The following is a 115,343-nucleotide window of genomic DNA, read 5'->3' on the forward strand; positions in this document are numbered from 1 at the left end:
CTGCACCTCGGATGTAAACAGCGTCATATTGGGGAGAGGTTCATTCTCCAGCCGCGCGATCCGGTAGAGCTTGTTCTGATAGACCGCGGAGCAGTAGCAGTCCCACATCGCGACGAAATAAATAATGATATAACCGATTACAAATCGGGGCTCGAGGATCGCTTTTGCCTCGGCAAAATTCCCGCAAAGCGTATAGACGATCGCCTGGTTGACATGGCCAAGCGTGTTGAATATCACTTCCGATAACGAGAGGAAGGTTCCCCTTAAATACTGGTTCAGCAAAAAATGCCCGAAGCCGGGGAATGCAGCCGACCACCACCAGACCATGTAGGGATTGCGGGAATGGATAGACGTTATGCCAAACGGGCTTAGTTTGGCGACGGGCCTCCGTGAGGGGTTCATCGAATCAGCTCTCCCTTCGCGATAGCACAGCAGATTTTTCGGCTATAATTCGGTGTATTCCGGCAAGCAGCTGAAGAATGACGATTTGCAGCAAGAGCAGGAGAAGCACCAGCCAAACGCCGGACGTATATAAAATATCCCTATGGTTGAGCCACCAGTAAACGCAGCCCATGATAACGAACAAAATCGCCTTCCAGATCCAGCCGCCCCGCAAGGAAACTAGACAGGCGAACAAGAGGGAATCGGCATGCACGATTAGAGTAGCGAATGCCAGATTGTCCCGGGCAGGGTCTTCAAACCATCCGGGTCTAAATCCAAGCTGGTAAAAGATCAGCAAATAGCCGGACATGATTGTTCCTTGCAGAGATACGTTAATGATATAAAGCATCACCAGCCGGAGCAGGTAGGGATGGTCCGGCTGGCATAGCTTTTGCCAGAGCCATTTCCCCATTGAGGGGAGCAAGATCAATCCGATTCCCGTATAGATGAGTTTCCACCAATGATGCTCGAAAACCCCTAAATAGATAAAGGACTGTTCAATTGCCATAAAGCCCGCTGCAATAAGGAGGATCCACCGGAAGCGAATCCGGTAGACCGCAATTAGCGTGCAGGTAGACGGGACGATAAAGCCGTTGGATACGATAGCGCCCATCGCACTGTCATAAAACGAATTGCGGAGTATCCCGGGCTTATAGCTATAGCTGTTAAGAAGTACAAAGATGACCAGCTCCAGAATGTAGACAGCGCCGGCAATACAGATATAGAAGGGGAGAATCTTTAAGTTTTTTGTTCTCAACCAGGAGAGCGCAATAAATATTAAACTCGCGATAACAAGGAGCAAGTACGGGATAAACGATGGAATAAAATCATCTCCAGGTCGGCAGGATGTTGGGACTGGAATTATTCTTCCAATTTTGCTCTAATTTATGCCAGCCATTGGTATTTTCTTTGCCGCCAAAGACGGAATGAAAGCAATCACATCAAACCTTCAACTGTACGGAACACTCCCTTAATTAATCATCAATAAAATAGGGCTTGTACCACATTTTACCTATATGGGAGAGTGAATTCATGTACACGTCACCAATGAAACGCATGGTGAAAACAGCTTTAGCCGGAACGATGGCGGCTGCCATGCTCGCAGCCCCGTTCCTGTATTCGCAGTCGGCTTTTGCCGCGGTCGGCACGCCTAACTATGAGGTGAAGCTGACCCTCGATCCGGCTCTTGTTCTGGATTCGAGCCACAACCTGGTCAGCGCGGTACGGAGCGAGTTCGACACAGGCAGCTCGTACAAATCTTACAGGGTACAGTACATGGATACGGCAACGCAAAGCATGCAAGGACAGGGCTGGAGCGAGCGGATTCGCAAACGGGATGACCAGAGCAATCATGAGATTCAATACAAGAAACGATACGACGTGGTAAACGGCGATATTAACGCCGCTTTGACGCAAGCGGCAAGCGAGGGGCTTGATTCGTCTTCCGGTTTTGACTTCCAAGTGGATTGGGGCTACTCCAAGCAAACGCTCAGCATCGATTACGAGAAGGACGTGACGATCTCCGGTTATAGCGGCAGCGGACTGAAAATGCCAAACGAAGCAACATCGCGTACCGTATCGGTATCCAGCGAACCAAGCAAGTTTACCAATTGGACAAGCACGGGCTGGGGAACAACGCAGCTCAATAACGCTGTTGTATACGGACCGGTTGATTTCAAGCGTTATGAGGGTACGTTTGACGATCTCGATCTGGACATCGAGGTGTGGACGGTAATGAATGAAGCGAAGACGGGCAACGAGTATTGGGTGGAAGCATCTTTCAAGACGGACAGCTACAGCGAAGCAAGCTCGACCCGCACGGCTTTGATTAATGAGCTGAACAGCAAAGGCTGGCTGATCCCGCAGGACCTGCTCCGCACAAGCCAAATTATCGAACGTTATGCCCCGGCTCCGGCGGTACCGGACACAACGGCTCCTACGGCGCCAACGAACGCAACGGCAACGGCTGCTTCCAGCAACCAGATTAATCTGAGCTGGACGGCTTCCACGGACAATGTTGGCGTGACGGGCTATAATGTTTACCGGGGCGGCGTGCTGGCCGGTTCTTCGGCCGGTACCTCCTACAGCGACACGGGCTTGACGGCATCCACAAGCTATTCTTATACGGTCAAGGCGAAGGATGCGGCAGGCAACGAGTCGGCAGCAAGCAGCACAGTAAGCGCGACAACGCTGGCGGCTGGCAGCGGCGGCACGACAGGCGGCACTTACAATGTGAACGGCAGCACGGGAACTTATATCGAAGCGGAAAACTATACGGCGAAGAACGGTACGTTTCTTAACGCAGCCTGCCCGGTATGCTCGAACGGCTACGATATGGAGACGCCTAACGGTTCCGGCGACGGCAACACGAACTACATTGCTTATACGATTAATGTAACGAATGGCGGCTCCTTCTACGTTCATTTGCTCAGCAGCGGCGTCGACAGCAGCTCGGACAGCTTTACGGTTGCGATTGACAGTGCTTCCGGCTCGCAAGTAACAACGACTTCGAATAGCACCTGGGCTTGGAAAAAATCCAGTTCCATGTCGATCGCAAACGGCACGCACACGCTGTACATTAAAGGAAGAGAAGACGGCGCGAAGGTAGACAAGATCTACCTGTCGAAGTCGAGCACATCCCCAACCGGACTTGGCGGAACGGCTGCCGTGCCGGTGAGTTAATAGCTGTTGGCAAGAGCGGACACCTCATGGTGATCCGCTCTTTTTTTGCGTCAATCTTTGATCTCTTAGTCGCAGGACCAAGATTCTATTAATCTAGTAGTTCCGTACGACTATTTTCCTGAAAATGAATTTACAACCATGCACAATTTACTATATTATACAGAACATAATCCAAGATTATCATATCTTGCATATTTCTATGAACCGAAAAGGCAAACCAGCCGCGAGGCTGGGACGCAAAGTCATGGGTCCCCCGTAGGATCGCCAGACCGCCGAAATCGCCCGTGTCTTTCATGCTCATGGCCGGACGCCTATTTTGGCGTTGCGGCTTTTTTCGTGTCGACAACAAGACGGGGAGAGAAGAGAGAAATGAAGGTTCGGGCAATATCGATTGTATTGATTGTGTCCTTGCTGCTGGGGATTGCTCCGGCAACCGTATGGGGCGAAGCAGTGAAAGTGACAGGACAGTTTGTGGCGGACATGATCCCCTCAGGCAGCACGAATGAGGCTGCAGAGGCTTGGACGGATGGGCCAAACAAGACGGAGAATCCGCGGTATTATTCCTTTAATAACGAGCAGGTATTACAAGCTATGACGGATCTTGGGCCGGACCGCACCGGATCGGGCGGCTCCAGCCTGAAGATGAATGATACGAAAGCAATGTTTGATGAACAAGCAGGGCAAGTTACTCTTACCTGGACGGACAGCTTGAAGAGCTGGATAGACTCGCAGGATGGCGATCCGCAAAGTCCTCCAGCCGGCTATGAGGTCACGGTAACGGTAGAGGACTTGGCAACGAAGAAGAGCTATACGCTCGCCGGCGGCAAGAAGGATACAAGCGGCGAGAACAGCATCGTATGGAATGGAAAGGATGCGGATGGCAATCTGCTTCCGGACGGCGTTTATTATTGGACGCTTAAGGCAGATACGGTGCCGACAATCATCTTTAAGCTGCCTCCGGCCGAAGAAGGCGGCGAGCCTGTCCTGAAGCCCGCGAAGGCGCCGGCCTACGCGATGGAGAAGCAGATGATCCGCCTGGACCGCAATGGCCCGGAGATTACCGCCATTCATCCGCTTGGCGGCCAGAAGGTTGCGGTAGAGGTAAGAGATGCGGTAAGCGGCGTGAAGAAGCTTTCGGTTACGGGGGCTGCGCAGCTGACGAAGGAGTGGGCTGGCGATGAGCTCCCTCTTGGAACGGCGGTGCCGATTACGGCAGGAAGCGGCGAGACGATTTATATTAAAGTTGAGGATGCAGCGGGCAATGTAACCGAGGATGAGCTGCCGCTGTATCCTATCGTCACGGGCACGGGTGCTGCGGACAGCATTCCCTATGCCGAATCTCAGGTGGCCGGACAGAATGTCAGAATCAACCTGGCATCGGGCAACGGCTTGCAGAGCTTTGACGGGTTCACGCAGGAGCGTCCGGGTACGGATCTTAATTTCTATCTGACCTATAACCATCAGAACCGGATCAAGGGAAAGCTGGGCTATGGCTGGAGCTTCAGTCTGGATTCCCGGCTGACCAAATGGCCGGACAAAGGCAATATCACATGGACAGGCTTCGACGGGACCGTCTATTGGTTCGAGCCTGCCGGAGATAACAAGTACGTCACGTATGCCAACGGACAGAAGCAGCATTTTCCAAGCTTAACGTTTGATCCGGATTCCAGCTCCGCGGACAAGGACGCCTACATTATGGAATGGCCGGACCAGCTGCGCTACCGCTTCCATAACGATGGACGATTCTGGCTGATCCAGGACCGCTATACGACGGAGATGTCCTTCGAATGGGAAGAGGTATCGACGGCTTACGGCAGCGATTACCGGATCAAGAAAGTATTCGATATCGAGAAAAAGGACGTCGTGACCTTCAACTACGAGAAGGGCAAAGATACGCTGAGCTCGACGATTATCGCCGACATTGACGGTCTGGGCAATGAGATTAACAGCGAGAAGCGCAAGTTCTACTTCATGTACAATACAGCCGGCGAATTCGTTGGTTATCGCGCGCCTTCCCAGACGATTACGCGTTTCGTCTACGATGACCTGCACCGCGTTGTCAAAGTGATCGATAACGGCAATAACGTACGCGAGGAAGAAGGGGCAACGAAGGAATCGGTTACAACCGCATGGAAATACGGCACGCAGAACCGAGTCGAGCGCATCGGCATGACCCGCAGCCAGGATCAGGCGGAGGAATTCCTCGGGGCATCGTATGGGGCGAATGAAGCAACCGTGCAGCAGCCATCCGGCAGCTACAAGCTGAGCTGGGACCGGTATCTCCATCCGACTCAGATGGTCGAGACGGTGAAGACGGCAGATGGAGACAGACAAGCGACTACGTCGTATGCCTACAGCGGCAACAATCTGATCCGCGTGACCGATCCGATGAACCGCGTAACGCGTTACCGGTACAATGACGCGGATATGGTGGTGGCGCAGCAAAGCCCTTCAGGCCGCATTGTGAATTACTCCTACGATGAGGATCTGGATCCGACAGGCGAGACCGGGCCTAACGGCCACCGGATTGTGATCAGCTATCAGAAGGATAACCGGAAAATATTGACCCGTACCACAACGCAGGCTGCCGTTGATCCGGCTGGCGTTAATGACGAGGCCAGCATCAGCACCGTTGAAACGTATAATGCCAAGGGTGAACTGGTTAAGAGAACGGACGGCAACGGCAATGTTTTTAACTATACTTATGATGACAATGGATTCGTAACAAGCGACGGTACAACAACCTCCTATGTGAATGACCGGAACGGCAATCATACTTCTATTATTATGGATGCAGAAACGACTGATGAAGCTGTAACGACCCAGACGTTTAATGCGGTAGGCTGGCTGATGCATAGCGAGTCGCCGGAAGGTCTGTCAGAGGATTTCGAATACGATCCATGGGGACGGATAACCAAGCACGTACAGCATGATCTTGGCGATTCATCCAAGATACTCACTACCACCTACCGCTATGACGACGGCGGCAACCTTATTGAACAATCGGACGGCTTAACGTCTACAGCCTACACCTATGATGGAATGGGCAGACAGCTGACGTCGAAGATGACGGCACTTGATGGAACGGAAGGGACCATTACCGAATCCTATGTGTATGACAGCCGGGGATTGCAGATCAAGCATACGGATTCCCGCGGCGAAGCAACCGAAACGGCGTATAACGTTGCCGGAGATCCGGTGCGTACGGTTGTATCGCCGGGCAATGAGACGACAACAATCGAATATGATGCAGCAGGACGGATGTCCGCGGTAGTTGCGGCAGACGGAGGAAGAACGGAATACAAGTATGACAGCTGGGACCAGGTTGTTGAAGAGAAGCAGCTTATTCAGACGCTGTTCCCCGGCAATATGTCGGCTGCTCGCTCCAGCTCTTCGAGCATACAGGAGGCCGTAACGACCTACCGGTACGATTCGGCTGGACGCCAGATCGAGCGGAAGGACCCGAACGGATCATGGACACGAACCGTATATGACGGGAACGGTCAAACCGCAGAAGTAACGGCAGGCGGACCCGTTCCCGAGTGGAACGGGACAATGCTTGCGGCAGGACTGTCGGACAGCCTGTATCCAGGGCATGAGGTGCTTCAGACAAGACAGTATGCCTTTGATAAGCTTGGCAGAATCGTGAGTAAGACAGACAGCAACGGCAATAAGACCGAGTATCGTTACGCGGGCCGGACCGTGAAGACAAGTACTCCTGCGCTTGATGAGAACGGTAAGGCAGTTAGTTACGAACGTACCGATGTATACGATACGAATGGACAGGTTGTACGATCCGTCTCCGAGGCCGGCGACGTTACAACAAGCCGGTATGACGCTTTTGGCAATATAGTTGAGTCCGTTAATGAAGAAGGGCAGAAGATTGTCTCCACCATCGACGTCTATGGCCGTGTATCCACACGCACGGAAGCAGTTGATGCGGAGTCGGGCAGCGTTCAGAAATTTACGTTCAAGACCGACGCCTGGGGGAATGTCACAGAAGAGCGCCGCCAGCTGAATGGCAGCGAGTGGGCAACAACTGTATACAGTTATACACCGGAAGGGGATTTGCTCAAGGATACCTCGCCGGAGGGGCTTGTTACTACGTACAGCTATGATGAACACGGGCGTATGAAAGAAAGCGTTGAACAGAACAAGGCCGGTGGTTCGGTAGAAAACCGGACAACATCCTATACGTACGATGCAATGGGCAGACAGACGAAGACGGTACAGCCGGACGGCAGCGAGACGCAGACGGTCTATAATACAGCCGGTCAAGCGGTTCTGTCGATCGATGGTCTGAACAATATTGAAGAGAGCCGGTATGATGCAGGAGGCCGCCTTGTTACATCCATTGCTTATAAAGCAGGAACGACGGCTCTTAATGAAGCGAATATTTCGGCAGTCAGCCAGTATGTGTATGATGGGGCCGGCAATGTCGTATTGGAAAAGGATCCTAATGGCAATCTGATTCGTTCTGTCTATGACAAGAATGGCATGCTGAACAAAGAGATTCACTACGATGGCGGGTCGATGACCGGAGATTCGATCGAGAATACGTTCAGCTACGATCCTCGGGGCTTAATGATCGCCTCCATCGACGGCAATGGGCATCAGACAACTTATGCTTATGATGCAGAGGGTCAGCAGCTGCTGGAGAAGGATGCGGTCGGCCAGTGGACGCGGTCAGAATACAGTCCTGCCGGTTACGTAACGGCTGAACGCCGTCCGCTTGGTCGGGATACGGAGTGGAAGTACGACTACCGCGGCAACCTGCTGGAGGAGAAGGATTCGCTTGGGCGCACGCAGCGCTTCAAGCTCGATCTGGATGGCCGAACGGAGACCGAATACAATCGTCTCGGCGAAGCGACCAAATATGATTACGATAATGAAGGACGCTTAACCGCAGAGCAATCGCCTAGCGGCGGTCCGTTCAGCTATCGTTATGACTCCGCCGGCAACAAGCTGGAAGAGGTTCGTCCGGTATACGGTACGGTTCACTACGATTATGATGAGCGGGACAGCCTGACATCCATCGAAGAGCCGCAATCCGGTTCCGGCGGGCTGACAACCTCCTATACGTATGATGCGGAGATGAACCGGACCAGTCAGCAGGATGGCAACAGCCAGCTGACGACTTACAACTATGACGAGCTTGGCAGACGTCTTCAGAAGGTTGTCGTCCGTTCAGAGGACGGCAAGGATGTTTTCGAATATCAATATGATCCGAACGGCAACCTGCTGGAAGAGAAGAAGCCGGGCGGCCTGACGACGAAGTATCAGTACGACTTCATGAACCGCAAGATCCGGGAAGAGTACAGCGATGGCACCTGGTACGCGTATACCTATGATAAAGCGGACAATATGCTGACCCGTACCGATAAGAACGGAACCATCACGTACAGCTATTACGACAACAACCAGCTGAAGGAAACGGTATATCCGAACGGCGACAGCGTCGTGTACGAATACAATGCCAACGGCGAGAAAGAAGCAGAGATCGTTAATGGTGTCCGTACCGAGTATACGTACGATGCAGGAGGACGCCCGACAGGTTATACCGATAGCAAAGGCTATAAGTACGAATACCAATTCGATGCGGACGGTTACGTCACCTCGGTGAAATATCCGAACGGCACCGTTACTGCTACCGATTACAAGCCGGGCCATCTGATCGATTCGCAGAACACGACAAGCGCAGGCGCATCCCTGCACGACAGCCAGTATACGTATAACGCGCGCGAGTTCATTACCGGCGTTAAAGAGCAAGGCGATAACAGCCGATATACGTATAACAACAGGGAGCAGCTGGAGCGGGTAGAAACCCCGGATGGCGATGTCATAGTCTATCAATATGACGGAGCGGGCAACCGTACCGTCCGCAAAGCGATCATTCAAGGCGCAGCAGAAGACAAGAACAAGGTTATTACAACGGATGAGCTTGTGCAGATGGTCCTTGAATCGTATGGCATGAAGCCAAGCAAGGATACCAACCCTTCCAACCCCGACACAGGAAACCCGGTCATTTGTGAGCCGAACGGCAACGGCAACAACGGCAACGGTAACAACGGCAACGGAAACGGTAATGGCAATGGCAATGGTAATAGCGGGAATGGTAACGGAAACGGCAATGGCGTGAAGAAGACAAGCTTGTCTTCCATGAGCCAATTAAGCCTATCTAGCGGCCCAAGCCAGTACGCTGCAAAGAGTGACAGTTCTGGCGGAGCGAACAAAGGCAACGGAAACAGCAACGGTAACGGTTACGGCAATGGAAACACTAATGGAAACACTAATGGAAACAGTAATAGTGGTAAAGGTAATGGAAATGGCAATGGTAATAACGGTAATGGCAATGGAAATGGCAATAATGGAAACGGAAATAGTAATGGCAACAACGGCAACAACGGCAACAACGGCAACAACGGCAACAATGGCGGCGGCTGTGGCTGGCTGAAGGCGCTGGAGAATGGCAACGGCAAGAAGGTTGGCCTTTATAAGAAGCTTGGTGCTGCATATGGAGCAGCGGAAGATGGAACGATTACTCCGGAAGTGGCAACAATGTTCGAGACAGGTCAAATCGAGCATCTCTTGGCAGCCATTGACAACCTTGTTAACGGTGAAGTCAACCTTCCTCCGGGCGAGCACACCAAGCTGTTCCAGCGTATTCGTCAGGTTGGCAAAGGGTATACGGTAATCGGCACGAATTATATGTATAACGCCCGGAACCAGCTCGTCCATCGCGAGAATCTGATCCGTTACGAGGATTACGATTATTCCTATGACGAAGCAGGCAACCTGCTGACGGATGGACGCAGCAAGTACGAATGGAATGCGCTTGGCCAGTTAACGAAGGTAACGTTCCCTGATGGTTTTGGCGAGAAATACACCTACGACATGCTGGGACGCCGGATCAGCAAGACGGATTTCAATCACACTGGAGAAACGCAAGAGACAACGAATTACACGTACAAAGGCGATACATGGGCGATTACCGAAGAGCGTGACAGCAGCGGTCAAGTGACGAAGTCGTATACGTATGATGCGAACGATCGGCCTTTGACCATTACGATGGAAGGTCAGACGTTCTGGTACGTGTACAACGGACATGGCGACGTTACGGCGCTAACGGACAAAGACGGCAAAGTCGCAGCCCGTTACGAGTATGATGCATGGGGTCTTGTATCCCGTATGTACAACGGCTTAGGGGAACGTGTCCGCGAAGGCATCGGCTGGATCGGCGACCTTGGCACCGGCAACGGAAGCCCAGGATCCATACAAGGTCCGGAGGATGAGACCGGGAACACCGAGCCGGATTACCATCCGGGCAACGGCAATAACAACGGGAACGGCAAGGGTAATGGTGCAGCGAAGAAAGATAAGGCGGTGCAGGAAGCTACATCTGCTCAAGCTGTAACGGAAGCGTCCGTCTCTGAACAATCTGGTGCAACTACTACTGATACCGTAAGCGTGGATCTGTCAGCCGAGCTGTCGGCTGTAGAGACCGAACCAACGGATGATATTACTACGGACTTGGTCAAAGAGAACCCTTACCGCTACGCAGGTTACTATTGGGATCGGAAGACGCAGTATTATTACCTGCAGGCACGCTACTATGACCCTCGCTTGGCTCGGTTTATTTCTGAGGATACGTATGAAGGGGAAGTAGAGAATCCTCAGAGCTTGAACCAGTATGTGTATGTGGAGAATAATCCGCTTAAGTATATTGACCCTAGCGGCATGGCTCCAGTTTTAATCGGGTATGTTTATATTATTGAAGGACCATATAAAGGTAAAACTGAAACATATATAGGATCTACAGCACAAGATCTTAAAAAAAGGATGGGGAAACATAGATGGAAAGAAATAGTTACAAATCCTGATTCAACAGTAAAAGCTATTGAAGTAAAAGCAGAACTTGATGTTAAAGGTTCAGGACGAGGAACCTATTTTAGTGCGAGAAATGAGGCATTGAGAGCAGCTGAGCAAGAAGTAATCAATAAATATAAAGACATGGGGATAAAATTGAAGAATGAAGTAGCTGCAGCTACACCTGAAAATATGGACAGCTGGAAAATTCGCCATTCGGTTAAATTCAATGTTAACTCGGCAAAAGTAGCTTTAAGAGGCGGTAACCGTGTAAACTCTGCAATGGGAATATTTGATATGTACAATGCTTACCTGAATTTAAGAAAGTCGGAATATGAATACGCTCCATATTATATGCAAGATCAAGGAGGAGTGTTTACAATTGGATATTCTAAAGCTAGTTATTTTTCTAAAACAAAGTACTTTAAAACCTACCAGTCGGGTCCGTCAAAAGGCAAGAAAGTTTATATTGATAAACAAGAATATAATTATTGGAAGGCAGAAGGTACAGCCCTGTGGGGATATTTAGATGGCTGGGGTAATTTTGTTCCTGGTTTATTAAACCCAATACTACCAAGTTCAGAAATAGTTATATAGCGGAGTAGCGGAGTAATGGTCCAAATGAAACTTCAATTCATTTGGTCGCAAAGACAAACTATTTAGAAAGGATGATGAGCTTAATGTCAGAAGAGCTAATAATAGATGAGTCTCAATTTTCACATCTCACATATATAGCACCACAATATAAAAGTTTGAAAATAAGTAATCCTTCTGATGTACAAGTAGATGCTGAGGCTTTAATCAAGCATCTTAAACAAACGGGTGGTATTGATAGGATTGAAAAATTGACGATTAATTATAATTCTTCTTTAAAGAATCTTGACGTATTAAGAGCATTTACTAATCTGAAAATTTTGTATGTTTTTGGACATCACATCCAATCATTTGATGGAATTGAATGGTTTAATGTTGGTGAATATATAAACATTGAAACTCATCGCAATCGGCGAAGAGATATCTCCCAGCTATCTCAAATAAAAGTAAAACGTATGGATCTTTATGTAGAACGTATAGAAGATTTATCTGCAATTGCCAAATGTAGTTATCTTAAAACAATTGATATCTATCACTCCATGGAGCCTGATTTAAAAGAATGGAAAGAGGTACCGTTTGATGAAATTTCATTTAAGAGCTGCAAATTTAAAGAGTTAGGGAACACGGCAGCTATAGCAAGCTTATATGACCTCAGCGTACTAGGGTGTCGTAGTCTCGAACAATTTAGAGGGGATAACAGTAACATTAAAAGGCTGGTAGTGGACAATTGTAAAAAACTGGATTTAGGTACGTTGACTACTTTTGAAGGAGTTGAAGTATTAATTGTAAATAGCTGTACCAAGGAAATGAATCTGAAAGAAATCAGGGGACTGAAGTACGTTAAAAGTATTGATTTCATTTTATGCAATGTAGAAGTCGACTTGATAGACTTAAAAGAGTACTTTCCGAAAATAGAGTCATTGCATATCTCAGGAATGAAAAAAGAGTATGGGCTACAATTAAAACGATTGAATCCTGATGTTATGATCACAAGCAGATCATTTGAATTAGAGTAAGTGTGAAGCCACATGCGAGTGTAACAACTCCATGTGGCTTTTTTGTGGAGTTGACATTCTGAGTATGGCGATGTATAATTCATTTCCGTAAGACATACTAAGTATGGCGGTGATTGAGCTGATTGGATTACAGTATATAGCAGACACGTTTCAGATGGAGTACAAAACGGTTGCGGAGAGGGTCGGCGTTTCCAAGCAGACGTTTCAGGATTGGATAAAGGGTCGGCGTAAAGTCCCGCAACAGCGATTAGAAGCATTGTCTCGACTGTTCGGAATAACAGAGGTTGAGTGGTTTCAGAAGGAGTTAACGGATTCTGAGAAGACTGAAATACAGATTCATTACTTCCAGCAATCCGATGTCATTGAAGAAGTTGAGGACACGCACGTTGACGATGATGGGCTTGAACACACGGTCAAGTACAGTGTTTCTCAGAACAAGAGTATCATTGATTTTCTTCAAGAGCGAAGTGCAGAAGATCGACTTCTCGAACGTACAGAGGAAGCGGTCAGGAACGATCATGCCGAAGGCAAAGACAACAAGGTCATGCTCGAACAACTCTTGACGGTGATAGAAGGTAAAGCGACTCAGAGAAGAGCGCTTGAACTTGTCTTGTACGCATTGACAGAGTATGGACAGGACGAATGGGGCGGTGTTCGTCCGCAATTCATCAAGTTTGACGAAAAGGGATTCTTCGATAAGTTCAACATCTTGCTTAAAGACTTTGGTCTTTCGAACGATTAGGAGGTGGTAGTTATACCGTTCTGCTTCTCATTCTTATAACATATCCAATACGATCCAAGATTTTAGATTATCCTACAAATAGAGAGAAGGTTTCATATGTTTGACACAGTAAAACTGAAAGTACGACCCATCTACATTGATTCAGATACGATGGCTGAGCTAAATGCCAAGTCATTTACAAGTTTAAGCAAGGAGACTGGCGCATTAAGCTCAAGCTATACGATTTACGATGAACAAATCCCGTTCATTAAGTATATTGAAAGCAGCCAAACCCTGCATGTTCAAGTCTCCATACCAAAGTTTCTCTACGGAGACAACGTAACGATGCTGACAGAAGCAGATATTTCTTTTTTCTTCGAAAGATTACAAAACAGGATCGAGCAATTATTCCATATTCATATTCCGCATGATGAGTGGACAATAAGCCGATGTGACGTATGCTGGAACTTCCAAGTCGGTAAGGATGTAGGGGAATACGTGAAGTGGTTCAGTAAGCAAAAGCTAGCCTATAAGGATACAATTACGTACAACCAAGATCAAACCGTTGCATTTAAGAATAAAAGCAGTGGAATCCAGTTCTACGATAAGCATAAACAAGTCACAAGAGTCAAGGAAGCTAGCGACCTTATTGAGCGTTCCAAAGGGATACTGCGGCTAGAAGTTAATCCGAGTGACAACGATATAAAGAAATATGCTCCTGAAAGGAAAGCCGTCGAACTGCTCACCAAGCCATTCTTTGACTACATGACAGATAAGGCGCTTCGACAAATGGAATATCCCTCGGAAGCTAGTGAGATTAGCTTATCTTGGCTGATGGAGAACAAAGAAAGCATATCCAAGATCGAAACCATGCTTGGCTTTCAGATGCTGCAAAGAATGTTCGATGAATCCACGCTTAGGCAGATATATAAATCGTCAACCTTTGCCAACAGAAAAAACATGGCAAAAAAAATGACAATTCCCAAAGGGAACTGCCTAAGTCCATTAGCTATAAACAGCTAGAATACACATCCGCAGACAGGGACACGTTATTTTAGCGATAACGATAAGAAGTCCAAGATGCTGGATGAAATAAAAATAACATAGCTTCAATTGTACGTGAAAACAAAGATAAATCAATTCCCGACCGCAAAGAAATGTTTACCTTCACGATATGAAATGGTCGGGGGATGGTTTACATCCAAAAGCGTGAAATAGATTGGGGAGAAGGGCATAGCACATCCAGCGACCGACTATGGTTAATTTTCGAGTGCCTGAGCTTCCTTATCTTCAACAATTAATTCATGAATCGAAATGTCCAACGCTTCACATATGGCTTCCAGCGTTCGGATATAGACCCTGTCTACAGAGTCAGAGCAAAGATGGTTGATCGTTGCATGGCGTATATTCATTTGCAGAGAAAGCTGGCGTTGGGAAATTCCTCTCTCGGCTAATATTTCTTTCAATCGAATCTTGATTTTCATAGGAATGTAGTCCTCCGCTAATACATCGTACTCTTAACCGTACTATATCATATTTTACTCAGTCTAGCATTGATATATACGCTTAAAGGTAATATAATCATATTATACTTTTAAGAGTATAACTCTTTGGCGTAACACTAATTAGAATTCGTGTAACGCTAGGGTTAACGGGGAGGAAGTACGATGAATGTCATAGGTTATGTTCGGGTTAGTACACAAGGGCAAGCGAAGGATGGTTACAGCCTATCCTATCAGCAGGACGAAATCAGAACCTATTTATGAGCGTCAGGGATGGCATCTGATTCACGTTTTTGCCGATGAAGGCATCAGTGGTGCGAAGGTGGACGAGGAAGCGTTAGAAGTCGAACGAGAGGGCTTCCAAGACATGATGTCGTTTATAGCTAGCAAAAAGATTGATTATGTTGTCGTATTAAACACAAGCCGACTATGGAGAAGTGATATAGTCAAAGTGCTTGTACATAGAGAACTAAAACGGCATAGCATCGACATTCAAAGTATTGAGCAGCCAACATATAGCATATTCAAGAAAGACCCTTCTGACTTTCTTATTAACGGTCTGATGGAGTTGTTGGATGCGTACCAACGATTGGAGATTTCCATGAAGTTGGGACGAGGACGGAACAAGAAAGCATCAGAGGGCAAGTTTGCAGGTGGTGGCATTCCTTTTGGTTACAAAGGGAAGCGAGGTTCAAAGAAGATCGTCATTGACGAGAAGCAAGCAGCCATTGTTCAGCGATTATTTAATCTTAAAGAGCAGTATCCAGCATGGTCATTAACGGCGTTAGCCGAGAAGTTAAATGAAGAAGGGTTCTCTACGGAGCGAGGTACGATGTTCACCAAAGTACAGGTGAAGCGCATCCTAGACCGTAAGACATTTTATCAAGGCAAGTATCGTTACGGACAGATCGAAGCAGATGGATTGCATCAAGCGATTATTTAGAACACAAGTAAGGTGAATAAGAGATTGCTAACGTGTCTTTGCGGCATTGACCGCTCGAACTGAGGATGCAAACTTATTAACCGTTGTTGTTCTCGCCACTCGTTTGAGTGGTTACTAATGGGCTGGATACATACGAAGCAGGTGTCTGAGTAGCACTGATTCTTGATGGAAATGGAATCAAACTCATTGGTAACAATTCAAATACAAAAGGAGCGGAGAAGCATGATTGAACAGCAGAATCTTATTTATGTAGGTGTTGACCTGCATAAGCAGCATCATACAGCTGTCTTTATTGACTGTTGGAGCAAGAAGTTAGGTGAGTTTCAGTTCGATAACAAGCCGTGTGCCTACCCGTCGCTCGTCAAGGAAGTGAAGAAGTATGTTAAGAAGGGCTTATCAGTTGTCTATGGACTAGAGGACGTTGGTGGCTATGGCAGAGGACTTGCTGTCTATCTTAAAGACAATCAATGCTGGGTGAAGGAAGTCAATGCGAAGCTTGCCAATGCCAGAAGGCAAAGCCATGTGACGGTACAGAAGTCAGATAGTTGGGATGCTGAATGTGTGGCAAAGGTACTGCGAGATGAATTGGAGCGATTGCCTGATGCAAAGCCGATAGACCTGTATTGGGCAATCAGTCAGCTTGTGACACAGCGTAAGGGATTAGCCAGAAGCTTAACTGGTACAGTGAAGATGCTTCACCAACAGATAAGCTATCCCTATCCAAGCTACAAGAAATTCTTCTCCGAGGTCGATGGGAAGACGGCGCTTGCGTTTTGGGAAGCCTATCCTTCTCCTCACAGAATGAAAGACTTGTCAGAGGAAGGCTTGGCTAAGTTCCTTCGAAGCCTGGGACGCCGAATCAGTAAGACATTAGTTTGATTTGGATTGCTTTCTGTAAAAGGACTTTTACTAAATAAGTTCTCGAGTTAGTTAATTTCTATATTAACCACATGCGAGTGTAACAACTCCATGTGGTTTTCTTTTCTATTCGGCGCTTTAACGATGCTTAATTTAATACTTCATAGCCACTTCTCTCGGTTATCGAACTAATTCCAAACCAATTGCACGTATATCTGATCGCAAATTCGCGAGCCGACTAATACACCGAAGAAGGCTTTGGAAAAGGATTTCACTTTACTGATAGAGAAATAGTTGCCATTGCGGAAGATTAAACGATACCTTGAAAACTCTAGGCTGAAATGCTGAGTTAGAAGGAGATGTCTAATGGCTAATAAATCCATAAGCGTTCCTAAGGACATCAAGACTTATCTGGACGGACTTCCTAATGTGATAGTTATGTTGTTGATCTGATTAACCGAGATCGTGGGAGCGGCGATGTTAATCTGGAGCGTTCGATTCGGAAGGTGTTAACTGAACTGCTCGCCGAGCTAAAGCCCCTTCCCGTCCGAGCAAAAACCACATGTGAGTGTAATAAACTCCATGTGGTTTTCTTTTTAGAAGTGCTCATGTTTCCCTTAGACATGGCTTCGGTTGGCTGAAAGCTCATGAGAATGGCAACGGCAAGAAGGTTGGCCTTTATAAGAAACTTGGTGCTGCATATGGAGCAGCGGCCCAGAAGAGATCCTTCTGGAAAGGAATAGTCAGACGGTGTTGACGAATGATTTGGATGAAGCCATTAAGGAACTGATAATTGAATTAAATTCTTAAGAATTGTTTACTAGCCCATGATTTGAGCATGATTAACTAGTTCATCAATAGTAAAAGGAAATTGTTCATTACCCGGTGTTCTGGAATACGAAAATGCAGAAATAGTGAAAGATTTGTGTTCATTCCTCTCCTATCATCCTTCAGGGGGCGCTCTATAATAGGAGTTGCCTGAAAATTGAAAGCGCATTCCCGCTGGTGGCGGGGAACGCTTGAAGGAGGAAGACGGTTGAGCACAGTCATGTTAAGGCAGCAAAGCATCAGAAATATTTCCCTCGCAATGGTACTGGTTATTGTATTGAGTTTGTTCAGTGCTATGGTGCCGCAAACATCCCACGCCTCTGCAGGAGCAGGGACGACGTATTATGTCGATTCTGAAGGAGGGAACGACAGCAACGACGGTTTAAGCGAGGCTACAGCCTGGAAGTCTCTTACGAAAGTAAGCGCAACGACCTTCCAGCCGGGTGACAGTATTCTGCTGAAAGCCGGCAGCGAATGGACGGGAGAGCAGCTGCATCCGCTGGGCTCCGGTGCTGAAGGCAGCCCGATCACCATTGATATGTACGGCGGGGCAAGTCCAAAGCCCAAGCTGAACGGCGCCGGCGTGATTGATTCTGTCGTGGAGTTCTATAATCAGCAATATTGGGACATCAACAATCTTGAAATTACGAATACGGCGGCAGGCGCACCGGAGGATCCATCCAAATTGGCGGATCTGAGGGGGATGCATGTAACGGGCCGAGATGCCGGAGTGCTGAAGCATTTCTACATCAAAGGCGTGAACGTGCATGACGTAACCGGCTGGAATATGTGGATTGGCGGCAGCACGGCCGATGACGAGCCGGGAACGGGGATCTTCCACGGTACAGGCTGGGACGGCTCGAAACGGACAGGCGGTATTCTGTTTGAGACGTTGAAGCCTGGCGATACGCCGGTTCCAACGAAGTTTGACGATGTCGTGATCGAGGACAGCGTATTTAAAGATAACTCGTTTGGCGGCGTTATTTTCAAGCAATATGAAGGCGATGTTCATTGGGCATCACGGGATGACGGCAAGAATCATTCCTCGCCCACGGATCCGCTTGGCCAGTGGTATGATCCGGAATGGTATCCGCATACGAACATTACGATCCGGAACAACTACTTCAGCCAATACAACTCGGATTTTGCATGCGACACAATCTATTTAACTAGCGTAAAAGACGCATTGATCGAGCATAACGTATCCGCAGGTGCAGGTACAAGCGCGATTGAAATGTACTACACCGACAATATTACGGTCCAGTACAACGAAGTTTACGACACGCTGGCGAAAGCGGGCGGCGCCGATTCGAACGCGATCGATCCGGATAAGGAATCGACGAACATTCTGATTCAGTACAACTACATTCATAATACGGGCGACGGCATTTTGCTGTGCGGCTTTGTATTTGGCACGGCAACGGTTCGTTACAACATTATTCAAGACGCCGCTCCGGCCAAACGTTTCCTGAATCCGCACGGAGACAAGGGCTTGCAGCTTGTTTACAACAACATTTTCTACAACACGCAGGCAGACTCGAATGTGACGTTTGTCAATTCTTCCGGAGGAAGCTCGTATTTGAATGATTCGGATTACGCCGTGAAGATGTTCAACAACATTTTCTACAACGCGGCGGGCGGCCCGATCAAGCCGGTTACGATCGCTTCCGGTACGGGAGTTTCGTATGATCACAATCTGTATTTCGGTCAAAATGTTACGCCTGCAGCAAACGAAGCGCATGCGATCGTAGGCGATCCAAAGTTCGCCGGTCCGGTGCCAACAACCCGCGGCGATGCATCGACAGGTCCAATTCTTGATTTCACTGGCTTTAAGCTGCTGCCGGGGTCGCTTGCGATCGGCAACGGTCTGGATGAGATCGGCATGAACCTGAGCAATTCGACGATGACGATTACCGACAACGGCGGCAAGGACTTTGCGGGTGCAGCCTTGTATAACGGCAAGCCGGATATCGGCGCTTTCGAATATTACGGCGATGGGAACAGCGGGACGGAGTCCATTACCGGTCAAGTTAAAGACACTGCAGGCACGCGGATCGACGGGGCGGAGGTTAGCGTGACCGTTAATGGTGCGAAATATTCGGCGCTGAGCAATACGTATGGCTTCTACAGTATTCCAAACGTTCCGGTTGGAACGGATTATACGGTTACGACAACGAAGGAATTCTATACAACCGGCACGGCTGAGCATGTGAATGTTGCGGCTGGAGACACCACTTCAGGTGTGGATCTGTCGATAATCTCTACGAATCCGACGGGGACCATTGAAGGTACGGTAAAAGACACCTCCGATGTGACGAACCCGCCAGCCGTGGCGGGCGCGGAGGTTCGTGTCAGCAACGGGTCTACCGTATACGAGACGGTAACGACAGATGCTTCGGGCCATTTCTCGGTTGGCAATCTGCCTGCGAAATCCGGGTATACGGTAACGGTATCGAAGCCGGGTTATCAGTCCTGGACGGTAACGGTAAAATCCGGCGCGCCGCTGGAAGTGAAGCCGGGAATTACCTTAACGCTGGCGGATATTTACTTGTCGCCGGGCAAGCCAACGGTCATCTTTGACGATAATTTTGATGCTGAAGCGACGGGAGCTGTTCCTGAAGGCTGGATGGTTACCGCCACGGTTCCCGGAGACAGTGTTGCTGTAGCGGAGACTCCCAACGAGACCAATAAGAGTGTGTTGATCTCCCAGCCGACAGCCGGGAAGAGCGGCAATAAAACCGCGCTGTATAAAGCATTGGATAATCTGAGCGGTATCGTTACCGTTGAATATTCCCTTAGTAAAAGCAACAACAATCAATATTTTACGGTGCCAATGGTTTATGGCGATAATTCCTCCCATATGGCGGCTGCGGTAGGGATGGATGGCACGGGGATTCTGTACAAGGATAACGGTTCTTCGGGCACAGCCCATGTGGTGCAGCCTTATACAGCCAACACCTGGTATGATTTCAAGCTGGTCATGAATACGATCACCAAGAAGTTCGATATGTACATTGACGGAGTTAAAAAGGTGGATCAAGGCAATTTCCGCTTCGCGGATTCCACAACGAATTATTTGACGGGTATCGATTTTAACTCCAACTACAATGTAACGGGTTCGGTCAATGTTGATAATGTCCGGGTAAGCACGGGGATTGCCTATCCGAAGAATGATGCGGATTTATCCAATCTTACGGTCAGTACCGGAACATTAACGAAGGTTGACCAGACAACTTATGTGATGGACGTGCCAAACAGCATAAGCGAAATGACATTAACGCCTACGGCTGACAGTGAGTTTGTCAAGGGCATTACCGTAAACGGCAATCCGGTTGCGAGCGGCGAAGCATCGCCGAGCCTGCCTCTTGTTGAAGGTGAAAATATCTTTACAATCGTGGTTACCGCAGAAGACGGCGTAACAACGGCAACCTATCAGGTGACGGTTAACCGTACGCCAGCCGATGTGGACAATACTCTGCAAAGCTTGACTGTAAGCGAGGGCACTTTGGCGCCGTCCTTCTCGGCGAATGTGACCGAGTATGCGGTCAGCGTGCCGTACAGGGTGAGCCAGATTACAGTGACACCAACGGCAAGCTCCGCGGGTGCGGCTTTGAAGCTGAATAACGAAAGCACGCCAAACGGCCAGCCTTCGGCGAGTGTACCTCTTCAAGTCGGCGCAAACACGATTACGGTGAACGTTGCATCAGCTGACGGAACCAACTTCATGGATTATACAATTGTCGTTACCAGAGAAGCGGGTAATAACGGCGGCGGCGATAATGGGAACGGAAATGGCAATGGTAACGGCAACTCGGGCAATAACAGCGGCAATACAGGTGGAAACAGTACGGTGAATCAGGGCACGGTTGAGCTTACCGCAAATAATGAGGGAACGGCAACATTGTCGGAATCCGATTTTACGGCAGCCTTGAATGCTGCGGCGGCAGATGCCTCCGGTCATAAGATGGTTACGGTAAAAATAAACAGCGGATCTAATCTCGTTATTCCGGTTTCTCTGCTTCAAGCAAAGGAGCGTACCTTTGATATCCAGCTCCAAACAGGCAACGGCACGGTACTTATTCCGTCTTCGATGCTCAATACCTCCGATCTTAAGGCAGGTACAGTAGAACTTCGCCTGACCAAAGAGAACAGTCAGGATGGTCATCCTGTGATTGATCTGTCTCTTGTTCGGGACGGAAACGTAATTCCTTGGAGCAACCTGGATGCACCTGTAACGGTAAGCATTCCATATACCCCAACTGCTGAAGAGCTTAAAGCTCCGGAGCATATTGTGGTGTTTTATATCGATTCGGAGGGCAGCCGTATTCCGGTGCCAAACGGGCATTATGAGGCAAAGACAGGTCAGGTTATCTTTACAACCAAGCATTTCAGCAAGTATGCGGTACAGTTTAACCAAGTCTCGTTTAACGATTTGTCCAGCGCAGCCTGGGCAAGCGAAGCCATTGACGCGCTTGCGGCCAAAGGGGTTATCCAAGGCAAAGCGGAAGGTATATTTGATCCGCAGAGCAGCATTACCCGCGCGGAATTTATTACGCTTCTCATGCGCGCCCTGGAGCTTCCTCAAAGAGCGGCAGCAGCAGGTTTTGGCGATGTCAGTGAGTCCGCTTACTACTATGATGCTCTTGCGGGCGCAAAAGCCTACGGCATCGTAACCGGAACGGGAGACAACCGTTTCGAGCCTAACAAGCGGATCACCCGCGAGGATACGTTTGTGATGACGGCCAGAGCTCTCGATGCCCTTCATCAGCTGGATGCTTCCGCAAACGGCGACCTGTCTTCATTCAAAGATGCCGCCGACATCTCTGAATACGCTCAGGCCAGCATCTCCGCTCTTGCGGCGGCAAGTATTGTCCAAGGCGACGCAGCGGGCATCCACCCGAAATCCGATCTGACCCGCGCGGAAGCGGCGGTTATGATCTACCGGATATTGAACAACTAATTTTTCATTTCTTTCACATTGCGGCTGAACCTCAAGTTGAGCAGCACCAAATAAGACCTCCTGAGGGTCTTATTTGCGTTTCTATCCCTTTCTTCGATCCCAATAAAGCCCTGTCAGGTCCTTATGGACCGGTAATTGGCTTTTGAAGCCTGTAATCTTTGTATTGTTCTCAGAATAAGACCCTGGGAGGGCCTTAACTCTTGTTCATTAGTAATTTCTCTCCCGATAAGACCATCTCAGGGTCTTATCGAAAAATAAAGGTTGAGCAGATGAATGCTCAACCTTTTTGCGCCCCCCCAAAAAAAAGTCCGGGCAAAACGGAGCAAGTGAATGAAGCTGAGAAACGGATTATGCTTCCGAAGCAGCTTTCTTGCAGAAAGCTTTTAGTGCTCGCCTTTGTATTCAGATGCCAACCTTAAAGTTGATTCAAGGCATCTGAATACAACAGCGATCGAAGCTCATTCACTTGCGCAGTGGTGCTACCGCGACCACGAAGGATTGCGAGGTTTTGTTAGATACTGAAAGAATCCGATTCATTACTCTCCTTCAAGCATCCAAAGCCCGATTCTATAATGAAACTACAGGTTCACAAGAATGAAAGATAGGAGTAACCAACATGAATAATGCTGCTGTAAACTCCGGCGCCTCGCAGCTGGATCAGGTGAAGAAAATACGCTCGAAGCGTTGGGAAACCCCCATTACCGGGTATCTGTTCCTGTCACCCTGGTTAATCGGCTTCCTGCTGCTGACGTTAGGCCCAATGATCATGTCCTTGTACTATTCCTTTACCGACTATTCGCTGCTTGCCGCTCCGAACGGGGTCGGCTTCAGCAATTACAAACAGATTTTCACGAATGACGATGTCTTCCCGAAATCGCTCAAAATTACGATTACCTTCGTTTTGTTTACGGTTCCGCTTCGCCTGCTGTTCGCCCTATGCATTGCGATGCTGCTCAACCGCAAGCTGAAAGGGATATCGTTCTACCGCACGATGGTTTACTTCCCGTCGCTGATTGGTACAAGCATCGCGGTATCGATTCTGTGGAAAAACATTTTCAGCCGCAACGGCTTTATCAATGACTTCCTCGCGATCTTCGGAATCAAAGGTCCGGCATGGATCGCCGATCCGAAATACGCGCTTGGCACGCTGATCATCCTGATGGTATGGCAGTTCGGCTCCTCGATGATTATTTTCCTCGCGGGCCTCAAGCAGATTCCGACCGATTTGTACGAAGCATCGTCGGTGGACGGTGCGGGCAAGCTCCGCCAATTCATCTCGGTTACGCTGCCGATGCTGTCGCCGATTATCCTGTTCAATGCGGTACAGACGATGATTAATACGTTCCAGATGTTTACGCAGGCTTTTGTCATTACAAACGGCGGGCCGGTCAAATCGACCTTCGTCTACGTTATGTACCTGTATGAAGAAGCGTTTACGAAGTTCCATATGGGTTATGCTTCGGCGCTTGCCTGGATTCTGCTTATCTTGATCGGCTTGTTTGCGGCGGTGCTGTTCGGCACTTCTAAGTATTGGGTGTTCTATGAAAACCAAGGAGGGAAGAAATAATGAAAGCAGCCAGACTATACAACCGTTTCTTTAACCATGCTTCTCTCCTGGTCATCAGCCTGATTATGATGTATCCGATTTTCTGGTGGCTTGGGGCATCCTTGAAAACGAACGAAGAGATGAGCTCGGCCAATTTGTTTCCGAAGGTGCCGCATTGGGCCAACTTCTCGGAAGGCTGGGTATCGACGCCAAACTTTACGTTTACCCATTTCTACCTTAACACCTTCGAGCTGATTATCGGGATCCTGTTCACGAGTGTCGTAGCCTGCAGTCTGGTGGCGTTTGCTTTTGCCCGTCTCGATTTTCCGCTTCGAAAAATGTGGTTTGCGATTATGCTTGTCACGCTCATGCTGCCAACGCAGGTTACGGTTGTACCGCAGTATGTCATGTTCAGCAAATGGGGCTGGATCAACACGTACCTGCCATTCTACATTCCCCATCTGCTTGCCGGCGGGATAGGCGGTCCTTTCTTTATCTACCTGCTTGTCCAATTCATGCGGTCGGTTCCGAAGGAGCTGGATGAAGCGGCCAAAATCGACGGATGCTCCTGGTTCGGCATCTACTGGCGCATTATGATCCCGCTCGTTAAGCCGGCGCTGGTAACGGTTATGATTTATTGCTTCCTCTGGAACTGGGATGATTTCTTTGGACAAATGCTTTATATTAATAGCATTAATCATTACACCATCAACCTTGCTTTGAAGCTGTTTATTGATTCGCAGGGCTCCGTGCCTTGGGGACAATTGCTGGCTATGTCTCTGTGCTCGATCGTGCCGTCCGTCGTGATTTTCTTCCTCGCGCAGCGCCACTTCGTCGAAGGGATGTCCGCAGGGGCTCTCAAAGGATAATATGGTTGCCCATATAAGCATTGAGCTGCGGTCTGACGCAGCTCTCTTTGCATTCCAAGGCCGGGAGGAATAGGCTTGCGACTTAATCCGTTCAAGACCATGCGAATCGAATACGTCTTCTTTTTTGGTTTTGCCCTTATCGTTACGATTCTGGTAGCCATTGTCGTGTCGTTCAGCTACTATAACGGCTCCAAAGAAATAGCCGACAATACGTCCTATTACCAGCAGAAGGTGCTGGTGGAGATTCACAAGAAGCTGACGACCAATCTGAAGGATATCGAGCAGAGCTCCAACACGGCTTCGCTTAACTTTACCAATATGTACGAGGAAATGTCCGGCGGCAATAAATATGACCAGGTTCGCGGACAGGCTAGCATCCGGGCGCAGCTCAACAACTTCGTTTTCGGCATGCCGATTGTTCATTCCATCCATGTCTATTCCGATCTGACTCCATCCTATAACGTGCAGGAATTCGTGCAGTTTCTGCCGCTGGACGGAATCGAGAAGGAAGCCTGGTATAAGGATCTGGAGCATTCGGATGAAGCCTGGGTAAGCGAGCGCGTTATTAAGACCAATAACGGCGATACGCCTGTCATCAGTTATGCGCGCAAGGTTTATAACCGGTTCAACCGGGCATTTGCCGTCATGGTCTTTAATGTCAAGGTTCCGGACTTTCAATCGCTTATAACAACCGAGGACAGCAGATCGAATCTGGCGCTGCTCGATGCAACGGGCAAGCTGATTACCTATATCGGCAAAGCGGATTTCTTCACGAGTCATCAGGCGCAGATCAAGGAGCAGCTGGAGCACAAGAATTCGGGCGCGAAGCGGACCGGAGACGAGTTCCTCGTCTGGACCTCCTCGCTGGATTCCAAGTGGTCGCTGCTGGAGGTTACCTCCTGGAGGCAGATTACGGCGGGCAGCTTGAAGCAGACAAGGACGATTCTCGCTTTTGGCATCGCGACGATTATTCTGATCCTGCTGCTTGCCGTGTTTCTGTCGCGTCAATTCATCAAGCCAATCGGGCTGCTGCTGAAGGCGATGAGCAATTTCTCCCTGAACAAAAGGGTTCCGCTGCCGACCGATTACAAGAACGAATTCGGCACGCTTTTCCAAGGGTATGACAAGCTCCTTTCCCGGATCGAGCAGCTGTACGGTACGCTGGAGGAGAAGCATGAGCAGCAGCGCGCGGCGGAGATTAAAGCCCTGCAGATGATGATCAATCCTCATTTTCTATATAACTCGCTTGATCAGGTGAACTGGATGGCCATCGAGGCCGATCAACCTCAGATCAGCAGCATGCTGTCGCATCTGGGGCAATTTTTCAGGTTGTCGTTAACGAATACGAATAGTCTGGTTCCTTTAACGGAGGAGCTGACTCATATCGAGAGCTACCTGCAATTCCAGAAAATCCGCTGGGAGGACCGGCTGACGTATACGCTGAACGTGCCGGAGGAAGCGGGCAAGCTGTATGTGCCCAAGGTTATTTTGCAGCCGTTTGTCGAAAACGCGTTTGTACACGGCTTTCACGGGAAGCAGCAAGCCTCGCTTGATATTGCCGTAAGCGTCGGCTTTGATCAGCTGCTAATCGTGATCCGTGACGACGGGCGCAAGCTGCGCGAGGACTGGCAGGAGAAGCGGAGCGCCAAAGGCGGCTACGGGCTTCGCAATGTGCGGGAGAGGATCGAAGCACTGTTTGGCAACAAGTACGGCTTTACGTTAAGCAATTCGCCGGAGGGCGGAACCGAAGCGATCATTCGTCTTCCGAGGCTGGAGACGCTTAAGCAGAAAGGGGAACGGCTGCATGTGGAAAATAGTGATCATCGATGACGATTTTCAGGTTGTAAGAGGATTGCGCAAAGCGATTCCGTGGGAGGAGCTTGACGCGGAATTTGCCGGCGAGGCGATAGACGGGGAAGGGGGTCTTAAGCTGATCGAGGAGGTCAATCCGGATATCGTGCTGACCGATATTTATATGCCCGAGATGAACGGGATTCAAATGATCGAAGCGCTGAAGCAGCAATCGTTCACGGGTCGGTTCGTCATCCTGAGCGGCTACAATGATTTCGAATATGCCCGCACGGCTCTGCGTCTTGGGGTAGACGATTATTTGACGAAGCCGGTCACGGTGGATCAGATCCGGCAGGTGCTTGACGAGACGATTCGCAAGCTGGAGGAGACGTATTTGCAGCGCTTGGAGCAGACCGAAGAGCCAAGTTACCCGGCGATGAACTGGAGGCAGGAGGAATGGACGGCGTCGATTCTGAACGGCCTGACCCAGCCGGAGGAGCTGCCGGCAGCGTTATCGGAATGGCGGGATAAGCAGTTTACCGTTATGGTTATTGAAGTGATGTGGACGGAACGGACCCGTAACATATCGATCGCGGACTGGAATCTGTTCCGGTTCGCGGTTGCCAATATAAGCGAGGAAGTGCTTGGAGGGGAGTGGCGGACCGCAAGCTTCGTATGGCTGTTCGGCAATTATGCGGCCGTGCTGCTTCGTTCGGAGCCGGGTACCGATGCGCTGCAGACGGCATCGGCAGCTGAAAGGCTAGGCGGGTTAATTATTAATTACCTCAAAAGCTACATTGATCTGGACGCCAGGTTTGGCCTCGGCCGGACCAAGGACTCCTGGCAGGAGATTAAGGCGTCCTGCGATGAAGCGCTGCAAGGTTTGTTGGAGGACCCGGACCAGGAGCAGCAGGCAGAAGAGTCGCAGACGGCAACCGAGCTTTCTTTTAACACGATTCACGAGAAGCACCGCAAAGCCGTCCAATACATGATCGAATACGTGCATACCCATTATGCGGAGGATATTACGCTCGAGCAGCTTGCCTCTCAGCTTTATATATCGAAGAATTATTTGAATCAATTGTTCAAAAAAGTGACAGGAGAGACGTTTACCAACTATGTCATCCGGGTGCGGATCGAGAAAGCCAAGGTGCTTTTGCTCGAAGGCAAACACCTGATTTACGAGGTTTCGGAGATGGTCGGCTACCAGAATGTCCCTTATTTCACCACGTTATTTAAAAAGTACTGCGGCGTTACGCCAAGCGAATTAATGAAGCAATAAATTGTAATGAATACTGAAAGTTTTGTGTTCATTACTCTTCTATACGGTCCATTTGACGGGTGTTAAGATTCAGTTATCACCGCTAGACTAGTCTAGCGCAAGGGGGTAAATATAGTGAAGAAGGCTACTAAAAAGGGGATTCTTGCAACCGCTTTAACACTTATGATGGTTACATCTGCAGCTTGCGGCAATAATGGAGGCAGCTCCAACAATACGCCAACGGGCAGCGCGTCGCCAAGCAATGCCGCAGCGAGCAATAACGGCGGAGCGGCAAGCAATGACGAGCCGGTAACGCTGACGATTGCATGGTGGGGCTCGCAGCCGCGTCATGACGCAACGCTTAAAGCGCTTGATCAATATAAGGCCCTTCATCCAAACGTAACGTTCCAGACTCAATTCTCCGGCTGGGACGGCTACTACGATAAGCTGGCTGTTCAATATTCGGCGAAAAACGCGCCGGACATCATTCAGATGGATGCGGCTTACGTAAACGACTATGCCGGCCGCAACCTGCTCGCGGACCTGAAGGATCTGAATGTAGCGGATATCGATCCGGCTACCGTAGACGGCGGTAAAGTAAACGGTACGCTGTATGCGATTCCGCTGGGCGTAGCAGCTCTAGGCATGGTGTACGATAAGACGGTTGTCGAGAAGCTTGGCCTGACCGCGCCAACCTACGGCTGGAGCTGGGACGAATTCTTTGCTTTTGGCGAAGCGGCTAAAGCAAAGCTTGGCAAAGACAAATACGTATTCGTAGACCAAAGCGCCGATTTGGTTGATTATACTTCCTATCAATACAGCCAAGGCAAAGGCTACATCTTTGACGCGCAAGGCAACCTGGCAATCGATAAAGCAACTTGGATCGACTACATGACCAAGATGGGCGAGCTTCGCAAGAAAGGCATTTTGACGCCTGCCGATATTACAACGACGGATAAAGAGCTTGATCCGCAGCTGGACAGCGTGATTAATGGCAGCGCCGTTGCGCGTCACTTGTTCTCCAACCAGGTCAGCGCAATTGAAGCTTTGAAGCCGGGTGCATTCGGTTACGCTTCGATGCCTAAAGGAACGGAGTCCGGCGGCTGGCTGAAGCCAAGCATGTTCTGGAGCGTTAACGCGCAGTCCAAGCATCAGGCTGCGGCGATCGAGTTCGTTGATTGGTTCATCAACAATGAAGAAGCAGGCAAGACGCTTGGCTTGACGCGCGGTACGCCTGTAAGCTCCAAGGTCGTTACGGCCATTGAGCCAACCTTCAGCGACGCGGATAAAGTATCCCTTGATTTCCTGGATAAAGTAACGCCTGACGCTCAAACGTTTATTAACGACCCTAAAGGCTGGGGCAGCTTCAAAAACGATTACAAGACGGTAGTCGAGAAACTGCAATACGACCAGTCGACACCGGAAAAAGCGTATGACGAGCTGATGAAGATCGCTGCTAAATATGCGGAAGAAGCTAAGAAATAAGCAATGAGAATAAGAGGATTGGCCGAACCTTGGCCGGTCCTCTTGGTTTTAAGGGGAGTTTTTTTAAGACGGGGATTGGAGATGGCAAGATGAGAGAACGGTTAAACGGGTTAACGGTTCATGCGGCAACGGTATACGACGTCCGTACCGGCTGGAGTACGCCTATTCAGCATGTTTGGAACATGATTGCGCGGGACCATGAGACTGTGCTTGGAGGGGCGCCCATGCTTGGAGCTGGAGACCGGGCAGCCATTGTTGTCCGTTATGCGGAAGAGGGAGACAGCTGTCCGGAATGGGCGGAGGGCTTTAGCTTTCAGTTCGCAGAACGAGAAAAGGAAGCTCAGCTGCACATTGTCGGACGGGATGAACTTGGCATCATTTACGGACTTTTGCATTACAGTCGGCAGGTGCTCGGCGTGGATCCGTTCTGGTTCTGGGCGGAGCTGCCTCCGGTTAGGCGGGATTCTATCGAGATACCCGCTGTTCCTTATGCGAGCGTTAAGCCAAAGGTTCGCTACCGCGGTTGGTTTGTTAATGACGAGGTATGCCTTATTGGCTGGAAGGAAGAATATCCTCCCGGCGCGGAAGTATGGGCGCCGGTGTTTGAAGCGTTGCTCCGCTGCGGCGGCAACATGGTTATTCCGGGCACCGACCTGCCGAAGTCCGGCATCCAAGCCAAGCTTGCGGCGGAGATGGGACTATGGCTGACGCATCATCATGCGGAGCCGCTTGGCGCGGAGATGTTCCTGCGGGCTTTTCCGGGCAAGCAGGCGAGCTATAAGGAGCATCCGGAGCAGTTCGAGCAGCTGTGGCGGGAAGCGATCGAGCATCAGAAGGGCAGCAAGATCGTATGGGTACTCTCGTTCCGGGGCCAAGGCGACAAGCCGTTCTGGGAGAACGATCCGGCCTTCGATACGCCGGAGAAGCGCGGGAAACTGATCTCCTCCGTCGTTCAGCGGCAATACGATATGATTGCGGAGCAGGTCGAGCAGCCGGTCTGCTCCATGGCGATGTACGGAGAGATTGCGGAGCTGTACAAGCAAGGACATATTGAAGTGCCGGATGGGGTCATAAAGATCTGGGCGGATAACGGCTATGGCAAGATGGTATCGCGGCGTCACGGCAATCTGAATCTTCGGGTACCGGCGTTGCCGGATAGCGGGGATGAAGGGAAGAACGGCGTCTATTACCATGTGACGTTCCATGATCTGCAAGCCTCGAACCATCTGACGATGTTTCCTGCGCCGGCGCAGCTTATCGCGGATGAACTTGGGCAAGCCTTTGGCGCCGGTGCGGACGAATATCTGCTCGTCAATTCCGGCAACATTCTGCCGCATCTCTATACGCTAGATTTATGCGCGAAGCTATGGCGGGACGGTGCGGCGGACGCGGATGAGGAGCTAAGATCGTTTGTAGAGCGGTATTATGCTGGCGAGCGGGAAGCTATTGGTCAGTTATATAAGGATTATGCCGCCAATACGATCCCTTACGGACCAAACGCGGACGATAAGGGGGGAGATGAATTCTATCATCATCCGGCCCGTTTGATTGTGGGGCATTGGCTGCAGGGTAGAAGAGATACCTATACCCGTCTCATCTGGGCAGCGGGAGATATTCCGTTCCTCGAGCAGGTGCGCTGGTTCAAGGAGAAAGCGGAGAAGGCGATACCGGGCTGGACGCGGCTGTACGAGGAGTGCTGCGCAGTGTCGGCCCGGCTGCCGGAGGAGCAGCGCCACCGGCTGGAGGTACAGCTGCTTGTCCAGATTGAGCTGCATCTCAGCGGATGCAATGGGCTTGCCGCGATTTGCGCCGCTTATGAGAGCTACCGCGAGGGACAATTTCCGCAGGCATTTATTTATGCTTCCCATGCGGTATGGAGTTTCTCGGCGGGAAGAGAAGCGCTTGACCGTGCGGCTTCCGGGCAGTGGGAGAACTTCTATCGCGCGGATTGGTTAACCAACATTGCCAACACGGTCGACCACTGCGAGACGGCCCGGAAGTTCCTGCGATTGCATGGAGACAGCCCGGACATGTTCCTCTGGTACAAGGAGTATCTGATGCCGGAGACGGAGAAGCATATTTACCTGGAAAATACCCACCGCAATCCGCTCCCGGACGACGAGCTCGCCCGGCGGCTGGAGGAGAGGTTCAGCCGAGAAGGCTAAGCGCAGAACCGCCTATTGTTAGTTTATGGCCCCTAAGGGACCTTAACGGCAGAAAAATGCGAGGCAATAAGGAGCTTAAGGTCCTTTAGGGACCTTAAGCTTCTTTTGTTAGAGTGTAGTTAGTTGGTTAGTGATAAGACCCTGGCAGGGTCTTATCGGGCATAGAAATGTTCGCGGACGTTGCGGAATTGGCGGGTTATACTCGTATTGGTCTCCACCTCCATTTCTTGGTATAGTCAAACTATGACTATAGGAAGGAATTGAGGTTTTTTATCATGTCAAACAAAACAAATGCCTGCCGCAAGCTGGACTCCTTACATATCAAATACACGCTTCACGAATACGAGTGGGACGAGGAGCATTTGGACGTCGATACCGTTGCGAAGAAGGTTGGGCTGCCTTCTAATCAGCTTTATAAGACTCTTGTGCTGAGGGGAGATAAGACAGGTATCATTGCGGCCTGCATCCCGGGAGATAAGGAGCTGAATCTGAAAAGCCTGGCGCAAGCCAGCGGCAACAAGAAAGTAGAAATGGTTGCGGTAAAAGAGATTCAAGCCTTAACGGGGTACATCCGCGGCGGCGTATCACCGCTTGGGATGAAGAAGAACTACCCGTTTTATTTGCACGAAGCCGTGATGGCCATGGAACTGGTCAGCATCAGCGCCGGCAAGCGCGGCTTGCAGATCTTTCTTAATGGTGCCGATCTTGCAGCAGCCTCGGAAGGTAAGCTTGTTAATATAGCGAATTAAGCGGGTTGAACGGTCTTTAATACGGCAAGTCTAGAACTATATACTTGTCGGATGAAGGATCGGTGACCCCGGGTGAAGATCATTGGAAGAGTAGGCGCGTTTATTGTGCTATTCATTTTGCTGGCATGGATTGTGTTATTAGTCGGCTACTATGGGAAGGTAGAGCTGCTAAAATTTAAGGCCGAGCGGAATACCGAGCATTTTCTCAAAGCCATCGAGCGGCAGGATTATGATGAGACAATCCAATGGTTCGGGGAGCCGCTTGACCGGGAGAGTCTGCAGAAGCTTCAACCCATGCGGTTAGTAAAATACAGCGGGATTAAAGCCGAGTTTGACGACGGTTGCGTATGCAGCGGTCACGCAAAGCTGACTTTTCAGTCGGATGGTCCGGCTGTTACAGTGGATGCTGTTTTTGTCCTTAGAGAAGGCTATAGATCCGGACAGATCTGCGCGGGGGCAACAAATGAACAGCGTGAGGTGCTTCCGCAATTAGCCGAGTGGAATAAGAGCATGTGCGGGAACGGCTCTTTCTAAGAGCTACCGCTCCAGCCTCATATAGATGCTTCTTTCCCTGAAACCAAGTGACCCCCAGAACGCATAAGCAGCCTCGTTCCAGTACATCACCTCAATATCCAGCTGGTCCGTTTGCAACAGGGCGGCCAGCTTCCCAAATGCTATTTTCCCATAACCATTCCGCCTTTGGTCCCGGCAGATAAAGAACTGTCTTATATACAAAGGCTGCCGTGTGTGGTCAACCAAAGCGTAGCCGATAATTTCGCTGCCCCGCTCAAACAGATAGGCTTTATAGGCCGTCTCAATAAAATGCCGCATTCTCTCCATCAGCTCGCCCACGGTCATGGCATTATCATGAGGTTCATCCTCGATGAGCTGTTGATTCAAATCCGCAAGCAGCTCTAAGTCCGCTTCGCAGCCCATCCGTATAGTTAATTCGCTCATCACAATTCACCTCATGAGAACCATTCGTTACCTGTATCAAGTCCCCTTCCAAAAAACTTTTTCGAAATTTTTTATACCCGATGTCGATTATCCCGTCTGGCGTTCGTCGTTATAGTAAGAAGCACAAAAAACAACGGTTAGGAGAGAAGTACATGAACACAGCGATTTCGAAGGACGGCACCAAAATTGCTTACGATAAAACAGGGCGCGGCCCGGCGCTTGTATTGGTAGCGGGAGCGTTTAGCTACCGGAAGTTCCCGGGGCAGGTGGAGCTTGCGAATGCGTTATCGAGCCGGTACACCGTCTACAACTATGACCGGCGCGGCCGCGGCGACAGCGGAGATGCATCCTCTTATGCGATCGAACGGGAGATCGAGGACCTGAACGCCATTATTGAAGCGGCAGGCGGTTCCGCTTATGTCTGGGGATTATCCTCCGGCGCGGTGCTTGCTCTCGAAGCGGCAGCAAGCGGGTCCAACATTACAAGGCTGGCGCTGCATGAACCTCCGTTTATCGTGAAAGCCGAAGACCGGAAGCCGCCAAGCGATTTCACCGAGCATGTTGGCAAGCTGATTGCAACTGACCAACGCGCGGAAGCGATCAAATATTTTATGACCAAAGGCATGGGAGCCCCTTCCTTCGTTATCCCGATGATGAGAATGATGCCCGGCGTATGGTCGAGGCTGATGGCGGTAGCCCACACGCTTCCTTATGATGCGGCTTTGCTCAAAGGCTACATGAACGGCCAATCGCTGCCGAGTGACAAATGGAGAGGCGTTGCTGTTCCAACCGTCGTGCTGGAAGGTACGGAAAGTCCGGTATCCTTGCGTCACGCCGCGAAGCAGACGGCAGAGGTATTGCCTAACGCGAAGCTGATCAGTAAGAAAGGGCTTGGACATACGAAAAAACTGCAAACGGACAAAATCGCTCACGAGCTCACTTCTTTCTTTGCAGTTTAGTTTTCAAGCAGGGAATGGCAATAAAGCAAGAGAAAAATTAAAAACAATACCAAATACCGGGAGGGAATCACAATGAGATTTATGATGATCGTAAAAGCAACGACGGATTCGGAAGCGGGCGTTCTGCCAAGCCAGGAGCTGATTGACGCCATGCAAAAGTACAACGAGGAGCTTGTGAAAGCAGGCGTCTTGCTCGCTGCGGACGGTCTGCACTCCAGCGCGAACGCCGTCCGGATTTCGTATCCGGAGCCAGGGGGCAAGCCGAAGGTAGTCGACGGTCCTTTTACGGAGGCAAAAGAAATGATCGCCGGTTATACGCTGATCGAAGTGAAATCAAGAGAAGAAGCGTTGGAGTGGGCGCTGCGCATGCCGGATCCGCATGGATATGGCCAAGGCGAGATTGAGCTCCGGCAGGTGTTCGAATTCGATGAGCTGATGGAGGATCCGGAATCGCGCGCCAGAGAGGAAGCGCTTCGCAAGCAGATCGAGGAGACTAGAAACGCGTGAGCGTCTCCCAAACGCATCGCACCATCGAAACGATTTGGCGAATGGAGTCGCCTAAGATAATCGCAGGCGTAACGCGAATGGTTCGCGACGTCGGGCTGGCCGAGGATATTGCCCAGGATGCGCTTGTCATCGCGCTGGATCGCTGGCCCGAAACGGGCATTCCGGAGAAGCCGGGTGCCTGGCTCATGACGACGGCAAAGCGCAGGGCGCTTGACCTTCTGCGGCGCAACAAGCTGCAGGATCAGAAATACGTCGAAATAGCCCGGGAAATAGAGCTCTATACCGAAGATGATGTCGACCGTGCTCTCGACGGCGAGATCGAAGACGATCTGCTGCGGCTCATCTTTATGACCTGTCATCCGGTATTGTCGCAGGATGCAAGGGTAGCGCTGACACTTCGTTTGTTGTGCGGTCTTACAACCGATGAGATTGCCCGTTCCTTTCTTATCCAAGAGTCCACGGTTGCCCAGCGGATTGTACGGGCGAAGCGTACGCTGAACGCGGAGAAGGTTCCCTTTGAGGTGCCGGCCGGCAAAGAGCTTGAAGAGCGGCTATCCGCTGTTCTTGAAGTCATCTACCTCATGTTTAACGAGGGGTACTCGGCTACCTCCGGGCCGAATTGGACGCGTCCGCTTTTATGTCAGGAGGCGCTTAGGCTGGGACGTATCCTGGCCGCTATTGCACCGGGGGAACCGGAGGTTCATGGACTGGCCGCCTTGATGGAGCTTCAATCCTCAAGGCTCAAGACCCGCGTGAATGCGCAAGGCGAGCCCATTCTGCTGATGGATCAGAACCGGGCGTTATGGGATCAGCTGCTCATCCGCCGCGGGCTTGCTGCCCTGGAACGCGGGCAGAAGCTGGGCCGGACGTTAGGTCCGTATGCGCTGCAGGCTTCTATCTCCGCATGCCATGCGGCAGCGCGTACCCCGGAGGAGACGAATTGGATTCGGATTGCCGCGCTTTACGAAGCGCTCTCGAGACAGATGCCGTCTCCCATTGTGGAGCTAAACCGCGCTGTTGCCATCGGGATGGCTTTTGGCCCGGCTTACGGGCTGCAGCTTGTAGACGCGCTTTACGCCGAACCCGCGCTCTCGGGCTACCATTTGCTGCCCAGCGTTCGGGGCGATCTGCTCGAGAAGCTTGGCCGCTGCGAAGAAGCCGCGGAAGAGTTTGAACGCGCGGTCGGCATGACCCGCAATGAAAAGGAGCAGGCGTTACTGCTGAAGCGGGCGGCAGCGTGCAGGCAGGAAGGAGGGCAGGCGTCATGCGATACTTAATGATGGTGAAGGCGTCCGGCTTTACCGAAGCGGGAATTGGTGCAAGCAGGGATTACGCGGCAAAAATGCGGTCTTACCGCCATGACCTGAAACAAGCCGGCGTGCTTATAGCCCATGAAGAGCTGCAGCCAAGCTCAGCCGGGTTAAGAGTCGATTTTCCGGCGGGAGGCGGCGAGGCGGAGGTTTGGCCGGGACCTTTTTCGATTGACAGGGGACTTATAGCAGGGTTTACCTTAATTGAGGTCGACACGGAAGAAGAGGCACTCCAGTGGGCGCTGCGCATGCCGGTTCCAACGGGACAAGGGGCATACGGAATTGAGCTTCGCAGACTTGAGGACCGCTTGGAGCAGCCGCGTGACCCAAGACAGGCCGCTATGGAGCTGGATCTGAAAAGTTACTTGCAGCTGTAGGACCTGGCGGCATATTGGCGGACTCTCGTTTGTGGTAATATAAGGCTTGGCAATTACTCTACTCTAAGGAGTGTAGAATCAATGATTAATCAGCTTGGACAAGTGATGCTGTACGTGAACGATCAGGAGAAAGCACGGGTGTTTTGGACGGAAAAAGCAGGTTTTAAAGTAGTGGCTGAGGAAGAAGCCATGGGCCAAAAATGGATCGAGCTTGCTCCGGAAGGCGCTCAGACCTCAATTATTTTGCACGATAAAGAAGTAGTTGCCAAAATGTCGCTCGGAGTAAATCTGGGCACCCCATCGTTAATGTTCTTCTCCGACAGGCTGGATGAGCTGTACAGCGACTTCAAGAACAAGAACGTAACGGTAGGCGAGCTTGTTGAGCTGCCTTTCGGCCGGGTGTTTAACTTCGCGGACGAAGAAGACAATTATTTTGCCGTAATGGAAAGAAAATAACATGACATGCCTGCCCCAATGGTCCTCGACCATTGGGGCTTTCATTTTGCCGGAATAAGCAACATCTTGCTCCCTGATCGCGTTGTAGGTATAAGTGGATAAGGGAGGAAATTTCCAGTGAAATTAGGTATTGCTCTGATGCTGGCCTTTGTTCTCTTGCTGGGAGGTTGCGGAACCGGGATTGGGAAATCGCCTGAAGCCCCGCAGGAGAAGGCTCCCGGCAGCAATCTCCCTAATGAGACGACAGACAGCTCGGCCAGCTGGGTGACGGACCGAATGATTAATTTCCGGAACAATGTTTATGTCGGCTCGGAAGAGAGGGTAGAGACGGTAGACGGGAAGCTTGGAGAGATCAAACATTATTTGACTCAAGAAATGTTAGATCAGCCCGACGCATCCTCCAACTATTACAAGGAAGGAATCGCGCTCTATCAGATTACAGGGGTTCCCGTAGAGTCCGGCATTGCCGTTGAGACTAAGCCCGGTCAATACGTCAAAGCCGTACCCGTGGAAGGGATATTGGGAGATTGACGAATACGAGGCTGTACAAAAATATTTGGAGCAAGAAAAGCGGATTGCTTTTCCTGCTCTTTTTTTCTGCCCGCATCCAAGTTTAACCACCCTTGGCGGATGGTCATAATGGAAGGATAGACATTCATCCTGGAGGTAGCTCGCTTATGCAACGGCAACTAACGAATCGTTCGAGCTCCAATGACAACCAAATGCTGCCCGAGTTCGCCAATATTCCGATCGATCCTTCGGTTGAAAATAATTTAGCGCGGCTTAAGCGCGATATGGGCGGCAGCGATGATCTCATTATGCGGCAGATTCACAATGAGGGGATTAACACGGCAGCCGCCGCGGTCGTCTATATCGACGGACTGTCCAACACGATGGCCATTAATCAATACATATTTGACGTGCTCGACTATTCTTTGCCCCGCTATGACGGGGAGGATATGATGACGCTTGATGCCGGAGCGCTTGCGAAAAAGCTCTTGAACGGCATGGGACCGGTCCGTACCGTATCCGATCTAGGCTCTCTTTACAAAAACCTGCTGTCCGGGGTAGCGATTATTCTGCTGCGGGGGCACCAGTATGCTTATTGTGCGGACATTCGGGAATGGAAAGGCAGGGACGTAACGGAATCCACAAACCAGACTTCCATTCGGGGGCCGCGTGAAAGCTTTACCGAGACGCTCCGAACCAATACTTCTCTTATCCGCCGGAAAATCAAGGATCCGCGTCTATGGATGGAGACGGTTACCATCGGCCATCTCACCAAAACCGATGTGACCCTTATGTACATTAACGGGCTTGCGAAGCCTGCCGTTCTCCAGATGGTCCGCGACCGGCTGGGTCAAATCAAAATCGACGGGATTTTGGACAGCGGATATATTGAGGAGCTCATCGAGGATAGCAAATGGTCGCTCTTTCCAACCGTATTTAATACCGAGCTGCCGGATAACGTAGCAGGCCAGCTGTTGGAAGGGAAAGTGGCCATTCTTGTAGAGGGGACGCCTAACGTGCTGATCGCGCCAACCCAGATGGTTACTTTTTTTCAATCAACGGAGGACTATTACCAGCGTTCTTTCTACGCAAGCTTATTGCGTATTTTGAGGTTCGGGAGCGTTTTTATATCGCTCCTTTTTCCGTCGCTCTACATAGCGATTACGACGTTCCACCGCGATATGCTCCCGGCGTCGCTCCTGATCTCCCTTGCGGCGCAAAGGGAAGGCGTACCGTTTCCGGCTTTTTTCGAGGCGCTTATCATGGAGATTACGTTCGAAATATTACGCGAAGCGGGGATACGGATGCCTCGCGCGATCGGGCAAGCGGTATCCGTAGTTGGCACCCTCGTAATCGGGCAGGCGGCGGTAGAAGCGGGAATTGTGTCAGCGGCGATGGTTATCGTGGTATCCATTACGGCGATCTCCACGTTTACGCTGCCGGCCTACAGCATGTCGATACCGGTTCGTATTCTCCGCTTCGCCTTTATGGGCGTGGCGGCAAGCTTTGGCCTGTTTGGCATCATTATGGGGTTCTTTGTCCTGATGCTTCATCTATGCGCGCTTCGTTCCTTCGGAGAGCCGTTTATGGCTCCGTTGTCGCCATACATGAAAACGGATATGCAGGATGCCTTATTCCGCTTGCCCAGATGGTTTATGTTCAAAAGGCCGGATACTTCAATGGATACCAGTTCCAGCAGAATTCGCAAGAATTAGGGAGGCCGCATCATGTTCTACAAATTCGCCATTTCGATGTTGTGCCTTCTGATGCTGACAGGCTGCTGGAGCAGACGGGAGCTGAATGAGCTTCTCATCGTGCTTGGCGTAGGAGTGGATTGGGAGGACGGGCATTATCTCGTATCGTTTCAGGTCGTTAACCCAAGCGAAATCTCCAATCAGCAAAAAAGAGGCGACCGTCCTCCCAGCACCTTATTCCAGGGGAGAGGCAAGACATTGTTCGAAGCAGCCCGGTCCGTTACGGCCGAGGCGCCGCGTAAGGTTTATGCGGGACATTTGCAGATCTATGTGATTGGAGAGGAAGCGGCAAGAAGAGGCATTAACGAAATCATTGACAATGTCGCACGCGATAATGAAGTAAGGATGGATTTTAATATCATCGTGGCAAAAGGAACAAGGGCAGAGGATGTTCTGAAGCTGTATACGCCGGTTGAGAAGCTGCCCAGCTACAGCATGCAGCAGTCGCTGCAGACCTCGGAAAAAAACTGGGCGCCTACCATTGCCGTAACGCTGGACGAAGCGTTAAACAAGCTCTCTTCGCAAGGGAGCGAGCTTGCTTTAACCGGCATACGGGTTATTGGAAGCACGGAGGTAGGGGAAACGAAGCAAAACGTAGAAAAGTTTTTGCCGCCAAGCCGGTTCCGTTATTCCGGCATTGCAGCTTTTAAGGGGGACAGGCTGATTGGCTGGCTGAACGAGAAGGAGAGCAGGGGCTATACCGATATTACGAATAATCTGGATAGTACTTCGATCGCTATACCATGCGGGGAACAGCGATATGTAGGCGTTGAAGTGACTTCCTCGAACTCCAAAATCAAAACCAAGGTTATAAACGGGAACCCGGAAGTCGAGGTGTCGATTCGAACGGAAGGAAATATCGTCGAAAGAACGTGTACGGACGTTGATTTATCCAATCCCGATACCATCAAGAAGCTGGAGGCACAGACCAAACAAGTTATTCTAGGCAATGTGGAAACCGCTGTGCAGCGGGCCAAGGAATTGAAATCGGACATATTCGGCTTTGGCACCGAGATGGAGAAGGAGCATCCCGCTTACTGGAATCAGGTAAAGGATCGGTGGCGCGAGGAGTATTTCCCGCAGCTCAAGGTGACGTACAAGATTAAGATGTTTATCCGGGATACCGGCACTATAGAGAATAGCACGATCAAATAAGAAAGAGGGGAGCGGTCAAAAATGGCATCCGTATTAGCCGTTCTTGCTTTGGCGGCAGGCGCTATTTGGATGGAAGCACCTGGTCTTGTCCGACGCCGGCAATTCCGTGAGCTTGTTCTATTCCTTGTCCTTCTGCTTGCGGGAACGGTTTTGTACAGTCTTCTGATGCTGCAAATTACGCTCCCTAATCCGTTTATGCTGGTCAAATGGATGTTCGGCTGGATCGGGCCGGCAAAGTCATTCTAGTAGGAAGGGAGGAGGAAGTGCGATATGTCAACATACTCGAATGCGAAAATATCGGTTAGACAATTCACGATTCTGATTATGATCGGAACCGTCGGCGATTCGATTCTGATCATGCCGACGATTACGGCCGCCTCCTCCAAACAGGATGCCTGGCTGTCCATGCTTCTCGCCTTGCTTGCCGGCATTGTCACGGGAATAATCTTCGCCGCTATTGCCAACCGGCTGCAGAGGATAAGCCTGTATGAAGCCATCCGGCAAAGATTGGGCTTATGGTTCGGAGGCTTCTTCTTTCTTCTTTTTATTTTCTCGTCGTTTATGTGCATCCTGACGCTGCTTAGCGAAATGAGCCAATTCATGACGTTGCAGCTAATGCCGGAAACGCCGGTTAACGCGATTATTTTATTTTTCGAGGCTGTTATTATTATCGCTTACCGCTATGGCATTGAGGCTTACGCGAGAATGGGCGAAATACTGTTTCCGGTTATGATGGGACTGTTTGCGCTTCTTGTTGTTTTGCTGATGCCTCAAATTGAATGGCCGAATGTGCGCCCGATCATGGCTCAGGGATTCCTTCCGATCATGCAAGGGGCGCTCCCGGCTTACTGCACCGCGTTTGTCGAGATGGCCGGGCTGCTTATGCTCGTTCCTTATGTCCAGGGCAACGGCAAGCTGACGAGGCCAATTCTATCCGGCTTTGCAGTGGGCGGTACGGTCTTATTCCTGATTGTACTCCTTAGCGTGCTTGTGCTGGGACCAAGTCTGATGCAGACCAAATATTACCCGACCTTTGTGCTTGCCCAGAAAATCATGATTGGCCATTTTTTCGAACGGATCGAAGCGGTAATCGCCTTTTTATGGGTGATTACGGTTTTTTACAAAACACTGATCCATTTCTTCACCCTGACGACGGGGCTTGCGCAAGTGTTTCGACTTAAAGAAAGCAAGATGCTGACCATTCCTCTAGGCATGATTCTGCTTGTCGGTACGGTAGTCGGTACGCCTAATATTACAACGTACAATCAGATTCTGATTAATTATTATCCCTGGTTTGATCTAACCTTTTTCCTTGTGCTGCCAATCATTATGCTCATCCTAATACTTGCGATTAAGAAAAAGCAGCAGAAGACGCAGCAGCCCCAAGGCCAACAGCAACCGCAGCAGCAATCGGAAAATTAGGTGAATTATTTTCCGGAAAACGCTTGTTCCTTCCGCGGGATCATGTTAATATGACACTATAAATAATAAAACATGAAATATGAAATATTATTGAGGTGACTGGAATGGCCCGTTACAACTCCGAAGAAGAAGTTCTCGCCCATTACGATCCGAAGAAGTACCGGACACCTGATGGCTATACCAGCGATATTGCGGTATTTACGATCGTTAGCGAGCCAATCGCGCCGAATAAGCCGCCGAAGCGGACGATGAAGCTAATGCTGATCCGCCGGGCACGGCAAGACCGTGAAGGAAGCCCGAATATCGAGGGCGGGAAGTGGGCGCTGCCGGGAGGTTTTATCGATCCCGAGGAGGTTGCTTACGAAGCGGCTAAACGCGAATTATCCGAAGAGACCGGCGTAGAGGGCATTCATATCCGGCATTACGGGGTCTATGACAAGCTGGGCCGGGATAAACGGGGATGGATCATCTCCAATGCCCATTACGCGATTGTGCCGGAGGATTATCTCGAGAAGCGCAAGGCGGCCGACGATGCGGAGGAGGTGGCACTCTTTACGATCGAGGAGATTAAGGAGCTTGAGCTTGCCTTCGACCATCGCGAAGTGATTGCCGACGCTTACGAAATGATCCGCAAGGATATGCTGCTCTCGACCGTCGCGCGCAGCTTCCTGCCGCTGGAATTTACGCTAAGCGAACTGCAAAGCGTGCTTTTAACCGTTACGGACAGCCCGAAGGTAGCGAAGTATTCGACATTCCGGAACCGTGCCGAACGCCTTCCGTTTATTGAGGTCGTTCGAATCGACGGCGAACCCAAAACCACGTCAAGGAACTCCAAGCGCCCATCGATTTTGTACCGTTTCAAAGAGGGAGAGCCTCTGGAGTCGATCTACTTCTAAAGGTATTGTCAGGATACCTGTTCTTTTTAAGTATATTATTTCATAAAACATGAAATAAGGAATAAGAGGAGATGGCTAGCGATGACTACGAATAATCAGCTTGTTACCCCGTTTGATCGATTGTTCCAGGCGGCCGAAATTGGCGGGAAAAGCAGCGCCACAATGAATGTTGTGCTGGAGGAAGCGGCAAAGGAGCAGCTGCCGCCAGCGGAAGCGGATCAGGAGAAAATTCTGCTGCTGGTCATCGACCAGCAGAACAGCTTCATCGAAGGCGGTGACTTGGGCGTTCCCGGTTCCGTGCAGGATACCATTCGGCTTGGGAAATTTATGTATCGAAATTTGCATAAAATCACACAAATCGCATTGACCAAAGACGTCCATACGCCGCTGCAGATTTTTCACCCATGCTGGTGGATAGACCGCAGCGGCAAGCACCCCGCACCCGTCGAAACGGTGATTACGGTAGAGTCGGTCATGAATGGAGATTGGACGCCGGTCTTCTCGCCGGCAAGAAGCCTTGCCTATCTTCACGAGCTTAAGGCGGGAGGGAAGAGAGAACTCCGGATCTGGCCTTACCACTGCCTGGAAGGAACAAACGGCGTGGAGTTCGAGAGCCAATTCATGAACCTTGTCTACTTCCATACGGTGGCCAGAAGAAGCACGCCGGTTATTTTGGAGAAAGGGCAGGATCCGTTAAGCGAAATGTACGGTGCGTTCTACCGGGAAGATGGCGTGGCGAGCGATGCCAACCGGGCTTTTCTGGACAGCCTTTTGGATTATAACCACATTTACATCGCCGGCCAGGCACTTTCGCATTGCGTGCTCGATACGATGAAGCATATTTTGGAGCATCACGCGGAGAACCGGGCATTGACCGAAAGCATTCGTCTGCTAACGGATTGCTCGAGCCCGATACCGGGTACGGAAGCTATGACGGACTTGGCGATCATGGAGCTAGTTAAGCGATACGGCATTCAGCTCGCGACGGCGGAGGGCCTGACGATATAAGAAAAAGCCTACGGAGGTAATGGGATATGAACAACGCACAGCAAATCAAGAAATACGAGGACGACAGCCTTGCGCTGCACACGGACTTATACCAGGTGAATATGGTGGAGACTTATTGGGCGGAAGGGATGAGCGAGCGGAAGGCGGTATTCGAGCTTTATTTCCGCAAGCTGCCTTTCGGGAACGGCTACGCGATCTTTGCGGGTCTGGAACGGATTATCGAGTATGTGCAAAGCTTCGGATTTACCGATTCGGACCTGGCGTATTTGCATGACGAGCTTGGTTATGAAGAGGATTTCCTCGCTTACCTGAAGCAGCTTCGCTTCACCGGCAAAATGACCGCCATGCGCGAAGGAGAGCTGGTCTTCGGCAACGAAGCGATCCTCCGGGTGGAGGGTACGCTGGCCGAAGCCCAGTTTATCGAGACGGCGCTGCTTAATATCGTCAATTACCAGACGCTGATCGCGACAAAGGCTTCGAGAATCCGCAATGCCGTTGGAGATGCGCCGCTTCTCGAATTCGGCACGCGCCGCGCTCATGAGATGGACGCCGCTCTATGGGGTTCGCGGGCTGCCATCATCGGCGGCTGCGATGCGACCTCGAACGTGCGCTGCGGCAAACGGTTTGGCGCAAAGGTATCGGGCACGCATGCCCATGCGATGGTGCAGGCGATGCTGGACGAATACGAAGCGTTCCTCCGCTATGCGAAGCGGCAGAAGCAGATGAACCGCAAATGCGTCTTCCTTATCGATACGTACGATACGCTCAAATCGGGCATTCATAACGCGATCCGAGTCGTGAAGGAGCTTGGCATCAAGGATCTGTTCGAAGGAGTCCGGCTTGATTCGGGCGATCTCGCTTATCTGTCGAAGGAAGTCCGCAAGCTGCTGAACAAAGCCGGTTTTGAAGAAACCCGTATTTATGCCTCGAATGATCTCGATGAATATACGGTTCTGAATTTGAAGTCGCAAGGCGCGGTTATCGATGCATGGGGAATCGGAACAAAGCTCATTACGGCGTATGATCAACCGGCTTTAGGCGCAGTCTATAAAATTGTGGCGATCGAAGATGATCATGGAAAAATGGTCGACACGATCAAAATTTCGGGCAATCCCGAGAAAGTGACCACTCCGGGGAGGAAGAAGCTGTACCGGATCATTAATCTGGTGAATCACCGCTCGGAGGGCGATTATATCGCGCTGGAAGAGGAGAAGCCGCAGGAGGAAGGGCGCCTCAAGATGTTCCATCCGGTCTACACTTACATCAGCAAATTCGTAACGGATTACGAAGCGAGAGAGCTTCATGCGGATATTTTCGCGGACGGTAAGCTGGTATACGAGATGCCCGGGCTTTATGAGATTCAGGCTTTTGCGAAGGATAATTTGGAGCTGCTCTGGGACGAATACAAGCGGAATCAGAATCCGGAGGATTATCCGGTGGATCTCAGCCAGCGCTGCTGGGACAACAAGATGAATCTCATCCATGCGATGAAGGAGAAAGCGGAAGGAGTGACCAAAGAGACATGACGGCAAGCCCTCGGAAAATCGGCATTTACGGCTCTTCTTTCGACCCGATTACGAATGTGCATTTATGGACGGCTTCGACGGTGGCGCACCGCAAAAGCTTGGATTTAGTGATTTTTCTGCCCTCCTCCAGCATGCGCCATGACAAGAAAACGAACACCAGCGACGAGCACCGGGTTAATATGATTAAGCTTGCGATTCAGGATAATCCGAAGTTTGTTTATGATCCCTACGAGCTTACGGTTCTGGCGGGCATGCAATATACGTTCCACACGATGAGGCATTTCCGCGAGCAATATCCGGAGGATGAATTGTATTTTATTATGGGCGCCGATCTTCTGGTCGATATCGCGGACGGCAAATGGTCGCATGAGAAGGAATTGATTGAGGAAAATAAGTTTATCATAATGGCACGTAATGGCATTGATATGACGGAAGCGATCTCCCGTTCGCCGCTGCTTCGCAATCATGACGACGGACGGTTCCAGCTGATGAGCAAAGGGCTTGCCATGGAGATCAGCTCGACCTATATCCGGGATGAATTCGGCCGGGGCGGGGAGCCGAGATATTTGCTGCCGGATTCGTGTTATGACTATATCAAGAAAAACGGCTTGTACCGTATTTAACGATTAAAGGAGGCGCATGGCGATGACCTTGCAGCAGCAGATTATTGAGAAATTGGGCGTAAAACCGCAAATTGATCCACAGGAGGAAATCCGGAGAACAATCGATTTTATTAAGGATTACGTAACGTTCGCGAGAAAAACGGCTCTTGTTCTCGGCATTTCGGGCGGACAGGATTCGACGCTTGCCGGCAAGCTTTGCCAAATGGCGATGAATGAATTAAACGACGAAGAGGGAGTAAAGACCTACCGCTTTATCCCTGTCCGGCTGCCTTACGGCAACCAGAAGGATGAGCAGGATGCGCAGGATGCGATCGCTTTTATCGGGGCCGAAGGCTTTATCACGATTAATATTAAGGCGGCCGTTGACGCCGGAGCGGCGGAATACGAAGCCCGGACAGGGAAGAAGCTGAGCGATTTCACGAAGGGCAACCGGAAGGCGAGAGAGCGGATGATTGCCCAGTTCGAGATTGCGGCGGAGGAGAACGGGCTCGTTGTCGGAACGGATCATGCGGCCGAGGCGATTACGGGCTTTTACACGAAATTCGGCGACGGCGCGGCGGATCTGACTCCGTTATACCGGCTGAACAAACGGCAGGGCAGACAGATCTTGAAGGAGCTTAACTGCCCGGAGCATCTGTACCTGAAGACCCCGACCGCGGACCTTGAAGAGAATAAGCCGCAGCTTGCCGACGAAGTGGCTCTAGGCGTAACTTACGACGATATCGACAACTACCTGGAAGGCAAGGAAATTGGCGAGAATGAGCGGCAAAAGATCGAGAACTGGTATATCCGGACGATTCATAAACGGGAGCAGCCGGTGACCGTATTCGACCGTTGGTGGAAAAAAGTTGACGGAAAATAAGAGCTTTAAGGCACGAAGCCTATCCGGCATTCGCAAGAGCGACGGGTAGGTTTTTTTGCAAGAGATTGTTTTTATTTTCGAAAAAATCTGCTATTCTACTGGTGATCAGCTAATGGATTGGGGAGTGAGAACTTTTGAAACCGGTTACAGTGTATGATATTGCGAAGGAAGCGAATGTATCGGTTGCAACGGTATCGCGGGTTTTGAACAACACGGCCCCCGTAAAAAAGTCAACGAGAGATCGCATCGTAGAATTGATGAACAAGTACCAGTTTCAGCCTAATGCATTAGCCCGAAGCCTGTCCAAGAAGGAGACGGGCATGATCGGCATTATTTTGCCGGACATCACCAATCCGTTCTTTCCGACCGTTCTGGCCGGGTTTGAGCAAGAGGCGAGAATCAAAGGCTACACGTTCTTTCTATGCGATACCGTTTCGACAAACGGGGATTCGAAGGAGCAATACGAGCGAGAATCGCAGTATCTCAGCCTGCTGATGGAGAAGCAGGTAGACGGCATCGTAATGATTGGCGGCCGGATCAACCTGGCTAAGCCCAGCGAAGCTATGGTCACCGAAGTGGTTGATATCAGCAAGCGCGTCCCGACTTTGCTGATTAACGGCCATTTGCCCGGGCAAAACATTCATTCCGTCTGCGTGGACGAGCGGGAGGGAGCCGAGCTTGCCACGCAGCATCTGATCGATCTCGGTCATCGGGATATCGCGTTCGCCGGCGGCTATCAGAGCATGGCGAATACGCTTCAGCGCGTTCAGGGCTTTGTGAAGACGATGCAGAAAAACGGGCTTACGGTCCGGAAAGAATGGCTGCTGGACGGCGGCTTTACGGTAGAGAAGGGCAAGCTGTTCATGAATTATTTGCTTAGCCTGCCGGAGAGGCCCACGGCAGTGTTTTGCGCGAATGATCTGGTGGCCATTGGTGCTCTTAAAGCTGCTTATAATGCCGGTCTGCGGGTGCCGGAGGATTTGTCGCTGGTCGGCTTTGACGATGTTCCGTACGCGTCCAACAGTATTCCGGAGCTGACGACGGTGTCCCTGAAATGCTATGACATCGGGAAATACGCGGCCGAGCAGCTCCATAAGATGATTACCAAAAGCAAGGTAAGCAGGAAAGCGAAGCTGAGACCGGAGCTCGTCATTCGCGAATCAACGGCTCCGCCAAAAGGCTCAAGGGTAAATGGGCCAAATGGAATATTTAGATAAATATTTCAAAAAACTTTCTTGACAACGCTTTCATGTCTGATTTAGAATCAAGGTGTCAAAGCAATACACGGTTCGAACAAAAATGAAACCCGTTTCAATGTAATCGGCTATCATCATATTATCCACCTGAAATGCACGTAAGAATACCGTAAATATGACAGTTCATGTTGTTTCGGATCGAATGTGTGTTTTATTTTTACCAAAAAATGAAACGGGTTTCATGAAACGGGATACATGTTATCGATCGGGGGTCGTCCAGAATGGGTTTGGATACACAGGCGATATCGGCAGTTCAGTTCGAGGCTGATGCAGTACATATACACGGAGAACCCAAGCTGCTCTTAAGCGCCTCGCTCTTTTACTTCCGTATTCCGAGGCTGCTGTGGAAGGAACGGATGGAGCAGCTGAAAGCTTACGGCTATAACAGCATCGATGTTTACTTCCCGTGGAACTACCACGAACGGAAGGAAGGCGAATGGGACTTCAGCGGCGAGCGTGATGTCGAAGCCTTCCTCGAAGCGGCAAGAGATGCGGGATTATGGGTGATCGCAAGACCGGGACCTTACATTTGCTCCGAATGGGACGGCGGCGCGCTTCCGGCGTACCTGCTGGCGCAAGGCGTCGAGATTCGGCAGAATGATCCGGTATTCCTGTCCCGGGTGGCTGCCTGGTTCGACCGGATTATCCCTCTTCTGAAAGCTTTCCAGGCTGACGAAGGCGGGACGGTTATCGCGGTGCAGCTGGATAACGAGCTGGACTTCTATGATTGCAAGGATCCGAAAGGGTATATCGGCGCATTAAGAGATTTGGTACTGGCGCACGGCATTTCGGTTCCGCTGTTCGCTTGCGCCGGTCAAGGCGGATTGCTGCAAGCCGCGGGTATTGCAGAGGGAGTAGCCCCAACCTGCAACTTCTATCCGGATAACCGGGATCCCGAGTTCGAGCAGAAGGTGCTTCATTACGGCGGGCTTATGGAGGAGCTTGGTTATCCGCTCCTCGTTACCGAGACCAACCGCGCGCATTACCTGCTTCGCCGATTGCTCGGCTGCGGGGCCAAGCTTCTGGGACCTTACCTTCAGGTATCGGGTACGGACTTTGGTTTTACGAACGCCACAAACAATTGGGGTAAGCCGCTTGCGTTTATGACATCGGATTACGATTTTGGCGGAATGATCTCGCCGGAAGGGCATATCCGGGAGGAAGCTTACGAAGGCAGGCTGCTTGGCAGAATTATCGAAGCTTACGGAAGCAGGCTGGCTGAGGCGAAAGCAGCCGGGGCCGCAGACGAGGAATTCATCAAGAACGGTCAATGGACTAATATTGCCGGCCCGTATGTGCTCGAGCTGAAGGATGGCGGCCAGCTGTTGTTCCTGACGAATCTGGACGACGAGGATAAAGAGCTAACGATTGCCGGTTCCGATTCGTTTATCTTGCGGGGAGGCCGTTCGCTTGCTCTTCCGTATCAGGTCCCGTTAGCGGGCTGGGGATTGGAAGGGGTATTGGAGCAATCAACAGCGGAGCTTTATTACGCGAACCAGACGGCAAACCGCAGGGTGCTTGCATTCCATACGGAAAGCGCCGGTGAAATTCGGCTCAGCAGCGAGGAGATAGCTGCCGTTGAATCCGAGAACTGCGCGACAGACATGCAGGACGGTCAGTTAAACATCAAGTTTGATGGAACATCGGATGCTGTATGCCGGATCAATACCCGCAGCGGAGACATTTTGACAATTGCGATCCACGATAAAGTAAAAGCGCTTTATATGGATGAAATGGATGAAGAAGGATTATTGCACACCTGTTCATCAGACATTCAGCCTGCGGATAAAGAGCAAACGGAGGTCGCCAATTGGCAGCTTAGCTCCTTGAATGGAGCGGAGCCGATGGTTTCGCCGGAGTCTAAGCAATCGAAAGCTGAAGCCGTGTATCTGGAGCAAAACGAAATATACCGAGGCTATGGCTGGTATGAAGCAGCTGTTCCGGCTGAGCGGGCGGAGGTCGCAGAGGGCGTGCTGATTCGAAACGGCAGCGACGTGATCTCGCTTTATGCGGACGGTCATTACGTGGGAACTGCGGTTCCGGGCGGCAGCAGCAGCTATCTTCCGTTAAAGGAAGGGCTGACGCAAGGCAAGCTGGTTGCCCGTACCGAAATCTGGGGACATTCCAACTTCGATGATGCCAGACTGCCGGGCTTAAAGCTTAACGCTTTAAAAGGTCTTACGGGCATGACGCTTGTAACCAGGCAGCATGAACTAAGCCGTAATTGGAGCGTGTACCGCGCCGCGGACCGAACGATTCGACCGGAGCTTACGGCGGAAGCCGACCGGAAGCTATGGCCGGTTGTGAACCTGGGCGGCTGGCTGTCGCCGGATCATCCCGCCTTTGAATATTACCGGAAAAGCTTTATTCCCGGGGAACGGGCAGACAGCTGGATCCTTCACTTTGAAGGCATGCAATCGACGGCGAAGGTGTTTGTTGATGGGAAGTGGGCTGGAGACGTTGGACCGTTCGATCCTTATGTCGACTTATCCGGTCTGCTCACAGCCGGGCAGCCAGCAGAGCTTGCCATCTTCCTGGAGAGAGTCATTGGTCTTCCTGCGGGAAGAAGAGCGGTTATGTATGAGGGAATCAAGGCGACGGATTGGTTGATCAGCGGTGCGGAAGAGCCTGAGCTTGCTGCCCATGCGAATGCGGCACGTTCGCAGTCCCAGGATGTTGAGCTTCCCGTGCAGCTGGAGCCGGGTCAGACGGCATGGCTGTACAGCACCATACCGAATTCAGATAACGGAAAGGGCTGGCGTGCCGCGGTTTCCGGATCAGGGCTTAAGCTGACCGTGTTCGTCGAGGGACGAATAGTTGGACGGATTTGGACACCTGGGGATGAAAGCCGGCCGGTTATTACCGGTGGCAGCCAGCAGTCGGTTTACTTGCCGGGCGTTTGGTTTAACAAGAAGGAAGGCGAGCTTGCCATCCTCTTGGAAGCCGTTGATCAAGCAGCTCCTTGCAGGCTGGATGCCATTAGGCTTCAACAGGTCTAGCCGGAAGACGAAGGGCTAAATCAATTAGTAATGGGTAAGGAGGTCTTCACATGGAAAAGGTTATACAACCAGCCATCCAGAGCAAGCCGCGTACGGAAAGCTCAGGCAGGCTGAGACGATTCTGGAACAATAAAACTTTGCTTCTGATGTGTTTGCCGGCAATTGCATTTTTCATTATATTTGCTTATCTGCCGATGCCAGGCGTGTACTTGGCGTTCATTCAGTACAATTACGCGGACGGCATTTTTAAAAGCCCGTTTGTCGCCTTCGACAACTTCCGCTTCCTCGTTATGAATGGCGACCTGTGGCGGCTGACCTTTAACACCGTAGCTTATAACCTCGCTTTTATCTTGCTGGGGAATTTGCTGCAAATATTCGTAGCGATCCTGCTTAACGAGCTGCGCCGCAAATGGTTTAAGAAAGTAGCTCAAACCTTACTGTTCCTTCCGCATTTTATCTCGGCGGTTCTGATCGGTCTGATCGCTTACAACATTCTCAGTTACGATTACGGCTTGCTGAACCATGTACTTGCATCTCTTGGCATGGATCCGGTTAAAGTCTACTCCAATTCTCATGTATGGCCGTTCATTATCGTCTTAACCTACTTATGGCAGTCTACTGGTTACGGCTCTATCGTCTACTTCGCGGCTATCATGGGTCTTGATAATGAGATTATTGAGGCTTCTGAAATCGATGGTGCAAACGCTTTCCAACGGATTATCTACATCGTTATTCCTTGGCTTAAGCCGACATTCATTATCTTGCTGCTGTTCTCGCTTGGCGGCATCATGAAAGGCAATTTCGGATTGTTCTACAACTTGGTTGGGGCAAACAATACGGCATTGTACTCGTCGACGGATATTATCGAAACTTACGTATTCCGTTCGCTTATGACGAACTTCAACTTCTCTATCGGTAGTGCGGTTAGCTTATATCAATCGGTATTCGGCTTCGTGATCGTTATAACGGCCAACTGGCTTGTTAAAAAGACGTCGCCAGAAAACTCGTTATTCTAGGGGGTGCTGACATGGAAGAGAATATCGTAGAATCCAGAAGCATTCGGACAGATGCGAGCGAAGTCATTGTCAGAACGTTTGGTTACGTCGTGATTTCCATCTTTGCGCTTTGCTGCTTGCTGCCATTCCTCCTTATCTTGGGTACATCGTTTACCACGGAGTCGGCTATCAAGAAATTTGGCTTTAACTTCTGGCCGAAGGAATTCAGTACCTTTGCTTACAAGATCGTATTCGAAAATCCCGATATCATCGTAGGTTCCTATATTGTAACGATTCTGCTTACCTTAGTGGGTACGGCAATCGGCTTGTTCCTTGTAGCGATGACCGGTTATGCGCTGCAGCGTCCGGACTTTGGTTACCGGAACGGGATCTCGTTCTTTATCTACTTTACAACCTTGTTCTCCGGCGGTCTTGTTCCTTTCTACCTGCTTGTGACTCAATATTTGAGCTTGAAGGACAATTATTTGGCCGTCTTGCTGCCAGGGCTTCTGAGTCCGTTCCTGATCATCATGATGAAAAGCTTTGTTCGCTCCATCCCGCATGCCATTACGGAATCGGCCAAAATCGACGGAGCAGGGGACTTTACGATTTTCCTGCGGCTGATCTTGCCGATGACGACACCGGCTCTTGCGACAATCGGTTTGTTCATCGCGCTTGGTTACTGGAATGAATGGTACAACTCGATGCTGTTCCTGTCGCCGAATATGGAGTATCGTCCGCTTCAGCTCTTCCTGTATAACGTTGTTACCAGCGCCGACTTTGTCCGGAACTCCGCAGCAGCTTCCAACGTCTCGCTTCGGGATGTGCCGCTCGAGTCCATGAAAATGGCAACGGCCGTTGTTGCAACCGGACCTGTAATCATGTTCTATCCTTTCGTGCAACGCTACTTCATTAAAGGGATTACGGTAGGCGCAGTTAAAGGTTGATGTGCCGAAGGCCACAGGGCCTCTTCACATAACGGGCAAAGCCCGATAAATGAAAAACAAAGGGGAGACGTGCATGTTTAAGAAAAGTTCCGCAATCCTGCTGTCTATCTTGATGGCTTCCAGCTTGGCAGCCTGCTCCGGTAATAACAACAAAGACAACAAACCAGCAGACTCCAACAAACCAAGCAACAGCGCAAGCACAAACACCAACGCATCGACGAATACGGGCGGCGATACCGCGGTGGATACTTCCAAATTCGTGAAAATCACTTATCTCGTGCTGGGTAACAAACCTACGAACGGTCAGTTCGAGAAGGTGCTTGGTGAAGTGAACAAAATCATGAAGGAAAAAATCAACGCCGAGCTGGAATGGAAATGGATTGAATGGACGGACTGGCAAACGAAATACAACCTTGCCCTTGCATCCGGCGAACCAATCGATCTGATCACGATCGGTACCGACTGGCTCGATACATGGGGCAACGCTCAACGCGGCGCCTTCATGAACCTGGATGATCTGCTTCCTAAATATGCGCCTCAAACCTTTAATTCGATTCCGCAAGAAGATTGGGCAGAATCCAAATACAACGGCAAAATCGTCCTCATTCCTGAAGATCAATATACGCAATGGGTTAACCATGGCTTCTTCTACCGCGGCGACTGGGCAAAAGAAGCAGGCATTACGGAACCAATCAAAGACTGGGAAGGCATCGGCAAATACCTGCAATACATCAAGGACAACAAGCCAGACGTCATTCCTTGGGACGCGGTTTCCGGAACGAGCACATTCGGCGGCTTCGATACTTCCTACACGGATAACCTCGAACTGCCGATCTCGACAGGTTACCTGCCGGTATTCACAGCGAAATCCTATGATGAGAAGTACACAATCAATAGCCCTGTCTTCGAAGATACGATGGTGAAATACGCAACGATGATGAAAGAATGGGCAGACAAAGGGTTCTGGCGCGAAGACGTGCTGAACAACAAAAACGATACGCGTGCTTCGCTGCGTGCGGGCCTGACAGGTATGGACCAGCATCATACGCAAACGTTCGGCGGTCTCCGCGTTCAAATGGATAAAGACCAACCGGGCTCCGATCTGCAAATGTTCCCGTTTGCCCGCCAAGGCGGCAACAACCTGCTTGAGCTGTCCATCACGCACGGCGGTACTTCCGTCGGCGCACACAGCAAAAACCCTGAGCGCGCTCTGATGGCATACGACCTGATCCGCAACGACGAGCAAATTTACCACCTGCTCAACTACGGTATTGAAGGCGTGCAATACGAAGTCAAAGACGGCAAACGTCAACAACCAGCCGGCTACGACGAAACAAAAGACGGCTTCTACTCCGACTTCTGGGGCGGCCGTGTCGACAAATTCGAGATTCCAAGCGTAACGACATGGGATCAGCTCGAAGAAACGTATTACGCTGAGTATGACAAAATCAAAAAGCCTTATCCGTACGGCCAATTCGTATTCGACAAAACGCCGGTTGAAGCCGAGCTGACAGCGATTACGCAAGTAACCGGCGAGATGGGCCCGGCTATTGCTTACGGTAAAGCAGGCGACCCTGTGAAAGCGGTCGATCAATTCCGCAGCAAGCTGAAAACAGCCGGCTACGATAAAGTTCTTGCCGAGCTGCAAAAACAAATGGATGCATACAAAGCAAAAATGGAATCCGGTCAATAAGCAAGGAAGAAAGCCGGGATTGGACGCGAAGCGTCTGATCCCGGTTTTTTAATTATATGCAGCGATAGAGGCGTGATAAATGTTTACTCACGGCTTGGCCGGAATAAGGATGTCGATTCTGGCATCCTGCCGGTTCAGGGAGTAGATGTCATTCCAATACTCGATATCGATGGGCCTAACGCCAAACGTGCTATTGATGTAATCATACGTATCGCCAACCTCCGACTCGGCCCCTTCATGAATGATCCTGATATATGATCCTGAAGGCAGAGTGTAGGAGGTCATGCCGTCAGGTATATCCTCAAATGCACTAACCTCGAAAGCGACTACATGCTGGTAGGGGGTGTCATGCGTCCATTGGCCATCCTGGTTATAGATCTGAATCAAATAAATGCCTTCTTTATTCCTGTTCCGCAGCTCATTCCCGCGTGCGGCCAATTGTTCACGCAATACGCCAACAATGCGGGACTGCAGAACGCTGTTCAGGCTTTCCCTAATCGAATATCCAACCAGCTTGAGCTCTTCTTGCTCAATTCTGTCGATCTGATACGTGCTCAATGTTTATATCCCTCCAGACATGGCAAATATAACCATAATTAGAATAACGAATATACGTTCGCTTGTAAAGGATAATTTTGAACATGACGTTTACGTTGACGTTAATATTGTTGAGGAGTATGCTTATTATAGAAACCATGTTTGAACAAGCTTGGAAGTGGGTATTAAGAAGTTAGGGATCACATTTTGAAGGAGGCATCTCTTATGTACAATCATATCCTTGTTCCCGTCGATGGTTCGAAACAGGCAAGCAAAGCTCTTGATCACGCGATAAATCTGGTGAAGGCGATAAACGCGCCGATTCGGCTGTCTGTTATCCATGTTACGGGGCGTGTCGCGATGAGTCAGGCTTTTGTTTATGTGGATGTGGGGGAGATGCTGGAGAAGGAAGAGAACGAAGTGCTCTCCGCAGCCGCTGCGCAGCTGAGAGACTCCGGAATAGATTACACGCTGCTTCGGGCCGACGGTGATCCATCCACTCTGATTTGCACGACCGCGAAGGAGCGGAGCTGCGACCTGATCGTTATGGGCAGCCGCGGCGTTGGACTTGTCTCGGAAATTTTGCTCGGCAGCGTCAGCCATGGGGTATCCCAGCATGCTCACTGTCCGGTCCTGCTTGTAAAATAATAAACGTAAAGTAAAAAGGCTGCCCGCGGGCAGCCTTTTTACTTTTTCCGATCCGTTAACGATCTGGCGCATCGTTAAGAGATCGGAAAATCAGCTTTCGTCGTGCCTAACGATGCGGCAAATCGTTAAGCCGCCGGAAACTAACCGAATTCGCTCCATATCGCACAAAAGCAGCTCTCTTAACGATGCGGTGCATCGTTAAGCTAGATCCTCCGCTATACGATCCGGAAGATCGGCTTGATCGGCAAAAACTCCACCCGAATTTCCGGATACCGCAGCTTCAACTCCTCGCTTAACGCGCGCATGCCCGGCTCTTCGCTTTCCGCGTGGCCTAGGGTCAGCAAGGCTTTTGCCCGGCCTTGATGCGCGGCATCCCGGATATATTCCGGCGTTTCCCATTCCGGACCTTCCCCAACGATGAGCAGATCGAGGTTATGCTCGCGCATAAACGGAATAGCGGTTGAAGCGCCTCCCCGGTAACCGACCAGTATGCCTGCCCGGCTCACAAGAGCCGAGGAATCACCGGTAATACGCAGGAACGGCATACCAAGCTTTTGCTTCACATGCGTGGCAACCTCCGTAACGGTCATAGACGGAAGCTCGAGAATGGCGGCGATAGGAAGCATTTCCGCCAAGCTTGATTCCCATTCCAACGCGGACAATAAGCCCGTCATAATAATGTCCGGCTGCTTCTTATGGCAGTAATCATGGTACCGGAAAATCGCGATCCCGCTCTCTTCGATCAGCTTCAGCTTTTGCGCAAAAACCGGATCGTTTCCGGTCAGCTTCTCATCATGCCGATGGTTGTAAGAAAGGGGCTCATGCGCGATAAGAAGATTAGCTCCCGCCGCGACGGCCTTTTCAATTACCTCCTGGGTTGGCATGAAGGATACGGCAATTCCGGTTACCTCGGTCTCGGCCTGGCCGGCCATTAGAACATCCACCGTGTCGGGTATCGGGGGAACCGATGATCGTAAGGCATCCATTATAGTCTGAATCGTAGTTGGCATAATTAAGATCCGTCCTTTTTGCTTGGATAAATTTTCTCGCCCTTCTCCAGCATCTCTATAAATTGCCGAATCTTCTTCACCCGCGTTTCTTGCTTTTTGGCATTGTGAATGCGGAACAGAATCGCATACCTGTTCTGCTTGTCCAGCGTCTCGAAAAACTGCTGAGCCTTCTCGTTGCGCGCCAGCTCAAGGGCGAAATCCTCCGGAATGGCAGCGTTAGACTGCGATTCGTAAGCTTTGTCCCATAAGCCGTTCTGCTTGGCTATTTCGATGGCCTTAAGACCGCTTGGCTGCATTTTGCCGGCAGCGAGAAGGGCTTCGGCTTTATCCTTATTAATCTGCGACCAGATGCTTTTTGGACCTCTTGGCGAAAATCGCTGAATCCAGCTTTCTTCGTCATGCTTTCTTTTATGGCTGTCGATCCAGCCGTAGCATAAGGCAACGTCCAGCGCTTCATGGTAAGTAACCGAGGGGCTGGAAGCATTTTTTTTCGAAATCTGCAGCCAAATGCCGGACGACTGATCGTATTGCTCGGCGAGCCATCGCTCGAAAGCCGGCTGATCGGGGAAGTGGAGAATAGGCAGCTCATTTGTGCTCATTGTACAAAACTCCTTTATGCCGTTTCCTTCCAACATTATAGCATTGTCGCACCAACCTTATAAGTCTTGAGTTTACAAACTTTTCCTATAAAATGAGGGTACCATCGCCCATGAAGCGTGGATGACGAAAGCGGGGAGCGGACCAATGAGCCAAGTTAGAGCTATTCGGGAGCATGAACTGCAGGAGCTTCTGGATTTATACCGTCATTTGATTCCGAACGATCCGGTGCTTCGGGCGGCGGATGTTCAAGAATTGTGGAATCAGATCCGTGCGGATCGCAATATGCACTATCTCGTCGTCGAAGCGGAAGGCCGGATTGCTGCAGCCTGCGTGCTGATTATTATTCCGAATTTAACAAGAGGGGCAAGGCCATACGGACTGATCGAAAACGTGGTAACCCATTCCGATTTCCGCAGAAAAGGTTACGGAACCGACGTATTGCGCGAGGCGCTTGCTATCGCCTGGAAGCAAAATTGCTACAAGGTGATGCTGCTGACGAGCTCCAAGCAGGAGGGCACCCTTACTTTTTACGAAAAGGCCGGTTTTGTAAAAGGGATTAAAACGGGGTTTATCGCGAAGCCGTAACCGGAAGGTTAGGAGGGTTAAATTGAAAACCGCTAAACGATTAACGAGCATAATCGTGTATGGCTGTCTGATCATCGTAATCGGGATTGCCGCCGCAGCTGGTATATGGTATCAGCAAACGGAGCCGCTTAATACCGACGGGCTGTCCACCTTTACGCCCCCTGACGGAAAACCTCCGGAGTATGTTGTTGGTCTGGTGAACAAGGGACTCCGGAAAATCGATATCGTTAGCGTAACGATTAACGGAACTTCCCCATCCGGTCCCGTGCAGCTAGGCATTACTTATGATTCCGGGCAGTTTGTGCAGGTCATGCCTGAACCTGTTCCGGAAATCGAGTTTATGGGAATACACGATTCATCCATTTACCCGGCTCTTTCTGGTCACGAGTTAACGAAGGCCATTAACAAAAAAGCCCATACGCCTATTCTCTACGGAATTCGTTTTTCCGCTGAGGAGGGAACGGTTCAAAGCGTTACGGTTAAATATAAGTATCTGGGGTTTACGAAAAAGCTTACGGTTACGAGATGGTTTGATAACAACCATTAAGCCTGCAAGAGCTACGTTGGATTTCGTGCAGCGTAATGCAGCGTTTTGACTTGGCAGCACGGTCTACGCTGGATTTTCTGCAGGATAATCAGCTTTGGGTTTAATGCCCATAAAGGAGGCTTCATAAAAGTTGAGGGGAATTATTGTTTTATTGGCCGTATCATTCATGCTGTTAAGCGGATGCTCCAGCGGGGAAGCGGGAGATTCTTCGTTATTGGATGACATCAAGCGCAGCATGGACAAGGCAAAGGTGAAGGCGGACGAGATTGTTCACGTGGAAGTGGTGAAGGACGGATTCCAGGTGTTTTATCGCGATGGCGAGGGACTTAACACGGGATTTGTGAAAAATGACGCTGCTGCAAAGTGGACAATGCTTTCACAGGAAACAAACAATCTAAAGCCGGAAGCCGGCCTCTCCTGGAGCGCTATTAATAAAGAGGGCCTGCATATGCACTTTTTCTATGGCGTTCTTGCCAATCCGGATATCGCCAAGGTGATTACGAAGAAACCGGACGGCTCGCTCGAGAAATCAGCCAAAATCATTACAACCGACACAGGCATAAGACTTTGGTTCACCTACTACGATAAGCAGGTCGACGCGCCGATGGACATCGTCGGACTAGATAATGGCGGACATCAGATTTATCCCTGAATGATGAATTTCACATATCGTTCTGATTTGGTGTGATTGGAATCACATCGGCGGGCTGCCATCTTTCGTATACTCGGATCATAACAAGTTGAAGAAAGCGGGGAGAGCTTCATGCTGAATGAAAACACGATAGCCATTATTAAATCGACTGTACCGGTGCTTGAGGTTCACGGGACGGCCATTACGAAAAGGTTCTATCAATTATTGTTTACGAGTCATCCCGAGCTTATGAATGTATTTAACCATGCTAACCAAAGACAGGGCAAACAGCAGACCGCGCTTGCGAATGCCGTTTACGCCGCTGCCCTTTACATCGATAAACTTGAAACCATCCTGCCTGCCGTAAAGCAAATCGCGCACAAACATCGGAGCCTTGGCATTACGGCAGACCAATATCCGATTGTCGGCCAAAACCTGCTGCAGGCCATTAAAGAAGTGCTCGGCGATGCCGCAACCGACGAAATTCTGAATGCATGGGCCGAAGCATACGGCGTTATCGCGAATGTGTTTATTAGCGTCGAAGCGGAGATGTACAAGGAAGCTGAAGAGCAGCAAGGAGGCTGGGCGGGTTACCGGGCATTCCGCATCCAGCGTAAAGTTCAGGAGAGTAATGTCATTACCTCCTTCTACCTGGTGCCGGAGGACGGCGGAGCGATTGCATCGTTTGAGCCGGGGCAATACGTGAGCGTGAAGATGGACATTCCCAATCAGAAGAACATTCATATCCGCCAATACAGTCTGTCGGATGCGCCTGGCAAGCCGTATTACCGGATCTCGGTCAAAAGAGAGGATTCGCAGCCAGGCAAGGATGCCGGCGTCGTCTCGGTTTACCTGCATGAGCAGGTGAAGGAAGGCGAGCTGCTCTGGCTATCGGCACCGGCCGGAGATTTCACGCTTGATCTGAAGGATTCGCGCCCAGTGGTACTGATCAGCGGCGGAGTTGGCTTGACGCCGATGGTCAGCATGCTGAATACGCTTGTGGATACGAAGTCCGACCGTCCGATTACTTTCATTCATGCGGCGCAAAGCGGGCAGTTCCATGCTCTTAAGCAGCAGGTAGAGGAGAAGGCGGCTCAGGCAGCGCAAGCCAAAGCTTATTGGTGCTATGCGCAGCCAACCGAGCAGGATGCAGGAGCATACCACAAAGAAGGCTACGTGGACCTACCTTGGCTGCAGGAAATTATTCCGTCCAAGGATGCCGTGTTCTACTTCTGCGGACCAACGCCGTTTATGGCTCATATCAACCGCCAGCTTCTCGAATGGGGAGTTCCTGCGTCCGATATTCATTACGAATTCTTTGGGCCAAAGGGCAGTCTGGACGAGACGGAAAAAGAAGCGGTTGCCAAATAATCAGCTGGATTAGCTTTCCTTCTGGGCACGCAGCAGCCGGTTAATCGTCTCCCGGCGGAGACCGATGAACTGTCCGATCTCGTCCTGGGTCAGGACATCGGTCAGCTTCTCCGGAGAGATGTAATGGTCGAACCACGCCTCAAGCTTCCGCAGCTTATCCGCCGGGGCAATCGCGGTTAACTGATCAATCCGCTGCTGCATCATGCGGAGCTTGTCCTGAAGCTGCAGCGCGATCGACCGATACCGCTCCGGGTGCTGTTCAAGCTCTTCATACCAGGCTGCGGCGGGAAGAATATCCACTTCGCTTGTCACGACTGCGACAGCGGTGCCGAAGTAAGGGTTCGGAGTAATAAGGGAATGATGCGGAATGATTTCGTCCGGCACGATAATGTTGACCAGAATTTGCGAGCCGTCAGGGTGAACGCGTACAATTTTGAGTAGGCCGCTGCGCAGATGGAAGAGAGGACCTGCCTGTCCCTGCAGAAATAAAGTTTCGCCTTTATGCAAAATCATAAGCGGTGAAGCCTCCGTATTTAACAAGCGAAGCCCGAACCCGGGCTTCGCTTTTTTGTTTTCATTATACGACAGTTTGGATTTATATGTTGCATGGCTATCCCGTTATTGTATCCTTATGGGAGAACTTGCTTTCGATAGGAGGGATTGGCTTGCGACAGCTGGAGAATGAACGGGACATCATAGAGCTTGTGCTCGAAGACGAGTGGATGATGAAGGTGCTGCATGCGGCGGGGGCCTTGAACCTGCCGGACTGGTGGGTGTGCGCCGGATTTGTACGGTCGAAGGTATGGGATTGTCTGCATGGTTACACGGAGCGGTTCGTATTGCCGGATGTGGATCTGATTTATTACGATCCTTCCCAAACGGATGAAGCAGCAGAGAAAGTGCTTGAGCAGAAGCTGAAAGACCTCATGCCGGATGTGCCTTGGTCGGTGAAAAACGAAGCGAGAATGCATCTGGTGAACGATATCGAGCCGTACGCATCCGCCGTTGATGCCATGTCCAAGTTTCCGGAGACGGTTACCGCTTTGGGACTGTCCTTGGACGAGCAGAACGGTGTAGTGTTGTCGGCACCTCACGGAATCAGGGATTTGCTGGACCTCGTTGTCCGGCCTACGCCGCATTTTAAGCAGTCGCCGACACTTATGCCGATCTATGAGAAGCGCCTTCTTCAGAAAAACTGGAAGAGCAGATGGAATCAGGTTGAAGCTGCTACTACCCATATTTATATGGTTCGGCATGCGCACTCCGTCTATAAGGCAGACGACGAATTGTACCGGCCTTTATCTCCTGATGGAGAGGAAGCGGCGAGAAAAGTTGCCGATCTTCTGGCGGATGTACCGATTTCGGCCATTATCTCCAGCCCGTACAAACGGGCGCTTCAAACGGTTGAGCCGTTAGCCGCTCGGAAAGGTCTTGCCATTCAAGCGGAGGAAGACTTTCGGGAGCGGTTATTGGCGGACCGGCCGCAGGATGAATTTGATTATGCCATCCGGAAGGTATGGGAAGAGGAGGACTTCTCCTGGCCGGGAGGCGAATCCAATCTGGTCGCTCAGCATAGAGGGGTACAGGCTCTGCAAGGCGTACTCCGTCGTTACCAGGGAGAGACGATCGCCATCGGGACGCACGGCAACCTCATGGCATTAACGATGAAGGCCTTTAACCCGGAATACGGCTTTGCCTTCTGGCAGCAGCTGAGCATGCCGGATATTTATAAGCTTAGCTTTACCGGCCTTGCGCTCACGCATGTCGAGCGAATTTGGAATATATCCTAAATCGCGTTAATAACATTGAAAATTCCTCTAATAGTGCTTCACCATGTAAATCAAAGTCATACTCTATGAAAAATCTTAATAATATGTAACTAAGAGAGGGATATCCCTCTCTTTTTCAATCTTTTTCGTTAAAGTAGTTGTATGCTTTCGTTAATAAGTCGGAGAGCATCAACGTTTGCTCCTCGCCCAGGTGCTCGACCAGGCCGCTAAGATGCTGATTCAATTGCTCGTCCGCTTCCTTCGCAATCTGCTTTCCTTTAGGAGTAAGCTCAATTCCCACCGAACGTCTGTCATCCGGGTCTACGGTACGTTCAACAAGCCCGTCGGCTATCAGTTTCTTAAGAAGCTGGGTGACGGTTGGGGTAGTGACAAGCAGCTTGCTGCTGATTTCGGATACTCTGATTTTAGGATTATCGACATCGGTATTCATCATGATGCAGAACAAAATGCGAAGCTCGCTCTTGTTAAGGCCGTTAACCGATCTTTGTCTCCACTCGGCTTTCGCAAAACGGGTAAATGATTCCCTTAAACGTTGGATGGTCTCCTGATGGTTGTCTTTGTTCATACCTACTCCCAATCCCTAAGTTGTTAATTGTTTATACTTGAAATATATCACACTTCTCATTATTATGATTATAGTTAAGTTGGTAAACTAATTATTTAAATGCCACAATAATGGGGTGGAACGATGGTTAACGTAGGAGTAATGGGTACGGGTTACGTCGGGCTTGTCCATGGTGCTGTTTTATCCAATTACGGTTTCCGGGTTACCTGCATGGACGTAGACGAACAGAAAATCGAGCGTCTGAACCAAGGCCTTTCTCCAATCTACGAGCCAGGGCTTGACGAGCTGCTCCAAAGCGGCCTTCGCGCCGGGAATCTCGTCTTTACGGCAAGCGCCCAGCAAGTCGTTCAGACAAGCGACGTTCTGTTTATCGCAGTGGGAACGCCCGCCAAAGAGGACGGCAGCGCGGATCTTTCGCATGTCTGGGATGCGGTGCAGCAAATCGGCAAACATATCAACGGTCATAAAGTGATTGTCAGCAAATCAACGATGCCGGTTGGAACAAGCAGAAGCATTGCCATGTATCTTGACGGCAAGCTCAGAGGCACCCCGTACCGGGTTGACGTAGCCTCTAATCCGGAGTTCCTGAGACAAGGCAAGGCTGTCAGCGATTCGTTGTCTCCATCCCGGGTTGTGATTGGAGCGGAGAGCGACGAAGCGGTGCAAATGCTGAAGAAGGTTTACGCTACTCATCTTGAGCAGGATGTCCCGTTTCTATTCACGAACTGGGAAACTTCCGAGATGATCAAATACGCGTCAAACTCCTTCCTGGCGGTCAAAATTTCTTTTATTAACGAGTTGGCCTTATTATCCGAAAAGGTTGGCGCGAAAATCCAGGATATTGCGAAGGGTATGGGCTTGGACGACAGAATTTCGCCGCATTTCCTGCAGGCAGGCCCCGGTTACGGAGGCAGCTGCTTCCCGAAAGATACGCAGGCAATCGTGGATGTCGGCAGGAAGAACGGCGAGGAGCTGTACGTCGTGCGTGCGGCCATAGCAGCCAATGAGAAGCAGAAGGCGAAGATGGCGAGCAAGATCGAAGAGGCGTTATCCTTTGACGGTACGTTGAAAGGAAGAACCGTTGCGGTATGGGGGCTTACCTTCAAGCCGGATACGGATGACATCCGCTATACTCCAAGTTATGAGATCATTCAGGGCCTGCTCGGCAAAGGAGCTTCCGTTAAGGTCTATTGCCCGCAAGGGATGAAGCAGGCGAAGCTTTATTGGACCGATTTGAATAGCCGAATCCAATATTGCGACAGCGAGGCGGAATGCTCGCAGCAGGCGGACGCGATTGTGCTGATGACCGAGTGGGAGCAATTCCGTGCTGCCAATTGGGAGAAAATCGCCCGCGGCATGCGCGGAAATGCGTTCTTTGATATGCGGAATATGTTCGCGGGGGACGATTCCGTCCTTCAATGGTTCAAATACTACCCGGTGGGCGCAAGCGAGCACGGGTATCCATTGCGGGAGGCACAATGAAGACGTATTGCGTAACCGGGGGAGCGGGTTTTATCGGCTCCCATCTTTGCGAGCAGCTGCTGGCTCAAGGCCACCGCGTCGTCAATATCGATAATTTCAACGACGTTTACGACTATAAAACCAAAATCAGGAATATCCTGAATAGTACAAGGTCGGAGTTTCCTTTTCTCTATTCGGGAGATAAGGAAGGCGATGTGGCCAAGCTTCAGGCGGTTGTGGAATCGGATCATTACCGGCTGGCTGCGGCGGATATCCGCCGCATGGACGAGCTTGATGCCTTGTTCGCCAGCGAGAGGATCGACGCCGTTATCCACCTGGCGGCTATGGCCGGGGTCCGGCCGTCGATTGAGGATCCGCTTCTGTACGAGGATGTGAACGTGAAGGGAACTCTTCATATCCTGGAGGCGATGCGTAAGCATGGCGTGCGCAAATGGCTTTGCGCTTCTTCATCGTCCGTGTACGGGAATAACAGGAAGGTGCCTTTTTCCGAGGAGGACGTCGTCGACTTCAGCATATCGCCGTATGCGGCGACCAAGAAGGCCTGCGAAGTGCTGGGGCACACGTACTTTCATCTGCATCATATCGATACGATTATGCTGCGCTTTTTCACGGTTTACGGAGAGCGGCAGCGGCCGGATCTTGCCATTCACAAATTCGCGAGGATGCTGGACAAGGGAGAAGAGCTGACGATGTACGGCGATGGCTCCTCGAGGCGCGATTACACGTATATCGGCGATATAATCGCGGGTATACTTGGCGCCTTGTCGTATGTGGAACGGATGGAAAACCTCTATGAGGTTGTGAATCTGGGCACGAACCGAACCATCACGCTCCGGGAATTAATCGCTAGCTTGGAACAGGAGTTTGGCAAGAGAGCCCTCGTTCGTACACTGCCTAACCAGCCGGGAGATGTGGAGCAGACCTATGCCGACGTATCCAAGGCCAATCGGCTGTTCGGTTACCTCCCGCAGACCGATTTTGCCGAGGGAATACACAAGTTTGTTACATGGTACAGGGGGAATGGAAATGGTTAAGTTATCGGTCGTTGCGCCTATTTATAACGAAGAAGAAAACATTAAGCTGCTGCACGAGGCGATCACGAATGCGGTTAAAGATAAAGTAGAGAGCTACGAAATCGTCCTCGTCAACGACGGCAGCAAGGATCGCAGCGCGATGCTGCTCGATGAGCTGGCCGAGCAGGATTCCAACGTGAGAGTGATTCATTTCGAGAAAAACTGCGGTCAGACTGCGGCCATCTACGCCGGCCTGAAGGGCTCGACCGGCGAGCTGGTCGCGTTGATTGACGCGGACCTGCAAACGGACCCGCGGGATATTTTCAAGCTGATGCCTTATATCCCGAACATGGATTTCGTGAACGGCAAGCGCGTGCGCCGCAGAGATACGGTCGTGAAGAAGGTATCCTCCCGCGTCGGCAACGGCGTCCGCAACTGGCTGACGGGCGATCAAATCTACGATACCGGCTGCCCGATGAAGCTGATGAAGCGCGAGGTGGCGGACAGCTATTATTTGTATGAGGGACAGCATCGTTTTCTCCCGACTCTGGCGAAGATCAACGGCTTTAAGGTTATTGAGGTGGCCGTATCCCATCAGGAAAGACAGCATGGCGTATCCAAATACGGCGTATTTAACAGAGCCTTCGTGGGGCTTATGGATGCCATCGTCATTGGCTGGCTCCGCAAACGGGTCATTCGCTATCAAATCAAAGGCCATTAATTATGTGGTGGCATGCGATTATAGGCAATGTGTCGGCCGGCAACATGGGATGGATTATTTTTGGCTTTATCGGGCAGATCATGTTCACGATGCGGTTTATCACCCAATGGCTGGCGAGCGAAAAAGCGAAAAAAACCGTCGTTCCGCAGTCATTCTGGATTTACAGCATTTTGGGCAGCGCGGTGTTGTCCATTTACGCGATATACCGCAAGGATCCCGTCTTTTTGCTGGGCCAGCTGCCCAGCGTCTTTATTTACTTCCGGAATATCATGCTCAACCGCAAGTCGGAGGTACAAGCCGCGAACAGCAATTCCGCGGATATGTAGTGAAACTTTTAATTGGGAAGCATTTAAGGCCCCTTGGGGACCTTAAATGCTTTTTTTTGGCGGCATGGAGCAGGTTAAAGTCCCCGAGGAGACCTAGGATAAGACCCTGACAGGTTCCTATTTCATGTCTGACGGCAAATTTCCGCCTCTAATGCAGGTTCATGGAATATACCGGGGTTAACGGTTATGTTGGAATTTGGAGCAAGGTAATCCGCGACTATGACTGGACAAGCCCAAGATATCTTGGCATGAATCGCTAAATATTGGCATGTTCTTCCTGCTGCTTGCGGCAGTATACTAATCGATGCATGGCGATGAAAGCGTTGCCAGTAATCGTTGGTTGAGGAAGGAGGTCTGAAGGGGGAAATCACGCGATTGGCTTGAGCTCACGTACAGCCATGAACAACTATTGCGAATTAGGGAGGAAATAGACGAATGAACACGATGTATCGGGAAAGGGCGACAAGAAAGCTGCTAGTCTTGACGCTATGCGCGGTCATGCTGGTCTCGCTGGTATCGTCCTTATTTATCCGTGAGGTACATGCGGCAGGCTCTTATTTATTATCCCAGAATAAAACGGCGTACGCTTCTTCCGTCGAAGGAGGAAACGCGGCGAATCTTGCGGTGGACGGTTCGGCCGGCACTCGCTGGGGAAGCCAATGGGGCGTGGATCCCCAATGGCTTTATGTCGATCTTGGCGCTAACGCTTCGATAGACCGCGTGAAAATCCAGTGGGAAGGCGCTTATGCGAAAGCCTACAAAATCCAGGTATCCAGCGATGAATCGACTTGGAACGATGTTTACTCGACAACAACGGGAGACGGCGGTACCGATGACCTGACGTTAGCGGGAACCGGCCGTTATGTGAGAGTATTAGGCACGCAGCGCGCCCTCGCGGCTTATGGCTACTCCATCCTGGAATTTGAGGTATACGGGACAGGCGGCTCTACGGCTCCACCGGTTGATTACGGTCCGAACGTAGCGCTGAACAAACCGGTGACGGTATCGTCGACTGAAAATTCCGCCTATTTGCCTCCGGGCTCGACGGCTGCTTCCAATGCGGTTGACGGCAACCCGGCAACGCGCTGGTCGTCCAACGCCACCGACAATGAATGGATCTATGTCGATCTGGGCTCCGCCCATCAGATCGGCCGGGTGGTCCTGAACTGGGAAGCTGCAGCCGGGCGGGCGTACGACGTTCAAGTATCGAATAACGGCACGCAATGGACAACCGTCTATCGCGAGCTTCACTTTGCGGGAGGCAAACAGGAGATCCCGCTATATACAAACGGGCGTTACGTTCGGATGAACGGGATCGGCCGCGCGACTAGCTTCGGCTACTCGCTTCTCGAGTTTGAGGTGTACGATTATATAGCCGGCCAGCCGCAGCCGACGTATTCGCTTCCGGCACTGCCAACGCCAGCCGCCGTGCAATCGGGCTCCGGCAGCTACCTGACTAACGATATCCATATGCCGCAGCCGAAATATCCGGCTAACAAGTCGTCGAACATCTCGACTCCGATCCCGTCGAATGACTGGTGGCAGTCGATTCTGATCAAGCCTTACGGCGATTATCTCGTAACGCTGCCGCTGAAGTCGAAGTACTTCCAGCAAGGGCTTGGCATTCTGAATCCCGGAGCGGGCTGGCTGTCCTCGGACGGTAGAGCGGTCAATGCCGACGGCAATCCCGACCTGTACGTCATGTCAAACAGCATTAACACGTCCAAGCTCCAGACCCGCGTGACGGGTTACGGCGACTGGTCCGTAGACGCGGTTGTAAGCGACGATGCCACGGACAAGATGAAATCGACCTTCGTCAAAGGCTCGCCTTACGTGTACAACACCTTTGCCGATCCGAATTCGGTCGAGATCTATTCTTCGCTGATTACGCAGCTGTTTGACGACAACGGCAACGCGGTCCTGACGACCGAAGGCGCAACGCTGACCGCCGACCATATCGGCGTGAAGCTGGTGAACACGGACGGCAGCGGCGCATCGTATACGCGTTACTATGGCCTTTTTGCACCGGCGGGAACGGTATTCAAGAAGGTTGGGGCGAAGGTCAAAATCCAGCTTGGCAGCGGAGGAAACTACCTGTCGGTTGGCGCTATGCCGGCCGCTTCTAACTTGAATTACTATTACCAGCATGCTTATGCCTTCGTAACGGATACGAAAGTGAATTACAGCTACAATGAGTCCACTTCGCAGGTGACAACGGATTACACGCTGACAACGGCCCTGAAGCGCACCGGGTTCTCGAATCAGGCGCTGACAACGCTTCTCCCGCATCAATGGAAGGTGTCTTCGACACCGCTTACCGCACTGACCTATCCGTCGGTCCGCGGTACGTTGAAGGTGCGCGAAGGCAATACCTTTACGACGGTGGACCGCTTCTACGGCATCGTGCCTCAGTTTACGGAGCCTACGGATTCGGCATACGACAAATCGTTGATGGTATCTTACTTGAAGGCTCTGGACGAAGAAACGACAAGCAATCTGATGGCTGCCGACGCTTATTGGCAAGGCAAGAAGCTCCATCCGCTGGCGATGGGCGTTCTTGCGGCAAACGAGCTTGGCGAGACCGCTTACCGGGATAAATTCCTGTCGCGGATCAAGACGATCCTGACGGACTGGTATACGTATACAAACGGCGAACCGGATTACTTCCTGTACTACAACTCCGATTGGGGGACAACGTACTACAAGTCCAGCGAGTTTGGCGCGAATAACGGCATTACGGACCATCATTTTACGTATGGCTATTATGTATTTGCATCCGCCGTGCTTGCGACCTTCGACAATGATTTCAAAACGCAGTACGGCCCGATGATCGACCATCTCGTCCGCGACTACGCGAACCCTTCGCGTACGGATTCCATGTTCCCGTTCTTCCGCAGCTTTGATCCTTATGAAGGCCATTCATGGGCAGGCGGTTACGCGGATAACGATAACGGCAACAACCAGGAAGCAGCAGGCGAATCGCTCTTCGGATGGGTTGGCCAATACATGTGGGCACTTGCCGATGGCGATACCGCATTCCGCAACGCTGCCATTTATGGGTTTACGACGGAGCTGAACGCGGTGATGCAATACTGGTTCAACTATGACGGGGACAACTGGATTCCGCAATATACGCACAAAACGGTCGGACAAGTATACGGAGCATCGAATTTCTTCGGTACTTTCTTTAACGGAGATCCGGTATACGTATACGGGATCCATTGGCTGCCGACTGCTGAATATTTGACAAGCTACAGCCTTGTGCCGGGCAAAGCGGCAGGTCTGTACAGCGGCTTTGTTGCCGATAACGGCGGTCCGGAGACGGACTGGTATCATATCGTATGGCCAATCCAAGCGTTAAGCGATCCGCAGGCGGTCATTAACAAATGGAGCGCAACGAACATGCAGAAGAACGAAATCTTTAACACGTATTGGTTCGTTCATAACATGCAGACGCTTGGCACGCGTACGAAGGAGGTCTGGGCAACGGGCTGGACAAGCGCTACGGTGTACAAGAAAGGCAATGCGTACACCGCTCAAATCTGGAACCCGACGGCAAGCCCGGTGACGGTAACGTTTAAAAATGCTGCCGGCACAACAGGCACAGCGGTTGTAGCCGCAAAATCCCTTGTCTCGGTGAATCCGATGGTGAACACGAATTCCGGCGATAACTGGCCTCCGGTCGGAAGCGGCGGAGATAACGGCAATGGCGGCAACAATGGTACGGATACCAACGTAGCGTTGAACAAAACGGTAACGGTATCTTCGACCGAAACGCCTTTTGCCGGATCGAATGCCTTGGATGGCAACGCGCAGACCCGGTGGGCATCCATTGCGGGTGCCGATCCTCAAACCTTTACGATTGACCTTGGCTCCTCGCAGCAGCTCAGCCGCGTGAAGCTGAACTGGGAAACGGCGTACGGCAAATCGTATAAGATTCAAGTATCGGCCGACGGAAACAGCTGGTCCGATATTTACGCCACAACAACCGGCGACGGCGGCGTTGACGATTTCAACGTAACCGGAACCGGACGTTACGTCCGGATCAATATGACGGAGCGCGGTACGATCTACGGCTATTCGCTGTTTGAGGTTGAGGTATACGGCCATGCCGCAACAACCTCGAATTCCACGCTGCTGTCCGTAGGCAAGACGGCTACCGCTTCCTCCTATCAGGATCCGTTTGTGCCGGCTTCGGCAGTGGACAATGATCCGGGTACGCGCTGGGGCTCGGTGACTGGCGCCGATCCGCAGTGGATTACGGTTGATCTTGGCGCAAGCCGCACGGTAACCAACATCAAGCTGAAATGGGAGACCGCTTATGCCAAGTCGTTCAAGCTGCAAATTTCGTCGGATGGCAACAGCTGGACGGATCTGTACAGCACAACGATGGGTACAGGCGCCGACCTTGACCAGAATGTGAACGGCAATGGCCGTTATGTGCGCATGCTGGGAACGGAACGCGGCACGCAGTGGGGGTATTCGCTTTGGAGCTTTGACGTATACGGCTATTAAGGTTCGACCAGGAGACTGTCCCGTCGGGACAGTCTTTTTGCCTTGTTATTGACTTAAGCTGAAGCAAAAAATTTGATAAAGCCACCCCTGCTGTTCTATGATTTGAGAATACATGCTGATGCGGTTACGCGGTGGAAAAGGAGGAGCACAAGAGATGGTTCAAGACGTGGAGCTTTTTGGGCAGACGCCACGCTTCTGGAAATGGTTTTTTGGCGTGAAGCTGGTATTCGATCTGGCCATATCGGGCATTTTTTACTTTGAGCATTCCATCGCGCTTTTCTGGAGGCTAAGCTTTATCGTTTTTTCGCTGGCGGTGTTTCTGCTGGTTTATCTGTATTACGCCAATACGAACAAAAATCCCAATTGGCTGATCTACCTGCTTATTCTGGATTTTCTCGTGTCGGCTTCTTACGGATACATCTTTATTGCGGGAAATTTCCCGAACCATTTGTTTATCGGAATAACCGCGTTAGCGATCCTGATGTTTATCAGAAGCACCCGCGTTCTAATTGCCGCGGGCTTTGTGCTGCTGTTGCTCTACGTGGCCACGATGGGCAGCATTGACTGGTATTTATATAAACGGCTGGATGCGGACAGCTATTTTATCACTTGTTCCTTTATCGTGTTTGCGTGCATTGTGAATGCGCTCATCCACTTCTACCAGCGTGCCCGCAGGGAAGCGTTGGAGCTTTACGCGCAGCTGCAGCAATCCCACGAGCAATTGCAGGAGTACGCAAGCAAGGCCGAAGAATGGGCGGCATCGCGGGAGAGAGTAAGAATTGCGCGGGAAATTCATGATACGGTTGGCCATAAATTGACGGCAGCGCTTGTCCAAATGCAGGCGGCACGCAAGTTAGGCGCGGTTGATCCCGCACGCAGCGAGCAAGCCTACTTAGACTGCGAAGGATTAGTCCGGTCTTCCTTGCAGGAGGTCCGCCTTTCCGTCAGAGCCATTCGGGATGAACCTATTCCATCAACCTCCTTGAACACGAGTCTGGAAAGACTTGCCGAAGAATTTACGAAATTCGCAAACGTGCAGACCAGCTTCCTAACGAACGGGATGCCTGTGGCCTTGCCAAGCGATCTTCAACTGACGGCCTACCGGGTCGTGCAGGAATCGCTAACGAACGCGCAGAGGCATGGGCATGCCGGCAAGGCTGAGATCCTGCTGTCCTATTCCCGCGAGGGATTCTCCCTTGCCATCCGCAACGACGGAGAAGTGCCCGGCGAATTAAAGCCGGGATTCGGGTTGATCAATTTGCAGGAACGCGTGAAGGAGTGGAACGGTCAGGTGCGGTTTCAAACAGATCCGTCGTTAGGCTTCGCCGTTGAAGCCCGCTTCCCTTATCCTTCGGCAGAAACGGAGCGTGAGTACAAATGAAAGTCCTTGTTGTAGACGATCAACGGATTATGAGGGAAGGGCTGGCGACGATTATCGGCCTCGAACCGGGCATGGAGGTGGTCGGAACGGCGGTAGACGGCCAAGATGCTTATGCCAAGGTGCCGGAATTGCGGCCGGATGTGGTGCTGATGGATATCCGAATGCCGGGTATGGACGGCGTCGAAGGCTCCGCGCTTATCCGCAAGCATTTTCCCGAGACAAAGGTGCTGATCCTGACGACCTTCGACGACTCGGAATTAATCATCAAGGTGCTGGAGAACGGCGTTCATGGCTATCTGCTGAAGGACATGCCTTCCGAGGCGATTGTCGGAGCCATTCGAACCGTCTATAACGGAGGTACCGTGCTTCAACACGATATTACGTCCATGCTTATAAAAGAGTTCGTCAAAATCACCGACCTGAACCCGGATAAGTCGCATCCGCTTGGTTCTCAAGAGCCCGCGGAATTGAAGCAGCTGACGGAGCGCGAGAAAGAGGTGCTGGCCTTATTGGGGCAGGGCCTAAACAATAAAGAAATAGCGGGTTCGCTTTTTCTGACGGAGGGTACGGTAAAAAATCACGTATCGAACGTGATCGCCAAGCTTGGGCTGCGCGATCGGACACAGGCCGCTATTTTTGCGGTTCGCCATCTTTCCTAAACAACCTGAGGCATGACTTTTGGCACGGGGCATGAAATTATTCATGCTTCGGCGGTCCAAAGTGATGCCTTTTCTTTTGCAAGGTCATGACTTTCCACAGATTTATGGGCAACGGCCTCTTGCTAAAATTGGTTTACAAGTTAAAGAGGAGGTGCGTTAGCAATGAAGCTGATACGGTATGCCATTCCGATTGCCGTGCTTGTTGTCGCCGTGTATTTCTTTAAGGGGTCTTTCAGCAAAGCGGAGGCTCAGGAAATTCAAAAAACGATTGTTGAGAACACAAACACCCCTTACGAGACTGCGATATTTTCCGGCGGCTGCTTCTGGGACATGGAGGAGGTGTTCCAAAAGCTTGAGGGCGTGACGGGCGTGGATTCCGGCTATACGGGAGGACATACGGCCAATCCGACTTATGAAGAGGTCGGCTTGGGAACAACGGGACATCTTGAATCGGTTGAGGTGTATTACAACCCCGCTATTATCTCGTACGACGAGCTGCTTCGCGTATTCTGGCGCAACGTTGATCCAACGGATGCCACCGGTCAATTCGAAAATCGGGGAAACGAATATCAGTCCGCTATCTTTTACGTGAATGAGCAGCAGAAGCTGGCGGCTGAGGCATCGGAAAAGGAAGTGAAGGCTTCCAACCGGTTCGATAAACCAATCGTAACGAGAATCGAAGCGGCAGCGACCTTTTACAAAGCCGAGCCCGAGCATCAGGACTATTACGCGAACCATCCGTACATCTTCAAGATGAACACCCTTTTTTCGACGCGCGATTCATCCCTGGACCGGATTTGGGGCAAGGACCGCGAGGTGAACATTAGCCCTAAGACAACCTATGCGAAGGATTTCAACAAGGAAGAAAAGCTGAAGACGCTGACGGAGCTTCAATACGCAGTGACGCAAAACGGCCAAGATGAGCCTCCGTTCGATAATCCGTACTGGAATAACACGGACGAGGGCATCTACGTCGATATCGTATCGGGCGAGCCGTTGTTCAGCTCCAAGGATCAGTTCGATGCGGGAACGGGCTGGCCGAGCTTTACCAAGCCGCTGGAGCCCAATAATATCGTGCTGCATGAAATCGGCGGATTATATTCCGTGGTTGAAGTGAAAAGCCGCGCTGCGGATTCCTTCCTGGGCCATGTGTTCAAAGACGGGCCCGCGCCAACCGGACTCCGATTCTGCACGAATTCCGCGTCGCTGCAGTTCATTCCGAAATCCGAGCTGGAGCAAAAAGGCTACGGGGAATATGCCTCCCTGTTTAAATAAAACAACCTTAATGGAGGAGAGATTACAATGAGAAAAGAATATGTGTTTCATGTATTTGATAAGCATCTCGAGCAATTGATCGAGGTATTCGGACAATGTCCCCCGGAGAAACGGGATGTCATTCCGAATGGCTTCAAAAACCATATCCATTGGCATCTGGGACACGTGCTTGCGGTGACGCAGTTCCACGTATTTGGTCTAGCGCAGGAAACTCCGATCTTCCCGGGAAGTTATGATGCTCTGTTCGCTTACGGCACGAAGCCTGCGGATTGGGACGAACAGCCGCCTCAATGGGAGGTAATGTACGCACAGCTGAAGGAACTCCGCAGAGCCATGCATGAGACCTTCGAAAACCGGCTTGACGAGCCCGTTGGAGAGAACTTCCTGAAAGCCGAAAATATCGGCGAGCTCATTATCGCGACCTCTTTGCATCTGTTTTACCACCAAGGCGTCGTTTACGGCATGCTTAACGCGCTGAAATAAAGAAAGAAAACAACGAAAACCGCCCTAATCCAGGGCGGTTTTCGTGTTTATCCAGCCGTGATTTAAAACATCGGTATGAGGTATCTCGCTATGAAATACAGCACCCCGAAAGTAATGATTACATAAGCAAGATATTTGATAAAGGTGGAGGCCACACGGCTCGGGTCGTGCCTTTTCTCGATATGGCGTTCTTCGTAATCGTGCTGTTGAACGGACATTCGGATCACCGCCCTCAATTTTTTTGTAACTTCTATTATGTCTTTACCCTGGGCTTCCGGTGATTAAACAACGGGCTGAAAGTTAACAAGTACGATAAACCCCGTCCGTACGTTTGACACATCCATCCTTTATGATTAGCTGAACTATCATACAGAGATGAGGAAGAATCGTGAAAAAGATGATTTGGATGGTTGTATGCGTCCCGCTGTTGCTTTCCGCTTGCAGCAGCAATGCAGGTACGAAAGTTGCGATAAACACTCCCGCAAGTCCATCATCGGTGCAGCAGCCGACAAGCGGCAAGGCGGATACGGACCCCGTCAAGCTAACGTTCTCGACTTATTTCCTTAGCGATCAGGTGAAGACAGCCGTCAAGAAATACGAATCGCTTCATCCGAACGTCGAAGTTGAACTCCAGACGACCCTTCCCTATGGCAAGGATTTAGACGAAGTAATGGCTCTGCAGGAGAAATACATCACCACGATGAACACCGAAATTCTGGCCGGCAAGGGTCCGGATCTCCTTGAGCTCGACATCTTGCCGCAGGAGTCGTATACCGGCAAGAAGCTTCTCCTCAATCTGGACGAGCTCGTCAAATCGTCGCCCTCGTTCCGGAAGGAGAATTACTTCATGAATATTTTGGACAACGCTAAGCTTGACGGCGGGCTGTACGGCATACCGCTATACTTCTCGCTTGACGCCCTGCAGGGAGATGCGGCTGCTATTGGCAACACAGGCGCGGCAATCGACGATAGCAACTGGTCCTGGGAGGATTTTATCGAAACGGCCAAGCAATTGAAGCAGAAGGGGAACGCGGATGCCGTGTTTTACAGCTCGCAATCCTACATGCTAAGCGAGCTGACAACCGAGAATTTCGCGCAAATGGTCAAGCAACAGAAGGGCAAGAAAGTCTTCAATGACACTTTATTCCTCAGCTTCATGAACCGGATCAAACAGATGCGTGATGAAGGCGTCCTTTTCGATATCGAGAAGGATGGGGGAGGCAGGGAATCGTTTTCCAAAGGCGATCTGCACGCTTACTTCTACGATGCCCGCATTGATTCATTCGAAAATTATGTATATAACGCGTCGATAGAGGGGGTGCCAGCTCTCTACACGAAGCCCCATCCGCACGAAAATGGCCCTGGCGGCTATTTCACGACTCTCGGAACGGTAGGCATCAATGCGAATTCCGCGCATCAACAAGCTGCTTGGGACTTGCTTCAATTCCTCATGGACGACGAAGCCGCGTCGGCTACCTCTTCGACGGTTATACGAGGCTTCCCGATTAATCAGAAGGCCTATGATTTGCAGGCGCAACAGCTGGCGGAGGCCGGCAAGCTCGTAACGGAAGGGCAAGAAGAGATTAGCGTAAACAAAGCTATGCTGGATCCGCTGAAGAGTACGCTTTCCAGCGCCGTTCATTGGAACCATGCCCCGTTAAGCTTGGACTTGGAGCAGATGATTTACAAAGAATCGGAATTTTTCTTCAGCGGACAGAAATCGGCTGAGGCAGTCGCGAAGCTCGTGCAGAATAAGGTGAATGTAATGCTTAACGAGTAACTATCCGTCAGCCTCTACCGCTAAACCGTTTGATCGCTTCCTCGGTAACCGGCGTGAAGAGATTAATAAGGTTGCCGTCGGGATCGCGGAACAGTGCGGCACGATTGCCCCACGGCATTGTGGTTGGTTCCTTTACCCATATGCCCACAAACGGCTTCAAGCGCTCGTATTCGGCATCCACGTCGTCGACGCGAAGCTCGATAATGACCGAGCGATTGTCGGCGGCTACTGCGGAACCGGCGCCGAACAGCTGCACCGTCTGGGAGTGCCCGATCGCCAAAGCGAAAGGCGGCACAACGATTTCGGCAAAGACGGGCGCGGGACGTTCAGCCGAAACACCCGTCACTTTTTCATAAAACTCGACTAGACGATCCACGTCATCGGTAATGATGCGTACGGAGGCAAAATTCATAATAATCATCATCCTTTCTGAATTCGAGTATAAAAAAACGCTACTGACATCGGTATGTCAGTAGCGTTTTAATTTTCGAAAGCTACAGGAGCGTATTCAAGCAGACCGCTCCGATTTCGCGAACGCGGATCTTGAACAGCTCCGTGCCCGTCGTACGCCCGATAAGTTCCCGGTATTCCTCTACCGCCGCATGCGGCAGAACGGCCAGAATGACGCCGGCGAAGCCGCCGCCGTGTACCCGGCAGGCCCCGTCGCCCAATTGCTCAATGAAGCGCTCGGTAATGGCGAGCGTAATTGCGATTCCTTGTTCGCGGGACACCGATTCTTGATAAATGTTCTGCAGCCATTTCCAAGACGAATTGCCCGAGGCGGTAACATGCTTCAGCACGTTCTGCCATTCGCCTGACTTAATGGCCTCTACCTGCCGCCCGACACGTTCGTTCTCATCCAGGAAATGCAGCGCCCGCAGTACCGCCCGATCACCGGCTGTCTCGCGGAGCTCCGCGAGACGACCGTAGATCATCTCTGCCGTCAAATCGCGGCATACCTCTGCGCCGAAGGCTTGCGCCACCGCCCGCATCTCGTTCGGAATCGAAGCATAGTCCTTCGTCAGGTCAGCGTGGTTACCGCCGGTGGCGACGATGACCAGGCTGTAGCCTGCTGCTTCGAAGGTGCCCGGAATACGTTCGATCCGAGGCTGTGCCGGTTCCTTAAAGTCGATGGTAATCATACCGCCGTACGAGCAGGCCATTTGGTCAAGCATTCCAGACGGCTTGTTCCAATACAGATTTTCTGCATGCTTGCCGATGCGCGACATCATAACCGCGTCCAGCTCTCCGTTATTATAAAGAGTACTTAGAATCTGGCAGATCAGAACCTCGAAAGAGGCAGAGGAGCTTAGTCCTGACGCCGGAAGAACGTTACTGCTGACGCTGGCGTTAAAGCCTCCGACTTGGTACCCGTGCTGCCGGAAACCGTGTGCGATGCCGCGGATTAAAGCAGCCGTCCCGCCTTCGCCTTCCTGCGGTTCCAGATCATCCAGACGGATGACGGAGATGCCCGGATAACCCTCGGAAACGACGGAAATGACGCCGGTGTCCACGGCTGCCGCAGCCGCAATCGTATCTAGCTGAATACTGGCCGCCAGCACCTTTCCGTGATTATGGTCCGTATGATTGCCGCCTATTTCTGTGCGTCCCGGCGCACTGAAGTATTTCAACGACTCGGTTTTTCCAAATTGCGTGCCGTATTCCTCCATGCATCTCCGGTATCTGCCGATCTGCTGCTCTCTTTCCTCGCTGCCGTACATCTGCTCCAGCAGCTGCTTTGCCTGTGCCGAATTAAAAAGCTGTTCGAATTGATCGTTCATCTTGAAGGTTCCTCCCGATTCTAACGGTTTGAGTAGAAGTGATCATCATGTCCATTGTATCGGATTACAGCGTTTACAGAAAGGATATAAAAAGATGCATGCACCAATTATTCGTGACAGAGTATTATGTTTAAAGAAGTACCTTGACAGTCATAGTAATATACCTTATTATGCAGATATGGAGGTGATTGCATGAGCGAGAACAAAATCACATCCGACCTGCTGAGAGGACATACGGATACGATGATATTACGGCTCTTGTCCGAGGCCGACCGTTACGGATACGAGATTGTGAAGCTGATTGCCGACCGTTCGGACGGCGAGTATGAACTAAAGGAAGCCACCATGTACTCGAGCTTCCGGAGGCTGGAAGCTGACGGCGATATCGAGTGGTACTGGGGCGATGAATCGCAGGGCGGACGTCGCAAATATTTCAGAATTACCGAGAAGGGCAAGGAGACCTACTCCCGCAACAAAAGCAATTGGGAGTATGCGAAACGCGTGTTAGAAAACCTATTATGAGGAGAGATTCGAAATGACAAATCCAAAATTGAACGATTATCTAAACAGCGTGTTTACCCCATACGACGGGGTGAAAAGCGTTTCCGAACTGAAGGCCGATCTGCTTTCCGATTTGCAAGAGCGCTACAATGAGCTCAAAGCGGAAGGCAAGGACGATGAAACCGCGTTTAAGCAAACCATCGAGGGCATTGGCGACATCGAGCAAACGATTCTGGAGGTCGCCAACCTCTCCCGCTCGCTGGAGCGTCAAGTCGTGACCAACTTTAACGGAAGCAACCTGGCGGACAGCGACTTTGCGGGCGTGAAGGCACACAAAGGACAATTCAAAGGCAGCGCGCTGCATGGCTCCGACTTCTCGGGTGCCGACTTGACCGGCAGCTCGTTCAAGAGCAGCGACGTACGACAAGCGAATTTTGACGGTGCGAACCTGACGGACTGCAGCTTCTCCGCGCTTGACCTGACCAATGCAAGCTTCAACAAGTCGACCCTTGTGCGTACCAACTTCAGCAAATCGGGGCTGGACGGAGTCACATTTACGGGCGCGAAGCTGACCGACGTCACGTTAACGCTGACGGATCTTAGAAAAACGATATTCGAAGGCTGTTTATTTGACGGAGTAGACTTCAAGTTCTCCGATCTGACAAGGCTATGCTTTGACGGACAGACGTTTATCGGCGTGAAATTTGAAAAAGCGGCTTTAACCGAGGCTTCGTTCAAAGGAGCTACCCTTAAAAACGTTTCGTTCCAGCCTGGCTTTACGTTGACGAAGAAGTATTACCGCATGATCAAAACCGTTAATTTTGACGGCGCAACCATGGATAAACTGACCTTTGCGCATCTCAAAGGCATGGATGCCGATTTGTCGAAAGTAACCGTTGTTTAATTGGCGATTGACCAAGCAAGAATGGCTTCACATACTTTTTTAGGAGGTTACCCCATGCAAACCAAGTCTATTCAAGTAAAAGGTCTGCGGAAAGCCTACAAGCAGCTCGAAGTATTGAAGGGCGTAGATTTCGAGGTAGAAGAGGGCAGCATCTTCGCTCTCCTCGGATCGAACGGGGCAGGGAAGACAACGGTCGTGAAAATTCTCACCACGCTGCTTGCGCCGGACGGAGGAACCGCAGCCATTAACGGATTTGATGTCTCGTCGCAGCAGGATGAGGTGCGTCAGGCGATCAGCCTGACCGGACAATTTGCCGCCGTCGATGAAATATTGACCGGCCGCGAGAATCTGATCATGATCGCCAAGCTGAGATATCTCAAAAATCCGCGCCAGGTCGCGGAAGACATGTTAAAGCGCTTCGGATTAACGGAAGCTGCGGACCGCAGAGCGTCCACTTACTCCGGCGGGATGCGCCGCAGGCTCGACATCGCGCTTAGTCTTGTGGGCAAACCGAAGATTATTTTTCTGGATGAGCCAACCACGGGACTGGACCCGGAAGCCCGCATCGAGGTATGGAAGGTCGTCAAGGAGCTCGCCGATGGCGGAACGACAGTTCTGCTGACTACTCAATATTTAGAAGAAGCGGAGCAGTTGGCCGACCGGATTGCCATTCTTCACGAAGGCCGGATTATCGCAAACGGTACGCTGCAGGAGCTCAAAAAGATGTTCCCTACAACTAAGGTAGAGTATATCGAGAAACAACCGTCGTTAGAGGAAATCTTCCTCTCGATTATCGGTAAAAAGGAGGCTATGTAAATGGAAACGGCAAAGAAGCATTTTTTCATCGACATTAGCGTTATGCTTGGGCGTTCCATGCGTCACATTACCCGCAGCATGGATACCATCATTACGGTGACCATTACGCCAATCGCCATGATGCTGCTGTTCGTCTACGTATTTGGCGGAGCCATTCAGACCGGTACCGATAACTACGTCAATTACCTGCTTCCAGGCATTCTTCTTATGGCCATTGCCAGCGGCATAGCTTACACGGCATTCCGGCTCTTCACCGATGTCCAGAAGGGAATTTTCCAGCGGTTTCATACCATGCCGATATCGCGTTCCGCCTTGCTGTGGGGCCATGTATTGACATCGCTTGTATCTAACGCGATTTCGGTGGCCGTCATCATTCTCGTCGCGTTAATCATGGGCTTTCGTTCATCCGCGGGAGTGCTGCCATGGCTTGCCGTAGCCGGTATCCTCGCTTTGTTTACGCTTGCTTTGACATGGGTCGCCGCGATTGCCGGATTGTCCGCCAAAACGGTCGACGGGGCCAGCGCATTCTCCTATCCTCTCATCTTCCTGCCCTTTATCAGTTCGGCATTTGTGCCAACCGAATCGATGCCAACCGTCGTTCGCGTGTTTGCCGAAAACCAGCCAGTGACCTCCATCGTAGAATCCATCCGTGCTTTGCTTGCAGGAGAGCCTTTACACCATGACATCTGGATCGCCCTTGCCTGGTGCGTCGGAATCATGCTCGTGGCTTATGTGTTTGCAATGAGAGTGTATAAGAAGAAGATTTAACTTGATCGTACAAAAACGCAAAGAAGGCAGGATGGGGAGTACCCTAATCCTGCCTTTACGCTTTTTAAAATCGTTTATTGGACTAAGCTCTCCAAGTCCGGCTGCAATTTATTCCGCAGAACATACAGCATGACAGCTCCAACAAGGAATGCGACGGCATCCGCAATGACGAGCGACCAGACCACGCCGTGGAAGCCGTTCATTTGATTAGCGATATAAAGCACCGGAATCAGAGTAATGCCTTGAATAACCGACATAATAAACGCGGCGGTTCCTTGCGCTGTTGCTTGGAAGATCCCCGTAAACAACGTGGTCATTCCGGTAATGAACAAGGATAAGAAGGTTACGTGCAAAATGTAACTGCCCATTTCGATCAATTGCGGATCGTTCGTAAACAAACCAATCAAGTGGTCGGAAATCAGATAGACGATAATGCCGAACACGACCGCTAACGATACGATCATTTTGATCGTAAATCCGATGGTTTCCTTCATGCGCGATTTATTCGCCGTAAAGGTAAAGGCAATGAGCGGCACGACGCCTTCGCATAAGCCCATCAGTATAAACTCGGGAAATTGCAATAAGCGGGATGAAATGCCGTAAGCCGCTACGGATTGATCCCCGTATTCGACCAGATAATGGTTAAAGATAAGTGACATGGCGCCTAGAAAAATACTCATAATAAAAACGGGAACCCCGATTTTGAATACATTGCCCATAATCTCCTTGGTAGCCTTGAACCATTTCATGGAGATCGTTAGGAATTGGCTCTGTTTCCCCATATGGAAGGCAAAGAACACACACGCAACCAAGTTCGAAACGACTGTAGCAGACGCAACGCCGATCACGTCCCAATGAAAGACGAAGACGACCAGCGCATCGAGAATTATATTAACGACAACGCTTAGAATCATGCCGGTCATCGACGTAATAGCCGCGCCCTCCGATCGTACAATGTTCTCCAGCGTGAAGAATAATACGATGATTGGCGAACCGATAAGCATAATCGTGACATAGTCCTTTGTGAATCCGAAGGATTCGGGCGTTGCCCCGAGGCCATGGACAATGGGATCGATTAACGGGAGCCCAACCGCAATCACGATAAGACATAGAACTAAACTGCTGTAAAAGGCGAAGGAAGAGACATGCTTGACATCATCATATCGTTTCTCTCCCAGCAAACGGGAGATGAAGGTGCCGCTGCCCATGCCAATCAAGTTGCCGAGCGCCATAATAATTGCGAATAAGGGCAAGGTTAACGCGAGGGCGGTTAACATGGCGGTATTATTAAGCGTACCGAGGAAATAGGCATTCAAGATGGAATAAATGACACTCATCGACGTGCCCAGCATCATCGGTACGGCGAAGTGGGCTACGGCTTTTGCGACCGGTGCTTTTTCAAAGTAATGGAGGTTTTGCGCATCCATTTGGATCACTTCTTTCTATGCGATGTTTATCTAACGGTGTTAGATTGAACCTTACAGTGTTAGATGATATCATGAACTTATACGCCTGTAAAGAATAAACTTACACTGTTAGATAAAAGGACGGATACGATGAATAAGAAACAGAAGCAGCCTCAGATTTCGGAGGACAAGATACTGGAAGCCTCGTGGGAGCTTCTCGGGGAGGAGGGCCTCGAGAAATTCAGCATGAGACGATTAGCCGAGAGGCTGGGCATTCAGGCTCCTTCTCTGTACTGGTACTTCAAGAGCAAGCAGAATCTTTATCAGCGTCTGGCCAACCAAGTATCGAAAATGATTCTGGAGGAGTTCCATTCCGACGGGGACTGGAAGGAGCAGCTTGCCGGGCTCGCGGTAACGGTAAGGAATGTGCTCCGCCGGTACCCTTGCTCCACGCAGCTTATGATGATGACGCTGCCTCACGAGCCGGACATCATCCGGTTCACCAACCGCATGCTGCTCTGCGTGGAATCGACGCCGCTTGACCAAGAGCAGAAATTACAGGCTATTCTTACGGTTATGAACTATGTTTTCTACTTCGTTCTGGACGATTACGAGCATCAGCGCAATATCTCCGCTATTCTTAAGGAGCAGGGAGAGATGCCAAGCGGAGAGATGATCCGGCTTCTCGACTCGATGAGCGAAGCGGATGTTGGACTGTTCCGGAGGATGTTCAAGACCGGACTGTTCGAGCTGATGGGGACGGATGGAGCTTTTGAGTTCGGGTTGAAACTGATTCTGTCGGGGATTGAGCAGGTAATTAAAGAACAGGCGACGGCGATTTAAATAGGGGAAGTAAACAGCTTGCCGCAGCGGCAGGCTGTTTTTTCGATAGACCCCATGTAAATTTCTTAAAAAAGGCGCTAGCCGCTTGTTTTTATTCGATATTTAGAATATTATCTAAATATCGAATAGTTTCTTCGGGAGGAGTGAGTAAATCTTGAATGATGCCTTCAAGGCGTTGTCCGATCCGACAAGACGGCAGATTCTTCAGATGCTGAAGGAACAGGACCTGTCCGCCGGACAAATCGCCGACCACTTTAATATTTCCAAGCCAAGCATTTCCCATCATTTGAATTTGCTGAAGCAAGCTAAGCTAGTAGCCGAAGAACGACAGGGACAAAACCGGGTGTACTCGCTGAACATGACCGTTGTGCAGGAAGCAATGGGCTGGTTTCTCGGCATACTAGGAACGAAAGGGGACTGAACGTAAGATGAACGAAACAACGAATCAGACCACGCGCTGGGGCAAGCAAGACTGGATTTTGCTTATCGTTAATGCCGTTATTTTCGGAATCGTGTTTCTTGTATTTAACCATCAGCTTCCGGATGTCGTAGGGAGCCATTACAACATAAGAGGCGAGCAGGACGGCACAATGGCCAAATCGGGCATGTGGCTCCTGTACGCGGGTATCGGCATCGCGCTGCCCGTCTTTCTATCGGTAGTCCGAAATGTCGATCCGCGCCGTCAGAACTATGCCCGGTTCAGCGGATATTACACGCTGATGAGGTGGACGATCAGCCTGTTTATCCACGGGGTGTTTGTGCTGATGATTTTGCAAAATCTCGATTACGATCTGCCTTTTATCAATATCGTGTTTGGCGGCCTTGGAATCATGTGGATGATCATTGGCAACCGGATGGGTCAGCTTCGCAGCAATTTCTTTATGGGGATCCGGACGCCGTGGACCATCACGGATGAGAACAACTGGCGCAGCACGCACCGGCTGGGCGGACGGCTATGGTTTGTCGCGGGGTTATTGATGCTATTGGGAGCATGCCTTCTTTCGGCTGCGGGATTGGTTGTTGTTCTTATCGTCAGTATGGTGTTAAGCGTCGTTGTCCCTTACCTGTACTCGTATCTTTTGTATACGGGTGCGAGAAAGAAGTCGTAAATAAGGGTAAAAGATAAAAGCAGCTGTCGGGGTGATGAAACCCGTCAGCTGCTTTTATTCTTTTGCTTCGCGTTATTTTGGGCTGGAAGAGGCTGCCCTTTGCTTAAGAAACACCAAACGTAATTTTGCGAACGAGGGAGTCCACCTTCTCGGACATCGCTTCATCGTTAATTTGGGCAAGCGCGTCAGGCTTGAACAGCTGCTGCTTCTTGATCTGGTAGTAATCCCAGATGGCGCCCCGCAGCGTAAGGTTGTGTCTCATCAAATAATGCGGGTCGAGCAGCTTCTGGAACATAAGCTCGTCTTGCAATATGATGAGCATCGCATTCAAATCGTTCATATACCCTTCGGCCATTCCCCGCTCATAGAACGCACGAAGCCTGCCATTGCGGTCACTGATCGCAACTTCGATCGAAGCCAGTAATTCCGGATAGATTTCGCGCAAATCCCGGAAAAAGGGCTCCGTGCCGTAGTTCGCAATAATCAGCGTCTGCGAGAAGGTCGACCGAAAGCCTTTGATATAAGCCTCGCGGCTGCCTTCCATTAGCTGGGCCTCATCGCAAACCACATATTTGATATAAAGGGCTGTCAGCCGCTCAATGATCTCGTCCCGGGAAGGAAAGTATTTATATAATGTCGCTTTGGACAGATCCATCGCTTTGGCGATGTCGTCCATGCGAAGTCCCTGAAAGCCGTTTGACTTTATGGGATGCAACAGCTTGGCGACATATTTGTTTTTCGTCGTTTCGTCGGTATATCGGCAGCTTTGCGGTTCACCCGTTGTATCCATAAAGTATTCAACCTCTCTTCCTATGTAAGAGTATACACGATTTTGTCGGATAAAGAAATGAACCAATTAACCGAACTAAACTAATTTTGTGTAAATGAGTTTACTTTGACTACATTTTGCAGTATGATCATTTCTACAGTAGGCCATTCGGCCAAAAGAGATAGGAGAAGAGAAAACCTATGAGTACATCATCCAGCCAGAATATTCGGTTCTGGCCGATTATGATTGCCATATTTTTTGGCGCCTTCCTGAGCATTCTCGGGATCAGCACCATTAATGTCGCGCTTACGATCTTTATGCAGGATTTCCACTCGGACCTGAGCACGGTGCAGTGGACTTTAACGGGCTTTATGCTCTCCTTGGGGACGATAGCGCCGTTGTCGGGTTATTTGGGAGATAAATTCGGCTACAAGAACGTTTATTTGTATGCCATGATCGGCTTTGTTATTTTCTCCTTGTTATGCGGCTTTTCCTGGAATGCCGGTTCGCTGATTGCTTTCCGCATTATCCAGGGCATCTTTACGGGCCTTGTTATGCCCGCGACCATGACCATTATTTTTCAGATCATACCGAAGGATAGACAGCCGTTTGCCGTGAGTATCTGGGGCTTGTCCGGCATGCTCGCTCCGGCGTTTGGCCCTACGCTTAGCGGCTGGCTGATTCAGCAGTTCGACTGGCGCTGGATTTTCTTTATGAACGTGCCTATCGGCATTATCGCGATCTGGTTTATTATCTCGATGATTCCGGACGTGAGAGTCGGAACGGCTAAGGTTCTGGATAAGCTTGGCCTGACTACCGTTGTGCTTAGCAGCGTAGCGCTGCTGCTTGCCCTGAGCGAAGGGCGGCAATGGGGCTGGGATTCCGCGAAAGTGCTAGGCCTGTTTGGTTTTGGAGTGGTCATGCTGGTCCTCTTTATCTGGCATGAGCTTAGAACGCGGAACCCATTGCTTAATCTGAGAGTGTTCGGCAACTATCGCTTCTCGATTACGCTGGTAGCCAACACGATCATTACGATCAGCCTGTATTCGGGCACCTTGCTTGTTCCGTTATTCCTGCAAAACGTGCAGCAAATCACGCCGATGGACACGGGGCTTATTCTGCTTCCATCGTCTCTTGTCATGGCGCTGGCTATGCCGATCGCCGGCAAGCTGTATCCGCGCGTTGGCGCCAAATGGATGACGATCGGCGGGCTTGCGCTTATTATTTTCGGCAGCTACGAGATGACTCATCTCCATACGGACAGCTCGCATTTCTACGTCATTTTCTGGATGGCGGTCCGTAACCTTGGGGTATCGTTTGCCGCTGCGGCAACAAGCACGGCCGGCATGGAGGAAATTCCGCCGCAAATGGTGGGGCATGCCTCCTCGGTCACCAACTGGGTACGCAACGTGGGCGGCTCCTTTGCAATCGCCTTGTTCACCTCGCTGCTGGCTTCCCATACGATTACGCATGTGGCGGATCTGACGCAAGCCGGCACGGAGAACGCCAAGATTATTCCGCTGTTCGCCTTTACGCTTAGCGTCAATGACGTCTTTACGATTGCGACTTATATCGCGGTTATCGCGATTCCGTTCACCCTTATCATCCGCAAACAAGCGAAACGCTCCAAAAACGCTGCAGCTGCAGCTTAATGAAAAAGCATCATGGCCCTTAAGGCTGTGATGCTTTTTTAGCATTTGAGTAATTTTTCGCAATGTATTGACACTGTAAAATCCCCATGCTACTCTTATACCACAGTTAATCAATAGGAATTAAAGAATTTAATAAAACGTCTACCGTTCTAACGGAGGCATTCTCTTATGCGATATGAGGATGCCTCTTTTTTATTTTCGAGGAAAGTGGTGATCAAGATGAGCAGTCACGCCGCGGCAGCAGGGAAGACGCCGGGCAAGCTGACGCTAACCGGGCTTGCGCTTGTATTCCCGGTAACGCTGCTGGTTTTATGGCAGGTGCTTGGGCATTACGGTTATATTTCGGAGCTGCTGTTCCCAACCCCTTATGCGATTGCGGAAGCCGGCATTTCCTTGGCATCGTCAGGCGATCTATGGTCGAATATCCAGATTAGCGTGACAAGGGCTTTGCTGGGATTTGCGCTGGGCGGCTCGCTGGGCTTGCTGTTTGGCATTGCGGTTGGCTTGTTCCGACGGACGGAAAAGCTGCTTGATCCCACGATCCAGATGATCCGGATGATCCCAAGCCTTGCCGTTGTGCCGTTGTTTATTTTATGGTTCGGCATCGGCGAGGAGTCGAAAGTGCTGCTCATTGCCAAAAGCGCCTTTTTCCCGCTGTACATCAACACGTTCCTCGGCATCCGCAATGTGGACAATAAGCTGTTTGAAGTAGCAAAAGTGCTTGGCTTCAGCCGTATGAAGCAGATCACAAGGCTGATCCTGCCGGCCGCTCTGCCTAATATTATTTTGGGCGCACGCTTGTCGATCGGATTATCCTGGCTTGGCCTGGTTGTGGCGGAGCTGATTGCTTCAACCTCCGGGATCGGTTATATGATGTCGGATGCCCGTCAGTTTGCGGATACGCCGGTGGTCTTCGTAGGCATCTTTATCTTCGCCGTTCTTGGGCTGCTTACCGACACGCTGCTCGCCTTGATCGAGCGCCGGCTGCTTAGATGGAAGGACCGTTACAACGGCTAAAAGGGAGGCAAGGATATCATGAGCAATTCACTGGAAGCGGTGGTTTCTCCTCAGGCCGCACCGGAAGCGGGGTTAGCCGGAGGGGAGAGAGCCGCGGGCAAAGGGGCAGCAAAGCGCAAGCGGCGGTGGTCATCCAAGCTTGCGGCAGCCATCCTGAAAGACATCGCAATAGGGGCGGCGATACCGGCCGTGCTTCTTGTTTTGTGGCAGATCGCCGCTTCGGCCGGGTATATCTCGCCTATGTTTATGCCATCGCCGGCCTCGATTCTTCGGGCGTTCGGGACGCTGGCCACCTCGGAAAATCTTCTTCACCATCTGCTCGTCAGCATGGGGCGGGCCGGTCTAGGCTTCTTGATCGGAGGGACGGCGGGACTTCTGTTCGGATTGCTGACAGGGCTGTTCCGGAAAGTCCAGTACCTGCTTGATCCAAGCATTCAAGTATTGCGGCTTATTCCGCATCTCGCCATTGCTCCGCTTATTATCCTGTGGTTCGGTTTCGGGGAAACGTCCAAAATCGCGATTATCGTATCCGGCTCGTTTTTCCCGCTGTACATCAACACGTTCCTCGGCATCCGCAATGTGGACAATAGACTGTTCGAAGTGTCGCGCATCCTGGGCTTCAGTCCGCCCAAGCGGCTGACCCGGCTGGTCCTTCCGGCTGCGCTACCCGATATTCTGATCGGGGTGCGGATCTCGCTTGCCGTATCGTGGATTGGGCTTGTCGTAGCCGAGCTGATCGGCTCCAGGTCCGGCATTGGCTTTCTTATCAATGAGGCCAAACAGAACTCGGACACTTCCGTTATATTCGTCGGCATTATTATATTCGCGGTAATCGGCAAGCTCATTGATTCCGTCATGAAGAGCGTTGAGATTCGCTGGCTGAACTGGCGCGACGGCTATAAGGGCTAATGCCGGAATGGCATTCCCGGTTGCTCTCGCCGGAGCAGCTATTTCACTGGGGAATAGTCGAAATATTCAATTAATTATTCGAGGGGGAAAAAGAAATGTCGATATTATTGCCAAACGGTGCTATTCAGTTGCAAGCGGATGTACTTGTCATCGGAGGCGGACCCGCGGGAACATGGGCGGCCATTACGGCGGCTTCGCAAGGCGCGAAGGTTATTCTGGCAGACAAAGGCTATTGCGGCTCAAGCGGGGCGACGGCTCCTTCGGGCACCGGCGTCTGGTACGTGAAGCCGGAGGATCGGCTGCGCGAGGAGGCGAAAGCCAGCCGTTACGAAATGGGCGGCCGGCTTGCCGAGCACCGCTGGATGGACCGGGTGCTTGACAGGACTTACGAGAACATGAACAGGCTTGGCCATGCCGGATATCCTTTTCCGAAGGATGATGACGGCGAGCTTCACAAGCGGGGACTTCAAGGCCCCGAATATATGCGCCTGATGCGCAAGCTGGTGAAGAAGGCGGGCGTCAAAATTCTGGATCATAGTCCCGCCCTGGAGCTGCTTGTGGATGAACACGGCGTTGGCGGCGCGTCCGGCGTACAGACGCAGACGGGCGATGCCTGGACCGTGCATGCCGGAGCCGTTGTGATCGCAACCGGCGGGTGCGCGTTCTTAAGCAAGGCGCTTGGCTGCAACGTGCTGACCGGTGACGGTTATTTGCTTGCGGCGGAGACGGGCGCTCAGCTGTCGGGCATGGAGTTCTCGAACGCTTACGCGATTAGTCCGACCTTCTCGTCGGTGACGAAAACGGCCTATTACTCCTATGCTTCCTTCTACTATGAGGACGGAACGCCGGTAGAGGGAGCAGGCTCGAAACGCGGCCGCTCCATTATTGCCCGCAAACTGCTGGAAGGACGCCAGGTGTACGCGAAGCTGGATCTTGCTCCGGAGGAGATTAAGCCGCTGCTGCGGGTGAACCAGACGAACTTCTTCCTGCCGTTTGATCGCCGCGGAATTGATCCTTTTACCGATTTATTCCCGGTAACGCTGAGGCTGGAAGGGACCGTCCGCGGAACAGGCGGTATCCGCATTACCGACGAGACCTGCGCCACTTCCGTGCCAGGCCTCTACGCAGCGGGCGACGCGGCAACGCGCGAGCTGATCTGCGGCGGTTTTACCGGCGGCGGCAGCCATAACGCGGCATGGGCGATGTCATCCGGTTCTTTTGCCGGAGAAGGCGCGGCTGCATATGCGAAAAAAATCGGCGGGCATGCGGCGGGCCGCAAACTGCAAAGTGCTTCTGCTTCCGTTATTACGAGCACAGCCGCGGCGTCTTCTTCCAAGACGGAGGAGATTGTCCGCGCCGTGCAGGAGGAGGTAGCACCTTACGACCGCAATTTGTTCCGGACGCAGCAAGGGCTGAAGGGCTCGCTGCAGCGGCTTGACGGGCTGTGGAAGGAGCAGCGGAATCAGGCGGTGGAGCGTTCGGCAGGCGGGGTGAAAGCGCGCGAAGCGCAGGCGATGACCGCAACCGCAAGATGGATGTACAATTCCGCGCTTGCCCGGACGGAGACCCGAGGCATGCATAAGCGCGAAGACTTCCCTGCGCAGGATGCGGGCCAGCATTACCGGCTCATCAGCGGCGGATTGGATCAAGTGTGGGTGAAGCCGGAAGCCGTTAACGAAGCGAAGTCCGAGAAGGAGGTTATTGCGCCATGATTGAGGTTGTCAGCGAGAGCCGGTGCGTGTCCTGCAATCAATGCGTTTCGGTATGCCCGACGAACGTATTCGACCGGGGCGATGACGGGATTCCCGTCATCGCCAGGCAGGACGAATGCCAGACCTGCTTCATGTGCGAGCTGTACTGTCCGGTTGACGCGTTATACGTTGCGCCGGATTCGGAGCAGATTATCGGTATTACCGAGCGGGAAGCGGAGCAGCAGGGGCTGCTTGGCGGATACCGGGAGAAGGTCGGCTGGGGCAAAGGCAGAACGCCGGTCGCTTCGCATGACTACATGTACCAGTTGTCCAAGTTCGCTAAATTTTAGGGAATAAACCATCATACTTAACTACTGAGAGGGGTCTGTTTTATATGAGCAGAGAAAAACAAAGAGGATTACGCGGCCCGGTTAGACTAGCTCTGATCGCGGTGCTGATTATGGCAACGGCATGGCTGCAGGCTTGCGGAGCGAACAATAGCTCGAACGGGAATGCAAAGGATAGCGCAAACGCCGGCGCCAGCGCATCGACGGGAACGGCGACGGCAGACGCCGCCGACGAGAACAGCAAAGCGCCGGCCGCTCTCAACTACGGCTACATCGGAAGCAACGATAAGAATTTGCCCGGCGGAGCGGAAGGCTGGGGCTTCTATAAAGGCATCATTCAAGCGGAGCTGAAAAAATACGGCATCGAGGAAGTGAAGCTGACGGGCTTCCCGAACGGTCCGGACCAGACCGAATCGCTGATCAGCGGACGGCTGGATTTTGGCGGCTTGGGCGATACCCCCGCCATTATTGCGGCTGCTTCCGGGGCCAAGACGAGACTAATCAATCAAACGACGATCACCAACATCGGTTACCTGATCTCGGGGCCAAACGGTCCAAAGACGGTAGAAGAACTGAAGGGCAAGACGATTGCGATTCAAAAAGGCTCCTACATGCACCGTTACGTTGTGGGTCTGCTGAAGCAAGCCGGCGTGACGGACTACAAGCTTGTCCATATGCTTATTCCCGACGCGCAAGCCGCTCTGGCTAAAGGCGATATCGACGCGATGACCAACACGGGTTATACCGCGCAGAAGCTGCTTGGCCAAGGGTATACGCTGATTGACGATTCCACCAGGCATCCGGAGCTGCATGGCACGGGCGTGACGGTTGTATCGGAAAGCTATTTGAAGAAATTTCCGGACTTCCCTAAGGTGTGGAATGAAGCCCGACTAAAAGCGTTGGACGATTTAAAACAGCATGAAGACGAGTATTACCAGTTTATCGCCGATCTCAATAAAACGACCGTAGATCTGGCGAAGAAGGTAAGCCCAATCAGCGATATTACGGTCGAGCCGTTCCCGGCTGACGGCATTACCCGGATTACGGGCACGAAGGACTTCCTTGTGGAGGAAGGGCTGGCGAAGAAGGATTACAAGATCGAGGATTGGGAAGCGAAGTAACCGATAGATCGGATAGGAGAGGAATCGTTATGGGAAAAGATACGCTGACCGTCCAGTCCTTCACGTTGTATTCCAGTAAGGGCATCCGTTTGCAGGGCGAAGTGAAAACCTTGGATGACGGCAAGCCGCATCCGGTTATTATCGTAAGTCATGGCTTTAGAGGTTATAAGGACTGGGCATTCTGGCCCGATGTGACGAGCCGTTTGGCTGAAGAGGGCTTTTATGCAATCAGCTACAACTTCTCGCGTATAGCGGCTAGAGAAGACGGCTTGGAGGAAGCGTCGATTGCGGCGGCATCCACCTTCTCTCAGGAGCTTGACGATTTGCAGACGGTGCTTCAAGCTGCGGCGGACGGCGCTTTGCCGCAGCCTCATGCAGCAGACCGGACAAAGATCGGGCTGCTTGGCCACAGCAGAGCCGGCGGCAGCAGCATCCTGACGGCAAGCGAGAAGCCGGAGCAAATAGCCGCACTGGCGGTATGGAATGGAGGGCCTCCTCCATCCCGCCACCTGCCGGCCGGCGAAACGGTCAGCCTGCTGGATCTAACGGTCCAGGAGGATTGGCAGAGGAATGAAGCGCGCTTCAACATTCGCGAAGCTTTTGCCGGGCTGCAGCTTCCTGCCTTGATTGTGCAGGGAGACCTGGATCGCGAGCCGCTGCTGGAACAACTGCGCTATTTTCGGGAAGAAGCTCCGCATCAGCAATATGTGCTGGTGCAAGGAGCGGACCATACCTTTAATACGGTGCATCCGTACAGAGGGGCTAACGCACAGCTGCAGACGGCGCTGCAGGCGACGATCAGCTTTTTTGCGGAGAAGCTGAAATGAGTCGAGCAGCAGAGCGGCGGCTGACCGCGGACGTGCTTGTTATTGGCGGCGGCCCTGCCGGAGCTTGGGCGGCATGGAACGCGGCCACTAACGGCGCCAAAGTCGTCTTGGCGGATAAGGGCTACCTGGGCAGCAGCGGGGCGACGGCGCCGGGCGGAACGAATCTGCTGTATTTGCCGCCCGATGAAGAAATGAGAAAACATGCCGTGGAAGAGCGAATGAAGCAGGGTGGGTATTTGGCCGAGCCGGCATGGATTCACCGGGTGCTTGACCAGGTGTATGCCAATATGGAGCTGATCGAGCAGTGGGGCTATCCGTTCGTCCGCGACGAGAACGGGACTCCGATGCGCGATCATCTGCACGGTCCCGAATATATGTCGATTATGCGAAAGGTCGTGAAGCGTGCCGGTGTCAAAGTGCTTGATCAGTCGCCGGCTCTTGAGCTGCTGGTTGACGAGTTTGGCGTAGGCGGCGCCCGCGGCGTATCCCGGCAGGATAACCAGACCTGGGAGGTGCGCGCGAATGCCGTTGTTATCGCAACGGGCGGCTGCGCTTTCCTGAGCAACGGACTCGGCTGCAATGTATTGACCGGAGACGGTTATTTAATGGCCGGCGAGCTTGGCGTAGAGCTGTCGGGCATGGAATTTACCCGCAAGTATGCTCCGTCTCCGGCTTTTGGATCCAACACCCGCTCCAGACTGCTGGGCTGGGCCACTTATTACGATCATGCCGGCCAAGAGATTGTTGCGGGGCGGCAGGGAGATTTTCTGGCGGAGGCTCTGCTTCAGGGACCCGTGTATGCCATTATGAACAAGGCGGACACCCCGGAGAAGCAGGCCTTCTTACGAAAATCCCATGCGATTTTCTTCCTGCCGTATGACCGGGCGGGGATTGACGTGTTTACCGAGCCTTTCCCGCTGACGCTGCGTTATGAAGGGACGGTAAGGGGCACCGGAGGCATCCGGATTGCCCGCGATGATTGCAGCACAACGGTAGGAGGATTGTACGCCGCAGGGGATGCGGCAACACGCGAACGTATTACCGGTTCGGCGTCCGGCGGAGGCGCCTTTAACGCATCGTGGGCGATCTGCTCGGGAACCTGGGCGGGCAAAGGCGCAGCCGCTTATGCCCTGTCTCACCGGAGCAGCGCGGCGGAACGCGATCTGAAGCCGGCCGGGCGTTACGGGCTTGGCACAGCCCCCGCCTCTTCCGTTGTATCCTCGCAGGAGCTGATCAAGGATATTCAGCGTCAGGTTCTTCCGCTGAACATTAATTATTTCCGCACGGAACGGGGGCTGAAGCTCGCTTTGCGTCAGTTGGATGAGGTATGGAAGCGGGTGAATGATCAAGCGCCGCAAACGATGCTGGAACAGGTGAGAGCCCGCGAGACCGCTGCGATGGCGGCAACCGCGCGCTGGATGTATACGGCGGCGTTGTCGCGGAAGGAATCCCGGAGCGGCGGTCTGCATGTGCTGGCGGAATATCCGGGTCAGGACGAAGAGCAGCGGCACCGGCTGCTTGTTTCAGGATTAGAAGAGATTCTGGTTCGTACGGAGAAGGTGCCGAAATCCGGCGGCGTTGAAGCATCCGGGGCAGTTGCTGCTTCCGAGGAGGTGCAGGCACGATGATCGAGCTAGTTAGCGAGGAACGGTGCATATCCTGCAGCATCTGCGTTAAGGTATGCCCGACCAATGTATTCGATAAAGGGGATGACGGTATCCCCGTCATAGCGCGGCAAAGCGACTGCCAGACCTGCTTCATCTGCGAGGTGTATTGTCCGGCGGACGCGCTGTATGTCTCGCCATACGCCGAGCAGACGGTGGAGGTGAACGAGCAGGAGCTGGCCGAGCAAGGCGTGCTCGGCAGCTGGCGGGCTATTATCGGCTGGGGGCCGGGACGCACGAAGATTGCGGCTATTGATACAACGCCGTTTATCGACCGGATCCTGCCTCCCCGCACTCTCCGTCCGCAAGGCGTATCGGAGGTCGCTTCGGGGCGGGAGCCAAACGAACGGAAATAGAAAGAATAGAGCAAGTCCCAGGGTAGCTTTGATGCCTTGGGACTTGTTTTTTTGCTCGGGGCGGTTAAAGCCTGGTCCTGTTTGTGTTTGCCCGGTAATGTGCTATGCTATCAACGAAAAATACTGGGAATGCAACAGGAGGTTGTTAGGATGTATCATTTGCTCCTGGCTGACGACGATCCGAATATTAGAGCGCTTGTCCGTTTCGTCATGACCCGCGAAGGCTATCAGGTGCATGAAGCGCAGGATGGGGCCGAGGCGGTAGAGGTCATGCAGCGGGAGCCGGTAAACCTGGCTGTTATGCGGACGAACCAACGGCAAGCCTTGACGCAGGCCGGGGAAGGGATGTCGTGCGCATGCTCGCGGGCGAGGCTAAGGAGCAAGGCAAAGCCGCCATCATGGTTACTCACGATGAACGGGTTCTTCCGTTATGCGACCGGGTTTTGTATCTGGAGGACGGGCGTTTGGCGAAGCGTTAGTTCGGTTGTTCCTCCGTTGCGCCGACCTGGCGTGAGCTGCGGTGGAGTTCATCCATTGGGCACTGCCATGCGATTATTTGAATCGTTTCCGCTATTGCGCTCGTTCTATTTCATATGGTAATTTCTGAGAATGGAAAGGGCGTGGCGTTAATGCTAAGCAAAGGATTGAAAATAACCGGTATTGTACTATTTATTGTATTGGCACTAGCTGGTTTAATCGTATGGAAATACGACTTTCCGAAGAAGATAAATCGATCTTATCCTGCAGTCGAGTTTAGGCCGGGGAATCCGTCGACGGTTGATAAAACGACAGTTACGGTAAAAGGAACTTTGCACCGGAAGCTGTTCCGAAATCAACAATTCACCGGAAGTATAAAGGTTGCGAAGTATAAGCTGACGACGGCACGAATGTTCCCGGTAACTTTTAATAAGGATATTAAAGAGGGCTGGGGCTCTGTCACCTATTTTAATGAGCAATACAGAGCGACAGGCGCAATAAGCACGGGAACTTTGATCGGATTTACTAGCGTATGGAAAAAGGTTGAATTTGAGAGTGTAAAGCTGTTATTGTTTGAACCGGTTGGAACAGGACAAGGCCAAGGCAAAGACCTCCAAATCCTGGCTCCGGCCACCGATTACAATAGCGCGCTTGCCCTTTCCGAGCAGTATAAAGAGCGGGGGCAGTATTAGTCCCATGAAAAAATAGAGCGAAGCATGCGATTGCCGCTAGGGCAGCCCGCAAGCTTCGCTCTTGTTTGTTTCGCGGCTATTTGCTACAATATTTATTGTAGTTTAGTAAATTTATTAACTAAATTTTATGAATGAGGCATTTATGGCTACAATCAAACAAATTGCAAGCGAAGCGGGCGTCTCGCCTGCGACGGTATCGCGGGTGCTGAATAACGATTTGTCGCTGAGTGTCAGCGAAGAGACGCGCAGCCGCATCTTTAGTATTGCCGAACAGCTGCAATATAAGCCGGCGCGCCTCAAGCGAATGAAACAGGATCAGCTGCTCTCCACGATAAAGGTTGGTCTCGTTATGTGGTCGACGCTTGAAGACGAGCATAGCGATCCGTACTTTGGCGCCATCCGGCGCGGCATTGAAACCCGCTGCGAGGAGCTTGGCATCGGAATCGACAAGGTTATCCGCGGTGTTCTGAAGTCCGAAGCATCGCCGCTTTCGGAGCTGGACGGGCTTATCGTGGTGGGATCCGTTGACGAACAAGAGATTCACCGGCTGTATCCGCGCAAGGACAGAGTAATCTTCGTCAATCACGATCAGACGCCGGATGATTGCGACTCCGTTCAGCTTAACTTTGGTCAAGCGATGAAGGAAGTGCTTCGTCATTTGTACGAGCTGGGGCATACGGAGATTGGTTTCATCGGAGGCAGCTCGAATCCCGACCTGCATGGCGAGGAGGGACAGCACGAGGATCCTCGGACCAGGCTGTTCGCCGAGCTGCAGCAGAAGCGGGGCATTTACAACCCCGAGCTGATGGTTTTGGCGGATTGGTCGTCGAACGGCGGATATGAAGCCATGCTTCGGATGCTGGACGAGGGGCACCGGCCTACGGCTTGCTTTGTTGCCAGCGATCCGATGGCGGTTGGCGCGATTCGCGCCCTTCATGAACGCGGTCTTCGCGTTCCGGAGGATATGGCGGTCATCGGCTTCGACGATATCGAGGTATCCGCCTTCCTTACGCCGCCGCTTACAACCGTGCGCGTCCACACCGAGCTGATGGGCCGGACAGCCGTGCAGCTGCTGCTTGAACGAGTCGAGGGAAGAGAAATCGCCTCGCACATTACGATTAACACGAAGCTCATTGTTCGGGAGAGCAGCGGAACGAACCGGTAATTGATTATTTCTATTATGAGGAGGAACATAACCATGGCCATTATTTACGATCAGGAATCCCGCGTATTTCATCTGCAATCGAAAAACACAAGCTACGCGTTTCAAATTCTGAAGCAGGGCTATCCCGCTCACATTTATTGGGGGAAAAAGGTAAGAGGCCTGCAGCTTAACCGTCTGCTACAGATCAAAGAAAGAGCGTCCTTCAGCCCGAACCCGGACCAGAACCAGCTGGACCTGTCTTTGGATGCGTTGCCGCAGGAGTACCCTTCCTATGGAGCAACCGATTTCCGTTCGCCGGCTTACCAGGTGAAGCTGCCAAACGGCTCGACGATTCTGGAATTGACCTACCACTCCCATGAAATCTACAACGGGAAAAAGAAGCTCGAAGGCCTGCCGGCTGTGTATGTCGAGTCGGATTCGGAAGCGCAGACGCTTGAGCTGACGCTGAAGGATGACCTGACCGGGCTTGCGGCGGTATTGTCCTATACGGTATTCGAGGAGCATGACGCGATTACGCGTTCCGTGAAATTCATGAATAACGGCGAGATGACGCTGGATCTGCAGCGTGCGCTTAGCATGAGCGTCGATTTTGTCCATGACCGCTTCGAAATGCTGCAATTGTCCGGCGCGTGGGCGCGCGAGCGTTACGTGCACAAGCGGAAGCTTGAGCCAGGCATGCAATCCGTCGAGAGCCGCCGCGGTTCCTCCAGCCATATGCAAAATCCGTTCCTCGCTCTGCTAAGCGAAGGCGCAACCGAGGATCATGGCGATGTTTACGGCGTTAACCTGGTATACAGCGGCAGCTTTATCGCGGGCGTTGAGGTAGATCAATACCATTCGTCGCGTTTGTTTATCGGCATTAATCCATTCGACTTCAACTGGAAGCTGGAAGCCGGAGCGCAGTTCCAAACGCCGGAAGCGGTTATGGTCTTCTCATCCGAAGGACTTGGCGGCATGTCCCGCACTTATCACGAGCTGTATCGCACAAGACTGGTTCGCGGGGAATTCCGCGACAAGACCCGTCCAATCCTCGTTAACAACTGGGAAGCGACGTACTTCAACTTCAACGCGGACAAAATCGAAGCGATCGCTACGGCGGGCAAAGAGCTTGGCATCGAAATGTTTGTACTCGACGATGGCTGGTTCGGCAAACGCAATAACGATACAACGTCGCTTGGCGACTGGTTTGTTGACAAGAACAAGCTGCCGAACGGACTTGAGGATCTGGTTGCCCGGGTAAAACGTCTGGACATGCAGTTTGGCTTGTGGTTCGAGCCCGAGATGATCTCGCCGGAGAGCGAGCTGTACAAGGCGCATCCGGACTGGTGCCTCCATGTGGAAGGCCGCCGCAGATCGCAAGGCCGCAATCAGCTGATTCTCGACTTCTCCCGCCAGGATGTAAGAGACTACATCGTGAAGACGGTATCGGATATTCTGTCGAGCGCGCCAATCACTTACGTGAAATGGGACATGAACCGCAACATGACGGAGATCGGTTCCGCTCTGCTGCCCGCTGACCGTCAGCGCGAGACGGCTCACCGCTACATGCTGGGACTGTACGAAGTGCTCGAGACGATTACTTCTTCGTTCCCGCATATTCTGTTCGAGAGCTGCTCGGGCGGCGGCGGACGTTTCGATCCGGGTATGCTGTACTATATGCCGCAAACCTGGACCAGCGATAACACCGATGCGGTATCCCGCCTGAAGATCCAGTACGGTACAAGCATCGTTTATCCGATCAGCACGATGGGTGCCCATGTATCGGCGATCCCGAACCATCAGGTTGGCCGTAAAGCATCCCTTGAAACCCGCGGCAACGTAGCTTTGTCCGGCAACTTCGGCTATGAGCTGGACCTTACCGTGTTTACGGAAGAAGAGAAGGAAGCCGTGAAGAAGCAGGTTGCCCTGTACAAAGAGGTTCGTCCTCTCGTGCAATTCGGCGATTTCTACCGTCTGCTCAGCCCGTTTGAGGGGAACGAGACGGCTTGGATGTTTGTCTCCAAAGATAAGAGCGAAGCATTTGTCATTTACGTATCCGTCCTTCAAGAGGCCAATCAGAAGCTGGACCGTCTCCGCCTGAAAGGGCTTGATCCGAACTTTGATTATGTACTGGACGGAGAAGAAGGCGCATTTGGCGGCGACGAGCTGATGCATGCCGGCATCCAAGCGCCTCTGTTCCACGGCGATTATTCGAGCAAGGTATTCCGCTTCCGCGCTGTAAAATAAAGCGAAGCAATCCTGGAAGGACGGAGGTCCTTTCAGGATTTTTTATGTTTATAAGAAAGGTTAAATTTTACTGGCAAAGCATATTTATAGGACATTGATCGAGTACAATAAAAGGAAAAGAATAAAAGCCAAAGGAGGTTATGAGGAAGGTGAACATTCGCATACGCGGCTATTCGCTTGAACGGATTTTTACCGTGAAAAGCCTTGCAGCCTTGCTGATCGCTTTTATGCTGACGCCTTTGCTGCTAACGGTACACGCGATGCTCCAGGAGAGGTATTCCCAGGCTGTCATCGAGGATCATCTATTCTCGCGTGATGGTTACCGGATTACGGGGCAGCAGCAGTCGGTGAAGCTGGATTTCCGGATTGATCCGGCCTATATTCCGAAGAAGCAGGGCGATGTGTTCGAGCTGCATAAGCTTATCTATAACCGCAATCATACGAAGATTTACCTGGAGACGGTTGCCTGGTACAACCCGCCTCAGAATTCGGATAATATTTATATCGCGTTGAAGCTTGATCCTACTTATCTATACGGCAAAGGCAGCTTTGTAACCGACGCTATATTTCATGACGATCATTCCTTCAGCAGCGTCCTGTTTATGCCGGATTATTACGCCGATAACGGCGCCAAGCTTCCGATTAATGACGGGAACGGCAGAAACAGCGCTTTTATTCCCGTGGAGCAGCTTGGGGATCTTGATGGCGGGCTAACGCTGAGGTTTGAAGGGTTTAACCTGGTGAAATACGAGCGTGAGTAAGGGAAGGAAGACTATCGCCCAGCGGTGCCTAGCTACGTTGTATGAAAGGCAATATATTTAACCCAATCAGCTAATGAGGTAGAGTTATGTTGAACGTTATGCAGGATATATGCAGCCAAACCGGTAGCAGAAGCGTATTACGGGCAAATATACTGTAAAAAATGCAACGAAGCAGCGGTTTCGGTTCAATTTGGTTGCGTTATACTGCATTTCATACAGTCTGCCAGCAGAACTTGTGAGGAGTATGGAAGGAGAGAGTCGAATGATCATCCAACGGTTAGAGCTGTATACGCATAAAGTACCGGAGCAAAAAAGCTTTTACACCGGGTTGCTGGGCATGCCGTTAATAGAGGAAGCGGAAGACTCCTTCACCGTGCTGGCCGGGCATACGAGATTAACGTTTAAGCAGGCTAATGAAAGCTATGTCTATCATTTTGCTTTTAACATTGAAGAGAACAAGCTGGGGTCGGCGGTTCGCTTTGTGCGTGAACGAACTCAGCCGCTTAGCGACGGGCAGGAAGTGATATTCCGCTTTGAAGCTTGGAATGCCCATGCCTGTTACTTTTATGATGCCGCGGGTAACATCGTGGAATTTATTGCGAGGCATAATCTTGCCAGCCAAGCGGAGGGACCGTTCTCCATCGAGGATGTGACGGGCGTCAGCGAGCTGGGCATGCCGGTAGCGGACGTGCCGACGGCTGTCCGGTATTGCCGGGAGGAGCTGGGTCTTGAGCCATGGCGAGGCAACGGAGCGGATTTTCAGCCCGTTGGCGATGAGCATGGCTTATTTATCGTTGCCTCTCTGGACCGATCCTGGTTCCCGACGCAGACCCAAGCGGAGGCAGCGCCTTTTACGATCACGATAGCGGGCTCGCTAGACCGGAGATCCGTTATTCCGGGCTATCCCTACGAGATCATTCTCTCAAGCTCTGCCGAATAAGGTAAGCCCTGTTCCCGGAACAGGGCTTTTTTATGCCCTTTCCCTTCATTGAAATTGCTTCTTGTATTCGCTTGGCGGAATGCCTACGGTGCTGCGGAAAATTCGGCTGAAGTACAGCGGGTTGTCGTAGCCGACAACCGCCGCGACCTCTTTCACATGAAGCGAAGACTCCGACAGCAGCTTTTTTGCTTCATTTATCCGAATCTCGGTAATATACTTCATCGGCGTCATGCCGGTCACTTCCTTGAACTTGTGAATAAACCGGAATACGCTCAAGGAGCATTCGCCCGCCAGTTCGGATATGCTTAAGGAATCGCTGTATTTTTCATGGATGTAAGCAATCATCTGATTAATGTCGGGATGCCGTCCCTGGGCTCCCGGCTCCTCCGCCGTTTGCAGCCTTCTGCCCAGCAGCGCAAGCATTTCGAGCAGATAAGCGTTAACCATATGGCTGCCGAGAGGCCGGTGGCTATTCAGCTCCTGGATCATTTTTTTAAACAAAGCCGTCACTTCATCCAGGATGCCAACCGTGTGAACGGACTGCTGGAGCAGGCCGAATTGCTGCAGGTAATCATATGCGCTGTAGCCGGTAAAATGAATCCAATACACCTCCGTGCCGTCCTCGGCCTGATAGCTGTAATGCTGCGGCTGACCCGGCGTGTAGACGACCAGGCTGCCGCTTGGCACCTCGATCGTCTCGTTATGGAATCGAAAGCGGCCTTTGCCGCCCGTGATATAGATCAGTTGATAATCTACCCGTCCATGCTCGCGATTGCGCGACAGGCTTCTCGTCTGCAGCCTTTGGTAGCCGCACCAGTTAACGGCCAGAAATTGCTCTGTATCCTCAATACCGCGCTCCTGCCAGCCGTGGGCATCACCGGATATACTGATCACAACGCGTCACTCCCGGAACAACAATTTTGTGTATGTTTACAGCAATTTGATTCATTCTATATTCCCTATTATAGCTCTATAATCTAGGTGAATCGCAATTAAGGGCATGCGAAAGGGGAAAGACGATGAACAAGGGGCGTATCATTAACCATATCAATTTGAATTGGAAATTCCATAGAGGCGACGAGCCTCGTGCCTGGTATAAAGGCTTAGACGATTCCAATTGGCGTCAGGTTACTCTTCCTCATGACTGGTCGGTCGAAGAGCCGTTCTCGGAGGAGCATTCCAGCGGAACAGGCTATCTGCCAGGCGGTATCGGCTGGTACAGAAAAGCTATTCATCTCCCGCAGTCCCTGCAAGGCAAGCGTGTCTATATTACTTTTGAAGGCGTTTACAACAACTCGCAGGTATGGTGCAACAGCTATTATATCGGAAAACGGCCATACGGCTATAGCTCTTTTACTTATGATATAACGGATTTTGTCTCATTTGGAGACCGGGAAACGATGATTTCGGTAAAGGTTGACCATAAGGATATTGCCGATTCCAGATGGTTTACGGGATCGGGCATTTACAGGGACGTATACGTGACGGTTACCGATCAGGTCCATATCGATACGTACGGCGTGTTTGTGACCACGCCCGTCGTATCGGAAGAGCAGGCTGAGGTAGCGGTTAACGTGAAAGTGGCGAACGGTTATGCCAAGGATGAGCTGGTGGAAATAAAGAACACGCTTCTGGATCAGGCGGGGCAAGTTGTTCAGACGGTGCGCGGCAGCATGACCGTTCCGGGCGATTCCGCGAAAGAAACGGAGCAGACGCTGATTGTCGCAAATCCAAAGCTGTGGTCGCCGGACAGCCCTTATCTTTACACGGTCAGAACGGAGATCCTGCGCGACGGCGAGCTGATCGATCATGTCGAAACGCCTGCCGGCATCCGCTGGTTCGAATTCGATGCGGCGAACGGCTTTTTCCTTAATGGCGCGAATATGAAAATGAAAGGCGTATGCGTGCATCACGATGCAGGCGCTTTAGGCGCCGCCGTTCCGGCAAAAGTCTGGGTCCGGAGGCTTGAAGCGCTGAAGGAATTGGGCTGCAACGCGATCCGGATGAGCCATAATCCGCCGGCTTCCAATCTGCTGGATTTATGCGATCAAATGGGTTTCCTTGTTATCGACGAGGCGTTTGACGAATGGGAGGGCGTGAAGAACAAATGGTCGACGGGCCATAACGTGTACCCGCCGAAGCATTTTGGCTATTACGAGGATTTCCCGCAATGGGGCGAGATCGACTTGAAGGAAATGGTGCTGCGCGACCGCAACCATCCGTCGATTATCATGTGGAGCATAGGCAATGAAGTGGATTATCCGAACGACCCGTATTGCCATCCTTATTTCGAGACGATGACCGGCAACAACGATGCCAACAAGCCGGCTGCGGAGCGGCAATACGATCCGAATAAGCCCAATGCGGAGCGTCTTGCGGTTATCGCAAGGCGGCTTGCGAAGGCGGTTAAGGAATGCGATACGACAAGGCCGGTAACGGCTGCGCTTGCTTTCCCGGAGCTGTCCAACCTGACCGGTTACGCGGAAGCGCTTGACATTGTCGGCTACAACTACAAGGAGCATCTGTACGAGGAGGATCTCCGGAAATTCCCGGACCGGGTTACCTACGGCAGCGAGAACGGCTCGAGCCTGCAGGCCTGGCTTGCGGTTCGGGATAACGATGCGATCAGCGGGCAGTTCATCTGGACCGGCATCGATTATTTGGGCGAAGCCAAGGGCTGGCCCGTGCGCGTAGCCGGAGCCGGGTTTATGGACACGGCGGGCTTCAAGAAAACAAGCTATTATTACCGCCAAAGCTTGTGGAGCGACAAGCCCGTTGTTTTCCTTGCCGCAATCAAAGCGGAGGAATCGGAGAAGGGCTCGAGAAGATGGACCGGCGGCGTGCCGCATTGGAACTGGGACGCCGGTGATCAGCTCAAAGTGAGCTGCCATACGAACTGCGACGAGGTGGAGCTGTTCCTGAACGGCCGGTCGCTTGGCGCGAAGAAGCTGGCGGATGCGCCGGAGCTGTACTTGACCTGGGAGACCGCCTTCGAGGAAGGAACATTGGAAGCGGTGGCGAAAGGAAAAGATGGCGAAACCCATACTTGCGTGCTTCAAACGGTAGCCGAGGCGGCTCAGCTGCAGCTGCAAGCGGATACCGCCGAGCTTCAGGCCGACGGGCTGGATATTGCCCATATCGAGATCCGGATTACGGATGGCGAGGGTCGTCCCGTCTACCTGGCCGATCATCCGATCGCGGTAACGGTTGAAGGGCCTGGCGAAATTATCGGGCTGGAGAATGGCGATATTCAAGATCTCGAGCCCTACAGCTCGCGGGTACGCAAAGCCCATCGCGGCAAGCTTCTCGCTTATGTACGAGCAACAACCGAAGCCGGGGACCTTGTTGTCACGGCGGCGGCGGAGGGACTTCAAGCCTCCAAGATAACGATCAAGGCAATCGACGTCACGGAAGCCGTAAATGCGTAAGCGGGCAAAGATCAAGATCACCTGAAATTCATATCCTGGGAGGCCTCAATCACATGAACGCTTTTAACGGATTAGGTATGGGACTTGGCAATTTGGCGAGAGTTTCGAATGCGGTATCGAGATCGATTTCTCCGGAAAATTTTACGGGCGAGAAGGGCAAGGGCGCCATGGCGTCCGAAGGGACGGGCGCTCATGCGGCCCGCGACCTTGGCGTTGGCTGGAAGGTATCTCCTTCGGTCAGCATCGCGGGCCATCAGGAGTTTACGATGGGGGTTATCGACGGGCCGGGCGTCATCCAAAACATTTGGCTGACCTGCTCGCATCAGGTTGTAAGATCGCTTATTTTCAAAATTTATTGGGATGATGAAGAAGATCCTTCCGTATACGTGCCGGTCGGCGATTTCTTCTGCAACGGCTGGGGCGAACGCGCGCTTGTGAATTCGCTGCCGATTTCGGTTAATCCGGCGGGCGGCTTCAACAGCTATTGGGAAATGCCTTTCCGAAAGAAAGCGCGTATTGTGATGCAGAACCTGTCGCATGAATCCACGATTCTGTATTATCAGATCAACTATACGCTGACGGACGTTCCTGATGATATGGCTTATTTTCATGCCCAATGGCGCCGCAGCAATCCGGTTTCCTACAAGGATGTCCATACGATTGTTGACGGCATTAAAGGTAAAGGGCATTATGTCGGCACTTATCTCGCCTGGCAGGTGAACAGCAATAACTGGTGGGGAGAGGGCGAGGTCAAGTTCTACATGGACGGCGACAAGGATTATCCGACGATCTGCAGCACGGGAACGGAGGATTATTTCGGCGGTGCCTGGAACTGGGATATGAACGGGCAGTACGTGACTTATTCCACGCCGTTCCTCGGGATGCATCAAGCGATTAAGGCGGACGGCTTGTACAAGGCGAATCAGCGCTTTGGCATGTACCGGTTCCACGTCATGGACCCGATCCGTTTCGAGGAGGATCTGAAGGTGACGATCCAGGCGCTTGGCTGGCGCTCGCATGGACGTTATCTGCCGCTGCAGGACGATATCGCTTCCGTCGCTTACTGGTATCAGCTGGAGCCGCATGCGGACCATCCGCCGATGCCGGGCATTGACGAGCTCGAAATTATTTAGGCTGTAAAATATGAGGCTGGCCCCGAGTCATTGGACTCCTGGGCCAGCCTTTTCTATATGTGGAAAACGATTCAATAACCGCTGCCGATGCCTTGATAATAATACCCTATCGCGCGCATCCGCTTGGCATCCATCATATTGCGCCCGTCAAAGAAGTTGGGCCGCTTAAGGAGTTTCTTCGCTTTCTTCCAATCCAGCTGTCCGAACTCGGGCCACTCGGTGCATAATATAATCGCTTCCGCTCCTCTTAAGGCTTCTTCTGCCGAGGAATAGACCTTCACAGCCTTGTAGGATGGCTGCCCCGGTAAAGCCGCAATAGGATCGTATAGCCGAACGTTTGCCTGTTCGCGCAACAATTGATCGATGATCCGTATCGCCGGCGCTTCCCGGATATCGTCGGTATCCGGCTTGAACGCAAGCCCCAATATCGTAACGGTTTTGCCCGCAAAGCCATCCAGCCGTCTCCTTGCTTTCTCAAGCAAATAAGCGTATTGCGTGCGGTTGACCTCTATGACCCCCTCCAAAATACCGAGATTTACATGATGCTTTCTCGAAGTCGTAACGAGTTCCGATACGTCTTTGGGAAAGCAGGAGCCGCCATACCCCAGGCCGGCTTGCAGAAAGCTTGACCCGATCCGGGGATCCAGGCCCATTCCTTCGGCAATGACCTTTACGTTGACCTCCAGCTCGTCGCAGAGTCTCGCAAGCTCGTTCATATAGGAGATTTTGGTGGCAAGGAACGAATTGGAGGCATACTTGATCAATTCCGCGGTTCTCGGCGTAGTCACAATCCAGGGGCATGCAAAAGACCAATAAAGCTTCTGCAGCTGCTCTGCCGCCCTCTGGCTATCGGTACCAATAACGATGCGGTCAGGCTTCAAAGCATCTTCGACAGCCTTGCCTTCCCTAAGAAATTCGGGATTGGAAGCGACGTCGAAGGGATAGGACGTTTGCTGCGCCGCCGCTATCCACTTTTTGATTTGCTCTTGGGTTCCGACGGGCACGGTGCTTTTGGTGACGACAAGTTTATAACCATTCATGGAATGCCCGATATCCTCGGCGGCTTGCCTAATGTAGCGCAGGTCTGCGCTTCCATCCGGCAGCGAAGGGGTTCCGACGCAAAGGAAAATAACGTCATGCTCTTTAATAACGGTTTCTTTATCGGTCGTAAACCGCAAGCGGCCGCTTCGCACATGCCTCGCAATGAGGTCTTCAAGGCCGGGCTCGTGAAAATGCAGGCGTCCTTTCTTTAGCCGTTCGATTTTGCCCGCATCGATATCAAGTCCCGTTACCTGCCAGCCGATCTCGGCAAACACCATGGCGGTCGTGGCTCCCACATAACCCGTACCGATAATCAGAATTTTCAAGGCTTATTCACCTCTTTATCGATGAGTACACCAGCGACAACGGAATGTTCGCCGATAATCACATTGTTAATAGGGAAGGAGAGATCTTTCATATGAACGCCATTCAAAATGATGCTGTTCTCGATTTGAATGTTTTCTAGTCTGGAGCCTGCTCCAACCGAAACATAAGGACCGATCCGGCAATCCTTCAGGACGCAATCTTTATCGATCGATACCGGCTCTACGATCGTGCAGCGCTCCATCCGGACAGAGTCGTGAACCTTTATCTTGCATGTCCCCGCGTCCAGCAGCTTCCGATTGGCCAGCAGCCAGCGTTCCTTCGTACCGACGTCGATGTTCAGTTGGTCGGTGACATGATAAGCAACGGCATGCCGCTGCTCGATTAACCACTGAATCGCATCCGTTATTTCGTACTCGCCCCGCTTGGAGGGGGTTATTTCGTTTACGGCGCCAAAGATTTCCTTCGTAAAAGCGTAGCCTCCTATTACCGCCAAATTAGACTTCGGATGCTTCGGTTTTTCTTCCAGGCCAACGATACGCGAATCTTGAATCTCCGCGATGCCGTAATCCTGCGGGTCCTCGACTTCCGCGAGCAGCAGGGATGCTTGTACCCCGCCATGCTCGACATCGTTCTTCAGAGCGGATAACGGAGCGGAAATCAAATTATCTCCCAGAAGGAGCAGAAACGGCTCGCCTGCCAAGTAGTCCTCCGCTTGTTTTAGCGCATTCGCGATTCCCTTGGGCGTATGCTGATAGATGTACGTAATCGCGACGCCAAACGCTTCTCCCTCGCCGAATTGCCCGCGAATGTCGGTCTCCTGGGACGGATGGATGACTATGCCGATACGATCTATTCCAAGCTCCGTTAATTTCATGATTGATAATTGCAACAGGGGCGTATTTGTGACAGGGATAAGCGTCTTCGGCCGATTATTGGTAAACGGGTATAAACGGCTTCCTTTCCCTGCACAGAGAATCAATCCCTTCAACAGCTTCTCACCTCTTTCTATCAACTTCTATTATTCTATTAAAATGATTTGCACTTGGTATGGGCGTATACTGCACGCGGCATTAAAGTGGGTTGCCGTTATTGGTGAAAGCGCCGTGCCCTGCACAGATGTCCATTCATATCCTACAAGGAATGCCTATGGGAAGATTTGACCTAAGGAGTTGAGAGGCGTTTGAGAATTGTTCAAATATCGACGAATACGATTCCCGTACCTCCGAAGGATTACGGGGGCACGCAGCGCGACGTGCATTATTTAACGGAAGAGTTGGTCAACCGGGGGCATGAAGTGATTCTGTTTGCCAAGAAAGGTTCAACCTCGAATGCCACCCAAACGTTCGAATACGAGTCGGATGATCCGAAAAAACAGCTGGACTTCATTATAAAAAATCTACCGCCTGACGTGGATATCATTCACGATCACTACGGGATCGTCGCGAAGGCGAACCCGCCTATTCCGACAATCTGCAACTCCCATTCCAAAGGAATCAAGGGAGACGTACAGCTTCGGGTATACGTCAGTAAATTCATTCTCCGCAAATACGGGAAACGCAAGGGCTATGCCGTCCATAACGGCATCCGCATGGAGGATTACACCTACACGAAAGACAAACAAAATTACCTGCTCTTCATGGGACGATTGATTAAGGAAAAAGGCGTCCACCTCGCCATAAAGGTTGCCAAAAAAACGGGCATGCGGCTTATCATTGCCGGCACGATGAACGACAAAGCCTATTTCAACGCGAAAATCAAACCGCATCTGGGCAAGAAAATCAGCTATATCGGCCCCGTCGGAGGAGACCGCAAACGCGAGCTGCTCGCCAACGCAAGCTGCGTCCTGTTCACGTCGACCTGGGATGAACCCTTCGGACTGGTCCTCATCGAATCGCTGGCCAGCGGAACGCCCGTGCTAGGTTTCAAGAAAGGCGGCGTTGCGGAGGTGCTTAAAGGAATGCCTCAGCTCCTATGCAAAACGACATCCGAGATGGCAAGGAAGGTTAAATACCGCAAGAAGCTGCTGCCGAGGTCCAGCGAATGCAGACGTTATGCCAGATCCCGTTACTCCGATCGGATCATGACGGACGGATTCTTAAATTTGTACCAGAAGATCATCGATAAAAAATTGTACAAAATCAAAAAAAATACATTGTGGAACCGACGCGAAGCCAAGCTGCTGGCTGCGCCGAAGGGAGATGACATGTAAGATGATCACCGTAATCGCGTGTACGATGAGATCCGAATTCATGGATAATGTCTTCGATAATTACGATCGGCAGGTTTGGAAGGACAAACAGATGATTATCGTCCTCAATAACGACAAGATGGATATCGAGCTCTATCAGGAGCGGGCAAACCAATATCCGGAGAACGAAGTGAGGGTGATCCAGCTTCCCCAAGAATACAAGCTTGGCAAATGCCTGAACCACGCCATTAACATGGCCCAAGACGGCATTATCGCCAAGTTTGACGATGACGATTACTACGGACCGAAGTTTTTGCGCGAGACGGCGCGGGCAATCAAAAGCGGCAAAGCGTCCATCGTGGGCAAACATACCTCTTACATTTACTTTGAAGCAACTCGTTCGCTGATGGTTTTCCGCAAGGGGGGCGAAAGGAAATACACGCGCAGCATCAAGGGAGGCACGCTGGTCTTCCGGAAATCGGTCTGGAAGCGCGTCCCGTTTCCCGAGTTCAAGAAGGTCGGCACGGATTCCGGCTGGGTGGGGCGGTGCATCCGCAGAGGCTTCCGCGTGTATTCCGTATCCAAGCGGCACTATGTGTGCATTAGAAGAAGGAATACGAAAAGCCATACGCAAAAGAAAAGCACGCGCCTGTACATGTCGCACTGCAGGCTTGTTCGCAAGACGAAGCATTACAGACGTTACGTAAACTAGGGGATTGGCCGCGAAAGCCGAAGCCGTAGGATTATCGGCTTTGCAGGAGAGCATTTACAATGACCATGCAAAAAAGCAGACGGGGCCCGTCTGCTTTTATTTGTGCTCAGACACTTCTTTGCCCCTTTCGAAGATCACGCGGCGAAACGCCCCGCAGCTGGCGGAACAGCTTCGAGAAGCTGTTAATGCTGCTGCAGCCGATCTCGGCGGCGATGTCGGTGACGCTCATCGATGTGTTTTTCAGCAAATATTCCGCTCTATTAATGCGGTTAATATTCATGTATTGCACAAACGTCTGCCCCGTAACCTTCTTGAACATCCGGCAGAAATGATACGGACTCATATGGACAAACGAGGCTGCTTGCTCGACGGTTACGCGCTCGGCGACGTCGGATTCCAGGCGGGTGAGCAGCTCCTTGAAGCGGTCGGTTCTCGCGCGGAACGCGTTCATCTCGGAATCGCTGCGCTGCATGACGGTAAATTCCCGGCTAAGCCAGGTGAAGAGCAGCTGGCAGTAGGATCGGACCGCAAGCTCGTAGCCGCGGGGCTTCCGTTCGAATTCTCCGGCTAACTGCAGCGTTGTATGCTTCAGCAGCGGATACATCGGGTCTGTCTGCCCGATCCGGTTCGCAATCATGGACATGCCATTCGTATACGGAGCGACCAGATCGACAATATGCGGTTCCTTCAGTCCAAGTATGGACGGGTTAAACACAAGCGCGTATATCGTAAACGGCTCGTTCGGCTGGAGAGAGGCCGCGGAATGGAGCTCGCCGCTGTTGACGAACAGCATGTCGCCCGGCTTGACCTTGAACGGCTGGCCGCCGATGGTATAGAGCACCTCGCCGCTTTCGACGTAGATGAGCTCGAAATGCTCATGCCAGTGGAGGGGCAGGGAGCAGCCGATTTCAAAGGTTGGATGAAATACGTTAATCGGCAGGGCCGGATCGGTCATAAGAGTATTCTCGTATAAATCGCTTCGCATAGGTACTGCCTCCGGCCAACAGATTAGCAAGATCGGGATAATAAACAACAAGAAGCATTAAGACATTAAACCGCGAACGTACTATATTGGTTAATGTTATCACAGAGAGAAGCTCCGGTGCTTATCGATTATTGGAGCAAAAATGGGTTAAACAGGCCGGGAGGTACGGGCAGCTATGGCTCACATCGAAAAAGACAGATCCATCTCTTTATACGCGCTTGCATGGCCTATCGCTATCGAGTTGATTTTACAATTTTTAATGGGAACCGTTGATTCCCTGATGGTCAGCCGCTTGGGGGACAATGCGGTGTCGGCGGTCGGCGTATCCAATCAGGTGATGCGTTCCCTGCTTACGATCTTTGTGCTTATCAACGGCGGGGCTGGAATCGTTATTGCGCGCAGATGGGGAGCGGGCGATCCTCATACGGCGAGGCGGGCCGCGGCAATGGCGATAAAAGTCGGGCTGATTGGCGGGGTACTGGTGAGTCTGCTGTTTGCTTTTGGCTCGGGTACAATCGTGAGCCTGATGGGGACGCCTGCCGAAGTCGTTCCGCAGGCGACGACTTACATGGCCTTTATCGGCGGCTGCTCTCTCTTGACGGAGCTTAATATGATGCTGACCGTGATGATCCGGAACACCGGCAATACGCGCGGGCCGATGATGATTGCCATCGGAATGAACGTCATTCACGTGCTGCTGAACTATGTGTTTATCTTTGGCGAGCTGGGCTTCCCGCAGATGGGGATTGAGGGGATCGGCATCTCGACGATTATCAGCCGATTGCTTGCGTGCGCGGTTGGCGTATGGCTCCTGCTCCGTTCGTTCCCAAGCCCGTTTGAGCGGAGCGACTGGCGCGGGTTTGACCGTCCGCTGCTCAAGGAGATGGTTGGCATTGGCCTGCCGAATCTGGGCAATGCGGCATCCTGGGGGTATTCGCAGATTGTCACGCTGGCAATCGTCTCATCGATGGGGGCGGCGCAGCTGGCGGCCTTTTCCTACTTCAACATCATCCAGCAGCTGCCTTGGCTGATTGGCAACTCCATCGGCATGGCCGTCCAGATTCAGTGCGGCCAGCTGTACGGCGGGAAAAGGTATGACGAGGTTTACCGGGCTCCGTACCGGGCTGCCATGATTGGCATGTTGCCAACCTTTGCGCTGGCCGTGCTGCTGTACGCTTTCGGGCATACGACAATCGGCTGGTTTACGTCGGATCAAGAAATAACCGGCATCCTGCTGCCGTTGTTCTTCTGGTGCATGATTTGGCAGCCGATGCGGACTTGGACGTATTCCTTTATCCAGTCCCTGACGGCAATTGGCGAGGCCAAGTTTGTCGCCATGAGCAGCATGCTTGGCATGTGGATCTTCGCGACAGGCGGCGCGTATGTGTTTGGCGTACTGCTCGATATGGGCATTATGGGGGCACTCTTGGGCTTGCTGCTTGATGAACTGTTCCGCGCCATCCTCGTCGGCACCCGTTGGATCCGCCGCCGCAAGCTGCCGAGGCGGCAGGAACCGTCTGCATCTGCGGTGCAGACGGTTGGCATGAACTAGAATAATGAAGCCACTTCTTCGGGAGTGGTTTTTTTGCGAGAACATTATTTTTAATTTCCATATAAAGGGGTCGGAGGATTTTGGTTGAATCTATAGTCAGATGAGGATGAGAGGAGAGAGCTTGTTTGAATTCAAAATCATTATTTTACATAGGTTCCTTGTTCCTGTTGGTTAGCGGTCTGATGTATTCGCTAGAGCGGTACTCCAACTATGAAATGGCTGGTCGTATTCAAAGCGGATACGCCATAAATTCAGGTTCAATCTTCACAGAGGATGTAGAAGTTAAACTGAGCGATAATGAGTTGGTATTACCTTTTATCGTAATTGGCGCTGCTTTTATTCTGCTAAGTCTCCTGCTTACATTACTGTCAGCTAGAAAAACGGAGAAGGATTAGGAGGCTCTTACTTGTCTTTGTTCTCTGATTTCCCGGAAAATCACGGCTTGTCTACGCAAGCGTTAATCGAACTATTCGCCCAAACCGAGCAGCGAGACCTGCAAGTTAACAGCTTTATGCTGCTGCAGGACGGAAAAGTAACGGCTGAGTATTGGCGGGAGCCTTACCGGAAGGACACGCCGCAGCTGCTGTATTCCTTAAGCAAAAGCTTCACGTCGATTGCCGTTGGTATCGCCTGGGACAAAGGTCTGCTTGAGCTCGATGAACCAGTCATCTCGTTTTTTCCGGACAAGCTGCCAGCCACGGTATCGCCGAATCTGGCACGCATGACCATTCGCCATCTGCTCTCCATGACCGCCGGCCATGATTTTAATCTTTATTCCGCCGTTGCGGCGGAGCAGGATTGGGTGGCTGCGTTCCTTGCGCAGGAAGTGGCGCTGGAGCCGGGAACTCATTATCTGTACAGCACGCATTCCACTTACATGCTCTCAGCGATCATCGAACGGGTTACAGGGCAGTCGCTTGTCGACTTCCTGATGCCAGCCTTATTCGAGCCTCTCGGTATACCAAGGCCGGTCTGGGAGACTTGTCCTCTTGGCATCACGGCGGGAGGCATGGGACTAAGCCTGACGACGGAGAGTGTAGCGAAGTTTGGCCAAATGCTTTTGAATAGCGGAGTGTACGGGAAGAACAGAATCGTCTCGGAGCGTTATCTGGAGCTTGCGACAACCGAGCAAAGCGATAACCGCATAGCCAATGCGGGGAAAATCGACTCCATGCAGGGCTACGGCTATCAGTTCCACCTGTGCCGCCGAGGCTGTTACCGGGGGGACGGCTCTTTTGGCCAAATGTGCTTTGTGGCTCCTAAGGAGAAGCTCGTTATCGCGATGACGGCAAGCTTCAGCAATATGCGCGAGCTGCAGCTCATGCTGGACCTTATTTATGAGCATATTTTTGATCGTTTGGAAAACAAAGAGCTGCCGGTGTCAGCGCCCGCATCGGACATGCTTCAGCAGCAGCTCAGCCGCCTGTCCCGGCTTCATATTCCGGTCGCCATGCCGATTCCGGGCGACGCCATCCTTCTATTAAACCGGAGATATGAATTGGCGGATAACCCGTGCGGGCTTCAGGAGCTCGCTTTCGTCGAGGGAAACGACGGGCAACAGATGGAGCTCCAGCTAATCTTCAAAGACAGCAAGCGGAACACGCGGCTGCCGTATTCTTTTGCCGGACCGGTCTATTCGAAATCCGTCTTTACAAAAGACCTCGCCGACCACGAGCAGACGGTTGTCGCCTATGCCGCATGGGAGACTGGCCGCCGGTTAAAGCTCACGCTCTATTATATTGAAACGCCTTATATCGTTACGTACACGCTGGGCTTCCCGGACGACAGCTCAATAGAGCTGCAGTTCCGCATCCATGTATCGCTCGATATTCCAGATTTCACAGCCGAAGGCACGCGAAGTCCATTCTCATTGCCGATATCCGGTTGACACCCAAAATCTCCATATTATATAGTAAAAGCAAGGCTTAGCACTCCAACATGGAGAGTGCTAACACAATCACACGATATTGGAAGGAGAACATCACACGAATGGAAAAGCAACAGTTCAAAGCGGAATCGAAACGGCTGCTGGAGATGATGATCAACTCCATTTATACGCAGCGCGAAATTTTCTTGAGAGAGCTTATCTCGAATGCCAGCGACGCGATTGATAAAATCTACTACAAAGCACTGACGGACGACCAACTGGTATTCAACAAAGAGAGCTATTATATAAAAGTAACGGTGGATAAGGATAACCGCAAGCTGATTCTCTCGGATACGGGGATCGGCATGACGCAAGAGGAGCTGGAAAACAACCTTGGCGTTATTGCGAAGAGCGGCTCGCTCGCGTTCAAGAAAGAGAACGAAGCGAAGGACGGCCACAACATTATCGGCCAATTCGGCGTAGGCTTCTACTCGGCGTTTATGGTGGCGGACAAGGTTGAGGTCATTAGCCGTGCGCTGGGCGCGGATGAGGCATTCAAATGGGAATCGGAAGGCGCTGACGGCTACACGATTACTCCTGCGGACAAAGCGGATGTGGGCACCGATATCATCATGACGATCAAGCCGAACACCGAGGACGACAATTACGACGAGTTCCTCGAAGAATACCGCTTGAGATCGATCATTAAGAAGTACTCGGACTTTATCCGCTACCCGATCAAGATGGATGTGAAGGGCCAGCGTCCAAAGGCGGACAGCGAAGGCGAGTTCGAGGAATACCAAGAGGAACAAACGATCAACAGCATGGTTCCGATCTGGCGCAAAAACAAAAACGAGCTGACGCAGGAAGACTACGACAACTTCTACTTCGAGAAGCGCTACGGCTTCGATAAGCCGCTGAAGCATTTGCATATCAGCGCGGACGGCGCGGTGGTCTACA

Annotated in this window: 97 protein-coding genes, 3 pseudogenes and 1 riboswitch (2 of these 101 only partly in view); of the genes and pseudogenes, 82 read left to right on the plus strand and 18 right to left on the minus strand. The window is 51.5% G+C overall.

From position 1 onward, the window contains the following. On the minus strand, positions 1 to 402 hold the 5' portion of the coding sequence (locus FHT67_RS19745; RefSeq protein WP_167200915.1) for a DUF5683 domain-containing protein. Its footprint begins 372 nt before the window's first position; only the first 402 of its 774 coding nucleotides appear in the window; it begins with the start codon at positions 400 to 402; its stop codon lies beyond the left edge, outside the window. A 4-nt stretch (positions 403 to 406) separates the two neighbouring features. Continuing rightward, the gene (locus tag FHT67_RS19750) at positions 407 to 1,198 is read right to left on the minus strand and encodes a hypothetical protein (protein ID WP_167200917.1); all 792 of its coding nucleotides are present in this window, start codon (positions 1,196 to 1,198) and stop codon (positions 407 to 409) included. A gap of 275 nt (positions 1,199 to 1,473) precedes the next feature. Between FHT67_RS19750 and FHT67_RS19755 the strand changes: the two genes are divergently transcribed. From FHT67_RS19755 to FHT67_RS19775, 5 genes are all read left to right on the plus strand, one after another. Continuing rightward, entirely contained in the window at positions 1,474 to 3,123 is a 1,650-nt protein-coding gene (locus FHT67_RS19755; RefSeq protein ID WP_167200919.1) for a fibronectin type III domain-containing protein, read from the plus strand. A gap of 201 nt (positions 3,124 to 3,324) precedes the next feature. Next, positions 3,325 to 3,400: riboswitch (cyclic di-GMP riboswitch) on the plus strand. Positions 3,401 to 3,492: 92 nt separating this feature from the next. Continuing rightward, positions 3,493 to 11,586, plus strand: a complete 8,094-nt coding sequence (locus FHT67_RS19760) for an RHS repeat-associated core domain-containing protein (RefSeq protein ID WP_167200921.1) — start codon at positions 3,493 to 3,495, stop codon at positions 11,584 to 11,586. A gap of 83 nt (positions 11,587 to 11,669) precedes the next feature. Further along, entirely contained in the window at positions 11,670 to 12,599 is a 930-nt protein-coding gene (locus FHT67_RS19765; protein WP_167200923.1) for a hypothetical protein, read from the plus strand. 103 nt (positions 12,600 to 12,702) lie between these two features. After that, positions 12,703 to 13,341 (plus strand): helix-turn-helix domain-containing protein, encoded by a 639-nt coding sequence (locus FHT67_RS19770; protein WP_167200925.1) that lies wholly within the window; start codon positions 12,703 to 12,705, stop codon positions 13,339 to 13,341. 96 nt (positions 13,342 to 13,437) lie between these two features. Then, on the plus strand, positions 13,438 to 14,343 hold the full coding sequence (locus tag FHT67_RS19775; protein ID WP_167200927.1) for a phage/plasmid replication domain-containing protein: 906 nt from the start codon (positions 13,438 to 13,440) through the stop codon (positions 14,341 to 14,343). 236 nt (positions 14,344 to 14,579) lie between these two features. Here FHT67_RS19775 and FHT67_RS19780 read toward each other — a convergent pair whose 3' ends face one another. Next, entirely contained in the window at positions 14,580 to 14,804 is a 225-nt protein-coding gene (locus FHT67_RS19780) for a helix-turn-helix domain-containing protein (protein ID WP_167200929.1), read from the minus strand. Positions 14,805 to 14,987: 183 nt separating this feature from the next. On the opposite strand from FHT67_RS19780, the pseudogene FHT67_RS19785 reads away from it, so the two are divergent. The 11 genes and pseudogenes from FHT67_RS19785 (at position 14,988) to FHT67_RS19835 (ending at position 32,811) form a co-directional block, all read left to right on the plus strand. After that, a pseudogene (locus FHT67_RS19785) lies at positions 14,988 to 15,765 on the plus strand (recombinase family protein). A gap of 222 nt (positions 15,766 to 15,987) precedes the next feature. Next, positions 15,988 to 16,614: pseudogene (locus FHT67_RS19790) on the plus strand (IS110 family transposase); the annotation flags it as partial. Between the two features lie 1,045 nt (positions 16,615 to 17,659). Then, positions 17,660 to 22,411: an S-layer homology domain-containing protein gene (locus tag FHT67_RS19795; RefSeq protein WP_167200931.1), complete on the plus strand. Its 4,752-nt coding sequence runs from the start codon at positions 17,660 to 17,662 to the stop codon at positions 22,409 to 22,411. A gap of 616 nt (positions 22,412 to 23,027) precedes the next feature. Continuing rightward, positions 23,028 to 23,978, plus strand: a complete 951-nt coding sequence (locus FHT67_RS19800) for a carbohydrate ABC transporter permease (RefSeq protein WP_167200933.1) — start codon at positions 23,028 to 23,030, stop codon at positions 23,976 to 23,978. Beyond that, positions 23,978 to 24,826 (plus strand): carbohydrate ABC transporter permease, encoded by an 849-nt coding sequence (locus FHT67_RS19805; protein ID WP_167200935.1) that lies wholly within the window; start codon positions 23,978 to 23,980, stop codon positions 24,824 to 24,826. Before FHT67_RS19800 ends, FHT67_RS19805 begins: the two co-directional genes overlap by 1 nt. A 75-nt stretch (positions 24,827 to 24,901) precedes the next feature. Then, entirely contained in the window at positions 24,902 to 26,656 is a 1,755-nt protein-coding gene (locus FHT67_RS19810) for a cache domain-containing sensor histidine kinase (protein WP_167200937.1), read from the plus strand. Next, positions 26,631 to 27,899 carry a response regulator transcription factor gene (locus FHT67_RS19815; protein ID WP_167200939.1) on the plus strand — a complete coding sequence of 423 codons (1,269 nt, stop codon included), beginning with the start codon at positions 26,631 to 26,633 and terminating at the stop codon, positions 27,897 to 27,899. The genes FHT67_RS19810 and FHT67_RS19815 overlap by 26 nt, the downstream gene beginning before the upstream one ends. Positions 27,900 to 28,061: 162 nt before the next feature. Beyond that, positions 28,062 to 29,363 carry an ABC transporter substrate-binding protein gene (locus FHT67_RS19820; protein WP_208403397.1) on the plus strand — a complete coding sequence of 434 codons (1,302 nt, stop codon included), beginning with the start codon at positions 28,062 to 28,064 and terminating at the stop codon, positions 29,361 to 29,363. Positions 29,364 to 29,452: 89 nt separating this feature from the next. Then, a complete protein-coding gene (locus FHT67_RS19825; protein ID WP_167200943.1) occupies positions 29,453 to 31,528 on the plus strand; it encodes a glycosyl hydrolase 115 family protein in 2,076 nt (691 codons plus the stop codon). Positions 31,529 to 31,803: 275 nt separating this feature from the next. Continuing rightward, positions 31,804 to 32,277, plus strand: a complete 474-nt coding sequence (ybaK, locus tag FHT67_RS19830) for a Cys-tRNA(Pro) deacylase (RefSeq protein ID WP_132311717.1) — start codon at positions 31,804 to 31,806, stop codon at positions 32,275 to 32,277. Between the two features lie 72 nt (positions 32,278 to 32,349). After that, on the plus strand, positions 32,350 to 32,811 hold the full coding sequence (locus tag FHT67_RS19835) for a hypothetical protein (RefSeq protein ID WP_132311719.1): 462 nt from the start codon (positions 32,350 to 32,352) through the stop codon (positions 32,809 to 32,811). Between the two features lie 3 nt (positions 32,812 to 32,814). Here FHT67_RS19835 and FHT67_RS19840 read toward each other — a convergent pair whose 3' ends face one another. Continuing rightward, positions 32,815 to 33,234: a GNAT family N-acetyltransferase gene (locus FHT67_RS19840; protein ID WP_132311721.1), complete on the minus strand. Its 420-nt coding sequence runs from the start codon at positions 33,232 to 33,234 to the stop codon at positions 32,815 to 32,817. 152 nt (positions 33,235 to 33,386) lie between these two features. On the opposite strand from FHT67_RS19840, the gene FHT67_RS19845 reads away from it, so the two are divergent. The 20 genes from FHT67_RS19845 (at position 33,387) to FHT67_RS19940 (ending at position 54,489) form a co-directional block, all read left to right on the plus strand. Next, entirely contained in the window at positions 33,387 to 34,193 is an 807-nt protein-coding gene (locus tag FHT67_RS19845) for an alpha/beta fold hydrolase (protein ID WP_132311723.1), read from the plus strand. 72 nt (positions 34,194 to 34,265) lie between these two features. Beyond that, on the plus strand, positions 34,266 to 34,700 hold the full coding sequence (locus FHT67_RS19850) for a YciI family protein (protein WP_132311725.1): 435 nt from the start codon (positions 34,266 to 34,268) through the stop codon (positions 34,698 to 34,700). Beyond that, positions 34,697 to 35,977 carry a sigma-70 family RNA polymerase sigma factor gene (locus FHT67_RS19855; RefSeq protein ID WP_167200945.1) on the plus strand — a complete coding sequence of 427 codons (1,281 nt, stop codon included), beginning with the start codon at positions 34,697 to 34,699 and terminating at the stop codon, positions 35,975 to 35,977. Before FHT67_RS19850 ends, FHT67_RS19855 begins: the two co-directional genes overlap by 4 nt. Then, a complete protein-coding gene (locus FHT67_RS19860; protein WP_167200947.1) occupies positions 35,965 to 36,387 on the plus strand; it encodes a YciI family protein in 423 nt (140 codons plus the stop codon). The genes FHT67_RS19855 and FHT67_RS19860 overlap by 13 nt, the downstream gene beginning before the upstream one ends. An 81-nt stretch (positions 36,388 to 36,468) precedes the next feature. Next, positions 36,469 to 36,843: a VOC family protein gene (locus tag FHT67_RS19865; RefSeq protein WP_132311731.1), complete on the plus strand. Its 375-nt coding sequence runs from the start codon at positions 36,469 to 36,471 to the stop codon at positions 36,841 to 36,843. Between the two features lie 117 nt (positions 36,844 to 36,960). After that, positions 36,961 to 37,374 carry a hypothetical protein gene (locus tag FHT67_RS19870; protein WP_167200949.1) on the plus strand — a complete coding sequence of 138 codons (414 nt, stop codon included), beginning with the start codon at positions 36,961 to 36,963 and terminating at the stop codon, positions 37,372 to 37,374. A gap of 146 nt (positions 37,375 to 37,520) precedes the next feature. Beyond that, positions 37,521 to 39,068, plus strand: a complete 1,548-nt coding sequence (locus tag FHT67_RS19875; protein ID WP_167200950.1) for a spore germination protein — start codon at positions 37,521 to 37,523, stop codon at positions 39,066 to 39,068. Positions 39,069 to 39,080: 12 nt separating this feature from the next. Next, the gene (locus FHT67_RS19880) at positions 39,081 to 40,262 is read left to right on the plus strand and encodes a Ger(x)C family spore germination protein (RefSeq protein WP_167200952.1); all 1,182 of its coding nucleotides are present in this window, start codon (positions 39,081 to 39,083) and stop codon (positions 40,260 to 40,262) included. 21 nt (positions 40,263 to 40,283) lie between these two features. Further along, positions 40,284 to 40,508, plus strand: a complete 225-nt coding sequence (locus tag FHT67_RS19885) for a hypothetical protein (protein ID WP_167200954.1) — start codon at positions 40,284 to 40,286, stop codon at positions 40,506 to 40,508. 24 nt (positions 40,509 to 40,532) lie between these two features. Then, positions 40,533 to 41,684, plus strand: a complete 1,152-nt coding sequence (locus tag FHT67_RS19890) for a GerAB/ArcD/ProY family transporter (protein WP_167200956.1) — start codon at positions 40,533 to 40,535, stop codon at positions 41,682 to 41,684. A 104-nt stretch (positions 41,685 to 41,788) separates the two neighbouring features. Beyond that, positions 41,789 to 42,580, plus strand: a complete 792-nt coding sequence (locus FHT67_RS19895) for an NUDIX domain-containing protein (RefSeq protein ID WP_132311743.1) — start codon at positions 41,789 to 41,791, stop codon at positions 42,578 to 42,580. Positions 42,581 to 42,661: 81 nt separating this feature from the next. Then, entirely contained in the window at positions 42,662 to 43,588 is a 927-nt protein-coding gene (locus FHT67_RS19900; RefSeq protein WP_167200958.1) for a cysteine hydrolase family protein, read from the plus strand. A gap of 26 nt (positions 43,589 to 43,614) precedes the next feature. Continuing rightward, positions 43,615 to 45,114: a nicotinate phosphoribosyltransferase gene (locus FHT67_RS19905; RefSeq protein WP_167200960.1), complete on the plus strand. Its 1,500-nt coding sequence runs from the start codon at positions 43,615 to 43,617 to the stop codon at positions 45,112 to 45,114. Beyond that, a complete protein-coding gene (gene nadD, locus FHT67_RS19910; protein ID WP_132311749.1) occupies positions 45,111 to 45,737 on the plus strand; it encodes a nicotinate-nucleotide adenylyltransferase in 627 nt (208 codons plus the stop codon). Before FHT67_RS19905 ends, nadD begins: the two co-directional genes overlap by 4 nt. Positions 45,738 to 45,759: 22 nt before the next feature. Continuing rightward, positions 45,760 to 46,599 (plus strand): ammonia-dependent NAD(+) synthetase, encoded by an 840-nt coding sequence (nadE, locus tag FHT67_RS19915; RefSeq protein ID WP_132311751.1) that lies wholly within the window; start codon positions 45,760 to 45,762, stop codon positions 46,597 to 46,599. A gap of 134 nt (positions 46,600 to 46,733) precedes the next feature. Beyond that, positions 46,734 to 47,816 (plus strand): LacI family DNA-binding transcriptional regulator, encoded by a 1,083-nt coding sequence (locus FHT67_RS19920; RefSeq protein WP_132311753.1) that lies wholly within the window; start codon positions 46,734 to 46,736, stop codon positions 47,814 to 47,816. Positions 47,817 to 48,076: 260 nt separating this feature from the next. Beyond that, positions 48,077 to 50,854: a beta-galactosidase gene (locus tag FHT67_RS19925; protein WP_167200962.1), complete on the plus strand. Its 2,778-nt coding sequence runs from the start codon at positions 48,077 to 48,079 to the stop codon at positions 50,852 to 50,854. A gap of 50 nt (positions 50,855 to 50,904) precedes the next feature. Continuing rightward, positions 50,905 to 51,870: an ABC transporter permease gene (locus FHT67_RS19930; protein ID WP_132311757.1), complete on the plus strand. Its 966-nt coding sequence runs from the start codon at positions 50,905 to 50,907 to the stop codon at positions 51,868 to 51,870. Between the two features lie 11 nt (positions 51,871 to 51,881). Next, on the plus strand, positions 51,882 to 52,796 hold the full coding sequence (locus FHT67_RS19935; RefSeq protein ID WP_132311759.1) for a carbohydrate ABC transporter permease: 915 nt from the start codon (positions 51,882 to 51,884) through the stop codon (positions 52,794 to 52,796). Between the two features lie 73 nt (positions 52,797 to 52,869). Continuing rightward, on the plus strand, positions 52,870 to 54,489 hold the full coding sequence (locus FHT67_RS19940) for a DUF3502 domain-containing protein (protein WP_132311761.1): 1,620 nt from the start codon (positions 52,870 to 52,872) through the stop codon (positions 54,487 to 54,489). A gap of 87 nt (positions 54,490 to 54,576) precedes the next feature. Here the strand turns inward: FHT67_RS19940 and FHT67_RS19945 are convergent, their stop codons facing one another. Then, complete coding sequence (locus tag FHT67_RS19945; RefSeq protein WP_167200964.1) at positions 54,577 to 55,047, minus strand: GyrI-like domain-containing protein; 471 nt, start codon at positions 55,045 to 55,047, stop codon at positions 54,577 to 54,579. Between the two features lie 204 nt (positions 55,048 to 55,251). On the opposite strand from FHT67_RS19945, the gene FHT67_RS19950 reads away from it, so the two are divergent. Continuing rightward, on the plus strand, positions 55,252 to 55,674 hold the full coding sequence (locus FHT67_RS19950) for a universal stress protein (RefSeq protein WP_132311765.1): 423 nt from the start codon (positions 55,252 to 55,254) through the stop codon (positions 55,672 to 55,674). Positions 55,675 to 55,889: 215 nt separating this feature from the next. On the opposite strand, the gene FHT67_RS19955 is transcribed toward FHT67_RS19950, so the two are convergent. Together FHT67_RS19955 and FHT67_RS19960 are read right to left on the minus strand one after the other, a co-directional pair. Then, positions 55,890 to 56,684 (minus strand): Nif3-like dinuclear metal center hexameric protein, encoded by a 795-nt coding sequence (locus tag FHT67_RS19955; RefSeq protein ID WP_167200966.1) that lies wholly within the window; start codon positions 56,682 to 56,684, stop codon positions 55,890 to 55,892. A 2-nt stretch (positions 56,685 to 56,686) separates the two neighbouring features. Next, positions 56,687 to 57,283, minus strand: coding sequence for a YdeI/OmpD-associated family protein (locus FHT67_RS19960; RefSeq protein WP_167200969.1), 597 nt, complete (start codon positions 57,281 to 57,283; stop codon positions 56,687 to 56,689). 145 nt (positions 57,284 to 57,428) lie between these two features. Between FHT67_RS19960 and FHT67_RS19965 the strand changes: the two genes are divergently transcribed. The 4 genes from FHT67_RS19965 (at position 57,429) to hmpA (ending at position 60,418) form a co-directional block, all read left to right on the plus strand. After that, complete coding sequence (locus FHT67_RS19965; protein WP_132311771.1) at positions 57,429 to 57,869, plus strand: GNAT family N-acetyltransferase; 441 nt, start codon at positions 57,429 to 57,431, stop codon at positions 57,867 to 57,869. Between the two features lie 22 nt (positions 57,870 to 57,891). After that, entirely contained in the window at positions 57,892 to 58,416 is a 525-nt protein-coding gene (locus tag FHT67_RS19970) for a hypothetical protein (protein WP_167200971.1), read from the plus strand. Positions 58,417 to 58,546: 130 nt separating this feature from the next. Beyond that, the gene (locus FHT67_RS19975) at positions 58,547 to 59,068 is read left to right on the plus strand and encodes a hypothetical protein (protein ID WP_167200973.1); all 522 of its coding nucleotides are present in this window, start codon (positions 58,547 to 58,549) and stop codon (positions 59,066 to 59,068) included. A gap of 111 nt (positions 59,069 to 59,179) precedes the next feature. Then, positions 59,180 to 60,418 (plus strand): NO-inducible flavohemoprotein, encoded by a 1,239-nt coding sequence (hmpA, locus tag FHT67_RS19980; protein WP_167200975.1) that lies wholly within the window; start codon positions 59,180 to 59,182, stop codon positions 60,416 to 60,418. Positions 60,419 to 60,427: 9 nt separating this feature from the next. Here the strand turns inward: hmpA and FHT67_RS19985 are convergent, their stop codons facing one another. Continuing rightward, positions 60,428 to 60,931 (minus strand): Crp/Fnr family transcriptional regulator, encoded by a 504-nt coding sequence (locus tag FHT67_RS19985; RefSeq protein WP_167200977.1) that lies wholly within the window; start codon positions 60,929 to 60,931, stop codon positions 60,428 to 60,430. Between the two features lie 152 nt (positions 60,932 to 61,083). Here FHT67_RS19985 and FHT67_RS30395 point away from each other — a divergent pair, with 152 nt between their 5' ends. Further along, positions 61,084 to 62,208 carry a nucleotidyltransferase family protein gene (locus FHT67_RS30395; RefSeq protein WP_347880109.1) on the plus strand — a complete coding sequence of 375 codons (1,125 nt, stop codon included), beginning with the start codon at positions 61,084 to 61,086 and terminating at the stop codon, positions 62,206 to 62,208. Between the two features lie 115 nt (positions 62,209 to 62,323). On the opposite strand, the gene FHT67_RS19995 is transcribed toward FHT67_RS30395, so the two are convergent. After that, positions 62,324 to 62,773, minus strand: coding sequence for a MarR family winged helix-turn-helix transcriptional regulator (locus FHT67_RS19995; RefSeq protein WP_132311781.1), 450 nt, complete (start codon positions 62,771 to 62,773; stop codon positions 62,324 to 62,326). A 123-nt stretch (positions 62,774 to 62,896) separates the two neighbouring features. Here FHT67_RS19995 and FHT67_RS20000 point away from each other — a divergent pair, with 123 nt between their 5' ends. The 9 genes from FHT67_RS20000 to FHT67_RS20040 all read left to right on the plus strand — a co-directional run bounded on the left by FHT67_RS20000 (position 62,897) and on the right by FHT67_RS20040 (position 74,628). After that, positions 62,897 to 64,255: a UDP-glucose dehydrogenase family protein gene (locus FHT67_RS20000; RefSeq protein ID WP_167200981.1), complete on the plus strand. Its 1,359-nt coding sequence runs from the start codon at positions 62,897 to 62,899 to the stop codon at positions 64,253 to 64,255. Continuing rightward, positions 64,252 to 65,289, plus strand: a complete 1,038-nt coding sequence (locus FHT67_RS20005) for a GDP-mannose 4,6-dehydratase (protein ID WP_167200983.1) — start codon at positions 64,252 to 64,254, stop codon at positions 65,287 to 65,289. The genes FHT67_RS20000 and FHT67_RS20005 overlap by 4 nt, the downstream gene beginning before the upstream one ends. Continuing rightward, positions 65,282 to 65,989 (plus strand): glycosyltransferase family 2 protein, encoded by a 708-nt coding sequence (locus FHT67_RS20010; protein WP_167200984.1) that lies wholly within the window; start codon positions 65,282 to 65,284, stop codon positions 65,987 to 65,989. Before FHT67_RS20005 ends, FHT67_RS20010 begins: the two co-directional genes overlap by 8 nt. Before the next feature lie 2 nt (positions 65,990 to 65,991). Beyond that, positions 65,992 to 66,315, plus strand: a complete 324-nt coding sequence (locus tag FHT67_RS20015; protein ID WP_132311789.1) for a lipid-A-disaccharide synthase N-terminal domain-containing protein — start codon at positions 65,992 to 65,994, stop codon at positions 66,313 to 66,315. A 435-nt stretch (positions 66,316 to 66,750) separates the two neighbouring features. After that, positions 66,751 to 70,830: a galactose-binding domain-containing protein gene (locus FHT67_RS20020; protein ID WP_167200986.1), complete on the plus strand. Its 4,080-nt coding sequence runs from the start codon at positions 66,751 to 66,753 to the stop codon at positions 70,828 to 70,830. A 154-nt stretch (positions 70,831 to 70,984) separates the two neighbouring features. Next, a complete protein-coding gene (locus FHT67_RS20025) occupies positions 70,985 to 72,211 on the plus strand; it encodes a sensor histidine kinase (protein WP_167200988.1) in 1,227 nt (408 codons plus the stop codon). Next, on the plus strand, positions 72,208 to 72,870 hold the full coding sequence (locus FHT67_RS20030; protein WP_167200990.1) for a response regulator: 663 nt from the start codon (positions 72,208 to 72,210) through the stop codon (positions 72,868 to 72,870). The genes FHT67_RS20025 and FHT67_RS20030 overlap by 4 nt, the downstream gene beginning before the upstream one ends. A 162-nt stretch (positions 72,871 to 73,032) precedes the next feature. Beyond that, positions 73,033 to 74,145, plus strand: a complete 1,113-nt coding sequence (msrA, locus tag FHT67_RS20035; RefSeq protein WP_167200992.1) for a peptide-methionine (S)-S-oxide reductase MsrA — start codon at positions 73,033 to 73,035, stop codon at positions 74,143 to 74,145. A 27-nt stretch (positions 74,146 to 74,172) separates the two neighbouring features. Further along, on the plus strand, positions 74,173 to 74,628 hold the full coding sequence (locus FHT67_RS20040) for a DinB family protein (protein WP_132311799.1): 456 nt from the start codon (positions 74,173 to 74,175) through the stop codon (positions 74,626 to 74,628). Between the two features lie 62 nt (positions 74,629 to 74,690). Here the strand turns inward: FHT67_RS20040 and FHT67_RS20045 are convergent, their stop codons facing one another. Continuing rightward, a complete protein-coding gene (locus FHT67_RS20045) occupies positions 74,691 to 74,846 on the minus strand; it encodes a hypothetical protein (RefSeq protein WP_015847029.1) in 156 nt (51 codons plus the stop codon). Between the two features lie 179 nt (positions 74,847 to 75,025). Here FHT67_RS20045 and FHT67_RS20050 point away from each other — a divergent pair, with 179 nt between their 5' ends. Next, entirely contained in the window at positions 75,026 to 76,408 is a 1,383-nt protein-coding gene (locus FHT67_RS20050; RefSeq protein ID WP_243867374.1) for an ABC transporter substrate-binding protein, read from the plus strand. A 7-nt stretch (positions 76,409 to 76,415) separates the two neighbouring features. On the opposite strand, the gene FHT67_RS20055 is transcribed toward FHT67_RS20050, so the two are convergent. Further along, positions 76,416 to 76,820, minus strand: a complete 405-nt coding sequence (locus tag FHT67_RS20055; RefSeq protein ID WP_167200996.1) for a VOC family protein — start codon at positions 76,818 to 76,820, stop codon at positions 76,416 to 76,418. 82 nt (positions 76,821 to 76,902) lie between these two features. Next, on the minus strand, positions 76,903 to 78,189 hold the full coding sequence (locus FHT67_RS20060) for a galactokinase (RefSeq protein ID WP_167200998.1): 1,287 nt from the start codon (positions 78,187 to 78,189) through the stop codon (positions 76,903 to 76,905). 192 nt (positions 78,190 to 78,381) lie between these two features. On the opposite strand from FHT67_RS20060, the gene FHT67_RS20065 reads away from it, so the two are divergent. From FHT67_RS20065 to FHT67_RS20080, 4 genes are read left to right on the plus strand one after another with little or no spacing between them, the layout of a single operon-like run. Further along, the gene (locus FHT67_RS20065) at positions 78,382 to 78,711 is read left to right on the plus strand and encodes a PadR family transcriptional regulator (RefSeq protein WP_132311807.1); all 330 of its coding nucleotides are present in this window, start codon (positions 78,382 to 78,384) and stop codon (positions 78,709 to 78,711) included. Between the two features lie 13 nt (positions 78,712 to 78,724). Further along, complete coding sequence (locus tag FHT67_RS20070; protein WP_167201000.1) at positions 78,725 to 79,594, plus strand: pentapeptide repeat-containing protein; 870 nt, start codon at positions 78,725 to 78,727, stop codon at positions 79,592 to 79,594. 54 nt (positions 79,595 to 79,648) lie between these two features. Next, positions 79,649 to 80,410: an ABC transporter ATP-binding protein gene (locus FHT67_RS20075; protein ID WP_208403398.1), complete on the plus strand. Its 762-nt coding sequence runs from the start codon at positions 79,649 to 79,651 to the stop codon at positions 80,408 to 80,410. Continuing rightward, positions 80,411 to 81,178 (plus strand): ABC transporter permease, encoded by a 768-nt coding sequence (locus FHT67_RS20080; RefSeq protein ID WP_132311813.1) that lies wholly within the window; start codon positions 80,411 to 80,413, stop codon positions 81,176 to 81,178. 74 nt (positions 81,179 to 81,252) lie between these two features. On the opposite strand, the gene FHT67_RS20085 is transcribed toward FHT67_RS20080, so the two are convergent. Beyond that, positions 81,253 to 82,605, minus strand: a complete 1,353-nt coding sequence (locus tag FHT67_RS20085; protein WP_167201004.1) for an MATE family efflux transporter — start codon at positions 82,603 to 82,605, stop codon at positions 81,253 to 81,255. 129 nt (positions 82,606 to 82,734) lie between these two features. On the opposite strand from FHT67_RS20085, the gene FHT67_RS20090 reads away from it, so the two are divergent. The 3 genes from FHT67_RS20090 to FHT67_RS20100 all read left to right on the plus strand — a co-directional run bounded on the left by FHT67_RS20090 (position 82,735) and on the right by FHT67_RS20100 (position 84,536). Continuing rightward, positions 82,735 to 83,427 (plus strand): TetR/AcrR family transcriptional regulator, encoded by a 693-nt coding sequence (locus tag FHT67_RS20090; RefSeq protein ID WP_167201006.1) that lies wholly within the window; start codon positions 82,735 to 82,737, stop codon positions 83,425 to 83,427. A gap of 154 nt (positions 83,428 to 83,581) precedes the next feature. Further along, positions 83,582 to 83,848: an autorepressor SdpR family transcription factor gene (locus tag FHT67_RS20095; protein ID WP_132311819.1), complete on the plus strand. Its 267-nt coding sequence runs from the start codon at positions 83,582 to 83,584 to the stop codon at positions 83,846 to 83,848. Positions 83,849 to 83,855: 7 nt separating this feature from the next. Further along, positions 83,856 to 84,536 (plus strand): SdpI family protein, encoded by a 681-nt coding sequence (locus tag FHT67_RS20100; RefSeq protein ID WP_167201008.1) that lies wholly within the window; start codon positions 83,856 to 83,858, stop codon positions 84,534 to 84,536. Positions 84,537 to 84,639: 103 nt separating this feature from the next. On the opposite strand, the gene FHT67_RS20105 is transcribed toward FHT67_RS20100, so the two are convergent. Then, positions 84,640 to 85,326: a TetR/AcrR family transcriptional regulator gene (locus tag FHT67_RS20105; protein ID WP_132311823.1), complete on the minus strand. Its 687-nt coding sequence runs from the start codon at positions 85,324 to 85,326 to the stop codon at positions 84,640 to 84,642. Positions 85,327 to 85,505: 179 nt separating this feature from the next. On the opposite strand from FHT67_RS20105, the gene FHT67_RS20110 reads away from it, so the two are divergent. From FHT67_RS20110 to FHT67_RS20185, 15 genes and pseudogenes are all read left to right on the plus strand, one after another. After that, the gene (locus FHT67_RS20110; protein ID WP_167201010.1) at positions 85,506 to 86,957 is read left to right on the plus strand and encodes an MDR family MFS transporter; all 1,452 of its coding nucleotides are present in this window, start codon (positions 85,506 to 85,508) and stop codon (positions 86,955 to 86,957) included. A gap of 219 nt (positions 86,958 to 87,176) precedes the next feature. After that, a complete protein-coding gene (locus FHT67_RS20115; protein ID WP_167201012.1) occupies positions 87,177 to 87,974 on the plus strand; it encodes an ABC transporter permease in 798 nt (265 codons plus the stop codon). Positions 87,975 to 87,992: 18 nt separating this feature from the next. Next, positions 87,993 to 88,883, plus strand: a complete 891-nt coding sequence (locus FHT67_RS20120) for an ABC transporter permease (RefSeq protein WP_167201014.1) — start codon at positions 87,993 to 87,995, stop codon at positions 88,881 to 88,883. A 95-nt stretch (positions 88,884 to 88,978) separates the two neighbouring features. Then, on the plus strand, positions 88,979 to 90,595 hold the full coding sequence (locus tag FHT67_RS20125) for an FAD-dependent oxidoreductase (RefSeq protein WP_167201016.1): 1,617 nt from the start codon (positions 88,979 to 88,981) through the stop codon (positions 90,593 to 90,595). Then, complete coding sequence (locus FHT67_RS20130) at positions 90,592 to 90,924, plus strand: 4Fe-4S dicluster domain-containing protein (protein ID WP_132311832.1); 333 nt, start codon at positions 90,592 to 90,594, stop codon at positions 90,922 to 90,924. Before FHT67_RS20125 ends, FHT67_RS20130 begins: the two co-directional genes overlap by 4 nt. A 44-nt stretch (positions 90,925 to 90,968) precedes the next feature. After that, positions 90,969 to 92,042 (plus strand): ABC transporter substrate-binding protein, encoded by a 1,074-nt coding sequence (locus FHT67_RS20135; protein ID WP_167201018.1) that lies wholly within the window; start codon positions 90,969 to 90,971, stop codon positions 92,040 to 92,042. Between the two features lie 29 nt (positions 92,043 to 92,071). Further along, positions 92,072 to 92,869 carry an alpha/beta hydrolase family protein gene (locus FHT67_RS20140; protein WP_167201020.1) on the plus strand — a complete coding sequence of 266 codons (798 nt, stop codon included), beginning with the start codon at positions 92,072 to 92,074 and terminating at the stop codon, positions 92,867 to 92,869. After that, the gene (locus tag FHT67_RS20145; protein ID WP_167201022.1) at positions 92,866 to 94,497 is read left to right on the plus strand and encodes an FAD-dependent oxidoreductase; all 1,632 of its coding nucleotides are present in this window, start codon (positions 92,866 to 92,868) and stop codon (positions 94,495 to 94,497) included. Before FHT67_RS20140 ends, FHT67_RS20145 begins: the two co-directional genes overlap by 4 nt. Further along, on the plus strand, positions 94,494 to 94,889 hold the full coding sequence (locus FHT67_RS20150) for a 4Fe-4S dicluster domain-containing protein (RefSeq protein ID WP_167201024.1): 396 nt from the start codon (positions 94,494 to 94,496) through the stop codon (positions 94,887 to 94,889). The genes FHT67_RS20145 and FHT67_RS20150 overlap by 4 nt, the downstream gene beginning before the upstream one ends. Before the next feature lie 302 nt (positions 94,890 to 95,191). Beyond that, positions 95,192 to 95,368 (plus strand): annotated as a pseudogene (locus tag FHT67_RS30130) (hemin ABC transporter ATP-binding protein); the annotation flags it as partial. Positions 95,369 to 95,518: 150 nt separating this feature from the next. Beyond that, a complete protein-coding gene (locus FHT67_RS20165; protein ID WP_167201026.1) occupies positions 95,519 to 96,058 on the plus strand; it encodes a hypothetical protein in 540 nt (179 codons plus the stop codon). Between the two features lie 142 nt (positions 96,059 to 96,200). Beyond that, positions 96,201 to 97,223 (plus strand): LacI family DNA-binding transcriptional regulator, encoded by a 1,023-nt coding sequence (locus FHT67_RS20170; RefSeq protein ID WP_167201028.1) that lies wholly within the window; start codon positions 96,201 to 96,203, stop codon positions 97,221 to 97,223. Between the two features lie 33 nt (positions 97,224 to 97,256). Further along, entirely contained in the window at positions 97,257 to 99,449 is a 2,193-nt protein-coding gene (locus FHT67_RS20175; protein ID WP_167201030.1) for an alpha-galactosidase, read from the plus strand. Between the two features lie 149 nt (positions 99,450 to 99,598). Continuing rightward, entirely contained in the window at positions 99,599 to 100,210 is a 612-nt protein-coding gene (locus tag FHT67_RS20180; RefSeq protein ID WP_167201032.1) for a hypothetical protein, read from the plus strand. A gap of 262 nt (positions 100,211 to 100,472) precedes the next feature. Then, the gene (locus FHT67_RS20185; protein ID WP_167201034.1) at positions 100,473 to 101,150 is read left to right on the plus strand and encodes a VOC family protein; all 678 of its coding nucleotides are present in this window, start codon (positions 100,473 to 100,475) and stop codon (positions 101,148 to 101,150) included. A gap of 45 nt (positions 101,151 to 101,195) precedes the next feature. Here FHT67_RS20185 and FHT67_RS20190 read toward each other — a convergent pair whose 3' ends face one another. After that, on the minus strand, positions 101,196 to 102,044 hold the full coding sequence (locus FHT67_RS20190) for a helix-turn-helix domain-containing protein (protein ID WP_132313524.1): 849 nt from the start codon (positions 102,042 to 102,044) through the stop codon (positions 101,196 to 101,198). Between the two features lie 125 nt (positions 102,045 to 102,169). Between FHT67_RS20190 and FHT67_RS20195 the strand changes: the two genes are divergently transcribed. Together FHT67_RS20195 and FHT67_RS20200 are read left to right on the plus strand one after the other, a co-directional pair. Next, positions 102,170 to 104,578: a glycoside hydrolase family 2 TIM barrel-domain containing protein gene (locus FHT67_RS20195; protein ID WP_167201036.1), complete on the plus strand. Its 2,409-nt coding sequence runs from the start codon at positions 102,170 to 102,172 to the stop codon at positions 104,576 to 104,578. A 53-nt stretch (positions 104,579 to 104,631) separates the two neighbouring features. Then, the gene (locus tag FHT67_RS20200) at positions 104,632 to 105,711 is read left to right on the plus strand and encodes a glycoside hydrolase family 172 protein (protein ID WP_167201038.1); all 1,080 of its coding nucleotides are present in this window, start codon (positions 104,632 to 104,634) and stop codon (positions 105,709 to 105,711) included. 71 nt (positions 105,712 to 105,782) lie between these two features. On the opposite strand, the gene FHT67_RS20205 is transcribed toward FHT67_RS20200, so the two are convergent. Then, positions 105,783 to 107,078, minus strand: coding sequence for a UDP-glucose dehydrogenase family protein (locus FHT67_RS20205; protein WP_132313518.1), 1,296 nt, complete (start codon positions 107,076 to 107,078; stop codon positions 105,783 to 105,785). Beyond that, positions 107,075 to 108,091: a sugar phosphate nucleotidyltransferase gene (locus FHT67_RS20210; protein ID WP_347880110.1), complete on the minus strand. Its 1,017-nt coding sequence runs from the start codon at positions 108,089 to 108,091 to the stop codon at positions 107,075 to 107,077. The genes FHT67_RS20205 and FHT67_RS20210 overlap by 4 nt, the downstream gene beginning before the upstream one ends. A gap of 168 nt (positions 108,092 to 108,259) precedes the next feature. Here FHT67_RS20210 and FHT67_RS20215 point away from each other — a divergent pair, with 168 nt between their 5' ends. Beyond that, positions 108,260 to 109,288 (plus strand): glycosyltransferase family 4 protein, encoded by a 1,029-nt coding sequence (locus tag FHT67_RS20215; RefSeq protein ID WP_132313514.1) that lies wholly within the window; start codon positions 108,260 to 108,262, stop codon positions 109,286 to 109,288. 1 nt (position 109,289) lies between these two features. After that, positions 109,290 to 109,979, plus strand: coding sequence for a glycosyltransferase family 2 protein (locus tag FHT67_RS20220; RefSeq protein WP_165930849.1), 690 nt, complete (start codon positions 109,290 to 109,292; stop codon positions 109,977 to 109,979). Positions 109,980 to 110,085: 106 nt separating this feature from the next. Here FHT67_RS20220 and FHT67_RS20225 read toward each other — a convergent pair whose 3' ends face one another. After that, positions 110,086 to 110,964: an AraC family transcriptional regulator gene (locus tag FHT67_RS20225; RefSeq protein WP_167201042.1), complete on the minus strand. Its 879-nt coding sequence runs from the start codon at positions 110,962 to 110,964 to the stop codon at positions 110,086 to 110,088. A 175-nt stretch (positions 110,965 to 111,139) separates the two neighbouring features. Here FHT67_RS20225 and FHT67_RS20230 point away from each other — a divergent pair, with 175 nt between their 5' ends. From FHT67_RS20230 to htpG, 4 genes are all read left to right on the plus strand, one after another. Next, positions 111,140 to 112,516 carry an MATE family efflux transporter gene (locus FHT67_RS20230; protein WP_167201044.1) on the plus strand — a complete coding sequence of 459 codons (1,377 nt, stop codon included), beginning with the start codon at positions 111,140 to 111,142 and terminating at the stop codon, positions 112,514 to 112,516. Between the two features lie 125 nt (positions 112,517 to 112,641). Beyond that, entirely contained in the window at positions 112,642 to 112,911 is a 270-nt protein-coding gene (locus FHT67_RS20235) for a hypothetical protein (protein ID WP_132313506.1), read from the plus strand. A gap of 11 nt (positions 112,912 to 112,922) precedes the next feature. Continuing rightward, positions 112,923 to 114,404, plus strand: coding sequence for a serine hydrolase domain-containing protein (locus FHT67_RS20240; protein ID WP_132313504.1), 1,482 nt, complete (start codon positions 112,923 to 112,925; stop codon positions 114,402 to 114,404). A 101-nt stretch (positions 114,405 to 114,505) separates the two neighbouring features. Further along, on the plus strand, positions 114,506 to 115,343 hold the start of the coding sequence (htpG, locus tag FHT67_RS20245) for a molecular chaperone HtpG (RefSeq protein ID WP_167201046.1). Its footprint extends 1,043 nt past the window's final position; only the first 838 of its 1,881 coding nucleotides appear in the window; it begins with the start codon at positions 114,506 to 114,508; its stop codon lies beyond the right edge, outside the window.

Origin of the sequence: Paenibacillus sp. BK720 (genome assembly GCF_011761545.1) — a bacterium.
GTDB lineage: Bacteria > Bacillota > Bacilli > Paenibacillales > Paenibacillaceae > Pristimantibacillus.

Bases quoted from the DNA above. Each gene is read 5' to 3' on its own strand.
- FHT67_RS19775 (WP_167200927.1), top strand. From the start codon at position 13,438: ATGTTTGACACAGTAAAACTGAAAGTACGACCCATCTACATTGATTCA.
- FHT67_RS20010 (WP_167200984.1), top strand. From the start codon at position 65,282: ATGGTTAAGTTATCGGTCGTTGCGCCTATTTATAACGAAGAAGAAAAC.
- FHT67_RS19995 (WP_132311781.1), bottom strand. From the start codon at position 62,773: ATGAACAAAGACAACCATCAGGAGACCATCCAACGTTTAAGGGAATCA.
- FHT67_RS20110 (WP_167201010.1), top strand. From the start codon at position 85,506: ATGAGTACATCATCCAGCCAGAATATTCGGTTCTGGCCGATTATGATT.
- nadD (WP_132311749.1), top strand. From the start codon at position 45,111: ATGACGGCAAGCCCTCGGAAAATCGGCATTTACGGCTCTTCTTTCGAC.
- FHT67_RS20040 (WP_132311799.1), top strand. From the start codon at position 74,173: ATGAGAAAAGAATATGTGTTTCATGTATTTGATAAGCATCTCGAGCAA.
- FHT67_RS19935 (WP_132311759.1), top strand. From the start codon at position 51,882: ATGGAAGAGAATATCGTAGAATCCAGAAGCATTCGGACAGATGCGAGC.
- FHT67_RS19755 (WP_167200919.1), top strand. From the start codon at position 1,474: ATGTACACGTCACCAATGAAACGCATGGTGAAAACAGCTTTAGCCGGA.
- FHT67_RS20185 (WP_167201034.1), top strand. From the start codon at position 100,473: ATGATCATCCAACGGTTAGAGCTGTATACGCATAAAGTACCGGAGCAA.
- FHT67_RS20140 (WP_167201020.1), top strand. From the start codon at position 92,072: ATGGGAAAAGATACGCTGACCGTCCAGTCCTTCACGTTGTATTCCAGT.
- FHT67_RS19880 (WP_167200952.1), top strand. From the start codon at position 39,081: ATGTTCTACAAATTCGCCATTTCGATGTTGTGCCTTCTGATGCTGACA.
- FHT67_RS19760 (WP_167200921.1), top strand. From the start codon at position 3,493: ATGAAGGTTCGGGCAATATCGATTGTATTGATTGTGTCCTTGCTGCTG.
- FHT67_RS19875 (WP_167200950.1), top strand. From the start codon at position 37,521: ATGCAACGGCAACTAACGAATCGTTCGAGCTCCAATGACAACCAAATG.
- FHT67_RS20170 (WP_167201028.1), top strand. From the start codon at position 96,201: ATGGCTACAATCAAACAAATTGCAAGCGAAGCGGGCGTCTCGCCTGCG.
- FHT67_RS19930 (WP_132311757.1), top strand. From the start codon at position 50,905: ATGGAAAAGGTTATACAACCAGCCATCCAGAGCAAGCCGCGTACGGAA.
- FHT67_RS19820 (WP_208403397.1), top strand. From the start codon at position 28,062: ATGATGGTTACATCTGCAGCTTGCGGCAATAATGGAGGCAGCTCCAAC.
- FHT67_RS19800 (WP_167200933.1), top strand. From the start codon at position 23,028: ATGAATAATGCTGCTGTAAACTCCGGCGCCTCGCAGCTGGATCAGGTG.
- FHT67_RS20020 (WP_167200986.1), top strand. From the start codon at position 66,751: ATGAACACGATGTATCGGGAAAGGGCGACAAGAAAGCTGCTAGTCTTG.
- FHT67_RS20115 (WP_167201012.1), top strand. From the start codon at position 87,177: ATGAGCAGTCACGCCGCGGCAGCAGGGAAGACGCCGGGCAAGCTGACG.
- FHT67_RS20130 (WP_132311832.1), top strand. From the start codon at position 90,592: ATGATTGAGGTTGTCAGCGAGAGCCGGTGCGTGTCCTGCAATCAATGC.
- FHT67_RS20135 (WP_167201018.1), top strand. From the start codon at position 90,969: ATGAGCAGAGAAAAACAAAGAGGATTACGCGGCCCGGTTAGACTAGCT.
- FHT67_RS19825 (WP_167200943.1), top strand. From the start codon at position 29,453: ATGAGAGAACGGTTAAACGGGTTAACGGTTCATGCGGCAACGGTATAC.
- FHT67_RS20220 (WP_165930849.1), top strand. From the start codon at position 109,290: ATGATCACCGTAATCGCGTGTACGATGAGATCCGAATTCATGGATAAT.
- FHT67_RS20105 (WP_132311823.1), bottom strand. From the start codon at position 85,326: ATGGATACAACGGGTGAACCGCAAAGCTGCCGATATACCGACGAAACG.
- FHT67_RS19885 (WP_167200954.1), top strand. From the start codon at position 40,284: ATGGCATCCGTATTAGCCGTTCTTGCTTTGGCGGCAGGCGCTATTTGG.
- FHT67_RS20030 (WP_167200990.1), top strand. From the start codon at position 72,208: ATGAAAGTCCTTGTTGTAGACGATCAACGGATTATGAGGGAAGGGCTG.
- FHT67_RS19950 (WP_132311765.1), top strand. From the start codon at position 55,252: ATGTACAATCATATCCTTGTTCCCGTCGATGGTTCGAAACAGGCAAGC.
- FHT67_RS19840 (WP_132311721.1), bottom strand. From the start codon at position 33,234: ATGAGCGAATTAACTATACGGATGGGCTGCGAAGCGGACTTAGAGCTG.
- FHT67_RS20045 (WP_015847029.1), bottom strand. From the start codon at position 74,846: ATGTCCGTTCAACAGCACGATTACGAAGAACGCCATATCGAGAAAAGG.
- FHT67_RS19770 (WP_167200925.1), top strand. From the start codon at position 12,703: ATGGCGGTGATTGAGCTGATTGGATTACAGTATATAGCAGACACGTTT.
- hmpA (WP_167200975.1), top strand. From the start codon at position 59,180: ATGCTGAATGAAAACACGATAGCCATTATTAAATCGACTGTACCGGTG.
- FHT67_RS19955 (WP_167200966.1), bottom strand. From the start codon at position 56,684: ATGCCAACTACGATTCAGACTATAATGGATGCCTTACGATCATCGGTT.
- FHT67_RS20195 (WP_167201036.1), top strand. From the start codon at position 102,170: ATGAACAAGGGGCGTATCATTAACCATATCAATTTGAATTGGAAATTC.
- FHT67_RS19965 (WP_132311771.1), top strand. From the start codon at position 57,429: ATGAGCCAAGTTAGAGCTATTCGGGAGCATGAACTGCAGGAGCTTCTG.
- FHT67_RS20060 (WP_167200998.1), bottom strand. From the start codon at position 78,189: ATGAACGATCAATTCGAACAGCTTTTTAATTCGGCACAGGCAAAGCAG.
- FHT67_RS19815 (WP_167200939.1), top strand. From the start codon at position 26,631: ATGTGGAAAATAGTGATCATCGATGACGATTTTCAGGTTGTAAGAGGA.
- FHT67_RS20025 (WP_167200988.1), top strand. From the start codon at position 70,985: ATGGTTCAAGACGTGGAGCTTTTTGGGCAGACGCCACGCTTCTGGAAA.
- FHT67_RS20230 (WP_167201044.1), top strand. From the start codon at position 111,140: ATGGCTCACATCGAAAAAGACAGATCCATCTCTTTATACGCGCTTGCA.
- FHT67_RS20125 (WP_167201016.1), top strand. From the start codon at position 88,979: ATGTCGATATTATTGCCAAACGGTGCTATTCAGTTGCAAGCGGATGTA.
- FHT67_RS19900 (WP_167200958.1), top strand. From the start codon at position 42,662: ATGACTACGAATAATCAGCTTGTTACCCCGTTTGATCGATTGTTCCAG.
- nadE (WP_132311751.1), top strand. From the start codon at position 45,760: ATGACCTTGCAGCAGCAGATTATTGAGAAATTGGGCGTAAAACCGCAA.
- FHT67_RS20075 (WP_208403398.1), top strand. From the start codon at position 79,649: ATGCAAACCAAGTCTATTCAAGTAAAAGGTCTGCGGAAAGCCTACAAG.
- FHT67_RS19850 (WP_132311725.1), top strand. From the start codon at position 34,266: ATGAGATTTATGATGATCGTAAAAGCAACGACGGATTCGGAAGCGGGC.
- FHT67_RS19765 (WP_167200923.1), top strand. From the start codon at position 11,670: ATGTCAGAAGAGCTAATAATAGATGAGTCTCAATTTTCACATCTCACA.
- FHT67_RS20145 (WP_167201022.1), top strand. From the start codon at position 92,866: ATGAGTCGAGCAGCAGAGCGGCGGCTGACCGCGGACGTGCTTGTTATT.
- FHT67_RS20055 (WP_167200996.1), bottom strand. From the start codon at position 76,820: ATGAATTTTGCCTCCGTACGCATCATTACCGATGACGTGGATCGTCTA.
- FHT67_RS19865 (WP_132311731.1), top strand. From the start codon at position 36,469: ATGATTAATCAGCTTGGACAAGTGATGCTGTACGTGAACGATCAGGAG.
- FHT67_RS19925 (WP_167200962.1), top strand. From the start codon at position 48,077: ATGGGTTTGGATACACAGGCGATATCGGCAGTTCAGTTCGAGGCTGAT.
- FHT67_RS20150 (WP_167201024.1), top strand. From the start codon at position 94,494: ATGATCGAGCTAGTTAGCGAGGAACGGTGCATATCCTGCAGCATCTGC.
- FHT67_RS20225 (WP_167201042.1), bottom strand. From the start codon at position 110,964: ATGCGAAGCGATTTATACGAGAATACTCTTATGACCGATCCGGCCCTG.
- FHT67_RS19860 (WP_167200947.1), top strand. From the start codon at position 35,965: ATGCGATACTTAATGATGGTGAAGGCGTCCGGCTTTACCGAAGCGGGA.
- FHT67_RS19845 (WP_132311723.1), top strand. From the start codon at position 33,387: ATGAACACAGCGATTTCGAAGGACGGCACCAAAATTGCTTACGATAAA.
- FHT67_RS19805 (WP_167200935.1), top strand. From the start codon at position 23,978: ATGAAAGCAGCCAGACTATACAACCGTTTCTTTAACCATGCTTCTCTC.
- FHT67_RS20065 (WP_132311807.1), top strand. From the start codon at position 78,382: ATGAGCGAGAACAAAATCACATCCGACCTGCTGAGAGGACATACGGAT.
- FHT67_RS19985 (WP_167200977.1), bottom strand. From the start codon at position 60,931: ATGATTTTGCATAAAGGCGAAACTTTATTTCTGCAGGGACAGGCAGGT.
- FHT67_RS20070 (WP_167201000.1), top strand. From the start codon at position 78,725: ATGACAAATCCAAAATTGAACGATTATCTAAACAGCGTGTTTACCCCA.
- FHT67_RS20090 (WP_167201006.1), top strand. From the start codon at position 82,735: ATGAATAAGAAACAGAAGCAGCCTCAGATTTCGGAGGACAAGATACTG.
- FHT67_RS20015 (WP_132311789.1), top strand. From the start codon at position 65,992: ATGTGGTGGCATGCGATTATAGGCAATGTGTCGGCCGGCAACATGGGA.
- FHT67_RS20165 (WP_167201026.1), top strand. From the start codon at position 95,519: ATGCTAAGCAAAGGATTGAAAATAACCGGTATTGTACTATTTATTGTA.
- FHT67_RS20100 (WP_167201008.1), top strand. From the start codon at position 83,856: ATGAACGAAACAACGAATCAGACCACGCGCTGGGGCAAGCAAGACTGG.
- FHT67_RS20050 (WP_243867374.1), top strand. From the start codon at position 75,026: ATGATTTGGATGGTTGTATGCGTCCCGCTGTTGCTTTCCGCTTGCAGC.
- FHT67_RS19960 (WP_167200969.1), bottom strand. From the start codon at position 57,283: ATGAGCACAAATGAGCTGCCTATTCTCCACTTCCCCGATCAGCCGGCT.
- FHT67_RS20005 (WP_167200983.1), top strand. From the start codon at position 64,252: ATGAAGACGTATTGCGTAACCGGGGGAGCGGGTTTTATCGGCTCCCAT.
- ybaK (WP_132311717.1), top strand. From the start codon at position 31,804: ATGTCAAACAAAACAAATGCCTGCCGCAAGCTGGACTCCTTACATATC.
- FHT67_RS20085 (WP_167201004.1), bottom strand. From the start codon at position 82,605: ATGGATGCGCAAAACCTCCATTACTTTGAAAAAGCACCGGTCGCAAAA.
- FHT67_RS20120 (WP_167201014.1), top strand. From the start codon at position 87,993: ATGAGCAATTCACTGGAAGCGGTGGTTTCTCCTCAGGCCGCACCGGAA.
- FHT67_RS20200 (WP_167201038.1), top strand. From the start codon at position 104,632: ATGAACGCTTTTAACGGATTAGGTATGGGACTTGGCAATTTGGCGAGA.
- FHT67_RS20000 (WP_167200981.1), top strand. From the start codon at position 62,897: ATGGTTAACGTAGGAGTAATGGGTACGGGTTACGTCGGGCTTGTCCAT.
- FHT67_RS20175 (WP_167201030.1), top strand. From the start codon at position 97,257: ATGGCCATTATTTACGATCAGGAATCCCGCGTATTTCATCTGCAATCG.
- FHT67_RS19890 (WP_167200956.1), top strand. From the start codon at position 40,533: ATGTCAACATACTCGAATGCGAAAATATCGGTTAGACAATTCACGATT.
- FHT67_RS19905 (WP_167200960.1), top strand. From the start codon at position 43,615: ATGAACAACGCACAGCAAATCAAGAAATACGAGGACGACAGCCTTGCG.
- FHT67_RS19895 (WP_132311743.1), top strand. From the start codon at position 41,789: ATGGCCCGTTACAACTCCGAAGAAGAAGTTCTCGCCCATTACGATCCG.
- FHT67_RS19780 (WP_167200929.1), bottom strand. From the start codon at position 14,804: ATGAAAATCAAGATTCGATTGAAAGAAATATTAGCCGAGAGAGGAATT.
- FHT67_RS20080 (WP_132311813.1), top strand. From the start codon at position 80,411: ATGGAAACGGCAAAGAAGCATTTTTTCATCGACATTAGCGTTATGCTT.
- msrA (WP_167200992.1), top strand. From the start codon at position 73,033: ATGAAGCTGATACGGTATGCCATTCCGATTGCCGTGCTTGTTGTCGCC.
- FHT67_RS19940 (WP_132311761.1), top strand. From the start codon at position 52,870: ATGTTTAAGAAAAGTTCCGCAATCCTGCTGTCTATCTTGATGGCTTCC.